Origin of the sequence: Sphaerotilus montanus, assembly GCF_013410775.1 — a bacterium.
GTDB classification, from domain to species: domain Bacteria; phylum Pseudomonadota; class Gammaproteobacteria; order Burkholderiales; family Burkholderiaceae_C; genus Sphaerotilus; species Sphaerotilus montanus.
This window is the reverse complement of sequence record NZ_JACCFH010000001.1, coordinates 2,026,728-2,138,376: the sequence shown is the minus strand read 5'-3', so window position 1 is coordinate 2,138,376 and position 111,649 is coordinate 2,026,728. Positions and strand designations below refer to the sequence as shown.

At 69.0% G+C, this 111,649-nt stretch carries 105 protein-coding genes (2 of these 105 only partly in view); 40 read left to right on the top strand and 65 right to left on the bottom strand.

The window, feature by feature from the left end; genetic code table 11:
- The 3 genes in view from BDD16_RS09725 to BDD16_RS09715 are tightly spaced (at most 11 nt apart) and all read right to left on the bottom strand, a layout consistent with a single transcriptional unit that may run on beyond the window.
- A protein-coding gene (locus BDD16_RS09725; protein WP_179633760.1) for a sensor histidine kinase crosses the window boundary here: on the bottom strand, positions 1-400 show its start. The gene continues 1,526 nt to the left of window position 1, outside the view; 400 of the gene's 1,926 nt are visible here — the first part of the coding sequence; it begins with the start codon at positions 398-400; its stop codon lies beyond the left edge, outside the window.
- An 11-nt stretch (positions 401-411) separates the two neighbouring features.
- On the bottom strand, positions 412-666 hold the full coding sequence (locus BDD16_RS09720; RefSeq protein WP_179633759.1) for a PP0621 family protein: 255 nt from the start codon (positions 664-666) through the stop codon (positions 412-414).
- Positions 663-1,493 (bottom strand): cytochrome C assembly family protein, encoded by an 831-nt coding sequence (locus BDD16_RS09715; RefSeq protein WP_179633758.1) that lies wholly within the window; start codon positions 1,491-1,493, stop codon positions 663-665. Before BDD16_RS09715 ends, BDD16_RS09720 begins: the two co-directional genes overlap by 4 nt.
- Before the next feature lie 65 nt (positions 1,494-1,558).
- On the opposite strand from BDD16_RS09715, the gene ffh reads away from it, so the two are divergent.
- From ffh to BDD16_RS09695, 4 genes are all read left to right on the top strand, one after another.
- Complete coding sequence (gene ffh / locus BDD16_RS09710; RefSeq protein WP_179633757.1) at positions 1,559-2,941, top strand: signal recognition particle protein; 1,383 nt, start codon at positions 1,559-1,561, stop codon at positions 2,939-2,941.
- A 264-nt stretch (positions 2,942-3,205) separates the two neighbouring features.
- Complete coding sequence (locus tag BDD16_RS09705; RefSeq protein ID WP_179633756.1) at positions 3,206-3,865, top strand: DUF2726 domain-containing protein; 660 nt, start codon at positions 3,206-3,208, stop codon at positions 3,863-3,865.
- A gap of 279 nt (positions 3,866-4,144) precedes the next feature.
- Positions 4,145-5,149: a porphobilinogen synthase gene (gene hemB / locus BDD16_RS09700; protein ID WP_179633755.1), complete on the top strand. Its 1,005-nt coding sequence runs from the start codon at positions 4,145-4,147 to the stop codon at positions 5,147-5,149.
- 13 nt (positions 5,150-5,162) lie between these two features.
- Complete coding sequence (locus BDD16_RS09695; RefSeq protein WP_179633754.1) at positions 5,163-6,254, top strand: magnesium transporter CorA family protein; 1,092 nt, start codon at positions 5,163-5,165, stop codon at positions 6,252-6,254.
- Positions 6,255-6,271: 17 nt separating this feature from the next.
- Here the strand turns inward: BDD16_RS09695 and BDD16_RS09690 are convergent, their stop codons facing one another.
- Genes BDD16_RS09690 through tsaB form a run of 3 tightly spaced genes read right to left on the bottom strand, consistent with a single transcriptional unit; the run spans position 6,272 to position 8,276 of the window.
- Positions 6,272-7,042, bottom strand: coding sequence for a uracil-DNA glycosylase (locus BDD16_RS09690; protein ID WP_179633753.1), 771 nt, complete (start codon positions 7,040-7,042; stop codon positions 6,272-6,274).
- The gene (gene rimI / locus BDD16_RS09685; protein ID WP_179633752.1) at positions 7,039-7,515 is read right to left on the bottom strand and encodes a ribosomal protein S18-alanine N-acetyltransferase; all 477 of its coding nucleotides are present in this window, start codon (positions 7,513-7,515) and stop codon (positions 7,039-7,041) included. Before rimI ends, BDD16_RS09690 begins: the two co-directional genes overlap by 4 nt.
- Positions 7,515-8,276 carry a tRNA (adenosine(37)-N6)-threonylcarbamoyltransferase complex dimerization subunit type 1 TsaB gene (gene tsaB / locus BDD16_RS09680; protein ID WP_179633751.1) on the bottom strand — a complete coding sequence of 254 codons (762 nt, stop codon included), beginning with the start codon at positions 8,274-8,276 and terminating at the stop codon, positions 7,515-7,517. Before tsaB ends, rimI begins: the two co-directional genes overlap by 1 nt.
- 48 nt (positions 8,277-8,324) lie before the next feature.
- Here tsaB and dacB point away from each other — a divergent pair, with 48 nt between their 5' ends.
- Positions 8,325-9,728, top strand: coding sequence for a D-alanyl-D-alanine carboxypeptidase/D-alanyl-D-alanine endopeptidase (gene dacB / locus BDD16_RS09675; RefSeq protein WP_179633750.1), 1,404 nt, complete (start codon positions 8,325-8,327; stop codon positions 9,726-9,728).
- Between the two features lie 13 nt (positions 9,729-9,741).
- Here dacB and BDD16_RS09670 read toward each other — a convergent pair whose 3' ends face one another.
- The 4 genes from BDD16_RS09670 to purE are packed head-to-tail and all read right to left on the bottom strand — an operon-like array spanning position 9,742 to position 13,441.
- The gene (locus tag BDD16_RS09670; RefSeq protein ID WP_179633749.1) at positions 9,742-10,692 is read right to left on the bottom strand and encodes an SGNH/GDSL hydrolase family protein; all 951 of its coding nucleotides are present in this window, start codon (positions 10,690-10,692) and stop codon (positions 9,742-9,744) included.
- 33 nt (positions 10,693-10,725) lie between these two features.
- Positions 10,726-11,748, bottom strand: coding sequence for an L-threonylcarbamoyladenylate synthase (locus BDD16_RS09665; RefSeq protein WP_179633748.1), 1,023 nt, complete (start codon positions 11,746-11,748; stop codon positions 10,726-10,728).
- Positions 11,749-11,765: 17 nt separating this feature from the next.
- Positions 11,766-12,953, bottom strand: coding sequence for a 5-(carboxyamino)imidazole ribonucleotide synthase (locus BDD16_RS09660; RefSeq protein WP_246332747.1), 1,188 nt, complete (start codon positions 12,951-12,953; stop codon positions 11,766-11,768).
- 11 nt (positions 12,954-12,964) lie between these two features.
- On the bottom strand, positions 12,965-13,441 hold the full coding sequence (gene purE / locus BDD16_RS09655) for a 5-(carboxyamino)imidazole ribonucleotide mutase (RefSeq protein ID WP_179636085.1): 477 nt from the start codon (positions 13,439-13,441) through the stop codon (positions 12,965-12,967).
- Between the two features lie 126 nt (positions 13,442-13,567).
- Between purE and BDD16_RS09650 the strand changes: the two genes are divergently transcribed.
- Complete coding sequence (locus tag BDD16_RS09650; protein WP_179633746.1) at positions 13,568-14,512, top strand: tetratricopeptide repeat protein; 945 nt, start codon at positions 13,568-13,570, stop codon at positions 14,510-14,512.
- Between the two features lie 22 nt (positions 14,513-14,534).
- On the opposite strand, the gene BDD16_RS09645 is transcribed toward BDD16_RS09650, so the two are convergent.
- The 6 genes from BDD16_RS09645 to BDD16_RS09620 form a co-directional block, all read right to left on the bottom strand.
- On the bottom strand, positions 14,535-15,443 hold the full coding sequence (locus BDD16_RS09645) for a phosphoribosylaminoimidazolesuccinocarboxamide synthase (protein WP_179633745.1): 909 nt from the start codon (positions 15,441-15,443) through the stop codon (positions 14,535-14,537).
- A 119-nt stretch (positions 15,444-15,562) separates the two neighbouring features.
- A complete protein-coding gene (fba, locus tag BDD16_RS09640) occupies positions 15,563-16,624 on the bottom strand; it encodes a class II fructose-bisphosphate aldolase (protein ID WP_179633744.1) in 1,062 nt (353 codons plus the stop codon).
- 194 nt (positions 16,625-16,818) lie between these two features.
- Positions 16,819-18,249 (bottom strand): pyruvate kinase, encoded by a 1,431-nt coding sequence (gene pyk, locus BDD16_RS09635; RefSeq protein ID WP_179633743.1) that lies wholly within the window; start codon positions 18,247-18,249, stop codon positions 16,819-16,821.
- A gap of 67 nt (positions 18,250-18,316) precedes the next feature.
- Entirely contained in the window at positions 18,317-20,626 is a 2,310-nt protein-coding gene (locus BDD16_RS09630) for an NADP-dependent malic enzyme (protein ID WP_179633742.1), read from the bottom strand.
- 200 nt (positions 20,627-20,826) lie between these two features.
- Positions 20,827-22,359, bottom strand: coding sequence for a TonB C-terminal domain-containing protein (locus BDD16_RS09625; RefSeq protein WP_179633741.1), 1,533 nt, complete (start codon positions 22,357-22,359; stop codon positions 20,827-20,829).
- A 101-nt stretch (positions 22,360-22,460) separates the two neighbouring features.
- Positions 22,461-22,739, bottom strand: coding sequence for a nucleotidyltransferase family protein (locus tag BDD16_RS09620; RefSeq protein ID WP_310732851.1), 279 nt, complete (start codon positions 22,737-22,739; stop codon positions 22,461-22,463).
- 238 nt (positions 22,740-22,977) lie between these two features.
- On the opposite strand from BDD16_RS09620, the gene BDD16_RS09615 reads away from it, so the two are divergent.
- From BDD16_RS09615 to BDD16_RS09605, 3 genes are all read left to right on the top strand, one after another.
- Positions 22,978-23,742, top strand: coding sequence for a hypothetical protein (locus BDD16_RS09615; protein ID WP_179633739.1), 765 nt, complete (start codon positions 22,978-22,980; stop codon positions 23,740-23,742).
- A complete protein-coding gene (locus tag BDD16_RS09610) occupies positions 23,739-24,659 on the top strand; it encodes a polysaccharide lyase family 7 protein (RefSeq protein ID WP_179633738.1) in 921 nt (306 codons plus the stop codon). The genes BDD16_RS09615 and BDD16_RS09610 overlap by 4 nt, the downstream gene beginning before the upstream one ends.
- A 65-nt stretch (positions 24,660-24,724) precedes the next feature.
- Positions 24,725-25,255, top strand: coding sequence for a hypothetical protein (locus BDD16_RS09605; protein WP_179633737.1), 531 nt, complete (start codon positions 24,725-24,727; stop codon positions 25,253-25,255).
- A 41-nt stretch (positions 25,256-25,296) separates the two neighbouring features.
- Here the strand turns inward: BDD16_RS09605 and BDD16_RS09600 are convergent, their stop codons facing one another.
- The 6 genes from BDD16_RS09600 to def all read right to left on the bottom strand — a co-directional run bounded on the left by BDD16_RS09600 (position 25,297) and on the right by def (position 29,643).
- Positions 25,297-26,490 (bottom strand): phosphoglycerate kinase, encoded by a 1,194-nt coding sequence (locus BDD16_RS09600; RefSeq protein ID WP_179633736.1) that lies wholly within the window; start codon positions 26,488-26,490, stop codon positions 25,297-25,299.
- 45 nt (positions 26,491-26,535) lie between these two features.
- A complete protein-coding gene (locus tag BDD16_RS09595) occupies positions 26,536-26,865 on the bottom strand; it encodes an AzlD domain-containing protein (RefSeq protein ID WP_179633735.1) in 330 nt (109 codons plus the stop codon).
- Positions 26,862-27,644 carry an AzlC family ABC transporter permease gene (locus BDD16_RS09590; protein ID WP_179633734.1) on the bottom strand — a complete coding sequence of 261 codons (783 nt, stop codon included), beginning with the start codon at positions 27,642-27,644 and terminating at the stop codon, positions 26,862-26,864. Before BDD16_RS09590 ends, BDD16_RS09595 begins: the two co-directional genes overlap by 4 nt.
- Before the next feature lie 45 nt (positions 27,645-27,689).
- Positions 27,690-28,094, bottom strand: a complete 405-nt coding sequence (locus BDD16_RS09585; protein WP_179633733.1) for a hypothetical protein — start codon at positions 28,092-28,094, stop codon at positions 27,690-27,692.
- A gap of 68 nt (positions 28,095-28,162) precedes the next feature.
- Entirely contained in the window at positions 28,163-29,116 is a 954-nt protein-coding gene (gene fmt / locus BDD16_RS09580) for a methionyl-tRNA formyltransferase (protein WP_179636084.1), read from the bottom strand.
- An 11-nt stretch (positions 29,117-29,127) separates the two neighbouring features.
- Positions 29,128-29,643: a peptide deformylase gene (gene def / locus BDD16_RS09575; RefSeq protein ID WP_179633732.1), complete on the bottom strand. Its 516-nt coding sequence runs from the start codon at positions 29,641-29,643 to the stop codon at positions 29,128-29,130.
- A gap of 143 nt (positions 29,644-29,786) precedes the next feature.
- Here def and BDD16_RS09570 point away from each other — a divergent pair, with 143 nt between their 5' ends.
- The 3 genes from BDD16_RS09570 to BDD16_RS09560 all read left to right on the top strand — a co-directional run bounded on the left by BDD16_RS09570 (position 29,787) and on the right by BDD16_RS09560 (position 32,623).
- Positions 29,787-30,965 (top strand): LysM peptidoglycan-binding domain-containing protein, encoded by a 1,179-nt coding sequence (locus tag BDD16_RS09570; RefSeq protein ID WP_179633731.1) that lies wholly within the window; start codon positions 29,787-29,789, stop codon positions 30,963-30,965.
- A 2-nt stretch (positions 30,966-30,967) separates the two neighbouring features.
- Positions 30,968-32,098 carry a DNA-processing protein DprA gene (dprA, locus tag BDD16_RS09565; RefSeq protein WP_179636083.1) on the top strand — a complete coding sequence of 377 codons (1,131 nt, stop codon included), beginning with the start codon at positions 30,968-30,970 and terminating at the stop codon, positions 32,096-32,098.
- Between the two features lie 75 nt (positions 32,099-32,173).
- Positions 32,174-32,623, top strand: a complete 450-nt coding sequence (locus BDD16_RS09560; RefSeq protein ID WP_179633730.1) for a Smg family protein — start codon at positions 32,174-32,176, stop codon at positions 32,621-32,623.
- 34 nt (positions 32,624-32,657) lie between these two features.
- On the opposite strand, the gene BDD16_RS09555 is transcribed toward BDD16_RS09560, so the two are convergent.
- From BDD16_RS09555 to yajC, 4 genes are all read right to left on the bottom strand, one after another.
- On the bottom strand, positions 32,658-35,210 hold the full coding sequence (locus BDD16_RS09555; RefSeq protein ID WP_179633729.1) for a DUF1631 family protein: 2,553 nt from the start codon (positions 35,208-35,210) through the stop codon (positions 32,658-32,660).
- Positions 35,211-35,291: 81 nt separating this feature from the next.
- Positions 35,292-36,335, bottom strand: a complete 1,044-nt coding sequence (gene secF / locus BDD16_RS09550; RefSeq protein WP_179633728.1) for a protein translocase subunit SecF — start codon at positions 36,333-36,335, stop codon at positions 35,292-35,294.
- Between the two features lie 12 nt (positions 36,336-36,347).
- Positions 36,348-38,252, bottom strand: a complete 1,905-nt coding sequence (gene secD, locus BDD16_RS09545) for a protein translocase subunit SecD (protein ID WP_179633727.1) — start codon at positions 38,250-38,252, stop codon at positions 36,348-36,350.
- A 57-nt stretch (positions 38,253-38,309) separates the two neighbouring features.
- Positions 38,310-38,633 (bottom strand): preprotein translocase subunit YajC, encoded by a 324-nt coding sequence (gene yajC / locus BDD16_RS22960; protein ID WP_179633726.1) that lies wholly within the window; start codon positions 38,631-38,633, stop codon positions 38,310-38,312.
- Between the two features lie 136 nt (positions 38,634-38,769).
- Here yajC and BDD16_RS09535 point away from each other — a divergent pair, with 136 nt between their 5' ends.
- Positions 38,770-40,635: a putative bifunctional diguanylate cyclase/phosphodiesterase gene (locus BDD16_RS09535; RefSeq protein ID WP_179633725.1), complete on the top strand. Its 1,866-nt coding sequence runs from the start codon at positions 38,770-38,772 to the stop codon at positions 40,633-40,635.
- Here BDD16_RS09535 and BDD16_RS09530 read toward each other — a convergent pair.
- Positions 40,550-42,619, bottom strand: coding sequence for an ATP-dependent helicase (locus tag BDD16_RS09530; RefSeq protein WP_179633724.1), 2,070 nt, complete (start codon positions 42,617-42,619; stop codon positions 40,550-40,552). The two genes, BDD16_RS09535 and BDD16_RS09530, sit on opposite strands and share 86 nt — an antisense overlap.
- Before the next feature lie 80 nt (positions 42,620-42,699).
- On the opposite strand from BDD16_RS09530, the gene BDD16_RS09525 reads away from it, so the two are divergent.
- The gene (locus tag BDD16_RS09525; RefSeq protein ID WP_179633723.1) at positions 42,700-42,966 is read left to right on the top strand and encodes a VF530 family protein; all 267 of its coding nucleotides are present in this window, start codon (positions 42,700-42,702) and stop codon (positions 42,964-42,966) included.
- 51 nt (positions 42,967-43,017) lie between these two features.
- Here BDD16_RS09525 and BDD16_RS09520 read toward each other — a convergent pair whose 3' ends face one another.
- Both BDD16_RS09520 and BDD16_RS09515 read right to left on the bottom strand, forming a co-directional pair.
- A complete protein-coding gene (locus BDD16_RS09520) occupies positions 43,018-44,184 on the bottom strand; it encodes a benzoate/H(+) symporter BenE family transporter (RefSeq protein WP_179633722.1) in 1,167 nt (388 codons plus the stop codon).
- Positions 44,185-44,198: 14 nt separating this feature from the next.
- Positions 44,199-45,290 carry an aminoglycoside phosphotransferase family protein gene (locus BDD16_RS09515; RefSeq protein ID WP_179633721.1) on the bottom strand — a complete coding sequence of 364 codons (1,092 nt, stop codon included), beginning with the start codon at positions 45,288-45,290 and terminating at the stop codon, positions 44,199-44,201.
- Positions 45,291-45,353: 63 nt separating this feature from the next.
- On the opposite strand from BDD16_RS09515, the gene BDD16_RS09510 reads away from it, so the two are divergent.
- The 3 genes from BDD16_RS09510 to rsmA are packed head-to-tail and all read left to right on the top strand — an operon-like array spanning position 45,354 to position 49,997.
- Entirely contained in the window at positions 45,354-47,807 is a 2,454-nt protein-coding gene (locus tag BDD16_RS09510) for an LPS-assembly protein LptD (RefSeq protein ID WP_179633720.1), read from the top strand.
- The gene (locus BDD16_RS09505; protein ID WP_246332506.1) at positions 47,804-49,159 is read left to right on the top strand and encodes a peptidylprolyl isomerase; all 1,356 of its coding nucleotides are present in this window, start codon (positions 47,804-47,806) and stop codon (positions 49,157-49,159) included. Before BDD16_RS09510 ends, BDD16_RS09505 begins: the two co-directional genes overlap by 4 nt.
- 22 nt (positions 49,160-49,181) lie before the next feature.
- The gene (gene rsmA, locus BDD16_RS09500; protein WP_179633719.1) at positions 49,182-49,997 is read left to right on the top strand and encodes a 16S rRNA (adenine(1518)-N(6)/adenine(1519)-N(6))-dimethyltransferase RsmA; all 816 of its coding nucleotides are present in this window, start codon (positions 49,182-49,184) and stop codon (positions 49,995-49,997) included.
- 230 nt (positions 49,998-50,227) lie between these two features.
- On the opposite strand, the gene BDD16_RS09495 is transcribed toward rsmA, so the two are convergent.
- The 3 genes from BDD16_RS09495 to BDD16_RS09485 all read right to left on the bottom strand — a co-directional run bounded on the left by BDD16_RS09495 (position 50,228) and on the right by BDD16_RS09485 (position 53,552).
- A complete protein-coding gene (locus BDD16_RS09495) occupies positions 50,228-50,623 on the bottom strand; it encodes a barstar family protein (protein WP_179633718.1) in 396 nt (131 codons plus the stop codon).
- 38 nt (positions 50,624-50,661) lie between these two features.
- A complete protein-coding gene (locus BDD16_RS09490) occupies positions 50,662-51,063 on the bottom strand; it encodes a guanyl-specific ribonuclease (protein WP_179633717.1) in 402 nt (133 codons plus the stop codon).
- Positions 51,064-51,257: 194 nt separating this feature from the next.
- Positions 51,258-53,552 (bottom strand): NADP-dependent malic enzyme, encoded by a 2,295-nt coding sequence (locus BDD16_RS09485; protein WP_179633716.1) that lies wholly within the window; start codon positions 53,550-53,552, stop codon positions 51,258-51,260.
- Between the two features lie 189 nt (positions 53,553-53,741).
- Between BDD16_RS09485 and BDD16_RS09480 the strand changes: the two genes are divergently transcribed.
- From BDD16_RS09480 to BDD16_RS09455, 6 genes are read left to right on the top strand one after another with little or no spacing between them, the layout of a single operon-like run.
- Positions 53,742-55,835, top strand: coding sequence for a two-component system sensor histidine kinase NtrB (locus BDD16_RS09480; protein ID WP_179633715.1), 2,094 nt, complete (start codon positions 53,742-53,744; stop codon positions 55,833-55,835).
- Positions 55,832-56,479: a response regulator transcription factor gene (locus BDD16_RS09475; protein ID WP_179633714.1), complete on the top strand. Its 648-nt coding sequence runs from the start codon at positions 55,832-55,834 to the stop codon at positions 56,477-56,479. The genes BDD16_RS09480 and BDD16_RS09475 overlap by 4 nt, the downstream gene beginning before the upstream one ends.
- 31 nt (positions 56,480-56,510) lie before the next feature.
- On the top strand, positions 56,511-57,515 hold the full coding sequence (gene thiL, locus BDD16_RS09470; protein ID WP_179633713.1) for a thiamine-phosphate kinase: 1,005 nt from the start codon (positions 56,511-56,513) through the stop codon (positions 57,513-57,515).
- A 14-nt stretch (positions 57,516-57,529) separates the two neighbouring features.
- Positions 57,530-58,099: a phosphatidylglycerophosphatase A family protein gene (locus BDD16_RS09465; RefSeq protein WP_179633712.1), complete on the top strand. Its 570-nt coding sequence runs from the start codon at positions 57,530-57,532 to the stop codon at positions 58,097-58,099.
- Positions 58,099-58,602, top strand: coding sequence for a CinA family protein (locus BDD16_RS09460; protein ID WP_179633711.1), 504 nt, complete (start codon positions 58,099-58,101; stop codon positions 58,600-58,602). The genes BDD16_RS09465 and BDD16_RS09460 overlap by 1 nt, the downstream gene beginning before the upstream one ends.
- Positions 58,599-59,513 (top strand): 2-hydroxyacid dehydrogenase, encoded by a 915-nt coding sequence (locus tag BDD16_RS09455; protein WP_310732853.1) that lies wholly within the window; start codon positions 58,599-58,601, stop codon positions 59,511-59,513. Before BDD16_RS09460 ends, BDD16_RS09455 begins: the two co-directional genes overlap by 4 nt.
- A 19-nt stretch (positions 59,514-59,532) precedes the next feature.
- On the opposite strand, the gene BDD16_RS09450 is transcribed toward BDD16_RS09455, so the two are convergent.
- The 10 genes from BDD16_RS09450 to BDD16_RS09405 form a co-directional block, all read right to left on the bottom strand.
- On the bottom strand, positions 59,533-61,983 hold the full coding sequence (locus BDD16_RS09450; protein WP_246332505.1) for an EAL domain-containing protein: 2,451 nt from the start codon (positions 61,981-61,983) through the stop codon (positions 59,533-59,535).
- On the bottom strand, positions 61,980-62,615 hold the full coding sequence (locus BDD16_RS09445; protein ID WP_246332504.1) for a methylamine utilization protein: 636 nt from the start codon (positions 62,613-62,615) through the stop codon (positions 61,980-61,982). The genes BDD16_RS09450 and BDD16_RS09445 overlap by 4 nt, the downstream gene beginning before the upstream one ends.
- A gap of 106 nt (positions 62,616-62,721) precedes the next feature.
- Positions 62,722-63,813: a DNA polymerase III subunit delta gene (gene holA, locus BDD16_RS09440; RefSeq protein ID WP_179633709.1), complete on the bottom strand. Its 1,092-nt coding sequence runs from the start codon at positions 63,811-63,813 to the stop codon at positions 62,722-62,724.
- Between the two features lie 6 nt (positions 63,814-63,819).
- On the bottom strand, positions 63,820-64,308 hold the full coding sequence (locus BDD16_RS09435; protein WP_179633708.1) for an LPS-assembly lipoprotein LptE: 489 nt from the start codon (positions 64,306-64,308) through the stop codon (positions 63,820-63,822).
- A gap of 4 nt (positions 64,309-64,312) precedes the next feature.
- Positions 64,313-66,964, bottom strand: coding sequence for a leucine--tRNA ligase (gene leuS / locus BDD16_RS09430; RefSeq protein ID WP_179633707.1), 2,652 nt, complete (start codon positions 66,962-66,964; stop codon positions 64,313-64,315).
- A gap of 82 nt (positions 66,965-67,046) precedes the next feature.
- Positions 67,047-67,772 carry a VIT1/CCC1 transporter family protein gene (locus BDD16_RS09425; RefSeq protein ID WP_218897756.1) on the bottom strand — a complete coding sequence of 242 codons (726 nt, stop codon included), beginning with the start codon at positions 67,770-67,772 and terminating at the stop codon, positions 67,047-67,049.
- A 75-nt stretch (positions 67,773-67,847) separates the two neighbouring features.
- Positions 67,848-68,222, bottom strand: a complete 375-nt coding sequence (locus tag BDD16_RS09420; RefSeq protein ID WP_179633706.1) for a TfoX/Sxy family protein — start codon at positions 68,220-68,222, stop codon at positions 67,848-67,850.
- Positions 68,223-68,542: 320 nt separating this feature from the next.
- A protein-coding gene (locus BDD16_RS09415) for an IS3 family transposase (RefSeq protein ID WP_375139092.1) occupies positions 68,543-69,744 on the bottom strand; the annotation gives its coding sequence in 2 pieces (ribosomal slippage) (positions 68,543-69,456 and positions 69,456-69,744; 1,203 coding nt in all).
- A 408-nt stretch (positions 69,745-70,152) separates the two neighbouring features.
- On the bottom strand, positions 70,153-70,788 hold the full coding sequence (gene queE, locus BDD16_RS09410) for a 7-carboxy-7-deazaguanine synthase (protein WP_179633705.1): 636 nt from the start codon (positions 70,786-70,788) through the stop codon (positions 70,153-70,155).
- The gene (locus tag BDD16_RS09405; protein WP_179633704.1) at positions 70,785-71,900 is read right to left on the bottom strand and encodes a 6-carboxytetrahydropterin synthase; all 1,116 of its coding nucleotides are present in this window, start codon (positions 71,898-71,900) and stop codon (positions 70,785-70,787) included. The genes queE and BDD16_RS09405 overlap by 4 nt, the downstream gene beginning before the upstream one ends.
- A 140-nt stretch (positions 71,901-72,040) precedes the next feature.
- On the opposite strand from BDD16_RS09405, the gene BDD16_RS09400 reads away from it, so the two are divergent.
- The gene (locus BDD16_RS09400) at positions 72,041-72,496 is read left to right on the top strand and encodes a hypothetical protein (RefSeq protein ID WP_179633703.1); all 456 of its coding nucleotides are present in this window, start codon (positions 72,041-72,043) and stop codon (positions 72,494-72,496) included.
- A gap of 35 nt (positions 72,497-72,531) precedes the next feature.
- On the opposite strand, the gene BDD16_RS09395 is transcribed toward BDD16_RS09400, so the two are convergent.
- Both BDD16_RS09395 and BDD16_RS09390 read right to left on the bottom strand, forming a co-directional pair.
- Positions 72,532-73,596 (bottom strand): alkene reductase, encoded by a 1,065-nt coding sequence (locus tag BDD16_RS09395; protein ID WP_179633702.1) that lies wholly within the window; start codon positions 73,594-73,596, stop codon positions 72,532-72,534.
- A 94-nt stretch (positions 73,597-73,690) separates the two neighbouring features.
- Complete coding sequence (locus BDD16_RS09390; protein ID WP_179633701.1) at positions 73,691-76,222, bottom strand: ATP-binding protein; 2,532 nt, start codon at positions 76,220-76,222, stop codon at positions 73,691-73,693.
- Positions 76,223-76,365: 143 nt separating this feature from the next.
- Between BDD16_RS09390 and BDD16_RS09385 the strand changes: the two genes are divergently transcribed.
- Both BDD16_RS09385 and BDD16_RS09380 read left to right on the top strand, forming a co-directional pair.
- A complete protein-coding gene (locus BDD16_RS09385; RefSeq protein WP_179633700.1) occupies positions 76,366-77,235 on the top strand; it encodes a BON domain-containing protein in 870 nt (289 codons plus the stop codon).
- Between the two features lie 189 nt (positions 77,236-77,424).
- Positions 77,425-78,174: a response regulator gene (locus BDD16_RS09380; RefSeq protein WP_179633699.1), complete on the top strand. Its 750-nt coding sequence runs from the start codon at positions 77,425-77,427 to the stop codon at positions 78,172-78,174.
- Here BDD16_RS09380 and BDD16_RS09375 read toward each other — a convergent pair.
- The 3 genes from BDD16_RS09375 to BDD16_RS09365 all read right to left on the bottom strand — a co-directional run bounded on the left by BDD16_RS09375 (position 78,168) and on the right by BDD16_RS09365 (position 80,359).
- On the bottom strand, positions 78,168-78,407 hold the full coding sequence (locus BDD16_RS09375) for a hypothetical protein (RefSeq protein WP_179633698.1): 240 nt from the start codon (positions 78,405-78,407) through the stop codon (positions 78,168-78,170). The two genes, BDD16_RS09380 and BDD16_RS09375, sit on opposite strands and share 7 nt — an antisense overlap.
- Positions 78,408-78,518: 111 nt before the next feature.
- Positions 78,519-79,763, bottom strand: coding sequence for a cytochrome-c peroxidase (locus BDD16_RS09370; protein WP_179633697.1), 1,245 nt, complete (start codon positions 79,761-79,763; stop codon positions 78,519-78,521).
- 134 nt (positions 79,764-79,897) lie between these two features.
- The gene (locus tag BDD16_RS09365; RefSeq protein ID WP_246332503.1) at positions 79,898-80,359 is read right to left on the bottom strand and encodes a MarR family winged helix-turn-helix transcriptional regulator; all 462 of its coding nucleotides are present in this window, start codon (positions 80,357-80,359) and stop codon (positions 79,898-79,900) included.
- Positions 80,360-80,409: 50 nt separating this feature from the next.
- Here BDD16_RS09365 and BDD16_RS09360 point away from each other — a divergent pair, with 50 nt between their 5' ends.
- On the top strand, positions 80,410-81,153 hold the full coding sequence (locus BDD16_RS09360; RefSeq protein WP_179633695.1) for a siderophore-interacting protein: 744 nt from the start codon (positions 80,410-80,412) through the stop codon (positions 81,151-81,153).
- 41 nt (positions 81,154-81,194) lie between these two features.
- A complete protein-coding gene (locus BDD16_RS09355) occupies positions 81,195-82,499 on the top strand; it encodes a PQQ-dependent sugar dehydrogenase (RefSeq protein ID WP_179633694.1) in 1,305 nt (434 codons plus the stop codon).
- Positions 82,500-82,517: 18 nt separating this feature from the next.
- On the opposite strand, the gene BDD16_RS09350 is transcribed toward BDD16_RS09355, so the two are convergent.
- Complete coding sequence (locus BDD16_RS09350) at positions 82,518-82,835, bottom strand: 2TM domain-containing protein (RefSeq protein WP_179633693.1); 318 nt, start codon at positions 82,833-82,835, stop codon at positions 82,518-82,520.
- Positions 82,836-82,983: 148 nt separating this feature from the next.
- A complete protein-coding gene (locus tag BDD16_RS09345; protein WP_179633692.1) occupies positions 82,984-83,718 on the bottom strand; it encodes a tRNA-uridine aminocarboxypropyltransferase in 735 nt (244 codons plus the stop codon).
- A 187-nt stretch (positions 83,719-83,905) separates the two neighbouring features.
- Here BDD16_RS09345 and BDD16_RS09340 point away from each other — a divergent pair, with 187 nt between their 5' ends.
- Both BDD16_RS09340 and BDD16_RS09335 read left to right on the top strand, forming a co-directional pair.
- The gene (locus tag BDD16_RS09340; RefSeq protein WP_246332740.1) at positions 83,906-84,418 is read left to right on the top strand and encodes a ferritin-like domain-containing protein; all 513 of its coding nucleotides are present in this window, start codon (positions 83,906-83,908) and stop codon (positions 84,416-84,418) included.
- Between the two features lie 46 nt (positions 84,419-84,464).
- Positions 84,465-85,580, top strand: coding sequence for an alpha/beta fold hydrolase (locus BDD16_RS09335; protein ID WP_246332502.1), 1,116 nt, complete (start codon positions 84,465-84,467; stop codon positions 85,578-85,580).
- A gap of 23 nt (positions 85,581-85,603) precedes the next feature.
- On the opposite strand, the gene BDD16_RS09330 is transcribed toward BDD16_RS09335, so the two are convergent.
- Complete coding sequence (locus tag BDD16_RS09330; protein ID WP_218897755.1) at positions 85,604-87,952, bottom strand: DUF8189 domain-containing protein; 2,349 nt, start codon at positions 87,950-87,952, stop codon at positions 85,604-85,606.
- A gap of 267 nt (positions 87,953-88,219) precedes the next feature.
- Between BDD16_RS09330 and BDD16_RS09325 the strand changes: the two genes are divergently transcribed.
- The 4 genes from BDD16_RS09325 to BDD16_RS09310 all read left to right on the top strand — a co-directional run bounded on the left by BDD16_RS09325 (position 88,220) and on the right by BDD16_RS09310 (position 91,269).
- Positions 88,220-88,378 (top strand): hypothetical protein, encoded by a 159-nt coding sequence (locus tag BDD16_RS09325; RefSeq protein WP_179633690.1) that lies wholly within the window; start codon positions 88,220-88,222, stop codon positions 88,376-88,378.
- 60 nt (positions 88,379-88,438) lie between these two features.
- Positions 88,439-89,509, top strand: coding sequence for a ribosome small subunit-dependent GTPase A (rsgA, locus tag BDD16_RS09320; protein ID WP_179633689.1), 1,071 nt, complete (start codon positions 88,439-88,441; stop codon positions 89,507-89,509).
- A gap of 91 nt (positions 89,510-89,600) precedes the next feature.
- Positions 89,601-90,802, top strand: a protein-coding gene (locus BDD16_RS09315; protein WP_375139092.1) for an IS3 family transposase whose coding sequence is annotated in 2 segments (ribosomal slippage) — positions 89,601-89,889 and positions 89,889-90,802 — 1,203 coding nt in all. Because the reading frame shifts where the segments join, the coding sequence is not laid out codon by codon here.
- Between the two features lie 41 nt (positions 90,803-90,843).
- Positions 90,844-91,269 carry a VOC family protein gene (locus BDD16_RS09310; protein WP_310732820.1) on the top strand — a complete coding sequence of 142 codons (426 nt, stop codon included), beginning with the start codon at positions 90,844-90,846 and terminating at the stop codon, positions 91,267-91,269.
- 260 nt (positions 91,270-91,529) lie between these two features.
- On the opposite strand, the gene BDD16_RS09305 is transcribed toward BDD16_RS09310, so the two are convergent.
- The 3 genes from BDD16_RS09305 to glmS form a co-directional block, all read right to left on the bottom strand.
- The gene (locus BDD16_RS09305; protein WP_179633688.1) at positions 91,530-92,624 is read right to left on the bottom strand and encodes a hypothetical protein; all 1,095 of its coding nucleotides are present in this window, start codon (positions 92,622-92,624) and stop codon (positions 91,530-91,532) included.
- Entirely contained in the window at positions 92,625-93,752 is a 1,128-nt protein-coding gene (locus BDD16_RS09300; protein ID WP_179633687.1) for a hypothetical protein, read from the bottom strand.
- Positions 93,753-94,001: 249 nt separating this feature from the next.
- Complete coding sequence (glmS, locus tag BDD16_RS09295; RefSeq protein WP_179633686.1) at positions 94,002-95,864, bottom strand: glutamine--fructose-6-phosphate transaminase (isomerizing); 1,863 nt, start codon at positions 95,862-95,864, stop codon at positions 94,002-94,004.
- Between the two features lie 164 nt (positions 95,865-96,028).
- Between glmS and BDD16_RS09290 the strand changes: the two genes are divergently transcribed.
- Complete coding sequence (locus BDD16_RS09290) at positions 96,029-96,538, top strand: Lrp/AsnC family transcriptional regulator (protein ID WP_246332501.1); 510 nt, start codon at positions 96,029-96,031, stop codon at positions 96,536-96,538.
- Here BDD16_RS09290 and BDD16_RS09285 read toward each other — a convergent pair.
- A complete protein-coding gene (locus BDD16_RS09285) occupies positions 96,513-96,890 on the bottom strand; it encodes a hypothetical protein (RefSeq protein ID WP_179633685.1) in 378 nt (125 codons plus the stop codon). The genes BDD16_RS09290 and BDD16_RS09285 overlap by 26 nt on opposite strands.
- Positions 96,887-98,278 (bottom strand): bifunctional UDP-N-acetylglucosamine diphosphorylase/glucosamine-1-phosphate N-acetyltransferase GlmU, encoded by a 1,392-nt coding sequence (gene glmU, locus BDD16_RS09280; RefSeq protein WP_179633684.1) that lies wholly within the window; start codon positions 98,276-98,278, stop codon positions 96,887-96,889. Before glmU ends, BDD16_RS09285 begins: the two co-directional genes overlap by 4 nt.
- A gap of 106 nt (positions 98,279-98,384) precedes the next feature.
- On the opposite strand from glmU, the gene BDD16_RS09275 reads away from it, so the two are divergent.
- Positions 98,385-99,239 carry a DUF6279 family lipoprotein gene (locus BDD16_RS09275; RefSeq protein ID WP_179633683.1) on the top strand — a complete coding sequence of 285 codons (855 nt, stop codon included), beginning with the start codon at positions 98,385-98,387 and terminating at the stop codon, positions 99,237-99,239.
- On the opposite strand, the gene BDD16_RS09270 is transcribed toward BDD16_RS09275, so the two are convergent.
- Genes BDD16_RS09270 through BDD16_RS09260 form a run of 3 tightly spaced genes read right to left on the bottom strand, consistent with a single transcriptional unit; the run spans position 99,220 to position 101,349 of the window.
- Complete coding sequence (locus tag BDD16_RS09270; protein WP_179633682.1) at positions 99,220-99,903, bottom strand: DUF4136 domain-containing protein; 684 nt, start codon at positions 99,901-99,903, stop codon at positions 99,220-99,222. The two genes, BDD16_RS09275 and BDD16_RS09270, sit on opposite strands and share 20 nt — an antisense overlap.
- A 28-nt stretch (positions 99,904-99,931) precedes the next feature.
- Complete coding sequence (gene ttcA, locus BDD16_RS09265; RefSeq protein ID WP_179633681.1) at positions 99,932-100,918, bottom strand: tRNA 2-thiocytidine(32) synthetase TtcA; 987 nt, start codon at positions 100,916-100,918, stop codon at positions 99,932-99,934.
- 59 nt (positions 100,919-100,977) lie between these two features.
- Positions 100,978-101,349, bottom strand: a complete 372-nt coding sequence (locus BDD16_RS09260) for a dihydroneopterin aldolase (protein WP_179633680.1) — start codon at positions 101,347-101,349, stop codon at positions 100,978-100,980.
- A gap of 32 nt (positions 101,350-101,381) precedes the next feature.
- On the opposite strand from BDD16_RS09260, the gene BDD16_RS09255 reads away from it, so the two are divergent.
- Both BDD16_RS09255 and BDD16_RS09250 read left to right on the top strand, forming a co-directional pair.
- The gene (locus tag BDD16_RS09255; RefSeq protein ID WP_375139067.1) at positions 101,382-102,542 is read left to right on the top strand and encodes a class I SAM-dependent methyltransferase; all 1,161 of its coding nucleotides are present in this window, start codon (positions 101,382-101,384) and stop codon (positions 102,540-102,542) included.
- 16 nt (positions 102,543-102,558) lie between these two features.
- On the top strand, positions 102,559-102,750 hold the full coding sequence (locus BDD16_RS09250) for a DUF2905 domain-containing protein (RefSeq protein WP_179633679.1): 192 nt from the start codon (positions 102,559-102,561) through the stop codon (positions 102,748-102,750).
- Between the two features lie 3 nt (positions 102,751-102,753).
- On the opposite strand, the gene BDD16_RS09245 is transcribed toward BDD16_RS09250, so the two are convergent.
- Positions 102,754-103,989, bottom strand: coding sequence for a multifunctional CCA addition/repair protein (locus BDD16_RS09245; RefSeq protein WP_179633678.1), 1,236 nt, complete (start codon positions 103,987-103,989; stop codon positions 102,754-102,756).
- Positions 103,990-104,167: 178 nt separating this feature from the next.
- Between BDD16_RS09245 and BDD16_RS09240 the strand changes: the two genes are divergently transcribed.
- Positions 104,168-104,782: an FxDxF family PEP-CTERM protein gene (locus BDD16_RS09240; protein WP_179633677.1), complete on the top strand. Its 615-nt coding sequence runs from the start codon at positions 104,168-104,170 to the stop codon at positions 104,780-104,782.
- Between the two features lies 1 nt (position 104,783).
- Here the strand turns inward: BDD16_RS09240 and BDD16_RS09235 are convergent, their stop codons facing one another.
- Both BDD16_RS09235 and BDD16_RS09230 read right to left on the bottom strand, forming a co-directional pair.
- On the bottom strand, positions 104,784-105,749 hold the full coding sequence (locus BDD16_RS09235) for a complex I NDUFA9 subunit family protein (protein ID WP_179636073.1): 966 nt from the start codon (positions 105,747-105,749) through the stop codon (positions 104,784-104,786).
- A gap of 44 nt (positions 105,750-105,793) precedes the next feature.
- Positions 105,794-107,839, bottom strand: a complete 2,046-nt coding sequence (locus tag BDD16_RS09230; RefSeq protein WP_179636072.1) for a lytic transglycosylase domain-containing protein — start codon at positions 107,837-107,839, stop codon at positions 105,794-105,796.
- Between the two features lie 176 nt (positions 107,840-108,015).
- Between BDD16_RS09230 and BDD16_RS09225 the strand changes: the two genes are divergently transcribed.
- Positions 108,016-108,666, top strand: a complete 651-nt coding sequence (locus BDD16_RS09225) for a 5-formyltetrahydrofolate cyclo-ligase (RefSeq protein WP_179633676.1) — start codon at positions 108,016-108,018, stop codon at positions 108,664-108,666.
- Here BDD16_RS09225 and BDD16_RS09220 read toward each other — a convergent pair.
- The 4 genes from BDD16_RS09220 to ahcY form a co-directional block, all read right to left on the bottom strand.
- Entirely contained in the window at positions 108,654-109,274 is a 621-nt protein-coding gene (locus BDD16_RS09220) for an OmpW/AlkL family protein (RefSeq protein WP_179633675.1), read from the bottom strand. The genes BDD16_RS09225 and BDD16_RS09220 overlap by 13 nt on opposite strands.
- A gap of 175 nt (positions 109,275-109,449) precedes the next feature.
- Positions 109,450-110,289, bottom strand: coding sequence for a methylenetetrahydrofolate reductase [NAD(P)H] (gene metF, locus BDD16_RS09215; protein ID WP_179633674.1), 840 nt, complete (start codon positions 110,287-110,289; stop codon positions 109,450-109,452).
- Positions 110,290-110,325: 36 nt separating this feature from the next.
- Entirely contained in the window at positions 110,326-111,147 is an 822-nt protein-coding gene (locus tag BDD16_RS09210) for a TlyA family RNA methyltransferase (RefSeq protein ID WP_179633673.1), read from the bottom strand.
- Between the two features lie 43 nt (positions 111,148-111,190).
- A protein-coding gene (gene ahcY / locus BDD16_RS09205) for an adenosylhomocysteinase (protein WP_179633672.1) crosses the window boundary here: on the bottom strand, positions 111,191-111,649 show its 3' end. Its footprint extends 984 nt past the window's final position; the window shows 459 of its 1,443 coding nt (coding positions 985-1,443); its start codon lies beyond the right edge, outside the window; it ends in the stop codon at positions 111,191-111,193.

Genomic DNA, 111,649 nt, shown 5'->3' with positions numbered 1-111,649 from the left:
CACCACACACCAGCAGCGAGGACCAGACCGGCTTGCCGCCCAGATAGACGACCACCAGCCCCTGGATGCCGAGCAGCAGCAGACCCAGCAGCGCACGGGCGATGGTGAAGGCGCGGAAGATGCGCTGGAAGGACGCGGGCGGCTCGATGCGGCTGTGCCGCCTTGGCGCCGGGGGCGGCTCCGGCGGTGGGGCGGGCGCGCGCCGCGCAGGCCCGTCCGGCGAGGCAGTGCCCGGGGGCGCGCCGGGCGGAACGGTCTCCCCGCGGGCCAGGTCCATCGGCTGCGTGCGCTCCGCACCGAAACCGAGGGTCGCGAACCAGGCTTCCTCACGCACCGGCTCGGAGCGGGCGAATCCGCCGTCCTCGTCAGCCCGGCCCGGTGCCGATCCGGTCGTGCGCATCGGGCGGCCTCTCAGCGCCGTCCGAACGGCGCGCGCGGTCCGGCACGCCGGTGTGCGGCGCAGCAATAGGCCTGGCCGTCGCGCTGCTCGCTGTCGGCCGAGGTCAGGTGCATGCCGCAGTGGGCACAGCGCGCCAGGGTCTGCACGGCCCGCCCGGTCGGTTCGGGCGACACATCGTTGCGGTCTGGTGGCGGAGGCACCCGCCGTGCGGCACGCAGCAGCCACACGATCGCCAGCACGGTCAGCAGGATCAGCAGCAGCTTCATGGGCCCGCCATCGCGATGAAGGCCGTGCGGTGCAGCAGCACTTCGAGCACGAAGCGCGAGCCGACATAGGCCAGCAGCAGCAGCACGGCGCCGGCATACAGCCCGCGCGTGGCCATCCGTCCACGCCAGCCGAAGGCCTGCCGCCCGGCCAGCAGCCCTGCCAGCACCAGCCAGCCGAGCAGCGAGAACACGGTCTTGTGGTCCCAGTGCCACACCGGCGTGACCCAGACACCCAGCACCAGCGCCAGCGACAGCACCACGAAGCCGGCCCAGACGAAGCGGTAGGTCAGCTTTTCCAGCGTCAGCAGGGGCAGCGCGGGGGCGGAGGTCTCGGCCTGCGGGCCCGGCTTCTTCATGCGCAGGCGCATGGTGCGCTCGGCACGGTCGAGCCAGGCGGCATGCAGCACCGCGGCAGCCACCAGCCCGTAGGAAGCCAGCCCGAGCATCCAGTGCAGCGGCGCCCACGGCGACGACGGATGCAGCCCGCCCTCGCCCGGATACAGCAGCGCCAGCACCAGCGTGCTGCCGCCCAGCGCGGCCAGCAGCCGCCGGATGCCGGGCAGCGGCACGAAGCGGCTCTCGACCGCATGCACCGCCAGCACCAGCCACGCCGTGGCCGACAGCGCCGGAGCGAAGCCGAAGCGCGCGCCCTCCATCACCAGACCGAGGCCCAGCAGGTGCGCGAGACCAGCCACGCCGTGCAGCCCCCAGGCCAGCGGCAGGGCGCGCCGGGCCAGCGCACCGGCGCCGGGCATCACCGCCAGGGCATAGGCCACCAGCGCGAGCAGCGAAGGCACCAGGGACCAGACGGAGAGTCCGTGGGCCATGGGAATCGAGGGGGTCGATAAAATCACCTGCACAGTGTACTTTTCCTAGTCAACCGGGACACCCGATGGCCTCCGCCCTTTCCGAACGTCTGTCACGCCTGGTCAAGTCGATGCGCGGCCAGGCCCGCATCACCGAAGCGAACGTCCAGGACATGCTGCGCGAGGTCCGCATGGCGCTGCTGGAGGCCGACGTGGCCCTGCCGGTGGTCCGCGACTTCATCGCCCGCGTCAAGGACCGCGCCCTCGGCGCCGAAGTGGCCAACTCGCTCTCGCCGGGCCAGGTGCTGGTCAGCATCGTCCACAAGGAACTCGCCGCCACCATGGGCGAAGGGGTCTCCGACCTCAACCTCGCCACGCAGCCGCCAGCGGTCATCCTCATGGCAGGCCTGCAGGGTGCCGGCAAGACGACCACCACCGCCAAGCTCGCCAAGCACCTGATCGAGCGCCGCAAGAAGAAGGTGCTGACGGTCTCCGCCGACGTCTACCGCCCGGCCGCCATCGAGCAGCTCAAGACCGTGACGAAGCAGGCCGGCGCCGAGTGGTTCCCGTCCACGCCGGACCAGAAGCCGCACGACATCGCGCTGGCCGCCATCGACTACGCGAAGAAGCACTTCTTCGACGTGCTGCTGGTCGACACCGCCGGCCGCCTCGCGATCGACGAGGCGCTGATGGCCGAGATCCGCGACCTGCACGCCACGCTGAAGCCGGTCGAGACGCTGTTCGTCGTCGACGCCATGCAGGGCCAGGATGCGATCAACACCGCACGGGCCTTCAAGGAAGCCCTGCCGCTGACCGGCATCGTGCTGACCAAGCTCGACGGCGACTCGCGCGGCGGTGCGGCGCTGTCGGTGCGGCAGATCACCGGCGCGCCGATCAAGTTTGCCGGCGTCTCCGAGAAGATCGACGGGCTGGAGGTGTTCGACGCCGAGCGCCACGCCGGCCGCGTGCTCGGCATGGGCGACATCGTGGCGCTGGTCGAGGAAGTCCAGAAAGGCGTGGACATCCAGGCCGCGCAGAAGCTGGCCGACAAGGTCAAGAGCGGCGAGAGCTTCGACCTGAACGACTTCCTGGCCCAGATCAGCCAGATGAAGAAGATGGGCGGCCTGAGCGGCCTGCTCGACAAGCTGCCGGCCGAACTCGCGGCCAAGGCTGGTCAAGCCGACATGGGCAAGGCCGAGAAGGACGTGCGGCGCATGGAGGGCATCATCAACTCCATGACCCCGCTGGAGCGCCGCAAGCCCGACCTGCTCAAGGCCAGCCGCAAGCGCCGCATCGCAGCCGGCGCGGGTGTGCACGTGCAGGAGGTCAACCGCATGCTCAACCAGTTCGAGCAAATGCGCGACATGATGAAGAAGATGAAGGGCGGCGGCATGATGAAGATGATGAAGCGCCTGGCCGGCAAGAAGGGCATGCCGGGGATGGGGGGCATGGGCGGCATGGGTTTCTGACGGTCGCACACGGTTGTAACAGTCAGACGGTGATGCAGGTACACAACCAGAACCTGTTACATCCATCACACCTTCGGCGGGATTGACGTCAGGCACCCAGACAGGTAGCTTGACGAAATGAATTTCTCATCTCTCGCATCCTCCAACGCAGCCCTGTTTCTGGCAGGGTGTGTGGGTGCCGCCGCACTGATCTGGGCATGGCGGTACCTGACAAGCCGACCGGCCGATGCCGGTCGCCCCGGTCGGCCACGTGCGCTCGACGCAGTGGACACCGTGATCGGCTGGCCCCCCGAAGCCACCCGGGTCCTGACCCTGCGCCACCAGCGTGCGCTGGAAGTGCTGCGGCGCGCCGTGCCGGAGCACATGATCCTGGCGCAGGTGCCGCTGTCACATTTCATCAAGGTGCCGACACGGCATTCATACGTCGAGTGGCTGCGCCGGGTCGGCCATGTCTGCGTGGACCTGATGGTCTGTGACAGTGCCTCGAACGTGGTGGCCATCATCGAGGTGCGCCAGGCCGACAAGGCCGAGTCGGAGCGGGCCCGCAAGCGCCAGCAGCGCACCGAACGCGTGCTGCGCGCTGCCGGCATTCCGCTGCACGTCTGGAACGAAGCGTTCCTGCCGGACCCGGTCGCCGTGCGCAAGACCCTGCTGCAGGATGCGCCGGAAACAGCGGCACCGACCCCGGTCATGCAGGACAACGGCCCGGACACCAGTCCGCTGGAGCTGGGTCCGCGCGGACAGCGGGTGCGCCCGTTCGACGGCCGCGACCTGCCCGGCTACAAGGATCCGCCGCGTAGCACCTGGTTCGACGAACTCAACGCCACCCAGCCCGTGCAACTGGACGGTGTGGACGTGTCGCTCGATGCACCGATGCCAGGCATCGGCCGCGGCCAGAACCACACGGTGGTCATGCCGCGCTGAGCGCGCGATCTGCCGCACACACTGCGCAGACAAACCGTTCAGGCAAAAAAAGAGCCCCAGCATGCTTGCTGGGGCTTGGAAGCCTTAACGCTGTCAACACGGTAAGGCACCTGCTCAGGGAGGAAAAGCAGGGAATGCGCACCTAGCGGCGCAACACTCGGGATAAAGTCTATCATCAAGATTACCTTTGACAAGGTCAGGGGTGTCCCGTAGACACGGCGCACTCCGATTGATGTACAGAGATCGCCAACCCTGCCTCACGCTCCAGCTGCCCTGCCCATGTTTGCACCTGCCCGCTATCCCCTGAGCCGCCCCCGCCGCCTGCGCCGCGACACCTTCACCCGCAATCTGGTGCGCGAGCACCAGCTGAGCTGCAGCGACCTGATCTATCCGGTGTTCGTGCTCGAAGGCCAGGGGCTGGTGCAGGATGTGGCCTCCATGCCCGGCGTGCAGCGCCGCAGCCTCGACCAGCTGCTGCCGGTGGCGGAGCAGTGTGTGGCCCTGGGCATCCCGGTGATGGCCCTGTTCCCCGTGCTGGGCAGCGCCGGCAAGACCCCAGACGGCCGCGAAGCCGCCAACCCGGACGGCCTGGTGCCGACGGTCGTGGCCGCGCTGAAGAAGCGCTTTCCCGAACTCGGCATCATGACCGACGTCGCGCTCGACCCCTACACCTCGCACGGCCAGGACGGCCTGCTCGACGACACCGGCTACGTGCTGAACGACGAGACCATCGAAGTGCTGGTGCAGCAGGCGCTGGTGCAGGCCGAGGCCGGCGTGGACATCGTCGCGCCCAGCGACATGATGGACGGTCGCATCGGCGCGATCCGCGAAGCGCTCGAAGCGAAGCGCCTGATCCACACCCGCATCATGGCCTACAGCGCCAAGTACGCCAGCGCCTTCTACGGCCCCTTCCGCGACGCGGTCGGCTCGGCCGGCAACCTCGGCAAGAGCAACAAGAAGGTCTACCAGATGGACCCGGGCAACAGCGACGAAGCCCTGCGCGAGGTCGCGCTCGACATCGCCGAAGGCGCCGACATGGTGATGGTCAAGCCGGGCATGCCGTACCTGGACATCGTGCGCCGCGTGAAGGACGAGTTCCGCGTGCCGACCTTCGCCTACCAGGTCAGCGGCGAGTACGCGATGCTCAAGGCCGCCGCGCTCAACGGCTGGCTCGACCACGACGCCGTGATGATGGAGTCGCTGCTGGCCTTCAAGCGTGCCGGCGCCGATGGCGTGCTCACCTACTTCGCGCTCGACGCGGCCCGGCTGATCCGCCAGGGCTGAGGCGAACGCGGCCATGCGCGTTTTCCTGATCGACGACCGCTGCACCGAACTGTCCGATCTGCCGCAGACGCTGCCCGAGCGCGGCTTCCTGTGGATCGCTTCGGCGCGGCGCGAATTCGAGGTCCGGGTCGCCGAGGTGCAGGCGGTGCTGCACCAGTGCGCCGGTGGCCAGCTCGTGGATCTGCACATCTCCGACCTGCTGAGCAACCAGCTGCCCTCGCACTTCGACTACACCTCGTGGTACGACCTGCTCGTCTTCCGCCGCCTTGCGGCAGCACCGGGCAGCAACGGGCTTTTCCTCGATGACGAACACGGCACCGTGGCCACCGCACGGCAGGCCCTGGCGGCCATCGACACCAGCCCGGTCGGCTTCGCGGTGTTCGACCGCGTGCTGCTGACCGTGCACCCCGCCGACTGCCTGGTGCGCGACTACTTCGCCAACCGGCTGGCGCAGATGACCGTCGGCGGCAACGGCGCGAGCCGGCTGCCGCCCAGCCCCGCCGACCTGATGCTGCGCATCGTCAACCACATGGTCGACGGCTACCTGGAACTGCGCCGCCTGCTCACACGCCAGCTCACCACGCTGCAGCAGGCCCTGCTCGGCCCGCGCAGCCGGCAGGTCGACTGGACCGCGCTGCTGGAGTCGCGCAACACGCTGCACCAGCTCGAAGACATCTGCGAGGACCAGCGCAGCGCCGTGCAGGAATGGATCGACGCACTCGACGAATGGCCCAATCCCGCCGCCGACGGCGAACGGCGTGACCGGGACCTGCTGCGGGTGCGCTCGCGCGACGTGCTCGAACACATCGAGCGCGTGCTGGGCCATGTGCGGCGGCTGGAGTCGTCGATCGAGAGCGCCGTGCAGATGCACTTCTCCGCGGTCGGCCAGCGCACCAACGACATCATGCGCACGCTCACGGTGCTGACCGCGATCTTCCTGCCGCTGAACCTGATCACCGGGTTCTTCGGCATGAACTTCGACGCGCTGCCGCTGATCCACAACCGCACCGGCATCTGGATCGCGGTGTCGCTGATGGTGCTGCTGGGAACCGGGCTGAGCGTGTTCTTCTGGCGCAAGCGCTACCTGGGCAGCACGCGGGGCTGAGCCACCGCACCGGCACCTCAGCCAGCGCGCGCCAGCACCTCGCGCGCCAGGCACAGGTCTTCCCACGACCGCGCCTTGTCCAGCGGGTTGCGCAGCAGATACGCCGGGTGGTACGTCACCACCACTGGTACGCCCGGCATCCCCGGCACCTCGTGCACCCGCCCGCGCAGCCGCCCGATCGGCTCAGCCGTCTTCAGCAGCGACTGCACCGCGAACCGCCCCATCGCCAGGATCAGCTTCGGCTGCACCAGCGCGATCTGGCGCAGCAGGTAGGGCTCGCACTGCGCGACCTCCTGCGGCTCCGGGTTGCGGTTCTGCGGCGGGCGGCACTTGAGCACGTTGGCGATGTAGACCTGCTCGTGCGCAGGCGCCTCGCTGCGGGTCAGGCCGACGGCGCGCAGCATGTTGTCGAGCAGCTGCCCCGCCTTGCCGACAAACGGCTCGCCCTGCAGGTCCTCCTGCTCGCCCGGCGCCTCGCCGATCAGCATCCACTGCGCCTGCGGATGACCGACGCCGAACACCGTCTGCGTGCGCCGCTCGCACAGCGTGCAGGCCCGGCACGCCGACACCGCCGCGCGCAATTCGTCCCAGCCCATCGCCGCCACCCCGGTCGGCCGCAGCGCGACCGTGGGCACAGGTGCGGGCACGGGCACGGGTGCGGGTGCGGACACCGCCGCATCGGCCACCGACACAGCCTCGGCCACCACGTCGACCTGCGGCGGCACCCACACCCGAATCCCCATCTCCTGCAGCATCGCCTGCTGCCGCTCGGTGTACCCCGCGCTCATGCCCCCTCCTCCGGCGGCACGGCCAGCCGCAGCACCAGCGCGTCCTCGCGCTGTCCGTGCGCGTCCGGGTAGTAGCCCTTGCGCACGCCGACCTGCTCGAACCCGAGGTGCGCATAGAGGCGCCGCGCCCGCACGTTGCTCGGCCGCACCTCCAGCCACAGCCACGGCGCGCCCGTGCAGCGGGCGTGCGCGATCAGCCGGCGCAGCAACTGCGTGGCCAGCCCGCGCCCCTGGTGCGCGGGCGAGACGGTCACGTTGAGCAGGTGCCACTCCTCGAACCCCGCCATCGCGACCTGGTAGGCCAGCAGCTCGCCGTCAGGCGCCACCAGACAGTGCGTGAGGTGGCCCGCCGCGATCGAGTCGACAAAATTGGCGCGGCTCCACGGAAAGGAATACGCCCGCACCTCGATGCCCATCACGGCATCGAGCAGCTGGACCGCCATCGGCAGCAGCGTGGGCGCGTCACCGGACATCAGGCCGCTCCTGCCGCAGCCACGGTGGCCGCCGTGGCCCGCAAGGCCTCGCGCTCGGCGGTGGTCTGGGCGACCTTGTCGCGCACGTACAGCGGCAGCGCCAGCGCCGGGTCGATCCACGCGCCCCGCGCCTGCGCGGCCCGTGCCAGCACGGCCAGCGCCGCACCACCGGGCACCGCTGCCGGCCAGCTCGCCAGCACGAGCCGCGCCGCCAGTGGCCCCAGCACCTCGGCCTGCACGGTCAGCGCATTGCCAGCCAGCGGCGCAGGCGCCTGCGCGATCGCCTCGGCCAGCGCGGCGGGGCTGTAGAGCGCCACCGGCACATCGGCGGTCCAGCCTCCATCGGCACCGCGGCACCAGCGCGCTGCGTAGACCTCGCCCATGCGCGCATCCAGCACGCTCCAGACAGCCTCGGCTGTCTCGCCCTGCTGCCGCGCCGACTCGGCCAGCGCGGCCAGCGTGTCCAGCGCCAGCAGCGGCCGCTCCGCGCCGACCGCCAGCCCCTGCGCCACCGCACAGGCGGTGCGCAGGCCGGTGAAGGCGCCGGGGCCGTGGCCGAAGGCGATGGCGTCCAGATCGCGCAGGGCGAGTCCGCCGTGCGCCAGCAGGTCGCGGATCGCCGGCAGCAGCGCCGCCGACGACTGCGCCCCACCGGGCAGCGCGCGGACCTGCACCGCGTCCCCCTGCACCAGGGCCAGATGAACGGTGTCGGTGGCGGTGTCGAGGGCCAGCAGGCGGGGTGCGGATCGGGAGGCAGACATGGCCACCAGTGTACCGGCCACCCTGGTGCCGCTTCGTATGATCCCGCCATGCCCAAGCTCTCCAGCCTCCTGCCCCGCGCCCTGTCCCTGCTGCTGTCCTGTGCAGCGTTCTGCCTCCCCGCCACCGCCCAGACGCCGCTGCCCGAGCCGGTGCGCGCCGCGCTCGACCGCGCGCAACTGCCCGAGGACAGCCTCTACGCCTGGGTGGCGCCGGTCGAAGGCGGCCCACCCTGGCTGGCGCACCAGCCGAGCGCGCTGGCACACCCGGCCTCGGTGATGAAGCTGGTCACCTCGATGGCGGCGCTGGACCGGCTCGGCCCGCTGTTCCAGTGGCACACCCCCGTCTACACGGACGGCCACCACCTTTACGTGCAGGGCCGCGGCGACCCAAGGCTGGTCAACGAGCGGCTGTGGCTGCTGCTGCGGCAGGTGATGGCGGTGCACGGGCCGGTGGTGGCGGGCGACATCGTGCTCGACCGCAGCGCCTACGCGATTCCCGCGGTCGATCCGGCGGCCTTCGACGGCGAGCCGCTCAAGCCCTACAACGTGCGGCCGGACGCGCTGATGGTGAACCAGAAAAGCGTGCTGCTGAACTTCCGGCCGGACGCGGCACGCGGGGTGGCGCGGGTGTCCCCGGACATGGCGCTCGCGGGCGTGCAGTGGCCGGCGACGGTGCCGCTGGGCGCGGGTGCCTGCGGGGACTGGCGGTCGGGGCTGCAGCTCGATGCCACCGATCCGGCGCGGCCACGCTTCGGCGGCCGCCTGCCGGCGAGTTGTGGCGAGAAGGGCTGGCCGCTGGCCTCGTCCGACCCGGCCAGCTTCAACGCGCGGGCGATCGAGGCCCAGTGGCGGGCGCTCGGCGGGCGCCTGCGCGGCCAGGTGCGCGAGGGCCGGACGCCGACCGGTGCGACCCTGGTGGCCGAAGCACTCTCGCCCGCGCTGCCCGAGGTGCTGCGCGACATGAACAAGCACAGCAACAACGTCATCGCCCAGCAGCTGATGCTGGCGCTCAGCCCCGGTCAGCCGGACACGCCCGCCACCTGGGAGGGCGCCCGCGCCGAGGTGCAGGCGCTCGTCCAGTCGCAGGGCTGCCGGGACGATGAGCTGGTGATCGACAACGGCTCCGGCCTGTCGCGCGAGGAGCGCATCAGCGCGCGCTGCCTGGGGCGGCTGCTGCAGTGGGCCTGGGGCCGGCCGTGGATGCCCGAGCTGCTGGGGTCGCTGCCGGTGGCGGGCATCGAGACGACCGCGCGGCGCGTGACCTCCGCCGCCGGGCAGGCGCATCTGAAAACCGGCTCGCTGAACAATGTCGCCGCGCTGGCCGGCGTGGTGCACGGCCCGGACGGCCACCGCCACGTCGTGGTGGTGATGGTCAACCACCCGCTGGCGGCCAGCGCCGAGGCACGGGCCGTGCTGGACGCGGTGGTGGGCTGGTCGCTGGCGCCGCGCTGAGGCGGCGGGCAGATCAGAACGGGTTGTTGCGCGCCCGGTTGAGGGCGGCCAGACCGACACGGCTCTGGAACGACACCCCCGGGTGCTGGGCATCGGCCCAGAGATAGGCCGTGCCGACACCGGCGGCACCTGCTGCCATCGTGGCAGTCGTGCAGTTGGGCAGCGCCACGGTACAGACCTGATCGACGATGTTGGTCAGCGCATAGGACACCATCTTGGTCGGATCGGACATGCTGATGGTCAGCTCGTCGGCCGTGATCAGGGCTGCGTAGCGGCCGTCGTTGATGACCTCCAGGCGCAAGGCGGCGGTGAATGCGAGCGTCAGCTCCTTGAGCAGCGTCACCCGGTCGGCATCGCTGGTGCGCACGAGTTCGGCGGCAGCGAAGGGCGAATAGCCGAGGTTGGGCGGCGTCGAATAGAGCACCCGGCCACCGGAGCCCTGGTTGGCCACGTTGTTGACCAGCGCGCCGAGCGCCTTGCCCGCCGCCGACACCTGCGACAGCGCCAGCGCGCGGCTGAGCGTGCCGGCGTCATAGGCCTTGTACGCATTCAGGATGTCGTGCTGGCCGGCCATGACGGTCACCAGCGTCTGCGGCGTGAAGGTGCTGCTGGCCTGGAAGGCCGACACCGCAGCCACGACATCCGCCACCGTGGCGCCGACGCTGGCCTTCATCACGCCCGCCGGGCTGGCCACGGCGGTCGGATTGCATTCGGAAAAGACCATGCCGTAGCCGTCGGCCACCACCTGCGGCCACACGGGATAGGTGGCGCAGTCGAGCGACACCGCATCGGCCTTCAGCGCGTTGACGCTGTACTTGCTGCCGTTGGTGCCGATCAGGCTGAGCTCGTCGCCGAAGACCACGATCCGGTTGGGCGCATACGACTCGACACGGGTCGAACCGCCACAGCCACCGAGCAGCACGGCGAGCAGCGCCGGGGCGAGGAGAGACTTCAGAACACGCATGCAAACTCCAGTTTGTCCGGTTCGGACTCGGGCTCAGGCCGCCGCAGCCCGCTGCAGCCGGTCGCGCACGCCGTCCCACTCGGGCGACGGCGGGGGCGTTTCCACCCAGATCAAGGGCGCGCGGGTCGCATCCAGCGTCCGCAGCACCGCAAACAATTCGTGCGCCACCGCGGCCGCCTCGTCGGGCATGCGCCGCAGCACCACACCCGCCAGCGCCGGCCGGCGGCTGCGGGAATATACCGCCAGCGTCGGCGCGCCAGATGAAGCTTTGTGGCCGGTCGAGGACCAGACGGTCAAGGCCGCGTCCAGTTGCGCCGCCGTCATCAGCCGGACCTTGGCCTGCGGCGCGTAGTGCGCCTCCAGCGTACCGGAGGCGCGCGGGGCGGTGGCGTCGCGGGCGCGCAGCGGCTCGCGGGCTGCGGCCTCGATCGCCGCGGCGGTCAGGCAGCCGGGCCGCAGCAGCACCGGGTGCCCGCGGCTGCAGTCCACGATCGCCGACTCGATGCCGACCGCGCAGTCGCCGCCGTCCAGCACCAGCAGGTCCGGCGCGGCCTCGAATTCGCTGGCGACGTGCGCGGCCTGCGTCGGGCTGACGCGACCGAAGCGGTTGGCGCTCGGCGCAGCCACGCCCGGCACGCCAGCCTCGGCCGCCGCGCGCAGCAGCGCCAGCGCCACCGGGTGGTCCGGGCAGCGCAGGCCAACCGTGTCCTGCCCGCCCGCGGCCTCGGCGCCGATGCCGGCACGGCGTGGCACGATCACCGTCAGCGGCCCCGGCCAGAACGCAGCCATCAGCCGCTGTGCGACCGGCGGCAGCTCGGCCGCGAACGCCGCCGCACCCGCCACATCGGCCACGTGCACGATCAGCGGGTGGTCGCTCGGGCGGCCCTTGGCGGCGAAGATCTTCGCCACCGCCTCGGCTTGGTCGGCGCGAGCACCCAGACCGTAGACCGTCTCGGTCGGGAACGCCACCAGCTCGCCCGCGGCCAAGCGCGCCACGGCGTCCGGCAACGCAGCGGCGAGGTGCGCGGGCGTGGTCGCGTTGATCAGTCGAGCCATGGCGGTCGCCCTTCCCTTCAGAACGCCGGCAGGCCGAGCAACGCCGCGGCCTGCAGCGCCACGTCACGCGCCGCCGCGGGCGTGGCCGCCGTGAGCGTCAGGTGGCCCATCTTGCGGCCGGGGCGCGCCGATTCCTTGCCGTAGAGGTGCAGGTGCGCCCCCGGCAGCGCCAGCACGGCCGCCCAGTCCGGCGAGCGTTCGGCGCCTTGCGCGTCGAACCACAGGTCACCCAGCAGGTTCAGCATCACCGTCGGCGAGTGCAGCCGCGGCTTGACCAGCGGCAGCCCGGCCATCGCGCGCACCTGCAGGTCGAACTGCGACACGTCGCACGAGTCGATCGTGTGGTGGCCGGAGTTGTGCGGGCGCGGCGCCATCTCGTTGGCGACGAGCGAGCCGTCTTCGAGGATGAAGAACTCGATGCACAGCACGCCGACATAGCCCAGGTCTGCCGCGATGCGCGCCGCGCAGCCGACGGCCTCGGCCTCCAGCGCGGGCGTGCCGGCCGGTGCGGGCACGGTGGTGACGGCCAGAATGCCGTCGCGGTGCAGGTTCTGCTGCAACGGGAAGGCGACCACGCGCCCGTCGCCGCCACGCGCGATCAGCACGCTGACCTCGAAGGCCAGCGGCAGGCGCTTTTCCAGCACGCAGACCGTGCCGCCGAGTTCCGCCCAGCCCGCGGCCAGCTCGGCGCGGTCCGCCACGCGGATCTGGCCCTTGCCGTCGTAGCCCATGCGGGCAGTCTTCAGGATGCCAGGCAGCAGGTCGTCGCCGACCGCGGCCAGCGCAGCTTCACTGTCGATCACCGCATACGGCGCCACGGGCACACCGCAGTCGGTGAAATGCGCCTTCTCGGCGGCGCGGTCCTGGCACACGGCCACCGCGTCGCCCGACGGCGCCACCGGGCGGCGCGCGGCCAGCGTGCGCAGCGCGTCGGCGGGCACGTTCTCGAATTCGGTGGTGATCGCGTCGGCCTCGTCGGCCAGACGCTGCAGGCCGGCGGCGTCGAGGTAGCCGGCGTTCACATGCACATGGGCGACCGTGCCGGCGGGGCTGGTGGCGTCTGGCTCCAGCACGGCGGTGCGGAAGCCGAGCTGCTGCGCGGCGTGGACGAACATGCGGCCGAGCTGGCCGCCACCCATGACGCCCAGCGTCACGGCGCGGGTCGGGTCGGCGGCGCTGCGGTCGCCGGGCAACAGTCGGGGCATGGCCATGCGCTTCAGCCCTGTCCGTCCAGCGGGCCGAGCGTCATCGCCCGGGCCGCTTCGGTCTGGCGGGCACGGAAGGCGTCGAGCGCCTCGGCCAGCCGCGCGTCGTGGTTCGCCAGCAGCGCGACGGCGAACAGCGCCGCGTTGGCCGCCCCCGCCACGCCGATCGCGAACGTCGCCACCGGCACGCCCTTGGGCATCTGCACGATCGAGTGCAGCGAGTCCACGCCCTGCAGGTGCTTGCTGGCCACCGGCACGCCGAGCACGGGCACGGGCGTCTTGGCGGCGAGCATGCCGGGCAGGTGGGCGGCGCCACCGGCGCCGGCGATGATGGCCTGCAGACCACGTCCGCGCGCCGACTCGGCGTAGCGGAACATGTCATCGGGCATGCGGTGGGCCGAGACGACCTGGGCTTCGAAGGGCACGCCGAAGTCGGCGAGAATCTGGGCGGCGTTCTTCATGGTGTCCCAGTCGCTGTTGGACCCCATGACGATGCCGACCACGGGCGTTGCGCTGTTCAAGGCAGACTCCGGGCTGGACAAAGGCGAGATTTTAGGCGCCACCGGCTCCGGGACGTTTCCCGCACGCCACGCCCCCACCCCAGGTACACCCCGATGATCGATATCACCCTCCAGAATTTCGAAGCCGAACTGATCCAGGGCTCGACGCAGCAGCCCGTGCTGCTCGACATCTGGGCGCCGTGGTGCGGCCCGTGCAAGCAGCTCGGCCCGGTGCTCGAAAAGCTCGAAACCGACTACGCCGGCCGCTTCGTGCTGGCCAAGCTCAACGCCGACGAAGTGCCCGAGATCGCCGGCCAGCTCAGCCAGATGTTCGGCGTGCGCTCGATCCCGTTCTGCGTGATGTTCAGCCAGGGCCAGCCGGTCGACGGTTTCGTCGGCGCCATCCCCGAGGCGCAGATCCGCGAGTTCCTCGACAAGCACGTGCCGAGCGAAGCCGCGGCCGAAGCCGCCGTCGAGACCGAGGAAGCCGAAGCCCTGATCGAGGACGGCGACACCGCCACGGCCCTGAACAAGCTGCAGCAGGCGCTGGCCACCGACCCGTCCAACGACGTGACGCGCTTCGACTTCGCCAGGCTGCTGCTGCAGAACGGCCACGTCACCGAAGCGCGCCAGATCTACGCCCCGATGGCGCCCAAGGCGATGCTGGACGGCCGCATCGCCGCGCTCGGCGTGTGGCTCACCGCCTGCGAGCGGGTCGCCACCGCCCGCGACATGGCCACGCTCGACGCCGCCATCGCCGCCAGCAAGCGCGATTTCGATGCCCGCTACGAACGCGCCCAGCTGCTGATGGCCTGCGAGGCCTTCACCGAGGCGATGGACGAGCTGCTGGAGATCCTGATGCGCGACAAGGCCTGGAATGACGGCCTGGCGCGCAAGACCTACGTCGCCATCCTGGAGCTGATGACCAAGCCGGCGCCGAAGACCGCGGCACCGGAGGCCAAGAAGGGCGCGGTCGAGATCGCCGGCAAGGCGGTGGTCGTGCCGGGCGACCCGGTGATCGACCTCTACCGCCGCAAGCTCAGCATGGCGGTGTTCTGATCCCTCGACGGAATCGGCTGCATCAGCCCATCAGCCGGTCCAGGGCTTCCTGGTACTTGGCGGTGGTGTGGGCGATGACCTCGTCCGGCAGCGCGGGCGCCGGTGCGACCTTGCCCCAGGGGCGGCCGTCGACCTGCGCCGTTTCCAGCCAGTCGCGCAGGTACTGCTTGTCGAAGCTCGGCGGGTTCGCGCCGACGGCCTGCGCAGCGGCGTACTGCTCGACCGGCCAGTAACGCGACGAATCGGGCGTCAGCACCTCGTCCATCAGCGTCAGGGTGCCCTGCTCGTCCAGGCCGAACTCGAACTTGGTGTCGGCGATGATGATGCCGCGGGTCAGCGCGAAGTCGGCGGCGGTCTGGTAGAGCTGGATCGAAATGTCGCGCACGCGGGTGGCCAGATCGAGGCCGATGATCTCGACCATGCGCTCGAAGGCGATGTTCTCGTCGTGGTCGCCCACGTCGGCCTTGGTGGCCGGCGTGAAGATCGGCGCGGGCAGCTTGGCCGCGTTGGTCAGGCCGGTCGGCAGCGCGACGCCGCAGACCGACTGGCTCTCCTGGTATTCCTTCCAGCCGCTGCCGGCCAGGTAGCCGCGCACCACCGCCTCGACCGGCAGCGGCTTCAGGCGCTTGACCAGCATCGAGCGGTCGCGCACCTGTTCCACCTCGTCGGGAGCGACCACGCTCAGCGGGTCTTCGCCGGTCAGGTGGTTCGGCACGATGTGGCCCAGGCGGGCGAACCAGAACAGCGCCACGCGCGTCAGCAGCGCGCCCTTGCCCGGAATCGGCTCGCCCATGATCACGTCGAAGGCCGACAGCCGGTCGGTGGCGACCATCAGGATGCGGTCTTCGCCGACGGCATAGTTGTCGCGCACCTTGCCGCGGGCGAGCAGCGGCAGGGAGTGGAGGCTGGAGTTGTGCAGGGCAGCGGTCACGGCAGGGGTCACGGCAGAGGGTCGAAAGGCGGGAATCGGCGCCGATTGTAGGCGGCTCGCCCCATGAAAAAACGGCCCGTCAGAGACGGGCCGTCATCAGGCAGGCCGCAGCAATCGGATCAGACCACCTGCTGCGCCAGCTCGCCGCGGCTGTACATCTCGGCCACCACCGACATCGGGATGCCCTTGATCTTGCTGCCCTGGCCTTCGCAGCCGAATTCCATGTAGCGCTGCTTGCAGATCTTCATCGCGGCTTCGCGGGCCGGCTTGAGCCACTCGCGGGCGTCGAACTTGTCCGGGTTCTCAAACATGAACTTGCGCACCGCGCCGGTCATGGCCAGGCGGATGTCGGTGTCGATGTTGATCTTGCGCACGCCGAACTTGATGGCTTCCTGGATCTCCTCGACCGGCACGCCGTAGGTTTCCTTCATCTTGCCGCCGTACTGGTTGATGATCGCCAGCAGGTCCTGCGGCACCGACGAGGAGCCGTGCATCACCAGGTGGGTGTTGGGGATGCGGGCGTGGATTTCCTTGACGCGCGAGATCGCCAGGATGTCGCCCGTGGGCTTGCGGCTGAACTTGTAGGCGCCGTGGCTGGTGCCGATGGCGATGGCCAGCGCGTCGAGCTGCGTGGCCTTGACGAACACGGCGGCCTCTTCCGGGTCGGTCAGCATCTGGCTGTGGTCCAGCTTGCCTTCGGCGCCGATGCCGTCTTCCTCGCCGGCTTCACCGGTTTCCAGGTTGCCCAGGCAGCCCAGCTCGCCCTCGACGGTCACGCCGACCTTGTGGGCCATGTCGACGACCTTGCGCGTGACCTCAACGTTGTAGTCGAAGGAGGCGGGGGTCTTGCCGTCGGCCTGCAGCGAGCCGTCCATCATCACCGAGCCGAAGCCCAGGTCGATGGCGCCCTGGCAGATCGCCGGGGTCTGGCCGTGGTCCTGGTGCATGACCAGCGGGATGTGCGGATAGGCTTCGACAGCGGCCTGGATCAGGTGCTTGATGAAGTGCTCGCCAGCGTACTTGCGGGCGCCGGCCGAGGCCTGCAGGATCACTGGTGCGCCGAGCGCGTCGGCGGCGGCCATCACGGCCTGCACCTGCTCCAGGTTGTTGACGTTGAACGCCGGAATGCCATAGCCGTGTTCGGCGGCGTGGTCCAGCAGTTGGCGCATGGAGACGAGCATGGGAAAACCTCAGGAAGTGACAGGATGACAAGAACCTGCAGCAGCGGCCGCTGAAACCGCTGTGTAACTCCCAAGATTCTACGATCGAGGCCACGATCAGCCGTGCGATTTCCCCTTATCTGTGCGCCTTGAAGACCCGGGGTGTGCCAAATCTGCGCAAGATTGCAGGTCGGTTACAGCCCGAGTACGACAAGTCAGCCGACGCGGCAGACCTTCAGCATGTTCGTGCCGCCCGGATAGCCCATCGGCTCGCCACAGGTGATGGCGTAGGTGTCGCCCGGCTTGAGCACGCCCCGGTCGACCAGCAGCGCCTCGGCCGCGGCCAGCGCGGTGTCGCGGTCCTCGAACTTGGCCATCAGGATCGGGCGCACGTTGCGGTAGAGGGCCATCTTGCGCTCCGACAGCACCTGCGTCGTCAATGCATAGATCGGCACGTCGGTCTTGTAGCGGCTCATCCAGAGCGCGGTCGAGCCGGACTCGGTCAGCGCCAGGATCGCCTTGCAGCCCAGGTGGTGCGCCGTGAACAGCGCGCCCATGGCGATCGACTGGTCGATGCGGGCGAAGGTCTTGTTGGTGAAGTCGGCGTCGAGCTTGACTTCCTCGGCGGCCTCGGCGGCCATCGCGATGGCCACCATCTGCTCGACGGTTTCCACCGGGTACTTGCCGGCAGCCGTCTCGGCCGACAGCATCACCGCGTCGGTGCCGTCCAGCACCGCGTTGGCCACGTCCGACACCTCGGCGCGCGTCGGCACCGGGTTCTGGATCATCGACTCCATCATCTGCGTGGCGGTGATGGCGACCTTGTCCATCGCGCGGGCCATGCGGATCATGCGTTTCTGCAGCGCCGGCACTGCCGCGTTGCCCACTTCCACGGCCAGATCCCCGCGGGCGACCATGATGCCGTCGCTGGCCTTCATGATGGCTTCGAGCTGCGGAATGGCTTCGGTGCGCTCGATCTTGGCGATCATGCCCGGCTTGTGGCGCCACGGCTCGCCAGCCACGTTGGCCAGCTGGCGCGCCATTTCCATGTCGATGGCGCTCTTGGGGAAGCTCACCGCCAGGTATTCGCACTGGAAGGACATCGCGGTCTTGATGTCTTCCATGTCCTTCGAAGTCAGCGCGGGCGCCGTCAGACCGCCGCCCTGCTTGTTGATGCCCTTGTTGTTGGACAGCTCGCCGCCGACCTTGACGACGGTGTGCACCTTGTCGCCCCTGACCAGCTCGACCACCAGCACGATCAGGCCGTCATTGAGCAGCAGCGTGTCGCCGGGACGGACGTCACGCGGCAGTTCCTTGTAGTCCAGGCCCACGCCGGCGATGTCGCCCGGCTCGGTGCGCGAGGCATCGAGCACGAACTTCTCGCCGTTCTCCAGCATCACCTTGCCTTCGGCGAACTTGCCGACCCGGATCTTCGGGCCCTGCAGGTCGGCCATGATGGCCACCGGCTTGCCGACACGGGCGGCCACCTCGCGCACCAGGGTGGCACGGTCGATGTGGTCCTGCGCCTTGCCGTGGCTGAAGTTCAGCCGCACCACGTCGACACCGGCCCGGATCAGCCGCTCCAGCACCGCCGGGTCGGAGGATGCGGGACCGAGGGTGGCGACGATCTTGGTATTGCGGGGCATGGGGCGGTCTCCTGAAGGATCTGAAAAACAACCGCCGGATTATTGACCGCCGAATAGAACAAGGTGGTTACGAAGAACGCCGGGATTCCGCCGCCGCGGCGTCGGCCACCGCCAGCGCCGTCATGTTCACCACCCGGCGCATCGAGGCCGACGGCGACAGGATGTGCACCGGTGCCGCCGCACCCAGCAGGATCGGGCCGACCGTCACGCCCTTGCCCGCCGTCACCTTCAGGACGTTGAACAGGATGTTGGCCGCGTCGATGTTGGGCAGCACCAGCACGTTGGCCGCGCCCGTCAGCGTCGAGTCCGGCAGGATGTTGCGGCGGATCGTCTCCGACAGCGCGGCGTCGCCGTGCATCTCGCCGTCGCACTCGATCTCGGGCGCGCGGGCCACGAACAGGTCCCGCGCCGCGCGCATGCGCTTGGCCGAGGGCCGCGACGAGGTGCCATACATCGAGTGCGACAGGAAAGCCACCTTCGGCGGCACCCCGAAGCGGCGCACTTCCTCGGCCGCCATCAGCGCGATCTCGGCCAGCTCTTCGGCGCTGGGCTGGTCGTTGATGTAGGTGTCGGTGATGAACAGGTTGTGCTCGTCGAGCATCAGCGCGTTCATCGTGGCGAAGACCTTGGCGCCCGGCTTCTGGCCGATGACGTTCTTCACGTACTCGAAGTGCGTGTCGTAGCGCCCATGCAGGCCGCACAGCATCGCGTCGGCGTGGCCGAGCTTGAGCAGCATGGTGGCGATCAGCGTCGTCGAGCGGCGCACCGCGGCCTTGGCGGCTTCGACCGAGACACCGTCGCGCTTCATCAGGCGGTGGTATTCCTCCCAGCAGGCGCGGAAACGCGGATCGTCCTCGGGATTGACCACCTCGAAGTCGACACCGGCCTTCAGGCGCAGGCCGGCGCGCTCCAGGCGCATCTGGATGACCGACGGGCGGCCCACCAGGATCGGCTGCGCCATGCCTTCGGTCAGTACCGCCTGCACGGCGCGCAGCACGCGCTCGTCCTCGCCCTCGGCGTAGACGACGCGGGCCGGCTTGCGCTTGGCGGCGGCGAACACCGGGCGCATGAACATGCCGGTCTGGTAGACGTAGCGGGTCAGCGACTCGCGGTAGGCGGCCATGTCGGTGATCGGACGCTCGGCGACGCCGGACTCGACCGCTGCCTCGGCCACCGCCGGCGCGATGCGCAGGATCAGGCGGGCGTCGAAGGGCTTCGGGATCAGGTACTCGGGGCCGAACTGCAGTTCCTGCCCGGCGTAGGCGGCGGCCACTTCATCGCTGGTCTCTTCCTTGGCCAGTGCGGCGATCTCGCGCACGCAGGCCAGCTTCATCGCCTCGGTGATCTTCGTCGCGCCGCAGTCCAGCGCGCCGCGGAAGATGTAGGGGAAGCACAGGACGTTGTTGACCTGGTTCGGGTAGTCCGAGCGGCCGGTGGCGATGATGCAGTCCGGGCGCGCGGCCTTGGCGATCTCGGGACGGATCTCCGGCTCCGGGTTGGCCAGCGCCAGGATGATCGGCTGCGTGCCCATGCTGGCGACCATCTCGCCCGTCATCACGCCCGCGGCCGAGCAGCCCAGGAACACGTCGGCACCGACGATGACCTCGGCCAGCGTCTTCATGTCGGTCTTCTGGCAGTAGCGCTGCTTGGACTCGTCCAGCTTGTCGCCGCGGCCTTCGCGGATCACGCCCTTGGAGTCGCAGACGAAGATGTTCTCGGTCTTCACGCCCAGGCCGACCATCAGGTCCAGACAGGCGATCGCCGCCGCACCCGCGCCCGACACCACCAGCCGCACGTCACCGATCGCCTTGCCGACCAGCTCCAGCCCGTTCAGCAGCGCCGCGCCGGAGATGATCGCGGTGCCGTGCTGGTCGTCGTGGAACACGGGGATCTTCATGCGCTCGCGCAGCTTCTTCTCGATGTAGAAGCACTCGGGCGCCTTGATGTCTTCGAGGTTCACGCCGCCGAGCGTGGGCTCCAGCGCGGCGATGATCTCGACCAGCTTGTCCGGGTCGCGCTCGGCGAGTTCGATGTCGAACACGTCGATGCCGGCGAACTTCTTGAACAGGCAGCCCTTGCCTTCCATCACCGGCTTGGATGCCAGCGGGCCGATGTCGCCGAGGCCCAGCACCGCGGTGCCGTTGGTGACGACGCCGACGAGGTTGGCGCGCGAGGTGTACTCGGCGGCCAGCGACGGGTCCTTCTCGATGGCCAGGCACGGGTAGGCCACGCCGGGCGAGTAGGCCAGCGACAGGTCGCGCTGGTTCATCAGCGGCTTGAGCGGGGTGACCGCGATCTTTCCCCGGACCGGTGCGCGGTGGTATTCCAGCGCGGCTTCACGCAAAGCCAGTTCGGCGGGGGACAAGGGCTGGGTCATCGGGGCGCTCCTGGGGGTGTCCGGCGGGACACCGGTGTTTCAAAAGGGAGCGCAGATTACTGCGGGCGGGACCGGACCGCATGCGTGTTTTCCGCGCAGCAGGCGGAGAAACGGGGGTTCATGCCGGCAAGCGCGTGGGTTATGCACAAGATGCATGACAGGCGGGCGGTACCACGGTCCCGCCCCTGCCGCCACACCCGTCAGTGCAGACGAACCGCCGCGTCGAAGTACCAGGTGCGGCGGATCTCGACCACGTCGAACTCGCGGGCCAGCGCGAGCGGGAACGCCGGGTAAGGCCGCTGGGTCTCGACGATGCGCCGGATGGCGTCGTCGATCTCGGCCACGCCGCTGGAGACAACGAAGGTCATCGACTCCACCGAGCCATCGCTGCGCATGGCCACCGTCACCGTGGGCGGCGTGTGGGGGCGCTTCGTGATCTCGCGGACCTGGTCGGGCAAGGTGTTGAGCTGGATCTTCAGCGCCCAGGCCTGCGCGTAGGCGACGAGGTCGGCGTTGGAGTCGGTGTGGCCGAAGAGGCGGGCGCGGCGGGCGGTGCTGAGCGACAGGGGGAGCGTGCCGGACGGGCTGGGGGTGGCGTTCGCGGCGGCGTCGCGGCGGGCACGTTCCTCGTCGAGCTGGCGGCCGATGGCGCGGAGCACGGCTTCGCGCTTCGCCGCCGCTTCCTGTTGCGCGGCCTGGGCGCGGGCGGCTTCCTGTCGAACAGCCTCCTGGCGCTCGGCTTCCTGGCGTTCGGCTGCGAGTCGGGTGGCCTCGGCGCGGACGGCGGCTTGGCGGGCCGCTTCTTGCCGCTGGGCCTCCAGTCTGGCTGCGGCCTGTCGGGCGGCCTCCTGGCGTTCCGCTTCCAGCCGCGCGGCCTCGGCGCGGGCGGCGGCTTGGCGGGCCGCTTCCTGGCGTTCGGTTTCCAGCCGGGCGGCTTCGGCGCGGGCCGCGGCTTGACGGGCGGCCTCCTGCCGCTGGGCTTCCAGTTTGGCGGCTTGTTGTCGCGCCGTTTCCTGGCGTTCCGCTTCCAGCCTTGCAGCCTCGGCGCGGGCTGCGACGTCCAGCCGCTGCGCCTCCAGCGCGGCCTCGCGCTGCGCCAGCGCAACCGCCACCGGGTCGGGGCTCGACGCACTCGGCTCGACCGCGCTGGCCGCGAGCATCGGCTCGGGCGCCACCGGCACGACCGGCGTGGGCACCTCGGTCGGCTCCGCGGTGAGGACGGGCGGCGGCGCGCGATCGGGCACCTCGGCGCGGGGCGGCGGTGGGGGCGGGTTCACGGGAACCGCCTCGGCGGGCGGTGCCGGTTTGGGTACGGGCGCCTCGACCACCGCGCGCTCGGGCGGGGGCGGCGCAGGCGGTGCGGGTGGTGCAGGCGGTTTCGGGGTCGGTGCCTCGGCCGGCGCGGACCGGATCGACGCGCGCTGCACCTCGACAGCAGCCACCGGTGGTGCAGACGCGGCGGGTGCGGGCTGCGGCGGAACGAGCACCGTCTGGATGTCGGGCACCACGGCCCGCCGCTCCTGCCAGGGGAGGACCAGGCCCGGCACCCCCTGCCCTTCGCCGACCAACTGGCTCAGCAGTAGCCCATGGAGCAGGACGGAGGCGACCAGCGCGCCATTGAACGACCGCCGCTCCGGGGGCGTGCGCTGAAGCGACACCGGCCGACGTCCCCGCGGGCGCGGCGGACGCTCGGGCGCCTTGTCGAAGTCATGGACGGTCCATTTGTTACTCATTGCGTCCGATTCTCAGGGACACGGGGGTGTCGGCGGGCTGAGAGATCGCTGAACAAACGGGGATTTCTGCGACGCCGGCATGAAATTTGGACCGCGTTCGATCACGGAGCGCGGCCCGAGGCGTCGTAGACCACCTGCGCCTGTCGAAGCACGTCTTCGCGGAAGTACGGGCTCAGTTCCTGCGCGGTGCGCAGATCGACCTTGACGCCCAGCGCCTCGGTCAACTCGATCTCGATGGCGCTCAGGCCGATCAAGCCGGGCACTTGGCCGGGCTCGAACTCGACAAGCAGATCCAGGTCGCTGTCGGGCCGGGCTGTGCCCTTCGTTCGTGAGCCGAATGCGGACAGGCGGTGGATGCCGTGGCGCTGGCAGATTGGCACCAGATCAACGCTTGAAAAAAGGTGAGGCAGCGCTGGAACGGTCATCGTAAGCATCGAAGATGCATGTACATCCATACAGCAAAAACTGATGGTACAAATAGTTACCAATCAGATCGTGACGAGATAATGATCGGCGTATAGCATCAATTTTAATAACGCAAAAGTACCAGAAGCGAAGCGCCACAGCAACCGGCGCTCTGCCTCTCGCTACGACTGCAAACTTGCGGGGGGAGTATAGATGGCTTCCAAAAGAAGAAGTGGAACTGATCCTGGTCCGTCAGCCGAAAAACCTGAAGAACTTCGTTCGTCAGAACCTTCAGGTCGGATTCCTAAATCTACCCAAGAGCAAGGCGCAGACAAACAAATCAGCGAACCAAATACTTGGCCGAACTTCTTCTACAAACTAATCACCGACCATCCCGATCGCTCGATCATACTGGTCATTATTACTTTGACGCTAATTTGGTCAGCAGATCAATGGTGGGGTAGAGATCGACTGTGCAGCCAAATACCCTCTACCCTCTCTGCTTTTGCTCGTCTATGGTGCGAAAACGCAAGCCCTGAGAGTCAATCCTTGAGTGGCAGTTTAAATGTTGACGGTTTCATAAATTTATCCGGAGCCGAACTCGCAATCGGAGTCGCAAGCAGTCAAACTTTCGGGCCCTCTATAATAATCCGAGGATCAGGACTGGCCAACCACAATTTTGCTGCGGTCGACACAAACGGAACAAATATTCCACTTTTCTACAACAGCCGCGGCTTTACCGGAGACGGACGTCCTCACGCAGGAACTCGACGCGGGGCAGAAGTCACTATATATATTCAAAGTCAATCAAAACATAGCGGTGCCGGTGCGATAGACGGGTACGGCATCGGCAGAGTGCGCGCGCTGAAATTTAGCGCCAGTCCGACTGATGGAATTTATAATTATGATCTACAGCCTTTACGCGAAAAACCACAAGCCCATTCATTCCAATCTATCCAGCAAATGGAATCAGAATGAATATCCAAATTCACCTCTTTCTTGCCAAAATATTCTCGCGTCTAGCGCACAGTACAATTATTTTATTCATACTGGGCGCATTGGCAGCCTGCGGCGGTGGAGATAGTGTGGCCGCAAGCAGCGGAACATCTTCCCCAGTGGTTGCCGTCGACAACGCAAACAATAGCAATTCGCTGCCTCGGCCGAGTGAACTGCTTGATCTATCTCACGTCACGCTTTCTCTACCAATCAGCAGTGGCAATGGAGGCGTACAGACCCTCTCACCCACACAGCTTGCCCCCTCCATTGAGGCACCGCGTGGCTACGAGTCTGAATATTTAATGACTGTTAGCACCAGCGATGGCCCTGCAGTGCAGCTATGGTGCCCTGTCAATGGGGTCTTGGCCAGCAGCAGCAGTGACAGTCCACGCACGGAGTTTCGCCACCAAGTAGTCGCCGGAAGCAACGATAAGTGGCTACCCACGGACCTTCCCGCTCGCGTTATGACAACCGAGTTTGCAGTCCTTCAACTGCCGCCAACCAAACAGTCTGTCATTGTGGGACAGGTTCATGGATTTAGGATTGCTGGCACCAACGGCGCACTGATCAATGCGGCCCCACTGTTGCTCGCCTATTTTGAACTTAGCAAGGCAGGAGACTATGTGCTAAATTTAAAACTGCGAGACAACCCAGACCCGGCTCAACTAGGAATCTACAGCAGTAGTACGATAGCCCGCACCCCACAGTTGGGTCGATGGCAGCTATTACGAATTCAAGCTGACGGTGATGCTCTAATCGTGAATGGACAGCGGTTGATTCTAGATACTCGTTGGCACAATGTGGGCTTATACTTTAAATCCGGATTATATCTGGACGAGACTGGCATCGACCCATCCAAGGGGGCAAAGTTACTCTTGCGTCAACTTACCTTCAATTAATAAAAGCACCCAGAATGTTTCACGAGATTTCCCCAGCCATCTACTGATCCACCAAAGAAGCCATCATGCAGTATTTTTCTACTATATTTATCCACACTCGACTTGCACGTCTTTTGGCAGCATCATTATTGGGCTTAGCTCCTACGTTCGTCTTAGCTGAACCGCCCAGTCAATGCAGACCGGGCGATAAGGAGATCGAACAAATCAAGCTCGGCAAGCATTTATTCGACAAAAAAGACCTTGTAGGCGCGGATGCCGCATGGGCAAAGGCAATCGACGCTGCCCGCTCCGCTGCAGACTGCAACCTTGTGGAGGTCAGTTGGCAGATTGGCGACTTCGCCAAAAAACGCGATGACTTAGTGCGTGCAAAGCGATACCTAGGCATTGGCCGCGATGCCTATAAGTTAAAAAAATCGCCTGAGGACTTCTCTTACGGAAAACTGCAGAAGTCCCTAGGCAATGTTGCCAAGCGCGACGCCAACGAAGCCCAAGCATGCACACATCTCAAAGCAGCACTTCAAATCTTCACCAGCATCAATGCCCCGAGACAGATTAAAGAAGTAACCGCAGAGATGGGTGAGTTCAACTGCATTTGAGGCTAATTGCGGCGCCACAAGTGTTGAATGCAACCGTTGCTTCAGCCCGCAGCGCGCTTCGCCAGAATCTCAAACGCCGGCAACGTCTTCCCCTCCAGCACTTCGAGGAACGCCCCGCCGCCGGTGGAGATATAGCCCACGTCCTTCTCGATGCCGTACTTGGCAATCGCCGCCAGCGTGTCGCCACCGCCCGCGATCGAGAACGCTGCGCTCTCGGCCACCGCGCGCGCAACCGTTTCCGTGCCGTGCGAGAAGGCTTCGAACTCGAACACGCCGACCGGGCCGTTCCACACGATGGTGCCGGCGGCCTTGAGTTGCGCGGCCAGGATGGCGGCGGTCTGCGGACCGATGTCGAGGATCAGGTCGTCCTCGGCGACATCGGTGGCGGCCTTGACAGTCGCTTCCGCGGTCGGCGAGAAGGTCTTGGCGCAGACCACGTCCACGGGGATCGGCACTGCCGCGCCGCGGGCCTTCATCGCCTCGATCACGGCCACGGCTTCAGCGACCAGGTCCGGCTCGGCCAGCGACTTGCCGATCTTCAGACCGGCCGCCAGCATGAAGGTGTTGGCGATGCCGCCGCCGACGATCAGGCCGTCCACGTTGGCCGACAGCGCCTTGAGGATGGTCAGCTTGGTCGAGACCTTCGAGCCGGCGACGATCGCCACCAGCGGGCGCTTCGGGTTGGCCAGCGCCTTGCTGATCGCGTCGATCTCTGCCGCCAGCAGCGGGCCGGCGCAGGCGATCTTGGCGTACTGGGCGATGCCGTAGGTCGAGGCTTCGGCGCGGTGCGCGGTGCCGAAGGCGTCATGCACGAACACGTCGCACAGCGCGGCCATCTTCTGCGCCAGCTCGGCGTTGTTCTTCTTCTCGCCCTTGTTCAGGCGGCAGTTTTCCAGCATGACGAGCTGGCCCGGCGCCACGTCCACGCCGTCCACCCAGTTGGCGACGACCGGGATCTCGCGGCCCATCAGCTCGCCCATGCGCTTGGCGACCGGCGCCAGCGAGTCTTCGGGCTTGAACTCGCCCTCGGTCGGGCGACCCAGGTGGCTGGTGACCATCACGGCGGCGCCGGCCTTCAGCGCCATCTCGATGCAGGGGATCGAGGCGCGGATGCGGGTGTCTTCGGTGATGTTGCCGGCGTCATCCTGCGGCACGTTCAGGTCGGCGCGGATGAACACGCGCTGGCCGGCGATCTTGCCGGCGGCGATCAGGTCTTGGAGGCGGAGGACATTCATGTGGATAACTCCTTGATGTGAAAGAAAAAAGAGAACTCTTCGGCGCTACCAGCCCAGGCCGATGCGCAGCGGCAGGAAGACGGCCATGCCGACGACGATGGTGCCGAGGATGCCGCGCTTCCAGAAGTAGTAGGCCAGCCCGACCGCCGCGCCGATCAGCCGCGCATCCGCCAGCGTCGCGATCAGCACGCCGCGCGTCAGCAGCACCTCGGGCACGATGATGGCGACCAGCGCGGCCAGCGGCGCGTACTTCAGCGCCCGCTTGGCCCAGGCGGGAATCGGCACCTCCTCGCGCGGCAGCATCAGCAGGCTGCGCGTCAGCACGGTGACCAGCGCCAGCCCGACGATGGTGATCGCGGCTTCCCAGGTGTTCATGACGCCGACCTCCGCGCCACCGCCGCCAGCCGACCGCCGCCACCGCCAGGGCGCTCCATCAGCAGCCCCGCCGCGACGGCGGCCGCCACCGCGACGACGATGTGCAGCTTGTACGGCAAGGCATACGCCGCCACCGCCGCGAGGGCCGCGACCGCCGCACAGATCCAGGTCGCCCGGTCCACCAGCAGCGAACACGTCAGCCCGATCAGCGCCAGCGTGCCCGCGAAGCCGAGGCCCCAAGCGGGCGGGATCACGTCTGCGAGCACGATGCCGACGATCGACGGGATCTGCCAGCCGATCCACACCACCACGGCGCCGCTGACGAAGTATTCGACCTGGCCGGGGCGCGGCTCCGGCTCGGGCCAGGCCTTGAGGAAGAGGGCGTAGTTGATGTCGGCGGCGAGGTAGCTCAGCGCGACGCGCTGGCCACGCGGCAGGTGACCGAAGTACCAGCGCCACTGCGCGCTGTAGATGATGAAGCGCAGGTTGACGATGCAGGCGGTCAGCAGCACGACCCAGATGGGGGCGCCGGTGGCGATCAGCGGCAGCGCGGCCAGCTGCGAGGAGCCGGCGAACACTGTCAGCGACATCAGCAGCGCCAGCCAGGGGTCGAGCCCGCTCTTGACCATCGCCACGCCGGTGACGAGGCCCCAGGCGGCCATGCCGGGCACCATCGGCAGCATGTCGCGCACGCCGCGCGCGGCCTCGGGATGCTGGCGCAGCGCCTGCCAGCGCTGGCGCAGGGTCACAGGGGCTGGTGGATCGCCTGGGGGGTGCATCCCCGCATTTTCACACTGGCGGCGACCGGATCGGCCGCGCAGTCGTCAGTGCGCCGGTTTGGCAGCGTGGCCGGCGCCGGCTTTCTGCGGTTTCTTGCCGTCGTCGATGATTTCCTCGTCGGGCAGATCTTCCTTGGCGACCTTGGGTTTGGCGCCAGGAGCGGCCGGCCGCGGCTCGGTCGGCGCAACACCTTCGAGCTTGTTCTCGCGCATGTACTCGTCCATCTCGCGCCAGCCGGTGTAGACCGCCGCCTTTTCCGCCTTGGGATTGAGGATGTAGCAGTCCTCGATGGCGCGCATGGCGTGGCGGCAGGCGCTGCCCACGGCCTTGGCGTCGGCCTCGGTGCGGGCCAGGGTGGCGCTGGCGGATTCGATGCCCAGCTGGTCGCAACCCGCCAGCAAGCCGGCGGCGATCAGGGCGAAGGCGATGGCAGGGACGGGATGGCGCATGGCTGAACTCGGGGTGTGGTCCCCAGCGCTATCGTCGTCCCGCCGCGCGACTTGAGCCGCGCCGCCCCTCAGCCGAGCTGCTCGCCGGGGCCGATGGCACAGCCCCGCAGGAAATCACGCACCGGCTGGCGCCGCCCGCCGGGCCGCTGCAGACTGGTCAGCGCGAGGGCTCCCGCGCCGCAGGCCACGATGATGCCGTCGCCCTCCCCGTCCACCGACAGCACGCTGCCCGGCGCACCCTGCCCGTCCACGGCCCGCGCCTGCCAGACCTTGACCACCTCGCCACCGCGGCTGAAGCTCGCACCGGGAAACGGATCGAAGGCCCGGATGCGCCGCGCCAGCACCTCGGCGGACAGCGTCCAGTCGAGCGCCGCTTCGCGCTTGTCGATCTTGTGCGCGTAGGTAACACCTTCGACAGGCTGCGGCGTGGCGCGCAGGCCCCCGCGGGCGGCCAGCGCCAGCGCCTCGACGATCAGCCGGCCGCCCAGCGTGGCGAGCCGGTCGTGCAGCGCGGCGGTGGTGTCGTCCGGGCGGATCGGCTCGGGCGCGCCCAGCAGCATGTCGCCGGTGTCCAGGCCGGCATCCATCTGCATGATGGTGATGCCGGTCTCGGCGTCGCCGGCCTCGATGGCGCGGTGGATCGGCGCGGCGCCGCGCCAGCGTGGCAGCAGCGAGCCGTGGATGTTCAGGCAGCCCAGGCGCGGAAGGTCCAGCACCCACCGCGGCAGGATCAGCCCGTAGGCCGCAACCACCAGCACGTCGAGCTGCGCGGCCTGCAGCGCTTCGCGGGCGGCGGCGGCCTCGTCCGGATAGCGACCGTCGAGCTTCAGGCTGGTCGGCTGCGCGACCGGCAGTCCGTGCTGCAGCGCGCACTGCTTCACCGCCGAGGGCTGCAGCTTCATGCCGCGGCCGGCGGGGCGGTCGGGCTGCGTCAGCACCAGCGGCACGGTGTGGCCCGCTGCCAGGATCGCCGCCAGCGCCTCGGCGGCGAACTCGGGCGTGCCTGCGAAGCCGACGCGCAGCGCGGCGCCCGTCATGCCTCGTCCTCGTCTTCGCGCAGGCGCTTGATCATCTTGCTGCGGATGCGGTTGCGCTTGAGCGGCGAGAGGTATTCGACGAAGACCTTGCCCATCAGGTGGTCCATCTCGTGCTGCACGCAGATGGCCAGCAGCCCCTCCGCTTCGAACTCGTAAGTGGCGCCGTCCCGGTTCAGGGCCCGCACGGCCACGGTGGCGTAGCGCTCGACCTTATCGTAGATGGTCGGAACCGACAGACAGCCCTCGTCGCTGACGACACGCTCCTCGCTGTGCGCGATGATGACGGGATTGATCAGAACGAGCTGGTCGGACTTGTCCTCCGAGGCGTCGATCACAATCAGCCGCTCATGCACATCGACCTGCGTGGCGGCCAGACCGATGCCACGGGACTTGTACATCGTCTCGAACATGTCGTCGATCAGCCGGCGCAGGCGGTCATCGACCGTCGTGACAGGCTTGGCGACCTTGTTCAGGCGGGGATCGGGATAGCGAAGTATGGTCAGCAGGCTCATGGCGCGGGTCGGCACAAGGCAGTGCCGCAGCGTGAAAGTTGTGATTCGGGGACAACGTCACCGTCGTTTTAGGGGCAGAATTTATGAGATTGATTGAAGAGTTTCGCGCGGGCCTGACCGGTCGGCGCACGGAGACGCGCTCCATGATCCTGTCCCACGGCCAGCTTGCTCCCATCCAGCGCGCAAGCGCCCGGGCGGCAAGCCTCCTGACCCTCGCCTTGCTCGGCCTGTCCATCCAGGCGGCCCACGCATTTCCCGATTATCCAGTCACCGGCGCCCAGCGGGGCACGGCGCAGAAAGTCGCCGAAGCCGGTGTGCCCTTGTCGGAGCTGGCGCCGAACGCGCCCGACAGCTACACGGTCAAGCGCGGCGACACCCTGTGGGACATCTCGAAGCTGTTCCTGCGCAGCCCGTGGCGCTGGCCCGAGCTGTGGGGCATGAACCTGCAGGACATCCGCAATCCCCACCTGATCTACCCCGGCCAGCTGCTGACGCTGGTCAAGAGCGGCGGGCGGGCGCGTCTGGTGTTCGGTGGCGGCAGCGGCGGCACGGTCAAGCTCTCGCCGCGGGTACGGGCGGGGGACGGGGATCTGGGGCCGATCGCCTCGATCCCGCTGCACCTGATCGAGCCCTTCCTGAACGACGCCGTGGTCCTCGACAGCGACACGCTGGCCCGCGCACCGCGCATCGTGGCCGGCCGCGAAGGCCGCGTGCTGCTCAGTCGCGGCGACACCGCCTACGTGCGCGGCGACCTGCCAGCCACCCGCGACTGGCGCATCTTCCGCGAAGCCCGACCGCTGCACGACCCGTCGAGCGGCGAGATCCTCGGCTACGAGGCCGCGTTCGTCGGCAATGCCGAATACGTGCGCCCCGGCGAGACCCGGACCGACGCCAAGGGCGCCACCGAGATCGTGCCGGCCACCTTCACGCTGAGTTCGCTGCGCCAGGAAGCCAGCATCGGCGACCGCATCGCCCAGGCCCCGGTGCGCGACTACCGCAATTACGTGCCGCGCGCACCGGACAAGCCGATCGAAGGCCGGATCATCTCGATCTATGGCGACGGCCTGTCCGCAGGCCAGAACCAGATCGTGGCACTCAACCGCGGCGTGCGCGACGGCGTCGAGCGGGGCCATGTGCTGTCGGTGCTGCGCGCAGGAGAACGCCTGCAGGACCGCGCCGATCCGCTGAAGACCACGCTCCAGCTGCCCGACGAGGCCCATGGCCAGCTCTTTGTCTTCCGGGTGTTCGACCGGGTGTCGTACGCGCTGATCCTCAGCGCCGAAACCGCCGTGCGTCCCGGCGACCGCTTCACGCCCCCGTGACCGTGGCGGACGACGAACTCGCCGCCTGGCTGCGGCTGCTCGAAACCCCGGGCATCGGCCGCCAGCGCGCACGCCGGCTGCTGCTGGCGTTTGGCGGGCCGCGGGAGATCTTCGAGGCCTCGCCGGCGGCGTGGCGCGAGGTGCTCGATGGCCACAAGGTCAGCGAGGCACTGGCCCAGGCGCCCGAAGGCCACGACACCCTGGTGGCACGCACGGCACAGTGGCTGCAGCAACCCGGCTGCCACCTGCTGGTGCTCGGGGATCCGCAGTATCCCGCCGCCTGGATGGAGCTGACCGATCCGCCGCTGGTGCTGCACGCCCGGGGTCGGCTGGAGCTGCTGGGCATCGGCGCACTGGCCGTCGTGGGCAGCCGCCATCCGACGCCGCAGGGCGCCGACAACGCCTTCCAGTTCTCGGCCGCACTGAGCCAGGCCGGCATGGTGGTCGTGTCGGGACTGGCGCAGGGCATCGACGGCGCGGCGCACGAGGGGGCACTGAGCGGCCCCTCCGGCACCATCGCCATCGTCGGCACCGGGCTGGACCGGGTCTATCCGCGCCAGCACCACGCCCTGGCCGGGCGCATCGCCACGGAAGGGCTGATCGTGTCCGAGCACGTGCTCGGCACACCGCCGCTGTCCCCCCACTTTCCGCAGCGCAACCGCCTGGTCGCCGGGCTGGGACGCGGCACGCTGGTCGTCGAGGCGGCGCTGCAGTCCGGCTCGCTCATCACCGCGCGGCTGGCGATGGAGTCGAACCGCGAGGTGTTCGCCATCCCCGGCTCGATCCACAGCCCGCAGGTCAAGGGCTGTCACCAGCTCATCAAGAGCGGCGCGAAGCTGGTCGAGACGACGCAGGACATCCTGGAAGAGCTGCACTGGGGCACCAGCACACCGGTCAGCGCCGGCCAGAAACCGACCGGATCGTCCACGGCGGCGGTCCAGGCCCGGCTGGACGACACGCCGGAAGATCCGCTGCTGGAGGCGATGGGCTGGACACCGGTCACGCTGGACGCCCTGCAGGCCCGCACCGGCCTGCCCACCTCGGAGCTGAACCACCGCCTGCTGGAACTGGAGCTCGACAGCCAGGTCGTTCGGCTGCCAGGCCCGCTGTTCCGGCGTCAGGCCTGCGCGTGACTCCATGCACGCCGGCCCTCGGCACCGGCCCGCGGGGCGCCGGCCATTCAGGATCGGCTCAGGTATAGTGGATTCATGTTCGACGTGCTCGTTTATCTTTACGAAAACTACTGGCGGCCCGATGCCTGTCCCGAGCACGCCCAGCTCTCACGCAAGCTCACTTCGGTGGGCTTCGAGAGCGACGAGATCGAGGACGCGCTGAGCTGGCTGGACGGACTGACCACCGTGGCCGAATCCCAGGCCAAGGCCCAGAGCCCGCTGTCCCTGCGCGTCTACACGCCGGCCGAGCAGGACCACCTCGGCACCGCGTCGATCGCCTTCCTGAGCTTTCTCGAATCGGCCGGCGTGCTGCCGGCGCCGATGCGGGAAATCGCCGTCGACCGTGCCATGGCCACCACCGGCGAACTCGCGCTGGAAGACCTGAAGATCATCGTGCTGATGGTGTTCTGGAGCATCGGCGAAGAGCCCGACGCGCTGATCCTCGACGAGCTGTTCGTCGATGTCGAGGACCGGCTGATCCACTGAGCCTGGGGCATTGAGCCCCTGATCCAGCCACGAATCAGTGCAGCAGGCGTCCCGGATCGGCGTCGAGCTTGGCCAGCGCGTCGCGCGTGGCGCGCACGGTCAGCGATTCTTCTTCCACCGGCACCAGCAGCCCCGCTTGCAGGAAGGCCGCCAGGCGGTGTTTCTGGAACAGGATGCCGCGCCCCTGCGGGGACACGAACAGATTGAACTGCTTGCGTGAGCCTTGCCAGGCGAGCTGGACGTTGGCGACGGTGTCGCGGTAGTCCAGCCGGAACCAGCTGCCCACGCTCAGGTTGCCGCACCAGGCGACCATCGCCGGCGTGGGCATGGAGCCCCCCTCGGCGACCACCTCCAGATCCTTGGTCTCGTGGCCGGAGAGATCGCGCACCATCGACTCGTCGATCTCGATGTTGTCCACGTCCGGCAGCATGTCCTCCAGCGTCTCCAGCTGCATCATCAGCTCGTTGAGGCGCTCGGTCGGGATGGCGGCGGTGCGGGCCGAGAACGCCGCCTGCAGGGCATTGTTCAGCGCCTGGATGTACTCGTCCTGCCGCGGCACGGGCACACCGGCCGACACCATGCCCTCGCGCAGCTTCTTCAGCAGCGGCGACAGGCGGCGGATCGCCTCCGACCGCTCCTCGCGCGACACCTTGGCGCTCGCCAGCCAGATCAGGTCGGCAGCGGCCTTGCGCATCGCCTTGGTCGGCTCGCTGGCCTGCCCCGCCTTGACGGCGGTCGTCGCCAGCACATCGGCCCAGACGTGGAACAGGAACTCGCGCACCCCGTCGTGGACCGGCACCTCGTTGAGCATCTTGCGCAGCTCGATCGTGTACTGGATCGCCAGCGTCTCGCGCTGCTCGATCTGCTGGGCCAGCGACACACCCTTGCTCGCGGCCAGGTGCGCGGACTTGAAGTAGTCCTCCAGGAAGCGCTCGAACTCGGTCAGCACGGTCTGGAACACGCGCCGGCCGGTGTCGGGATAGGCCTCGACCACCTGCACGACCCGCTTGATCTCGCGCTCCATCGGCTCGCTCACGCCCGCGCTGCCCGCCTCGAAGCCCATGACGCAGGCGCCCATGCGGTCGATCAGCTTGCGCGCCGGGTGGTCGATCGTCGCAAAGAAGTCCGGCTCGGCGATGGCCACGCGCAGCACCGGCATCTGCAGCCGCGCAAACCACACCCGCACGGCGGCCGGGATGCGCTCTTCGGTCAGCAGACTCTGGAACATCAGCGCAACCACCTCGATGGTGGCGCGTTCGACCGGCGTGGTGGCCGCCTGCTTGAGGGCGGCCTTGCGCGCCTGCAGCTCCTGCAGCAGGCCGGGCGTGCTGACCGCCACCGACTGCGACAGCACCGGCACGTTGCCCTGGGCATCCGGCCCCGGCTCGAAGCGGTGCTGCACGGCGGCCTGCACCTCGTTGATCGCCGCACGCAGTCCCGGCGATGCAGGCGGGTGCGGCTGGGCGATGGTCGAGCTGTAGAAGTCCGGGACCTGCCGCGACACCAGCCGGTTCAGCCGCCCGAGCACGGCTTCGGCCTGCTCGATGCTGCGCAGCAGCCCGGGCGAGCGCGTCATCATGCGGGTCTCTTCCTGCACGTCGCCGCGGCCGGTCAGGCCGGCATCCCCGCCCCCGGCCGCTTTGCCCAGCCCGGCCATCACGGTGGGGGCGTACTGGTGGGCATTCTGGGGTGTCATGCCCTGGTAGCCCCCGGCGCCGGAGGCTGCATCGGCACGGGCCTGCAAGCTCGGCGGCGAAGGGAAGCGCTCGCCAGAAGCAGCAACCGGCGCACCAGGAACAACGGAGCCGCCACCACCACCACTGCCGCCACCGGATCCGCCTGCAGATGCGCGCATCCCACCCGTCGAGTGGCTGCCGCCGCCAGCGCCACCGCCGCCCGCCACGGGCGCAACCGGCGGCGGTCCGGCATCCCGGCTGCGCCGGATGAACTGGCGCAGGTTGACTTCCGGACACACCCCCTGGCCGATCAGCCAGCGGTTGGTCTCGTGGTAGGCCTCATGGACCAGCCCGGCAAACTCTTCGTGCAGCGGGGCCTGCACCAGACGCCAGTGCTCGACCGACAGTCCGGCGGTGCGCCAGCTGTCCACGGCGGCGCGTGCCAGCGCGTGCGGACGGAGGATGTCCTGCGGCTCCATCTCGTCGCGGCGGTCCAGCGCCGACATGCGGTAGCGCAGGTCGGAGAACTCCCAGCTCGCCTTGTCCATCATGGCCAGGGCCATGCGCGACACCAGGATCTCCAGATCGATCGTCGAGTCATCGACCAGCGCCAGGTCACCCACCTGCGTGGCGACGGGCCGGGAGCCGTGCGCAGGGTTCGGACGGCCGGCCAGCACCGCGGCCAGCTGCGCCACGAACAGCTGCTGCCAGTTGCCGGCCTGACGCGGCAGATCGACCAGCAGGTCACGGCGCTTGAGCATGAGGTCGGGAGGACCGACCTGCGTGCACTGCTCGCGCAGCCGGTCGATGACCGCGCGCACCGTGCGGTTCAGGCTTCTGGAAACCTGATCGCAGTAGAGGCGGCGGGCCTGCGCAGCAAGAACCGAGGACGGGGCAGCAGCGGAGGCCATGGGTGTCGAGCCGGAGTCCGTGCGAACGGATCAGAAGATGAAAGAACCGCCTACTCTACACCAGCCAAATGCGCGCGGGCGTCAGACCACTGCGCCTGAATTCGGATCGTTCGGATCCTGGTCCTTGCGGACGTTGCCGATCAGATCCTCACGCTTGACACCCAGCCACATCGCGATGGCCGCGGCCACGAACACCGACGAGTAGATGCCGAACAGGATGCCGATCGTCAGCGCCAGGGCGAAGTAGTGCAGCGTCGGGCCGCCGAACAGCAGCATCGACAGCACCATCATCTGCGTCGAGCCGTGCGTGATGATCGTGCGGCTCATCGTGCTGGTGATGGCGTGGTCGATGACCTCGGACGTCGTCATCTTGCGGAACTTGCGGAAGGCCTCGCGGATCCGGTCGAAGATCACCACCGACTCGTTGACCGAGTAGCCCAGCACCGCCAGCACCGCCGCCAGCACCGCCAGCGAGAACTCCCACTGGAAGAAGGCAAAGAAGCCCAGGATGATGATCACGTCGTGCAGGTTGGCGATGATCGCGGCGACCGCGAACTTCCACTCGAAGCGCACGGCCAGATAGATCATGATGCCGGCGACCACGAAGGCCAGCGCCTTGAGCCCGTCCTCGGCGAGCTCCTTGCCGACCTGCGGGCCGACGAACTCGCTGCGGGTCAGCTTGAGCGGCTCGGTGGCGGTGGCGCCGGAGCCGGCCTCGCAGGCCTGGCGGCTGATGGTCTCGCCCTTGGGCGTGGTGGTCTGCACCGGCTTGAGCAGGCCACCCTCGGCGGCACAGAGCTGCGCGTAGACGCGGCCCACCACCTCGGACTGCTTGACATCGCCCCGCAGCGGCAGGCGGATCAGCACGTCGCGCGAGGTGCCGAACTTCTGCACCTGCACCTCGCCGAAGTTCATCGCCTCGACGGTCGAGCGCACCTTGGCGATGTCGGCGCTCTGGGCGTACTCGGTCTCGATGACCGTGCCGCCCGTGAACTCGATCGACAGGTGCAACCCGCGCGTGAACAGGAAGAACACCGCCAGCGCGAAGGTGACGAAGGAGATGACGTTGAACACCAGCGCATGCCGCATGAACGGGATGTCGCGCCGGAAACGGAAGAATTCCATGGCGGGCTCCTGTCAGGCCTTGGGGGTGGTGACGGCGGTCGTGGTCGGCGAGGAACCCGGCACGGACGCCGGCTTCCAGACCTGACCGATCGAGACGCCCTGCAGCTTCTTCTTGCGGCCGTACCAGAGATTGACCAGCCCGCGCGAGAAGAACACGGCCGAGAACATCGAGGTCAGGATGCCCAGGCAATGCACCACCGCGAAGCCGCGCACCGGCCCCGAGCCGAAGGCCAGCAGCGCCACGCCGGCGATCAGCGTCGTCACGTTCGAGTCCAGGATGGTGGCGAAGGCCCGCTCGTAGCCGAGGTGGATGGCCATCTGCGGCGAGGTGCCGCTGCGCAGTTCCTCGCGCACGCGCTCGTTGATCAGCACGTTGGCGTCGATCGCCATGCCCAGCACCAGCGCGATGGCGGCGATGCCCGGCAGCGTGAGCGTGGCCTGCAGCATCGACAGGATGGCCACCAGCAGCAGCAGGTTCACGCCCAGTGCCAGCGTCGAGAACACGCCGAACAGCATGTAGTAGGCGGACATGAAGATGGCGATGGCGATGAAGCCGTACAGCACGCTGTCAAAGCCCTTGGTGATGTTCTCGGCGCCCAGGCTCGGGCCGATCAGGCGCTCCTCGATGATCTCCATCGGCGCAGCCAGGGAGCCGGCACGCAGCAGCAGCGCGGTGTCGGCCGACTCCATCGGCGTCATCGAGCCCGAGATCTGCACGCGGCCCCCACCGATTTCCGAACGGATCACCGGCGCGGTCACGACCTCGCCCTTGCCCTTCTCGAACAGCAGGATGGCCATGCGCTTGCCGATGCTCTCGCGCGTCACGTCGCGGAAGATGCGCGAGCCGCGGGCATCGAGCGTCAGGTGGACGGCGGGCTGCTGGGTGTCGTCGAAACCGGCCTGCGCGTCGGTGAGGTTCTCGCCCGTCAGCACCACCTGGCGCTTGACGATGATGGGCACGCCGCCGCGCTCCAGGAACTTCTCGGTGCCGAAGGGCACGGGGCCGCTGCCGGTCAGCGCGGCCTGCGCCTCGGCGCTGTCGTCGACCATGCGCACTTCGAGTGTCGCCGTGCGGCCGATGATGTCCTTGGCCTTGGCCACGTCCTGCACGCCGGGCAGCTGCACGACCACGCGGTCGGTGCCCTGCTGCTGGATCACCGGCTCGGACACGCCGAGTTCGTTGATCCGGTTGTGCAGGGTGTTGATGTTCTGCGTCAGCGCCTGCTGGCCGACGTTGCGCACCGCCTCGGGCTTGATGCGGCCGGTCAGCTTGAGCTCGGCCGGGTCGGTGCCTTCGGTCCAGGCCACGTCCGCCTGGGCGTCGGTCAGCGCCAGGCGCGCCTTGTCGAGCGTCTCGCGGTCGCGCAGGCGGACCTCGATGCTGTCGCCGGCGCGGTTGATGCCGCTGTGGCGGATCGACTTGTCGCGCAGCAGCGTGCGCACGTCGCTGGTCAGCGACTCGGTCTTCTTGGTCAGCGCCGCGGCCATGTCGACCTGCATCAGGAAGTGCACGCCGCCGCGCAGGTCCAGACCCAGGTACATCGGCAGCGCGTGCAGGCTGGTCAGCCACTGCGGCGAGCGCGAGACCAGGTTCAGCGCGACGATGTACGACGGGTCGGCCGGATCGGGATTGAGCGCCTTGACGATCGCGTCACGCGCCTTGAGCTGCGCGTCGGTGTCGGCCAGACGGGCCCGCACCGACAGCCCTTCGAGCTGGACGAAGTCCGGCTGGAGCCCGGCCGCCTTGACCGCCTGCTCCACGCGCGAAACCATGCCCGCGTCGATCTTGACCGTGGCCCGGGCGCTGGAGACCTGCACGGCAGGCGCCTCGCCGAAGAAGTTGGGCAGGGTGTACAGCAGCCCCACCACCACGGCGATGCCGAGGATCAGGTACTTCCACCAGGGATAGCGATTCATCGTGCTGACCGGCCTGGGACAGGCGCGCTCTCTATTGTGGGTGAGCCAGAGGGCAGATTACTTGATCGTGCCCTTGGGCAGGACCTGGACCACCGCGCTGCGCTGGAGCTGCACGACCACGTTGCCGGCGATCTCGACGGACACGTACTGCTCGTCGACCTTGGTGATGCGGCCCAGCAGACCACCACCGGTGACGACCTCGTCGCCCTTGCCGAGCGCGTCGATCATGGCCTTGTGCTCCTTCTGCTTCTTCATCTGGGGGCGGATCATGATGAAGTACAGCACCACGAACATCAGCACCAGCGGCAGCATCTGCGTCAGGGATGACATGCCACCGGCTGCGGCGCCTGCGGTCTGTGCGTAGGCATTGGAAATGAACACGTTCGAACTCCTCGACGGGGAAGGACAGGGTTGTCGGATGAGACAAAGCGTTGGATTGTAGGGCCCCCGCACATGGCCCGTCCCTGGGCAGCCCGGGCGGGGATCAAGCCCGCCCGCACCACTCCGATAAGGTGGCATGGTTTCCTTCCCCCTGCCCTCCGCGAGTGGACCGACAGCGTACCGCGGCACGCTGCCCGTCCTGGATGCCGTGCACGGCGGTCCGTGCCCGCCAACGCGGGTGCTGCTGCAGGTCAGCCGCCCCTGGCGGGCGATGCTGGCGGGCGCCCTGCTGGACCGCGGGCTGCAACCGGTGCTGCCGGGAGAGCACGGGCAGGCGCCTGCCGATGTCGTGGTGCGGGAGTTCGGCCCGCCACGCGGCGCGAACCGCCAGCACGCGGCCGACCTGCGTGCAGACCCGGGCAGCGGAGCGCCCATGGTCGCCTGGCTCTCGCCACAACCCGGGGACGACACCACCGTGCTGCGCCACCGCGCGCTCGACGCCGGCGCCGTGTCGCTGGTCCGCGCCAGCGCGCATCCGGACGAGCTGGTCCGCGTCGTCGGCCACCTGGGCCGGCTGCGCGCCGGGCCCGCCGCTGCGGAGGACATCGCCGCGACGCTGCACGCCCCGCTGACCCGCGTGCTGCAGCACGCCAGTGCCAGCGCGCAGGTCGGCGCGCTGGTGCTGCTGGGTCTGGAGCGCTTCGACGAGGTCGTGCTGACCCTGGGCGCCGACCTGCGTGCGCCGCTCCAGCAGGCGATCGAACACCGGCTGCAGGTGGCGCTGGTGGCCATCGAGGCACGCCACGCCGGTCGTCTGCGGGCCCAGTTGACCCGCTGCGACGACGGGCTGGCCGTGATCATCGTGCCCCTGGCGCGGTCCGCCGACGCCGAGGCCCTGGCCTGCGAACTCCTGCAGCGACTCGACGACCCGGTCGATCTGGGCGACCACCGCCTCGTCGTGGGGGGCCATGCGGGAGTGGCCGTGTTTCCGCACGACGGCCACCAGCCCGAGGTGCTGATCCGGCACGCCACGCTGGCCCGGCACGAGGCCAGGCGCCAGGGCCGCAACGGCTGTGTCGTCTATGGCTCGGCGCTGGGCCGTGGCGCGATGCGCCGGCTGCAGCTGGAAGGAGCGCTGCGCCGGGCGCTGGCGCAATCGAGCTTCGAGCTGCATTTCCAGCCACAGGCCGATCTGCACACCGGCGCGCTCACGGGCGCCGAGGCCCTGCTGCGCTGGCGCGACCGCGACCTCGGCCGGATCGAGCCGGTCGAGTTCATCGCGCTCGCCGAAGACACCGGCCTCATCACCCGGATCGGCACCTGGGTGCTGGAGAACACCTGCCACCAGATCCGGCGCTGGCGCGACCAGGGGCTGGACGTGCCGCGCATCGCGATCAACGTCTCGCGGCTGGAGATCGCCCAGCCCGACTTCGTCTCCGGCGTGCTCAGGACACTGGTCGACCACGGCCTGCCCGGCGGCACGCTCACGCTGGAGCTGACCGAGCCGGCGCTGATGCACGACGTCGAGCGGCTCGGCCAGCGCCTGCAGGCGCTGCGCGCGGCAGGGGTGCGCATCGCGGTGGACGACTTCGGCAGCGGCTACTCCTCGCTGGCCAGACTGAGCCGGCTGCCGCTGGACGAGCTGAAGATCGACCGGGTCTTCCTGGCCACGCTGCAGGGCAACGGCGCCAAGGTCGCTGCCGCCGTGATCGGTCTGGGGCACACGCTGGGGCTGCGGGTGGTGGCGGAGGGGGTCGAGCGCGAGGACCAGCTCGACTTCCTGCGCCGCCACGGCTGCGATGAGTTCCAGGGCCACCTGCTGTCGCACCCGCTGGATGCCGCCACGATGGGACGGCTGCTGGGCCAGGCGCGCATCCAGCACCGGCTGGTCATGGACACGGCATCGGCGCCATCACTCAGGCCGGTGGCTTGCCCGCTTGCGCCGCCCGCGCCGCAAATGCCGCCCGCTGTGCCGCGATCCGGTCGCGCGGGTTTTCCTTGATGACCCGCTCGTCCAGCTTCATCTCGCCGATGAAGCGGCTCGGAAAGGCGCGCTTGATCTCGCGCCCGCGCTTCTGCCGCAGGAGCGTGCTGACCAGCAGCGTGCGCCGGGCGCGGGTGATGCCGACGTACATCAGGCGGCGCTCTTCCTCCAGCCGCTCGGCGGTCATGTCTTCCTCGTCGCGCTTGAAGGGCAGCGTGCCCTCGTTGACGCCGACCAGCACGACGTGCGGCCACTCCAGCCCCTTGCTGGCGTGCAGCGTGGACAGGGTGACCATGTTCTGGTCCTGGTCGCCACGCTCGGCCAGGCTCAGGATCACGCTGATCGACTGCGCCACATCGAGCACGCTCTTCTTCTCGGTCTCGACCGTCATGCCGCCATCGTTGTCGATCTCGCCGCCGCAGCGCTTGGCTACCCAGTCGATGAAGTCGATCACGTTCGACCAGCGCGCGGCCGCGACCTTGGGGTTCTCCTCGTTGTCCAGCAGGTGCTGCTCGTAGCCGATGTCGGTGAGCCACTCCAGCAGCATCGGCCTGGCCGCTTCGGCGCCGACGGTGTGGCGAGCGCGGTATTCGAGGTCGTTCACATAGCGGCCGAACTCATGCAGCGAGCCAATCGCCTTGGCACTCAGCGCCGTGCCGAGCGACTCCTGAAACAGCGCCTCGAACAGACTCACGCGCCATTTGCCGGAAAAGTCGCTCAAGGCCGCCAGCGTCGTGTGGCCGATGCCGCGCTTCGGGGTCGTCACGGCGCGCAGGAAAGCGGGATCGTCGTCCTGGTTCACCAGCAGCCGCAGCCAGCCGCACAGGTCCTTGATCTCGGCGCGGTCGAAGAAGCTCTGTCCGCCGGAGACCTTGTAGGGAATCTGGGCCTTGCGCAGCGCCTCTTCAAGCTTGCGGCTCTGGTGGTTGGCGCGGTAGAGGATGGCGAAATCCTTCCACTCGGTGATGCCGGTGTATTCGCCCGTGGTGTTGGCGCGGATGGCCATGATCCGGGTCACGGCGCGCTCGGCCTCGTGCTCTTCCTGGTCGGATTCGACCACCTTCACCGGCTCGCCCTCGCCCAAGTCGCTCCACAGTTTCTTCTGGAAGATCTTGGGATTCAGCGCGATGACGTTGTTGGCAGCGGTCAGGATGGCGCTGGTGGAGCGGTAGTTCTGCTCCAGCGGGATCACCTTGAGGTTCGGATAGTCCAGCGGCAGGCGCTTGAGGTTCTCGATTGTCGCGCCGCGCCAGCCGTAGATGCTCTGGTCGTCGTCGCCCACGGCGGTGAAGATGCCGTCCTGGCCGACCAGCGCCTTGAGCAGGTCATATTGGGTCGCGTTGGTGTCCTGGTATTCGTCGACGAGCACGTGGCGCAGCTTGCGCTGCCACTTCAGGCGGGTGTCCTCGTCGGTCTGCAGCAGCTTGAGCGGCAGGCTGATCAGGTCGTCGAAATCCACCGCCGAATACGCCAGCAGCCGCTCCTCGTAGAGCTTCATCACCCGGGCGGCGATGCGCTCGTCGTCGTCCTGGGCGGCGGCCTCGGCCTGCTCGGGCGTGAGGCCGTTGTTCTTCCACAGGCTGATGGTCCACTGCCAGCTGCGGGCGAGCTTGGCGTCCGTCGTGCCGCCCGCGTCCCGCAGCACGCCGAGCACGTCGTCCGCGTCCAGGATCGAGAACTTCGGCTTCAGCCCGAGCCGCTCGCCATCCTCGCGCAGCAGGCGCACGCCGAGCGAGTGGAAGGTGGCGATCAGCAGATCCTTCGCCGCCCGCGCGCCCACCAGCGCCCGCGCCCGCTCGCGCATTTCCTGCGCGGCCTTGTTGGTGAAGGTGATGGCGCCGATCTGCGACGGCGCGATGCCCTCCTGCAGCAGCCGCGCGATCTTGTGCGTAATCACCCGCGTCTTGCCGGAGCCGGCACCGGCCAGCACGAGGCAGGGGCTGTGCAGGTGGTAGACGGCCTGGAGCTGGGCGGGGTTGAGGGTGGAAGGGGCTTCGGCCATGAGGGTCGCGCGGGGAACGCGGAATGGAGCAAGCGGGGGCGGATGATAGCGAGGCAGGCCATCCGGGCAGAATCCCGCCAATGCAAGATCCCGCTGCGCCTCCCCCTCCGCCGCCTACCCAGCCCCGCAACCCGCTCCACGGCCTGACCCTGGAACACATCGTCACCACACTGGCCGACCACTACGGCTGGGACGGGCTGAACGAGCGCGTGCCAGCGCGCTGCTTCGCCAGCAACCCGAGCGTCAAGTCGAGCCTGAAGTTCCTGCGGCAGACGCCGTGGGCGCGGGAGAAGGTGGAGGGGCTCTATCTCTATCTGCAGCGGGAGTTGCGGCGGACGGGGCGGTGAGGTGGTGAGGTGGTGGGTGGGTTCCCGCTTTCGCGGGAATGACGGGGACGGTCAGCGGCGTGGGGTGGTGATCGCCACGCAGACGGCCCCCGCCACCACGCCCCAGAACGCCGAGCCGATCCCCGCCATCGACAGCCCGCTGAGCGTGACGAGAAAGGTCACCAGCGCCGGCTCTCTCCAGCGCAGGTCGGCCATGGCCACGCCGAGTCCGCCGCCGATCGTGCCCAGCAGCGCAAAGCCCGCCACCGCCAGCACCAGCGCCTTCGGAAACGCACCGATCAGCCCGGCCACGGCGCCCGCGGCCAGCCCGACGCCCAGGTAGAAGACCCCCGCCATCACCGCCGAAGGCCAGCGGCGCGCCGGGTCTTCGTGCGCCTCGCGGCTCATGCAGATGGAGGCGGTGATCGCCGCGAGGTTGAGCGCATAGCCGCCGAAGGGGGCCAGCAGCAGCGTGGTCAGACCCGTCGTGGCAATGACCGGAGAGACGGGCGTGTCGTAGCCAGCGGCACGCTGGGCAGCGACACCGGGCAGGTTCTGCGACGCCATCGTCACGACGAACAGCGGCAGCGCCACGCCGAACAGGCCGCGCAAGGTGAACTCGGGCGTGGTCCAGACGGGTGTGCCGAGCCGCCAGTCCACCGTGTCCAGGTGCATCCGCCCCAGCGCCCAGGCCACGCCCAGCCCCACCGCCAGCACCCCCGGCACCGCGTAACGCGGCCAGAAGCGGCGGCCGAACAGGTAGGCCAGGAACATCGCGCCGACCAGCCCCGGATCGCCCGGCATCGCGCCAAACGCGTCCAGCGCAAAGCGCGCCAGCACGCCGCCCAGCAGCCCGGCCGCCAGCGGCTGCGGAATCCGGTCCATCACACGGGCGAACAGGCCCGTCATGCCCGACAGCGTGATCAGCAGCGCGCTGACGATGAACCCGCCGATCGCCTCGGGCATCGTCACGCCTGCTGCCGCGCTCACCAGCATCGCCGCGCCGGGCGTCGCCCAGGCGGTGAGCACCGGGCGGCGGTACCAGACGCTCAGGCCGATGCTGGTCAGGCCGGTGCCGACGCAGATCGACCAGATCCACGACGTGACCTGCGCCGGGGTCGCACCCAGCGCCTGCGCGGCCTGGAAGACGACCACGATCGAGCTGGTCACGCCGACCAGCATCGCCACGAAGCCGGCAACGACGGCAGACAGCGACAGGTCGCGCTGGAAGCTACGCATGGGGGTACGCCTGCTCAGAACGTGTAGCCCGTCTTGACCTCGACGTTCTCCAGCGCTTCCAGCAGCCGCGACAGCGGACGCAGCACCGAGTAGCGCGAGGCGACGTGGTGGGCGTTGCGCCAGACGAGCGGGAGGTCCTTCAGATAGCCGTCCTTGCCGTCGCGGTGGTAGAGCCGCGAGAAGATGCCGAGCACCTTCAGGTGGCGCTGCAGGCCCATCCATTCGTAGTCGCGCCAGAAGGTACCGAAGTCGTCCGACACCGGCAGACCGGCCTTGCGGGCGCGCTCCCAGTAGCGCACGGCCCAGTCGATCTGGATGGATTCGTCCCACTCGATGTAGGCATCGCGCAGCAGCGAGACCACGTCATACGTCACCGGCCCCCACACCGCGTCCTGGAAATCGAGCACGCCAGGGGTGGCCGGATCGGCGCCGACCATCAGGTTGCGGCTGTGGAAATCGCGGTGCACCAGCACGCAGGGCTGCGCCTCGCAGACGCGGGTGATGGTCTGCAGCGCCTCTTCGAGCACCTGCTGCTGCGTGCTGTCGAGGGTGAACTGGCGGTGGCGGCCGATGTACCACTCGGGGAAGAGGTCCAGCTCGCGGCGCAGCAGCGCGGCGTCGTAGGCGGGCACCTGGCCCTGGGCGGGGATCTGCTGCAGGCGCACCAGCGTGTCGAGCGCGCCGCGGTAATGCGCGTCCGCGACCTTCAGACCGGCGGCGGTACCGAAGTCCTGCGCCTGCAGCTCGGCCAGCAGCGTGCGCTCGCCCAGGTCGGACAGCAGCAGGAAGCCCTGCGCCTCGTCCCAGGCCAGCACCTCGGGCGCGTTCAGCCCACCCTGGCGCAGCAGGCCGGCGATCTGCACGAAGGGCCGGCAGTCCTCGCGGTCGGGCGGCGCGTCCATGACGATGCGCGCCGCCTCGCCGCGGGCGCTGTCGATGCGGAAATAGCGGCGGAAGCTCGCGTCGGCGCTGGCCGGACGCAGGCTCTCGGCAAGCAGTCCGTGGGCTTCGGCCTGCGTGGCCAGCCAGGTGTCGAACGCGGCACGGCGCTGGTCGTCGGGCCAGTGGATGGAGGTCGGAGCGTCAGCAGGGGTCACGGGGGCCATCTCGGAGCATGAAATAATCAATCGATTCTAGCGAGGCGCCCCAGGGCGACCGAACCGCCTTCCGTGCCGAACACCCCCGTCCTTGCCGACTTCTGCGCCCCCACCGCCCGCCGCCGCCTGCGCCGGACCGCGCAGCGCGTGCTGGCGCTGATCGCGGCGCTGACACCGCTGGCCGCTGCGGCGCAGTCCTGCCGCATCAGTGCCCCCGAATGGGCCACCCAGGGTCTGAGCCTGCCGCTGGTCGACGCCAGCGCCGTGGACGATGACCGCATCCACCTCGAAGCCGACCGACTCAGCGGCCAGACCGGCGAGACGCTGGTCGCCGACGGCCGCGCCCGGCTGCAGCGCGGCCTGCTGAGCCTGCAGGCGGAGCACATGGAATACCGCCAGCGCGAGGACCGGGTGCAGGCCACCGGCCAGGTGCTGCTGGCCCGCGGCGACGACCGCTACCAGGGCAGCGAACTGTCACTGAACACCGAGCACCAGGAGGGCTATTTCCTGGAGCCGCGTTTCTACCTCGGCCGCACCCAGGCCGGCGGGCGCGCCGAGCGGGTCGACTTCATCGGCAGGAACCGGCTGGTGGTGCGTGGCGCCGCCTACAGCAGCTGCGCGCTGGTCGATGGCGAGACCGCCCCATGGGTGCTGACCACCCGCCGCGTCCGGCTCGACTTCGACGCCAACGAGGGCCTGGCCGAAGGCGCCGTGCTGCGCTTCTACGGCGTGCCGATCCTGGCGGCACCGGTGCTGAGTTTCCCGGTGACGGAGGACCGCAAGTCGGGCTGGCTGCCGCCGCTGATCACCACGTCGAGCAACGCCGGCTTCGGCCTGTCGGTGCCCTACTACTGGAACATCGCGCCGGACCTGGACGCCACCCTGACGCCGACGGTCCTGTCCAAGCGCGGCGCGGGGCTGGAGTCCGAGTTCCGCTACCTGCGCCCGCACTGGCGCGGCGAGATCAACGGCTTCTGGCTGCCGCGCGACCTGACGGCCGGGCGCGACCGCTGGGCCACCCGCTGGACCCAGCAGGGCGACCTGCCCGACGACGTGCACTACGAGTGGCACCTGCTGCGGGTCTCCGACGACAACTACTGGAAGGACGGCCTGCGCGGCGCCGAATCGCTCACCCCGCGCCTGCTGGCCAGCACGGCCCAGGCACAGCAGCGTCGCCTGCTGCAGGTGGCCGGTCTGGGCGAGGTCGAGCAGCACCTCTACGCGCGTCTGCAGCAGTGGCAGGTGCTGCAGGACACCGATCCGAGCACGCAGATCGCCCCGCCCTACCAGCGCACGCCGCAGATCGGCGCGCTGTGGAGCAACCGCGGCGGGCCGCTGCAGTGGTCGCTGCAGACCGAGTTCAACCGCTTCACCAACACCGACCCCACCCGCATCGCCGGCAGCCGGCTGCATGCGCTGGGCCAGGTGGCACTGCCGCTGGGCAACGAAGGCTGGCGGCTGACCCCCCGCGCCAGCTTCAACGCCGCTGGCTACGATGTGGACCGGCCCCTGAGCGATGGCCGCACCCGCGCCGGGCGGGTGATCCCGAGCGTCAGCGTCGACAGCGCCTGGTCGCTCGACCGCGAGACGCGCGCCTTCGGCCGCGACCTGACGCAGACGCTGGAGCCCCGGCTGCTCTACGCCTACACGCCCTGGCGCGACCAGTCGGCGCTGCCCGACTTCGACAGCGCGGCGCTGGACTTCAACGCCACGACGGTGTTCTCGGAGAACGTCTTCTCCGGCATCGACCGCGTCTCCGACGCCAACCAGCTCACCGGCGGCCTGACCACGCGCTACCTCGACCGCCACAGCGGCGCCGAACTCGCGCGGCTGGGCATCGCGCAGCGCTACCGCCTCAGCGACCAGCGCATCACCGCCGACGGCGTGTCGGCCACGAGCCGCTTCTCGGACGTGCTGGTGCAGGGGTCGCTCATGGCCATCCCGCACTGGACCCTGGACAGCTCGCTGCAGTTCAACACCGACTCCGACCGGGTCGAGCGCACCATCACCAGCGTGCGCTATTCGCCCGGGCCGCTGCGCACCCTCTACGCCAGCCACCGCCGCAACCGCGGCGTCAGCGAGCAGCTGGCCCTCGGCTGGCAATGGCCGATCGACGGACTGCTCGCGCCGGTGAGCCGCCTGGTGGGCAACGGCACCGCCAAGGCCAATGGCCCGGCGCGCAGCAGCACCTCGTCCTGCGACGGCCGCCTCTACGGCGTCGGCGCGCTCGACTACAGCCTCAAGGACCGGCGCATCAGCGGCGCCATCGTCGGCTTCGAATACGATGCGGGCTGCTGGATCGGCCGCGTGGTCGCCCGGCGCCAGTCCACCAGCCTGCAGGCGTCCTCGACGCAGCTGATGCTGCAGCTGGAACTGGTCGGCCTGTCCCGGCTCAATGCGGGCTCCAACCCGCTGGCGGTCTTGAAGGACAATATCCCCGGCTACCAGCTGCTGCGCGACCCCCGGGCCGCGGCTGCCACGGCCGACCACCCCACCGCCACCGGCGGCGACACCGACACCCCATGACCGAGCTGCAGACCCTGTCCCCCGACGCGCTTGCCGCGATGACACCACGCCGCCGGCAGACGCTGGCCGTGCTGCTGCTGGCGGCCAGCCTGCTGTGCGCGCCGCTCGACGGTTTCGCCCAGGCGGCACGGCGCAGCGGCGACTACATCGTCGCGGTGGTCAACCAGGAACTCGTCACCAACAGCGAGGTGCTGCAGCGCCTGCAGCGCACCGAACAGGAAGCCACCCGCAGCAATACCCGGTTGCCGGACCGCGACACGCTGGTGCGCGAGCTGCTCGACCAGCTGATCGACGAACGTGCCCAGCTCGGCGCAGCGCGCGATGGCGGCGTGCGCGCGGAGGAAGCCGACATCGACCGCGCCGTCACCAACATCGCCGCGCAGAACCAGATCACCGTGGCGCAGCTGCGCGAGCGTCTGCGCACCGAGGGCATGGAGTTCGCCCGCTTCCGCAACAACCTGCGCGACCAGATCCTGCTGGAACGCATCCGCGAGCGCGAGGTGCAGAGCCGCATCCGCATCACCGATGCCGACATCGAGTCCTGGCTTGCCCAGCAGCGCGAGAAAAACGGGGCCGCCACCGAATACAACATCGCGCAGATCCTGCTGTCGGTGCCGGAAAACGCTGCGCCGGCCCTCGTCACGCAGCGCCGCCAGCAGGGCGTGGCCCTGCTGCAGCGGCTGCGCTCGGGCGAAGACTTCGCGACGCTGGTGCGCGAGGCATCGGACGCGACCAAGGAGCGCGGCGGCGAGATGGGTCTGCGCCGGGCCGACAAGCTGCCGGATTCGTTCGTCGAGGCGGTCAGTCCGCTGCGTGCAGGCGAGGTGGCACCGCAGGTGCTGCGCTCGGGTGCGGGCTTCCATGTGCTCAAGCTGGTCGAACGCCGCGAAGCCGCCCTGACGGTGTCGCAGCAGCACGCGCGCCACATCCTGCTGCGTGTCGGCCCGAAGCTGCCCCAGGAGGCCGCCGTCCGCCGTCTGGCCGGCTACAAGCGCCAGATCGAGGCCGGTACCGCCAGGTTCGAAGACCTGGCCCGCCAGCAGTCGGAGGACGGCAGCGCAGCCAATGGCGGCGACCTCGGCTGGGCCTCGCCGGGCCAGTTCGTGCCGGAGTTCGAGCAGGCCCTGTCGACGCTGCGGCCGGGCTCGATCGCCGAGCCGGTCGTCTCGCGCTTCGGCGTGCACCTGATCCAGCTGCTGGAGCGGCGTGAGCAGCGCCTGGAACCACGCGAACAGCGCGAGATGGCCCGCGCCGCGCTGCGCGAACAGAAGGCCGAAGACGCCTACGCCGACTGGGCCCGCGAGGTGCGTGCCCGCGCCTATGTCGAGCTGCGCGACCCGCCCGGCCAGTGACCTTTCCACGAGTCCCTCCCCTTTGAAACACATTCCCCGCAAGCGCTTCGGCCAGCATTTCCTCACCGACGGCGCCGTGCTGTCGGCCATCGTGCGGGCCATCGATCCGCGACCCGGCGAGGCCGTGGTCGAGATCGGCCCGGGCATGGGGGCGATGACCGATCCGATCGTCGAACGCTGCGAGCACCTGACGGTGGTCGAACTCGACCGCGACCTCGCCGCCCGGCTGCGCAAGCGCCCCGAGCTGACGGTGATCGAATCCGACGTGCTGAAGGTCGATTTCCGCGAAGTCGCCCGCCTGGCACGGGCCACCTACGGCGAGGCCCACAAGCTGCGCGTGGTCGGCAACCTGCCCTACAACATCTCCAGCCCGATCCTGTTCCACCTGCTCGACTTCGTCGACGTGGTGCAGGACCAGCACTTCATGCTGCAGAAGGAAGTGGTGGACCGCATGGCCGCCTCGCCCGGCCGGAAGGACTTCGGCCGGCTGTCGGTGATGCTGCAGTGGCGCTATGACATCGAGTCGCTGATCGATGTGCCGCCGGAGTGTTTCGATCCGCCGCCGCGGGTGGATTCGGCCGTCGTGCGCATGACACCGCTGCGCCATCCGCCTGCGGTGGACGTGGCGCTGCTGGGCGAACTGGTGGCGGTGGCGTTCTCGCAGCGCCGCAAGATGCTGCGCAACACGCTGGGCCACTGGCTGCACGAACGCTGTGGCGACGAGGTGCCGGCGTTCGATCTGCAGCGCCGCGCCGAAGAAGTGCCGGTGGCCGACTACGTGGCGCTGGTGACTGCCGTGGGCCAGCGCGACGCAGCGCAAAAGGCGAAGGCCCCATGAAACAAGCCCGCACGGGGCGGGCTTGTCATGGGCGTCATCAGGGACGCCGTGGCGTGCAGTCTGCTGTCGTCATGCGGCCGCGAGGGCCGACGTGTCGAATGCACTGCTCATCACCGGCATGTGCGGCGCAAAAGCAGGCGCAGCGTTCTTGCTCGGTTTCGGTGGCGGCTTCACAGGTTCCGCCGGGGCTCCATCAGCCCGCTCCCATTGCCCTTGGTCCTGGGAGCGGGCTACTGAAAAGAATAGAAACATCGGAAGGGTATCTTCCGTTCTCCCCAGTAATCGGATGCATCGCGGAACACGTCGAGCAGCTGCTCGCGGGCCTCGCGGTCGAACTTGGCGTTGTCCGGCAACTGCTCCAGCACCACGACGAAGCCTGCCTGCGCACCGGACTTGTTGACCAGATCGGTCATGCAGTCGTAGAGCGCGTCGAGGTTCTTGCCGAAGTGGGCCGGGAACAGGAACGCCTTGGCAATCGACTCCAGCACTTCCGGCTTGGAAGACGCTTCGGCCAGATTGGCGTAGAGAAAGTGGTGGCCCAGGTCCTGGGCCGCCGACATGAGGTCGTCCACTCGGAAGGCCCGGATGGCCTGCACGATGTTCGGACGCACGGTCTGCATAAGCATGGTGGATGGTCCCTTAGGGCTCTCGATCCTCGTCGAAGTCACGGTGCGATGCGGCGAAAGCTCGCGTAGTGGTCTTGCGTGTAGAAACAAACATCCGGGGTCGTCGGCTCCCGTCCACCGCAGATGATGCGCCGCGCTCCCCGGTCGCGCGATCCTGCAGTCGGGACGGTATATTCTCTGTAGTATCCTCGGGTCTCCCGCGGCAGATGCCGCTCCCGGTTGCCGAACACCGAGCCGTCCTTGCTCGGGTATCGGAACGGGCCTCCGGACAGGATCCGGCGGTGCGTGTCGGCGGTTTCCGGTGGCAATTCGGACAACCTGACGGCCCCGCTCTGCAGCCCGACCGTTTCGGATTCGCCCCGGGCCTGCACCAGATCCGGCGTACCGAGCCAAGTGCCCAGTACGACAGCGCCCAGCACAACAGCCTTGGTGGCGGCCAAGACGAGCCGCCTGCTCGTCACCCTGACCAGATCTACCACGGGTTTTCCTGAATTCTGAAGGGGGCGATGGTACCGAATCAGGGCGCCAAGCTCAAGCGTTTGCCTCAATTTTCAGCAGAAGAACAGGGGCATCCGCGCAAGTAAGCGGGTGCAAACTCCTTCTGGAAGCCCTGTTCTGCCGAGTTGGACCGTCCTCAGCGGACGGCGTTCGCGTCCGCCACCGTCAGCGCCGTCATGTTGACAATCCGACGCACCGTGGCCGACGGCGTCAGCACATGCACCGGTTTGGCCGCGCCCAGCAGCACCGGGCCGATGGCGATGCCGCCGCCAGCGGTCGTCTTCAGCAGGTTGTAGCTGATGTTGGCCGCGTCGATGTTAGGCAGCACCAGCAGATTGGCCTCGCCCTGCAGCGTGCAGCGCGGCATCAGCTCGGCGCGGTAAGTCGGGTCGAGTGCCGTGTCGCCGTGCATCTCGCCATCCACCTCCAGCCACGGCGCCTGTTCGCGCAGCAGCGCCAGCGTCTGGCGCATCTTCACCGCCGAGGGCTGGTTGCTCGATCCGAAGTTCGAGTGCGACAGCAGCGCCGCCTTGGGCTGCAGGCCGAAGCGGCGCATTTCCTCGGCCGCCAGGATCGTGATCTCGCAGAGCTGCTCGGCGGTCGGGTCGTAATTGACATGGGTATCGACGAGGAAGATCTGGCGGCCCGGCAGCACCAGTCCGTTCATGCAGGCATACGTGTTGACACCCTTGCGGCGGCCGATGACCTGGTCGATGTACTGCAGGTGGTACGACGTGGAACTCCAGGTGCCGCAGATCATGCCGTCCACCTCGCCGGTGTGCAGCAGCATCGAGGCGATCAGCGTCATGCGCCGGCGCATCTCGATCTTGGCGAGCTGCTCGGTGACCCCCTGGCGGTCGGTCATCGCGTGGTACATCTCCCAGAAGCGGCGGTAGCGGGCGTCGTCGTCGATGTTGACGATCTCGTAGTCGCGGCCCTCTTCCAGACGCAGGCCAAGCTTGTCGATGCGGGTGCGGATGACATTGCCGCGGCCGACCAGCACCGGAAACGCCAGGCCTTCGTCCACGACCACCTGCACCGCGCGCAGCACACGGCGGTCTTCGCCCTCGGCATAGGCGACACGGCGGGCCTTGGCGCGCTTGGCCACGGCGTAGATCGGCTTCATCACGGTGCCGGCGGCGTAGACGAAGGCGCGCAGCTTCTCGCGGTAGGCGTCCATGTCGGCGATCGGGCGGGTCGCGACACCGGAGTCCATGCCGGCCTGGGCCACGGCCGGCGCGATCTGGATCATCAGGCGCGGGTCGAACGGCTTCGGGATCAGGTATTCAGGCCCGAACGACAGCGTGGCGCCGCCGTAGGCCGCCGCCACCACGTCGTTCTGCTCCGCCTGCGCCAGTTCGGCGATGGCGCGCACCGCGGCGATCTCCATCTCGTCGGTGATCGTCGTCGCACCGCAGTCGAGCGCGCCACGGAAGATGTAGGGGAAACACAGGACGTTGTTGACCTGGTTCGGGTAATCGGTGCGGCCGGTGGCCATGATGGCGTCGTCGCGCACCGCCTTGACCTGCTCCGGCATGATTTCCGGGGTCGGATTGGCCAGCGCGAAGATGATCGGCCGTTCGGCCATCGTCGCCACCATGTCGGGCTTGAGCACGCCGCCCGCCGACAGGCCCAGGAAGATGTCTGCGCCCGCGATGGCTTCGCGCAGCGTGCGCTGCTCGGTCACCTGCGCGAACTCGGCCTTGTCCGGGTCCATCAGCTCGGTGCGGCCCTGGTAGACGACCCCCACGAGGTCCGTCACCCAGATGTTCTCGCGCGGCAGGCCCAGCTTGACCAGCAGATTCAGGCAGGCCAGCGCGGCCGCTCCCGCGCCCGAGGACACCAGCTTGACCTGCGTGATGTCCTTGCCCAGCACCTTCAGGCCGTTGAGCAGCGCTGCACCCACGACGATGGCCGTGCCGTGCTGGTCGTCGTGGAACACGGGGATCTTCATGCGCTCGCGCAGCTTGCGCTCGACGTAGAAGCAGTCCGGTGCCTTGATGTCCTCGAGGTTGATGCCACCGAAGGTCGGTTCCAGCGACGCGATGATGTCCACCAGCTTGTCGAGGTCGTTCTCGGCGATCTCCAGGTCGAACACGTCGATGCCGGCGAACTTCTTGAACAGGACGGCCTTGCCCTCCATCACCGGCTTGGCGGCCAGCGGACCGATGTTGCCCAGACCGAGCACCGCGGTGCCGTTGGTCACCACGGCGACCAGGTTGCCGCGCGAGGTGTAGCGGAAAGCGTTGGCCGGATCGTCCACGATCTCCTCGCAGGCCGCGGCCACCCCCGGTGAATACGCCAGCGCCAGATCGCGCTGGTTCACCAGCTGCTTGGTCGCGGCGATGGCGATCTTGCCCGGCGTCGGAAACTCGTGGTATTCGAGTGCCGCACGGCGCAGTTCGGCTTGTTTCTGTTCGGATGTGGTCATGGAGCGGGTTCGGCTGAAGGCGCAGGAGCGGGGCTGGCGATTGTAGGAAGCCCCCCGGCACTGTGCGCGGTTGTGGTTGCCCTGTCATGGCATGGGGCCATGCGCTTCCTGCATGGTCAGCCGGAACGCGGACAACGGCATCCGCGAAACTGCGTAGCCCCCGGCCGGGCCGGGGCTCGATACTCGGCCATGCCTGCCGCCACGCCGCCGCCGCCGTCCTCGCCCACCGCCCTGTCCGCGCTGCTGGCGACCGCGTCGCGCCGCTGGCAGGGCGCGCCGCTGTGGGCGGCACTGGTGGCGCTGGTGGTCACCGTGCAGGCGGCCCTGCTGTGGCTGACCTGGCAGCAGGAGCAGAGCCAGCGCCAGGAAGACACCGAAACCACGGCCCTGGCAGCGGCCGCCGACGTGCGCCAGCGCCTGCTGGACAACGCGCAGACCCTGCAGCGGCTGCTGTGGGACCGGGGCCGGCCCGACCTCTGGCGCCCGCAAGCCGCGCAGATGCTGCACGAGCGCTCCGAGGTCCTGCGCATCGAGCGCCGCGGCCCCGGGTTCTCGGTCGATGAGGTCGTGGCCTCTGCCGCCTACCCGATGCAGTTCCAGAGCATCCCGCGCGAGGGCATGTCGGTCGATGCCGAGATCGCCTGCGCCACCGCGCGCCGATTCGCCGCACCCGCCTACTCGCGCACCTACTTCCTGCCCAACCCGAACGGCCTGGGACTGGAAGTGGTCGACCTGTGCATCCCGCTGACCCAGGAAACCAGCGCATCCGATGCAGTCGTGGTCACGCTGGGGCTGTCGGACCTGCTGCGGGTGGCGATTCCGGCGGAGATCGTGCGCCGCCACGAGGTGCTTCTGGTCGAAGCCGATGGCACCCGACTGGCCCGGACCGGCTCGCGGCGGGGTGCCGGCGTGTTCGTCGCGGACCGGCTGATCGACGTCTCGGGGTTCACCGCGGTGGTGCGGCTGGACAGCCTGCAGGGCGTGCCGCGGCTGATCCCCAACCTGAGCGCGGCGCTGGTCGTGCTGCTGTCGGTGGCGCTCGGGGTCGTGATCCTGCTGCTGGTGCACGACGTGCGCCGCCGCTCGACGGCCGAACAGGCGCTGGCCGAGGCCCTGACCTTCCGCAAGGCCATGGAAGACTCGCTCGTCACCGGCCTGCGCGCGCGCACCCCCGACGGCCGCATCACCTACGTCAACCCTGCCTTCTGCCAGATGGTCGGCTACGAGGCGGACGAGCTGCTGCAGGCCGAGACCCCGCCCTACTGGCCCCCCGAGATGGCCGCGCTCTACACCGAACGCCAGCGCGAGCGCAACGCCGGCAACGCGCCGCCGCGCGAGGGCCACGAGACCGTGTTCATGCGCCGCAACGGCGAGCGCTTCCCGGTGCTGATCTTCGAGGCGCCGCTGGTCGATGCCCGCGGCCGGCCCGGCGGCTGGATGAGCACCGTGCTCGACGTCAGCGCCCAGCGCCGCATGGAGGAACTCTCGCGCCAGCAGCAGGACAAGCTCCAGGCGGCAGCCCGGCTGGCGACCATGGGCGAGATGGCCACGCTGCTCAGCCACGAGCTGAACCAGCCGCTGGCCGCCATCGCCAGCTACGCCACCGGCAGCCTCAACCTGATGCCCGAGACCCCGGACGACCCGCCCGCCGACCTCGACACCCAGTTGATGATCCGCCAGGCGGTGGCCCGCATCGCCGAGCAGGCCGAGCGCGCCGGCCGCGTGATCCGCAGCGTCCACCAGTTCGTGCGCAGGCGCGAGCGGCTGCGCGAGAACGTGCGGGCGAGCGAGCTGATCGAAGCCGTGCTGCCGCTGGTCCGCCTGGCCGCGCGCAGCAGCCACACCCGCATCGAGATCGATGTGCCCGAACCGCCGCCGCGCGTGTCCTGCGACCGGACGATGGTCGAGCAGGTGCTGCTGAACCTGGCCCGCAACGGCATCCAGGCGATGGAGGAAGACGCGGAACTCCCGCTGAACCAGCGCACGCTGCGGCTGGAGGTGCGGCCGGTCGACGCGCGCTGGGTTGCGTTCCGGCTGATCGACCACGGGCCCGGCATTCCGGAGGCGGTGGCGCGCCAGCTCTTCACGCCATTCTTCAGCACCAAGCCCGAAGGCATGGGCATCGGGCTGGCGATGTGCCGCACCGTGATCGAGCAGCACGGCGGCGCGCTCGACTTCAGCCCCGGCCCGGCTGGCCGCGGCACCACATTCCGGTTTACGCTCCCGTCTTCGTCGCCGGTTCCACCGCCCCCCACCGCCCCCATCCCGAGTCCCCCGCCATGACTGCACGCGTCCAGACCCAGAGTGGCACGGTCTTCGTCGTCGACGACGAGGAAGTGCTGCGCGATGCCCTGTCCTGGCTGCTGCGCTCGCGCCGGCTGCTGCCACGGGCCTATGCATCGGCCGACGAGTTCTGGGCCGCGATCGAGAAACACGACGTGCGCCCCGACTCGCCCGCCTGCCTGCTGCTGGACATGCGCATGCCCGGCATGAACGGCATGGCGCTGTTCGAGCGGCTGATCGAGCGCGGCTGGCTGGAGGTGCTGCCAGTGATCTTCCTGACCGGCCACGCCGACGTGGCCACCGCGGTGATGGCGGTCAAGCGCGGCGCCTTCGACTTCGTCGAGAAGCCGTTCTCCGACAATGCGCTGGTCGATCGCGTGGTGGAAGCCCTCGGCCGCAGCGAACAGGCGCTGGCCCGGCTGCGCGAGCGCGACGGCCTGCGCCGCCACCTGGCCGAGCTGACCGAGCGCGAGCTGGAGGTGATGCGCCTGGTGACCACCGGGCGCGCCAACAAGCAGATCGCCGACGAACTGGACATCAGCGTGCGCACCGTGGAAGTCCACCGCGCGCGGGTGTTCGACAAGATGGATGTGAAATCGGCAGTCGAGCTGGCCAATGTGCTGCGCGGCGCCGGCCTGGATTGAAAACGGACGACTGAAAGCAGCCAACGACCCCATGTCCCTCGGAGAATTCGACCTCATCGCCCGCCACTTCACGCGCCCCGCCCGGCGCAGCCCGCTCGGCGTCGGCGACGACTGCGCGCTGATCGCCCCCGCCCCCGGGATGCAGCTCGCGGTGTCGAGCGACATGCTGGTGGAGGGCCGGCATTTCCTGTCTACCGTCGCGCCCGAGCGGCTCGGTCACAAGGCGCTGGCGGTGAACCTGTCGGACCTGGCCGCCTGCGGGGCGAAACCGCTGGCCTACACGCTCGCGCTGGCCCTGCCACGGGCCGACGACACCTTCCTCGCCGGCCTGGCCCGCGGCCTGCACGCGCTGGCCGACCGCCACGACCTCGACCTGGTCGGCGGCGACACGACCGCCGGGCCGCTGAACCTGTGCCTCACCATCTTCGGCGAGGTGCCCACGGGCGCCGCCCTGCTGCGCAGCGGCGCGCGGCCGGGCGATGAACTCTGGGTCAGCCACCCGCTCGGCGAAGACGAACCCGGCTGGCTCGGCGACGCCCGGCTGGCGCTGGAGGTCTTCCGCGGCACGCCGGGCCTGCGCGTGCCGGGCGAGGCCTTCGACCACCTGCGGCTGGCGATGGAATGCCCGGAGCCGCGGGTCGCGCTCGGGCTGGCGCTGCGCGGCGTGGCGAGCAGCGCGATCGACGTGTCGGACGGCCTGCTCGGCGATCTGCAGCACGTGCTGCGCCGCTCGGGCCCGGACGGCCGCCCGCTCGGCGTGGTCCTCGACGCCGACGCCCTGCCCCGCAGCCCGCTGATGCGCGCGCAGACCGCTGCGCTGCAGCACGAATGCCTGCTCGCCGGCGGCGACGACTACGAGCTGCTCTTCACCGCCGCGCCCGCCGACCACGGCGCCGTGCGGGCCGCCGGACAGCGCAGCGCCACCGGCGTGCGCTGCATCGGCCGCATCACCGCCGAGAGCGGCACCACGGTCCACGACCGCCACGGCCACCGCGTGGCCACGCCCTGGGCCTCGTTCGACCATTTCCGCAGCTGATGCCGAAAGCCCCCATGAACGTCCCCGCCGATGACGTGTCCGATGTCGAAGCCCGCCCCGCCCCGAAACGGCGTGTCGGCCCGCGGTTCCTGCTGAGCCACCCGGCGCACTTCCTGGCCCTCGGCGGCGGCAGCGGCCTGAGCCCGATCGCCCCCGGCACGGCGGGCACCTTGTGGGCCTGGGTGGCCTTCGCCGTGCTGAATGTCTGGCTCGACAGCGCCGGCTGGGGCTGGACGCTGCTCGGCGGCTTCTTCGTCGGCTGGTGGGCCTGCACCGTCGCGGCCACGAACGCCGGCATCGCCGACCCGGGCTTCATCGTCTGGGACGAGGTGCTCGCCTTCTGGCTCATCCTGTGGGTGCTGACGCCGGCCAGCCTGGGCCTGCAGATCACCGCGTTCGCCCTCTTCCGCTACTTCGACGCCGCCAAGCCCGGCCCCGTGCGCTGGGCCGACCAGCACTTCAAGGGCGGCGGCTGGCGCGGCGGCTTCGGCATCCTGTTCGACGACCTCGTTGCCGCGGGCTGCACGCTGTTCACCATCGCCGTCGGCGTGGCGCTGACGCGCCTTGTCCAGGGAGTCCTGTGATGTCCGATACCGCCTCCGACCACGCGGACCACGTTGTCCACAGCCTCGCCGACCTGCTGCGCCCGCCGGGCTGGCACCTCGCCACCGCCGAGAGCTGCACCGGCGGGATGATCGCCGCCGCCTGCACCGACCTGGCCGGGTCGAGCGACTGGTTCGACCGTGGCTTCATCACCTACAGCAACGCCGCCAAGTCCGAGATGCTCGGCGTGGACTCGGCGCTGATCGCCAGCGACGGCGCGGTCAGCGAGTCCGTGGCCCGGGCGATGGCCGCGGGCGCGCAGCGCGAAGCGGGGGTCGAAGTGGCCGTGGCCGTCACCGGCATCGCCGGACCGGGGGGCGGCAGCGAGGCCAAGCCGGTCGGCACCGTCTGGTTCGCCTGGGCGCTGCCGGGCTGGATCTGGACCGAATGCCGGCACTTCGAGGGCGACCGCGCCGCCGTCCGCGCCCAGACGCGCGACCACGCGCTGGCGGTGCTGGTGTCGGCGCTGCAGGCCATGCCGTGAGCGCCACGCCGGGACCGATCGCGCTGGCCTGCCGCTTCGATGCGCAGGAGTGGGCCGAGTGGCTGCCCGCGCTGGCCGCCGCACTGCCCGGTGACACGCTGGTGCGCGCCGGCGAACCGGACCACGATCCGGCAACGGTCGAGATCGCCATCGTCGCCAACCCGCCCGCCGGCGCGCTGCAGCGCTACCCGCGGCTGCGGCTGGTCCAGTCGCTGTGGGCGGGGGTCGACAGGCTGCTGGCCGATCCGACGGTCCCGGCCGGCCTGCCGATCGTGCGCATGGTCGATCCGGCCATGAACGCCGCGATGGCGGAGACGGCGTTGTGGGCCGTGCTGATGCTGCACCGCGGCTTCCACACCTACGCGCGCCAGCAGCACGACGGTGTCTGGCGGCAGCATCCCCAGCGCCGGGCCGACGAGGTGCGCATCGGTGTGCTGGGGCAAGGGCAGATGGGTGGCGCGGTGAGCGCGCGGCTGCGGGCGCTGGGCTACCGGGTCACCGGCTGGCGGCGTGGCGAGCCGCTCGGCCCGGTGCTGGCCGACAGCGAGGTCCTGATCAACCTGCTGCCGCTGACGCCGGACACCCGCAGCCTGATCGACACGGCCGTGCTGCGGCAACTGCCGCGTGGCGCGGCGCTGGTGAACCTGGCCCGCGGTGCGCACGTGGTGGACGCCGACCTGCTGGCCGCGCTCGACGACGGCCACCTCGGCCATGCCGTGCTGGACGTGTTCCACCAGGAGCCGCTGCCGGCCGGTCACCGCTACTGGACCCATCCCGCGGTCACCGTGCTGCCGCATGTGGCGGCGCAGACCGACGCGCGCTCGGCCGCTCGGATCGTGGCGCAGCACCTGGCCGCCTGGCGCCGTGGCGAGCCGCTGGTGCACCAGGTGGACCGGCGCACCGGCTACTGAAGCACGGTCCCTGCGCGGATCAGAGCATCTGCGCGAAATCGGTGTCGACGTGCAGCGCCTCGTTGGACGGCGCCTCCCAGCGGCGCACCCAGCCGAGGAACTCGGCGGACGGCATCGGGCGGCCGATGCCATAGCCCTGGCCCTCGTCGCAGCCCAGCCGCGCCAGCAGCGCCCAGGCCTTGTCGGTCTCCACACCCTCGGCCACCACGGTCAGCCCGAGGTTGTGCGCCAGCCCGATGGTGGACTGCACGATGCGCGCGTCGTCCAGATCGCGCTCCATGTTGGTGACGAAGCTGCGGTCGATCTTCAGCTCGTCGACCGGCAGCCGCTTCAGGTAGGCCAGCGAGGAGTAACCGGTGCCGAAGTCGTCGATCGACAGGCGCACGCCGAGTTCGTGCAGCTTCTGGAGCGTCTGCAGCGCCCGCGCCGGGTCGTCCATGATCGCGCTCTCGGTGATCTCCAGGCACAGCCAGGCCGCCGAGACGCGGTGCCGGTCCAGCAGGCCGCGCACGCGGTCCGTCAGCGTGGGATCGAGCAGATCGCGGGTCGACAGGTTGATGCTCAGCTTCATCGACAGCCCCGCCTCCTGCCAGCGCTGCAGCGCCTGCACGCCGGTTTCGAGCATCCAGACCGTGATCTGGCGGATGAAGCCGGTCTGCTCGGCAAAGGGGATGAACTGCATCGGCGGCACCAGCCCGCGCTGCGGGTGCAGCCAGCGCACCAGCGCCTCGCCCCCGAGCACCTGCCCCGTCTTCAGATCCACCTTGGGCTGCACGTACAGGCGCAACTCTTCCTGCTCGATCGCCACGCGCAGCTCGCTCAACAGCGACAGCGAGGCGCTGCTGCGCGTGTCCATCGACGTGTCGTAGACCAGCACGCCCAGCTGGCGGCGCTTGGCGGCGTACATCGCCACTTCGACCAGGCCCAGCAGCGCTTCCGGCTCGGTGGCGTGGTCTGGCGCGAAGGCGATGCCCAGGCTCGCGCTGAGGTCGATGGTGTGGTCGTCGAGCCGGAGGGGCTGGTCGAGCACCGCCAGCAGCGCGTGCGCCACTTCGCGGGCATGGGCCGGTCCCTGGCTGGGCAGCAGCAGGCCGAACTCGTCACCGCTCAAGCGGGCCAGCACCATCCCCGGAAGGCGACAGGCCCAGTCCAGTCGTTGCGCCACCTCGCACAGCAGCCGGTCCCCGAACTGGTGGCCGAGCACGTCGTTCACATGCTTGAAGCGGTCCAGGTCGAGCATCATCACCGCCACCGGCGCCACGCCGCCGGCCACATCGACCTGCAGCCGCTGCCGCAGCACGCTGACGAACTGGGCGCGGTTGGGCAGGCCGGTCAGCGTGTCCCAGTAGGCCAGCCGGGTGATGGTCTGCTCGCGCTGCTGGACCGCCTGGCGGGTCGACTCGAAGGCCTGCGCCAGCTGCACCAGCTCATCACCGACCACCCGCTCGTCGGGCACCCGCACCGGCGTGTCGTAGTCGGCCAGGCTCAGGCGCTCGGCCGCCCGCCGCAGCCCGCGGATCGGCCGGCTCAGGCGCCGCGCCGTCATGGCACCGCCCACGCCGAACACCACCATACCGACCCCCGTGAGCAGCAGCAAGGTGAGTTGCAGCCGCACGAAGGGGGCGAGTGCCTCGTCCACCGAATGCGCCAGCACCAGCCGCAGCGGCGGCGCGGCACGTCCGTCGGACACGCCCGTGTCCAGCACGAACTCGCAGCTGCGCCAGCGGGCACCCGACTCGTGCAGCTCGCGGCCACAGGGACTGGCGGTCGGGTTGGATTCGGCCCGCAGGTCGCTGGCCTGCACGAAGGTGGTCAGCAGGGTATGCGCCGGGGGACCGTCGAGCAGCACCGCACCGCGCAGACCGGTGATGGCGGCGAGCTGCTGCAGCACCGAGCGGTCCAGCACGAAGCCCATCAGCACCCAGCCGACCGTGCGCGGGGCCTTCACCGGCACGGCCACGAGCTGGTAGGCCCGGCCCTCGATCAGCGTCAGGCGTGCGCGCTGCACCGACATGCCGCCCACCGGGTCGGTCATGGCCATGAGGCGGGCCGCGGGCAGCAGCGCCGCCACGCGGCCGATGTCCAGCCCGGTCGCGGCCACCGGGCGCCAGGCCGGATCGGTGTAGATCACCAGCGATGCGCCGATGCGCCGGCCATTGTTTTCCAGCGCATCGCTGAGCGTGTCGACATCGCGGCTGTTCACGGCCGAGCGGAATCCGAAGTCGGAGGCCAGCAGCACCGCCGCCTCGGACAGGCGCTCGGCGCGCTGCTCCAGCAGCCGGGTGAACACGCGCTGGCCGGTCTGCAGATCGTTGTCGATCGCGCGCGTGGCGCTGTCTCCGATCGCACCGTTCACCAGCATCAGGCTGATGCCCTGCACCACGACCAGCAGCAGCAGGAAGGGCCAGACGATGCGCCGCTCCAGCCCGCTCAGGCGCCAGCCGGACAGCCGTGCCATGACCGTGCTCATGGCGCAGCCACCACGGGCAGCTTGACCGTCACGACCACCGCACCGGCCACCCCGACCTTCAGCGCCTGGGCGAGCAGGTCCGTGCCCTCGCGCATCCGGGCATGCCAGGTCAGCAGGCGGTGTTCCCCCGCCGGCACCTCCAGCACGACCCGGCCAGCCGCATCCGTGCGACCGAACAGCGGCGTGTCGACCACCACCACCGTGCCGACCATCTGGTCATGGATGTTGCAGCCGAGCACGACGACGCCCGCGCGGTCGAACACCACGGGGGTCGACGGCCGCCCGTTGTAGAGCTTCAGCTCGAAGGTCCTGGCCGGCGAGAACGAATAGACGTGGTGGCGCACGGTGTCGAGGTTGGGGAAATCGACCGACGTGCCCGTCTGCACCACCAGCAAGCCCGGGTCGAAGGCGCGCTGGCGCTGGCTGATCTCGGCGCGGGTACCGGGGGCCGCCACCCTGGCCACGCTGCCCACCTCGACCGCCACCACCGCCCCGGCCAGCGGCTTGCCCGCCGGGTCCAGGGTCTGCACGGTCACGGCAGCCGCCTGCACCACGCCAGGCAGCCCCAGTCCCACAGCCAGCCGGAGCAGGAGCGCACCCCCGCAACGCCACCACCACGAGTTCAGGAACATCACCATCCTTCGACACGGAAATGCCCTGAGCATCCTCTCGTCGCGGCGGCGCGGAAGTCTGGAAAAGTGGGCCGAATCCCCGGTTGATGCAACCGAGCGCTGGCGTTCAGCCCGTCAGCGCCAGCGGCGGCCCCTTGCGTTGCACGGCCTGCACCGTCAGCAGCACCAGCCGGCGCAGCGCCGCCCACGGCGCGGCCGGCCACTGGCGGTCGGGCACGCCCTTGACGATGCCATCCACCGTGTGGGCGGCGGCGACCAGCGCGGTGAGCGTGGCGGCATCCAGCTGCGGCACGACCCGCTCGAACAGCTTTTCCTTCACGCCCCAGACCCGCGCATCGCGCAGCGCCAGCGGCAGCGGCTTGCCCTGCAGCATGGCGGTGTGCACGCGCTGCAGCCCGCGCAGGTCGTCGGCCAGGGTCCAGTGGACCAGCACGGCCGCCTCGCCCTCGGCCTCCAGCCCGTCGAGCATGCGCAGCGCCCGCGCCACCTGCCCGGCCAGCACCGCCTCGCCGAGCTTGAACACGTCGTAGCGCGCCACGTTCAGCACGGCGGACTCGATCTGGGTCTGTGTCAGCACCGTCGGCGCACCACGCGGATCGGCCGGTGCGTGCAGCAGCGCCAGCTTGCTGATCTCCTGGTGCGCGGCGAGCAGGTTGCCCTCGATGCGGTCGGCGAAGAAGGCCAGTGCGTGCTGCCCCGCCTCGCCGTCCTCGATGCGCAGCCCTTGTGCGGCCAGCCGCTGCGCGATCCACTGCGGCAGCGCGCGGCGCTCGACCGGGTCGATGCGGATGGTCGCGCCCGCGCCGTCCAGCGCGGTGAACCACGCGCTGGTCTGCTGCGTGCGGTCGAGCCTGGGCAGCAGGATGAGCGTCAGGTTGTCGTCGGACAGCGTCTCGACGTAGCGCTGCAAGGCCTCCGAGCCGTCCTTGCCCGGCTTGCCCGAGGGAATGCGGATCTCGATCACGCGCCGGTCGGCGAACAGGCTCAGCGCACTGGCCTCGCCGAGCAGGCCGGACCAGTCGAACTGCGCGCCGGCCACGGTGTGGACGCTGCGCTCGCTGTAGCCGGCGGCGCGTGCAGCGCTGCGGATCGCGTCGGCGGCCTCCTGCGCCAGCAGCGGCTCGTCGCCGTGGATGACGTAGAGCGGGCGCAGGCCCTTGGCAAGCGCCTGCGGAAGCTGGTCAGCGCGCAGTTGCATGGCGGCTCAGCCCGGACCCAGCGCCGCCAGCCGCCGCAGCACCTGCGCCGCCAGATCGGTGTGCATCGAGCGGAACAGCAGCGCGATTTCCTGCTCCTTGGCCAGCGCGCTGGCCTCGCTGTAGCTCACGTCGCGGGTCAGCGTCAGCTCGGCCGGGGCGATCAGCGTGCGGCCGGCAGGCGTGCGGGCCTTGAAGCGCAGGCGGGCGCGCAGCGTCAGCTCGCTCACCTGCCCGGTGGCGGTCGAGGCCGCCGCCACCTGCTCGCGCGCATCCTCCAGCGCGTCGAACACCACATCGGCCTCGGCGGCGGTCGCCGTCAGCACGACGCCGGGGCTGGCGCGCAGTTGCCGGCGCAGCTCGTCGCCCATCGGCGAGTAGGTGTCGAAGCCAGTGAGGTAGATGCGCTTGAGCTGCAGCTCCGGCGGGCGGCGCAGCTGGAAGCCGCAGCCCGCCAGGGCCGCGGCCACCGCCAGCGTGAACAGGCGCCGCCGCATCGCCTCAGACCACCACGTTCACGAGGCGGCCGGGGACGACGATGATCTTCTTCGGCGGCTTGCCTTCGGCGAACTTCGCCACCTCGGCGCTGGCCGCGGCCACGGCTTCGATCGCCGCCTTGTCCGCGCCGGCCGGCACGGTGATCGAACCGCGGGTCTTGCCGTTCACCTGCAGCACCAGCTCGATCTCGTCCTGCACCAGCGCGGCCTCGTCGACCTGCGGCCACGGCGCGTCGAGCAGGTCGCCCAGCGCGGCGGCGTAGCCGAGGTCGGCCCAGAGCTTCCACGTCGTGTGCGGGCAGGCCGGGTAGAGGCCGCGCAGCAGCACCGAGTAGCCCTCGCGCAGCACGGCGGCCGACGCGGCGCTGCCGTCGTGCTTGTAGGCTTCCAGCGCGTTCAGCAGCTTCATGCCGCCGGAGACGACGGTGTTGTATTGCATGCGCTCGTAGTCGTGGCTGATCTGGCGCAGCACCAGATGCACCTCGCGGCGCAGCGCCTTGGCGGCAGCGGGCAGCTCGCCCGACACCTTGCCAGCCGCACCCACCAGCACCGCCTCGTTCTTGGCGGCAAAGCCCCAGACGCGCTTCAGGAAGCGGTGCGCGCCCTCGACGCCCGCGTCGTTCCACTCCAGCGTCTGCTCCGGCGGGGACGCGAACATCACGAACAGGCGCGCGGTGTCGGCGCCGTACTGGTTGATCAGCTCCTGCGGATCGACGCCGTTGCTCTTGGACTTCGACATCGTCGTCATCTCGTAGTCGAGCGGCAGGCCGTCCGCCTTCAACGTGCCGCCGATGGTGACGCCGTGGTCGTTCGTCAGGACGTTGACTTCGTGTTCCCAGTAGTAGCTCTTGCCGCCGCCTTCCGGCTTGCGGAAGAAGGCGCCCTTGAGCACCATGCCCTGCGTCAGCAGCTTGGTGAACGGCTCGTTGATCTTGACCAGCTTCAGGTCACGCATGACCTTGGTCCAGAAGCGGGCGTAGAGCAGGTGCAGGATCGCGTGCTCGATGCCGCCGATGTACTGGTCCATCGGCATCCAGTAGTCGGTGCCGCCGGCGACCATCGCATCGCTGTTCTGCGCGTCGCAGTAGCGCATGAAGTACCACGACGAGTCCACGAAGGTGTCCATCGTGTCCGTCTCGCGCTGCGCGGGTTTGCCGCAGCAGGGGCAGGCGACGTTCAGGAAGTCGGTGCGCTTCTTCAGCGGGTTGCCCGAGCCGTCCGGCACGCAGTCGATCGGCAACACGACCGGCAGGTCGGCGGCCGGCACCGGCACCGCGCCGCAGTCGTCGCAGTGGATGATCGGGATCGGCGTGCCCCAGTAGCGCTGGCGGCTGATGCCCCAGTCGCGCAGGCGCCAGGTGGTCTTCTTCTCGCCGAGGCCCTTGGCGCCGACGAGTTCGGCGACCTTGGAGACGGCCTCCTTGTACGGCAGCCCGTCCAGCGCGCCCGAGTTGACGCACACGGCGCGCTGCTTGTCGCCGTACCAGTCGGCCCAGGCGTCGAGCGAGAACACCTCGTCGCCCGCTTTGACGACCTGCTTGATGGCAATGCCGTACTTCTTCGCGAACGCGAAGTCACGCTCGTCATGCGCCGGCACGCCCATCACGGCGCCATCGCCATAGCTCATCAGCACGTAGTTGCCGACCCAGACCTCGACCTGCGCGCCGGTCAGCGGGTGCGTGACGAACAGGCCCGTGGGCATGCCCTTCTTTTCCTGCGTGGCGAGTTCGGCTTCGGTCGTGCCGCCCTGCCCGCATTCGACGATGAACGCGGCCAGTGCCGGGTTCGTCGCCGCAGCGTGGGCCGCCAGCGGATGCTCCGGCGCCACGGCGCAGAAGGTCACGCCCATGATGGTGTCGGCGCGCGTCGTGAAGACGTAGAGCTTGCCGCCCTGGATCAGCGCGCCATCGGCGCCCGCGATCTCGTGCGGGAAGGCGAAGCGCACGCCCTCGCTCTTGCCGATCCAGTTTTCCTGCATCAGCCGCACGCGCTCGGGCCAGCCGCTGAGGTAGTTCGGGTCTTCCGGGTTCGCGACCGCGCCCAGCAGCTCGTCGGCGTACTGCACGATGTTCAGGTAGTAGCCCGGGATCTCGCGCTTCTCGACCAGCGCGCCGGAGCGCCAGCCGCGGCCGTCGATCACCTGCTCGTTGGCCAGCACGGTCTGATCGACCGGGTCCCAGTTCACGACCTGCGTGCGGCGCTCGGCAATGCCGGCTTCCAGCATCTTCAGGAACAGCCACTGGTTCCACTTGTAGTACTCAGGGTCGCAGGTCGCGACTTCGCGCGACCAGTCGATCGCCAAGCCCATCGCCTGCATCTGCGTCTTCATGTAGGCGATGTTCTCGCGCGTCCACTTCTCGGGCGGCACGGCGTTCTTCAGCGCGGCGTTCTCCGCCGGCAGACCGAAGGCATCCCAGCCCATCGGCATCAGCACGTTGTAGCCCTTCATCCGCAGCTGACGGGTCAGCATGTCGTTGATGGTGTAGTTGCGCACATGGCCCATGTGCAGCTTGCCGCTCGGGTACGGCAGCATCGAGCAGGCGTAGAACTTGGGCTTCGTCTGGTCTTCGGTGACGCGGTAGGCGTCGGCGGCGCGCCAGGCGGTCTGGGCGGCGGATTCGACGGCGGTGGGGTCGTAGCGGTCTGGGAGGCTCATGGCGGCGCGGAACTCGTGGCGGGCGTGCGGGACGCTCAATCTGTGGATTATCGCGTGGCGCGCCCGCCGGAACGGGCCGCGGTCAGCGCAACAGCGCCAGCAGATGGTCGAACACCGACCCGGCCGCGGCCGTGACTGCCATCGCGATCGCGCCCCAGAAGGTCACGCGCCCGGCGCCGGTCCACACGCTGGCGCCCCCGACCTGCGCCGCCAGCCCGCCCAGCACGGCCAGGAACACCAGCGCCGTGCCCGACACCCAGGCGATCACGTGCGGCCCCGCCGCCAGCACCGTGACGGCCAGCGGCAGCGCCGCCCCGACCGCGAAACTGGCCGCAGACGCCAGCGCCGCCTGCACCGGCTGCGCGGCCAGCTCGGTGGACAGGCCCAGCTCGTCGCGGGCGTGGGCGCCGAGCGCGTCGTGGGCCATCAGCTGCGCGGAGACCTCCGCCGCCAGCTCGGGCGTCAGACCGCGGGCGACGTAGAGCCCGGCCAGCTCGCGCTGTTCGGCGACCGGATCGGCGGCCAGCTCCAGCCGTTCGCGGGCCAGGTCGGCCTGCTCGGTGTCGGCCTGCGAGTACACCGAGACGTACTCCCCCGCCGCCATCGACATGGCCCCCGCCACCAGCCCGGCGATGCCGGTGACCAGCAGATCGGCCGAACCGGTGCCCGCCGCCGCGACGCCGACGACGAGGCTGGCGGTCGAGATGACGCCGTCGTTGGCGCCCAGCACCGCGGCGCGCAGCCAGCCGATGCGGTCGGTGCGGTGGCGTTCGCGGTGGCGTTCGTGGCGGGGGCGCAAGGTGGTCATGGGGACTTCCGTGGGAGAACGACGTTGAACGCGCCGAGGATAGGCCCGAACCGTCCCATCACCCCGTCAGTCACATCAACCCGGTGCGCGTGACCGCCGCGCAGCAGGCGTCGGCGTCTTCGGTTGCGTCGGTTTCTTCGGTTTCGGCTCGGGCAGCGCCTCCGCCGTGACGCGCAGCAACCGCGCCAGCGCCTCGCGCTCGTCGATCAGGTCGGACACCTGGAAATGCGGCTTCGCGCCCGGATACGGCGGCCCCATCGCGGCGTCCGGCCCGAGCAGCGCGCGGCCGGCGTCGGTCGGCTTGACGAAGAGCTGGTTGTCGCAGACCAGCGCGACGACCTTGGCGTCCAGGTAAAGCGCGTACTCGCCGAACATCTTGCGGTGGGCGAAGGCACCGAAACCGTGGAGCTGGTCGGCGAGGTGGTCGATGAAGGTGCGGTCGGTGGACATGGGCGGATTCGAGCGCTGGCGGCGGTGGGCGTCAAGCGCATAGGCGCCGGCCATATACGTCGCGGCTGGTGTAGCATCCACCCCGCTCGCACACACTGCGAGCACGGGCTTGGCAGCCCGGAAGACAGGCGCAGACTCAAGCCGCGCCCATCGCGGCTTTTTCACGTCCGTTCAACGTTGTTGACGGCGCGATCTGCGCGCATGGCTACGTCTATGGCGGGCCGTGCGGGAGGGGGCAACCCCTGCCGGTCCTGTCCCGGTCTGCCAACCCGCACGGTCTGCCACCCCTCTCTTGGCAGGGAGGGTGGGCAGTGTCCTGGTCAAGTTATTTCGCACAGCCCGATAGGTTGTGTGATTGCCGATTGATGCTCGAAGGCATTGGGTGGCAAGTTGCCCAGTGTGGAGTGCAGACGCACGCTGTTGTAGAAGCTGACGATGTAGTCGGCGATGTCGCTCGTGGCCTCGGCATGGTTGGCGTAATCGCGCTGCCAGACGCGCTCCATCTTGAGGTTCAGGAAGAAGCGCTCCATCACCGCGTTGTCCCAGCAGTTGCCCTTGCGGCTCATGCTGCCGACCAGGCCGTGTCTGGCCAGCAGCGCCTGATGCGCCGCGCTGGCGTACTGGCTGCCGCGATCCGTGTGGACGATCAAGCCCGGCGCAGGTTGGCGCTGCACGATGGCCAGTTGCAACGCCCGGCACACCAGCCCGGCCTGCATGTCCGGGGCCATCGCCCAGCCCACCACCTTGCGCGCAAACAAGTCCAGCACCACCGCCAGATACAGCCAGCCGCTGCGCGTGCGGATGTAGGTGATGTCGGCGACCCAGGCCTGATCGGGCCGCGTCGGGTTGAACTGTCGGGCCAGCACATTGGGCGAGATCGGCAGCGCGTGTTTGCTGTCGGTCGTGTGCACGAACTTGCGCTTCCACGTCGAGCGCAGACCATGCTGGCACATCAAACGGCGCACGCGGTAGATCCCCATGACGATGCCACGCGAGGCCACCGCCGTGCGCAGCCGTCGGCTGCCGTACGCCCCGCCGCTGGCCGCAAATGCCGCCTTCAGTTGCACGCTGGCCTCGCACACCGCCGGCTGCATTCGGCTGCGCCTGCGGGCCGCGTAGTAGCCCGAGCGGCTGATGCCCAGCACCCGGCAAACCTGCTCCACCACCGCGGCCTTCTCTTGCAGTTGCCCGACGAGCTTGAAGCTCATCGCAGTTCCCGGGCAAAGAAGGCCGATGCTTTTTTTAAAACTTCTACGTCGCCCCGGAGTTGCTTGTTCTCGGCTTCGAGCTGGCGGATGCGCTGGTGCTCCGCCGTCAACGGCTTGCCGATGCCAGGCTGCCCCAGCTGTTCCGCATCGGCCTGTGCCAGCCAGCGCCGCACCGCCGTCTCGCCCAGCTTCATGTCCCGGCAGACCTCGCCAATGCCCAGGCCCTGCGACCGGATCATCTGCACGATCTGCAGCTTGAAGCTCGCGTCAAAGACTCTTCGTTTCGTGTTCGTCACGTTCGTTGTCCAGGTGATTTCCACCTATCGGTGTGTGCGAAATCATTAGACCAGGACAGGCTTCACCGCCGCGGCGTGCAGGGTCGAGGCTTGCCCCTTCGCTCCCTCCTTCCCTCTCTCCGGTCCCTCGGGGAGCGCGGGCGACAAGTCCTCAGTTCGGAAATTTTTCTATCGGGTATTGGCCAGAGGCAGTGGAAGCGACGGCGACGACAGCCACAGCATGGAGGCCCCCCCCGCCCGTCATGCCCGCGCAGGCGGGCACCAACGCACGGTGTGAACGGTGGTTGGTCGAGGTGGGTCCTCGCCTTCGCGAGGATGACGGAGGGGCCGGGGCCAGAGGGGCCGGGGCCGGCGGGGCAAGGGACGGAAGGGCCGGCGACGGAGAGGCCGGGTGGCGCGACAGGGTTGGTCGACTGGCGGTCCCGGTCAGTCGATGCCGACCACCTTGTGCATCTGCACCCCCAGCCGCCACTGCGGATGCGCCATGCAGTAGGCGGCGGTCGCACGGGTGTTTTCGGCCTGCTGCGGGCCGTCCATCGGCTGCAGGAAGAAGTGCGTGAAGTCCAGCGCGGCGAAGCGCTCGGGCCGCGCCAGCAGTTGGGGGTAGACCAGCTTCAGCTCGTCGCCGCGGGTGAGCTGCAGCGCCGCACCCGCCTTGGGGCTGACGCAGATCCAGTCCAGCCCGGCGGGGGCGGGCTGGGTGCCGTTGGTTTCCACAGCGACCTCGAAGCCGCGGGCGTGCAATGCGTCGACCAGCGGCACGTCCAGCTGCAGCAGCGGCTCGCCCCCGGTGCAGACGACGTAGGGCCGCCCGCCCGCACCCGCTGGCCACTGCGCCGCGACCGCGTCGGCCAGCGCTTCGGGCGTCGCGAACTTGCCGCCGCCCTGGCCATCGGTGCCGACGAAGTCGGTGTCGCAGAAGGTGCAGACAGCCGCGGCGCGGTCTTCCTCGCGCCCGGTCCACAGGTTGCAGCCGGCGAAGCGACAGAACACCGCCGCGCGGCCCGCCTGCGCGCCCTCGCCCTGCAGCGTATAGAACAGCTCTTTCACGGAATAGGTCATACCGGCACCAGCTCCTGCGTGGCGGTCGCGGCGATCACGATCGCGCCACAGCCCCGCGTTTCATACAGATCGACGCGGTCGAGTTCCGGCAGCGCCGCGCGGCCCTTGTCCAGCACCCAGCGCGCCAGCGACAGCGCATCCCCGTCCGGCAGGTCGGCGATCTCGTACAGCGGGCGGTGGTCGATGGCCTTGAAGATCGGATCGAACTGCGTCTTCACGTCGCCGAAATCGACCGTCCAGCCCTGCACGGTGTCGAGTTCGGCGCTGAGGTGCAGGCGCAGCGTGTAGGTGTGGCCGTGGAGGGCGCCGAGCGGGCTGCCGGCCGGCGCGTGCTTCAGCCGGATCGCGCTGTCGAGCGTCAGCTCCTTCCAGATGCGGTAGTGCGTGCCGTCGAAGTTGGCGCCGCAGGAGCCGGTCTCGTACACCGTCACCCAGGACAGCTCGGGCAGCAGCGGCTTCAGGCGCTGCCACAGCCAGGCGGAGAGGACCTCGCTGGTGGGGTTCTCCAGCCCGGCGATCTCGTTGAGGCAGTGGTAGTTCAGCAGGGTGTGGAACGGCGCCCAGACCGCATCGATGCGGTCGTAGTCGATGCCGAGGTCGCTGCTGCCGATGTCCTGGTCGGCGTGCAGGATGACCTCGAAGCCGTGGCCGTGCATGCGCCCGCACTTGTGGCCGAGCGGCACGTTGGGCAGGCGGTGCGCGGCCTGGAAGCGGTAGCGGCGCCAGAGGTGGGCGTGGCCGGCGCGGTCGAGGTCGACGCCGGTGTGCGCCGTGCTCTGCACGCCGATCTGCACGATGCCGGGCACGTCGAACGCCGTCTCCAGCCGGGTGCGAATCCAGCGGGCGATGTTCTCGTCGGTCGGCTGGGCGAGGCCGTCGAGGTCGTTGAGCCGGGCGTAGTCGAGCGGCGCGACGCAGGCCTCCATGCGGCGCTGCAGCTCGGCCACCTCGCTGCCCGGAAACGGCGCCCAGCCCGCCGGCAGCTCGGCGCGCACGGTGGCGAAGAAGCTGTGGCCGTGCAGCCGGCGCGAGCGGTGGCCGGCGGGCAGGAGGTCGACGTGCAGGGCGGCTTCGAAGCCGGCAGAGGCGGAGTGGAGCTGGCGTGGGGGCATGGTGGGGGCGGAGTTTCGCAGGTCCTGGCCGCGGCCGACAGGGGGTCGTGGCGGGCGCCGCAACGGCGTTGCGTGTACTCAATCCGGCCCGGCCCCGCTGCTGAGATGCTGTTTCCGGTTCTGCGGAAGGAGTGCTGACCATGTCCAGCCCGATGCGATGGCGCCACGTCCTGCATGCCACCCTCGTGGCGCTGGTGGCGCTGTTCCTGTGGCTGGTCTGGTCACCGCTGGACGGCAGCCGGAACCCGGTGCCTCGCAGCCTCCCGTCATCAACGCGATCCGACATGGAAACGAGGCCGGTCATGCCCCTCCACCTCAAGCTGCGCGATGGATTCCAGGAAGACACCGTGTCCATCCAGGTCGACGGACTGACGGTCTACTACGGGCGCAAGGTCCAGACCGACCCGTCGATCTCGCTGGCGGATGCGGTGGACGTGCCGGTGACGGCCGCGGTCGTCCGGGTGCGGGTGGAGGTGCAGGGCGGGCCGGTCGCCGAACAGGACATCCGCGTTGCCGAGACCCCCTTTGTCGACATCCGGCGGGTGGACGGGCAGCTGCAGCTGCACGCCTCGGTCGACGAGATGCCGATGCTGTAGGCGGACAGGCGGGCACCACCTGCCCGCCGGGACCGTCAGGCGTAGTCGGTGTAGCCGACCGGGCCGGGGGTATAGAACGTCGCCATGTCGGGCGGGTTCAGCGGCGCGCCCTGGCGCATGCGCTCGACGAGGTCCGGGTTCGAGATGAACGGCCGGCCGAAGGCGATGAGGTCGGCCTGCCCGTCCACGAGCGCCTGTTCGGCGCTGGCGGCGTCGAACCCGCCGGCCAGGATGAAGGGGCCATCGAACGCCGCCCGCAGCGCCGCCTTCAGCGCGGCCGGCACGGCGGGCGCGCCCATCGCCGAGTGGTCCAGCACGTGCAGGTACATCAGCCCGAGCGTGGAGAGTTCCTGCACCAGCGCGAGGTATTGGGCGTCCACGTCCGCGAAAGCGCCGGTGCCGTTGAACACGCCGTACGGCGACAGCCGGATGCCGACCCGCTCGGCGCCGATCGCGGCCACCGTGGCGCGGGCGACTTCGAGGGCGAAGCGGTTGCGGCCCGCGGTGCTGCCGCCGTAGCCGTCGGTGCGGGTGTTGACGTTGGCGTTGAGGAACTGCTCGATCAGGTAGCCGTTGGCCGCGTGCAGCTCGACGCCGTCGAAGCCGGCCTCGATCGCCAGCCGCGCCGCCTCGGCGTATTCGGCGACCGCATGGGCGATGTCGGCCTCGGTCATGGCGCGGGCCGGGGTGTGCGGCTGCATGCCGAGCGCGTCCACGTACATCTCGCCAGGGCAGGCCCCGTCGACCGGGCCGACCACTTCGGCGCCGGCCGGCAGGTTGGCGACGTGGGTGACGCGGCCGGTGTGCATGAACTGGATGACGATCTTGCCGCCCTGGGCGTGGACCGCGTCGGTGACCAGCTTCCAGCCAGCGACCTGCGCGGCGTTGAACAACCCGGGGATGCGGGCGTAGCCAAGGCCGTTCGCAGACGGGGACGTGCCCTCGGTGATGATGAGACCGGCGCTGGCGCGCTGGGCGTAGTACTCAGCCATCAGCGCGTTCGGGGTGTTGGCCTCGACAGCGCGGCTGCGGGTCATGGGCGCCATGACGGTGCGGTTGCGCAGGGTCAGCGCGCGGACCTGGACGGAGTCGAACAGCATGCGGGTTCCTTCGGGTGGGTGGGCAATCACGCGCAGATGGGGGCACACGGGCAATAGTCCAGAGGCCCATGGCCGTCGATGGTGGCCGGCGCCATCACCGGCCGGGCGGTTGCAGCCGCAGCGCGCACGCCCCCAGCGCCTGCGCCATGGCACGTGCCAGTTCAGCCCGCACCAGCGGCTTGCGCAGCAGCACGGTGACGCCAGCCCCCGCCGCACGGGCCGCCAGCTGCGGCCCGCCATAGCCACTGGCCAGCACGACCGGCAGATCCGGCCGCACGGCGTGCACGGCCTGGGCCAGCGCCGTGCCGGTCATCTCGGGCATCACCTCGTCGGTCAGCACCAGATCGAAGCGGTCCGGATCGCGCTGGAACTCGGCCAGCGCCTGCACGCTCGACGCAAAGCCGACCGGCTCGTAGCCCAGCCCCGCCAGCAGCTCCTCCGCCAGCTCGACCAGCCCGGGCTCGTCATCGACCAGCAGCACCGTCTGTCCGCAGCCCGGTGGCGCGGTGTCGTCGACCGGGCGGGCCTCGTCGGGCACGCCGTCCACGCAGGGGAAATAGAGTTCGAAACAGGCGCCCTGCCCCGGCGTGCTGTGCACATCGATCGCTCCGCCCAGATCCACCATCACGCCATGCACCACGGCCAGCCCCAGACCGGTGCCCACGTGCGGGCCGCGGGTGGTGAAGAAGGGTTCGAACAGGCGCGCCATCACGTCGGGCGCGATGCCGGCCCCGCTGTCCGTCACCGACAGGCGGGCATAGCGCCCGGCCGGCAGGCTGCGGTCGAAGAGCTGGCGCGGCACCTCCAGGCGGATCTCGTCCAGCGCCACCTGCAGCGCCCCCCCCTGCGGCATGGCCTGCAGGGCGTTCGTGCACAGGTTCATCGCGGCTTCGTAGACCATGGTCACGTCGCCGGAGATGATCGCCTCGGGCGCGTTCAGCCGCTGCGCCAGCCGCACGGAAGCGGGCAGCGAGGCCGCCAGCAGTTGCAGCACCTCGTCGACCACCGGCTCCAGCCGCAGCAGGGTGCGCGCCCGGGGCGCTCCGCGGCTGAACGACAGGATGCGCTCGACCAGCGCCTTGCCGCGCTGTCCGGCCTGCAGCACGTGGTCCAGGTGGCGCGCCTGGCTGGAGTCGTCCGGTGCCGCGCTGCGGGCCAGCTCGCCATAGCCGATGACAGCGGCCAGGATGTTGTTGAAATCGTGCGCCACACCGCCGGCCAGCGTGCCGAGGGCCTCCATCTTGCGGGCGCGCTGGAGCTGCGCTTCGAGTTGCAGGTTCTGCTGCTGCACGGCGATCTCGGCCGTGATGTCGGTGCCGGTGCCGCTGAAGAAGCGGGCGGCTCCATCGGGATCCCGCCAGGCATGGCCGCGCGAGCGGACGTGGCGCCACTGGCCGTCGTCCTGCCGGATGCGGAACGTGAAATCGAAGACCTCGCTGCCCTGCCCCTGCTGGTGGGCCTGCAGCACGGCGCGCACCGGCTCCACATCGTCCGGGTGCAGCCGAGCCAGGTGCAACAGCCCGTCCGGACCATGCAGGATCTCGTCCGGCGCCATGCCCAGCAGCTCCTTCATGCGCGGCGAGAGGTGGTTTTCCTGCGTGTGCGCATCCCATTCCCAGTGGCCTTCCTGGGCCGCCTGGAAAGCCCGCACCGCGCAGGCCTGCTCGGTGGCGAGTGCCGCCTGCGCCTGGCGCCGCAGGGCCTGCTCGCGGGCATTGCGCAGCGACAGGAACAGCGTCATCGCCAGCGCCGACAGGGCAAAGGAGCCGACCAGCCAGGCCTGCTCGGTCCAGTCCGCCAGCGCCACCTCGGCGTCGCGCGAGACGACCACCGTCAGCGGAAACCGCTGCAGCCGGTGCAGGGCCACCAGCCGCTGGCGGCCGTCCGGCAAGGTGACCAGGCGCGGCGTCTCGGGCGTGGCATCGGCCCACAGCGGGCCCAGCACCTGCGCAGGCAGCAGCCGGGCGGCGCCGTCGCCGGGGCCGTCGGACACCAGGGCCCGGTCGCTGTTGCGGTACAGCGCCATCGCGACATCCGGCTGGGGTGCGATCTGCTCGAAGTGGCCGTCCAGGAAACCGGCATCGGCCACCAGCACCACCACGCCCTGGAACTGCCCCTGCCGGTCACGCCAGTCCATCGAGACCCCGATGGATGCGCGTCCGTCCAGGTGCCCGACGAAGGGCGTGCCCACGTGGAGCGACGGCCCGCGGCCCTCGCGGGCCGTGATGAAGAAGTCCAGATGCGCCACCGAGGGGCCGTTCCGGATCTCCTCGCGAGAACTGGTCAGGCGCCGACCCTCGGCATCGACGATCAGCATGGAGCGGAACATCGGCAGCGCATCGGCGCGGGCGCGCAGGAAGTCGTGCGCACCGGCACTGGTCGGATCGAGCAGGCCATCGCCCAGCTCGGCCCGTGTCGCCCCCAGGATGGCGTCGGCCACGCCCAGCGTGCTGTCTGCCTGCACGGCCATCGCCGCCGACAGCGACGCCAGGGCCTGCAGCTCGCCCGCCAGCGTCTCGCGCCGCAGCGTCCACAGCCCCCAGCCCACGGTGGCCGCCACCACCAGCTCGACCAGCACCACCAGCAGCACCCCACCGGTGCGCAGCGAGACACGGTCACTGTCCATGGTCTTCATCCGCTCGTCCTGTTGCCTGCCCTGCGCCGGCAGATTGCATCTGCAATCTGCGATCCGGGCACTGTAATCCGGCGGTGACGGGGCGCTCCGAAGATGCAGTCATCGCAACAGACAACCGCCCCGAAGGAACGACCATGACACCGCGCTTCCCCCGACTCCTCCTCGCCGCCGCCCTGCTGACCGGCTTCGCTGCCGCCCACGCCGGCACCGCCACCGGCGCCACCCCGGCCGACGTCGCCCTGGCGACCCGCGTGCAGACGGCACTGCAGCAGGCCCGCCCCTTCCAGACCCAGGCCACCGACGTGACCGTGGCGGCCGCCAACGGCCAGGTCCAGCTCTCCGGTTTCGTGGGTTACACCAGCGACGAACTGCCGGCCCGCACCATCGCCGCCGCCGTGCCGGGCGTGCAGTCGGTGACCTCGACCCTGCGCGCCTGGTCCACCGCCACGGACCCCAGCCTCGGGCTGCCGGCCCGCTCCACGGGCACGGGACTCTCCTCCACGGTGAACGCGAGCGACGCCGCGCTGGCCGCCCAGGTCAAGACCGCACTGCAGGACCGCGGCGCCGACGTCGATGTGACGGCCGCCAACGGCCAGGTCCAGCTCTCCGGCTTCGTGGGCTACTCGACGGACGAGGCCCCGGCGCTGGCCGCTGCCGCCGCCGTGCCGGGCGTGCGCGCCGTGACCTCGAACCTGCACGCCTGGTCGACCGCGTCGGACCCGCGCTTCGGTCTGCCGCCGGTGGTCGCCACCCGCACCGTGGCCGCAGCACCCGCGATGAGCCCGAGCGACGCCGCCCTGGCCGCACAGGTCAAGGCCGCGCTGCTGCAGGCCGCCCCCTTCCAGGACCAGGACGTCGAACTCGTCGTCACCGCCCGCGATGGCCAGGTCAACCTGTCCGGCTGGATCAACCTGGACACCGACGAACTGTCGGCGCGCACCATCGCGACCCGGGTCGCTGGCGTCAAGTCGGTCACGTCCCAGCTCCACGCCTGGGCGACCTGAAGTCCCTCGTCCCTCGATGCACCGGCCAGGGTCCGGTGCCCCTTTTGACAGCACGCCCGACGGTTCACACCGTCGGGCGTTTTGCATTTCTTGACCGACGGGTGGGGTCACTGCAACCGTTGGCGCGCACACTGAGCCGCTAGAGTGCGCCTGACCACTTCCGCTTGCCCCCGACAGGACCAGACCTCCGTGACACCCGACGCGCCCGCTGACGTTCGCCCCCCCGGCCACATCCTCGTCGTGGACGACGATCCCGCGCTGCGCGCCCTGCTGAGCGAATACCTCGGCGAGAACGAGCTGCGCGTCACCGCCGTGGCCAGCGGCCGCGAGATGAACGCGGTGTTCGACCAGGAGGCGATCGACCTCGTCGTGCTGGACCTGCGCCTGCCGGGCGAGGACGGCCTGCAGCTCGCCCGCGCGCTGCGCGAACGTGCCACGGTGCCGATCGTGCTGCTCACCGGCAAGGCCGAGGAAGCCGACCGGGTGATGGGCCTCGAACTCGGCGCCGACGACTACGTCACCAAGCCCTTCAGCCCGCGCGAACTGCTGGCGCGGATCCGGGCGGTGCTGCGGCGCTACCAGGTGCAGACCGACCTGCCCGCGCGCGACGACAAGCGGCGCGCCTACCGCTTCGCGTCCTGGGAGCTGAACTTGCGCACGCGCAAGCTGGTCGACCCGGCGGGCGAGAAACACGACCTGAGCAACGGCGAGTTCAGCATGCTGGCCGCCTTCTGCGGCGCGCCGCAGCGCGTGCTCAGCCGCGACCAGCTGCTCGGCCTGTCCCGGCTGCACAACGCGGAGGTCTACGACCGGACCATCGACGTGCAGATCCTGCGCCTGCGCCGCAAGATCGAGGCCGATCCGTCCCGGCCGCAGCTGATCGTGACCGAGCGCGGGGCGGGGTACTGCTTCAGCGTGCCGGTCGAGACGCTTTACTGAGGCGGCGGACGCTGTCCCAGCCGCATCAGCGCCCATCCGGCCAGCGCCCCGCCACCCAGCGCCAGCAGGATGCCGCGCCAGGGCAGGCACCGCGCGTGGTCCGCGGGCCGCACCGGCGCACCCCAGCTCGAACCCGCGTGGCCCCAGATGGCCAGGGTCAGCAAGGTGGCCAGCAGCGCCCGTCGGCGGGTACGCCTGAACGCGGCAGCAGGCCTCGAAGGAAGGGACGTCATGGCACTGGAAGACTGGGTGGAGGCATGCGCGCACTGTGGATCCCCCGGGCCGATCGCCGATTGCAGGCCGGCACGGGTCGATGACAAATGCAATCCGATGCCGTGCGCCGGCTAGCGGGCCACGGTCGCGCTGCCGGCCGGGGCGGTGAAATCGTCGGTGAGCGTGCGCAGGAAGGCCGAGAGATCGGCCACATCCTGCGCCGACAGCCGCGGCGCAGCGCCCGGGGCCAGGCCGAACGGTGCGGTCTGGACCACATTGCCGCGCAAGGCGACCGGCAGGTCGTCGAACAGGTCCGGTCGCCCGTCCACGACCGGGTACCAGCGGCCCGGGTCGATGTCGCGGGTCGCGTAGAAGCGCACCGCCTCGTCGAGTGTGGCGACCTTCGCGTTGTGGAAATACGGTGCGGTGACCGCGACATTGCGCAGCGTCGGCACCTTGAACTGCCCGCACAGGTCGAGTCGGCTGGCCAGGTCGGTGCGCTTCGGGCCGCACAGGCCCATGTCGAAAAAGGCCGCGTCGGCATTGGCCGTGATCGCCGTGTTGCGTGGCACACCGAGCGCGGCATAGCGGAAGTCGGTGAACAGCGGACGGCTGCCATCGGCGCCGACCTGGCTGGTGTGGCAGCTCGCGCAGTTGCCGCGCTCGGGCGCATTGAAGAGCTGCAGGCCGCGCGCCTCCTGCGCGCTCAGCGTGGCCTTGCCGTCGAGCACCTGGTCGAACTTGCTGTTGAACAGCAGGTAGTCCGGATCCTCGGCCTGGTAGGTCGCCAGCGCCAGCGTGAGGGCGTCGAAGACCTGCTGGTCGGTCGCCGCGGCCGGCAGCCCGTACAGGCGCGCGAAGTCGGTGTAAAGCGCCGTGCTGCGCACCTTGGCAGCCACCGCCGCCGTGCTGGCGTTGGCCATCTCGCTGGCGTCCAGCAGCGGCCCGGACGCCTGGTGCTGGCGGGTGTCGGCGCGACCGTCCCAGGTGAAGCCGCCACGGGGTGTGCCGTCTGCAGTAAAGCGGAACGCGGCATTGGCGGCCAGGTAGAGCAGGCTCGGGCTGCTGCGGGTGCCCTGGCGGTCCATCGCGGCGCCACCCAGCGGCAGCAGCGTGCCCGCAGGGTCGGCGTGGGCGGCGGGCGTGGCGTGGCAGCTCGCGCAGGCCTGCTGGCCGCTGGCGGACAAGGACTTGTCGTTGAACATCGCCTCGCCCACCGACAGCCGCGTGACGGCCGTCACCGCAACCGGTGTGGCGTCCGGGGCAGTGACTGCTACGTCGGTGTCCCCGCCGCCGCAAGCACTCAGGCCGAGCGCGGTCAGGAGGGCCGGCAGGGCGGCAAACCGCCAGGTGGATCGGGTGGGGTGGTCTCGCATGGCTGTTCTTCCGCTGAGGCCCGAATCGGGCACCGGGACAGCGTAGAAAGCAAATGTGGAGCAACCGTGGGCAAGCGGGTTCTCCACGCCAGCAGCGCCGTGACAAGCTGCCGCGGACCGCGCGGCAGAGTGCTTCAGCCCTTTGGCGCCGCCAGGTTCTGCCGCACCCGCTGCAGCAGCGCGAGCAGCTGGCCCTGTTCCTCAGCGCTCAGACCCGCCACCGCCTGCACCGCCAGGTGCGCGGACGCCTGCTCCAGCGCGTCCAGCACCGCGCGCCCCTGCGCCGTCAGCGCCAGCCGCACGCTGCGCCGGTCGACCGTGTCGGCCTGCGCGTCCAGCAGTCCTTGTTCGCGCAGGCCCTTGATGAGCCGGGCGAGCTGCGCCTTGTCGCGCCCGCTGTGCTGGGCCAGGTCGGTCTGGGTCGCGCCGGGGTGGCGCCCGAAGAAGCCGAGCACCTTGGTCTCCATGTGCGTGATGGTGTGGGGCCCGTCGCGCAGCACCTGGTATTGCTGCGAGCGCACCTGGTGCATGACCGTGTGGATCAGCTCCAGCACGTGCTCGGGTTCAGCCCCGCCCGAATGGTTGACATTGTCCATTGATTTGCGCATCATGGATGACATTATCAACCATTCAGACCCAAGAACCCATGGCCTCTGACCATCCCGCCAGCCGCGTCCAGCGCGTGCGCCACGAACTGCGCCGCCGCGACCTGACCGTCCTGAGCGTCGACACGCCCACCCCCGGCTTCCGCCGCATCACCTTCACCGGCGCCGAACTCGCCGGCTTCACCAGCGCCTCGTTCGACGACCACGTCAAGCTCTTCCTCGACGCCGCGGACGGCGGCGAGCCGGTGCGCCGCGACTACACGCCCCGGCAATACGACGCGGCAGCCGGCACGCTGGCGATCGAGTTCGCGCTGCACGGCGACGGCCCGGCCGCCCACTGGGCCACGCAGGCCACGCCCGGCCAGCGCGCCACCATCGGCGGGCCGCGTGGCTCCTTCATCATCCCCACCGACTTCGACTGGCACCTGCTGGCCGGCGACGAGACCGCCCTGCCCGCGGTCGCCCGCCGGCTGGAGGAGTTGCCCGCCGGCACCCGCGCCTTCGCCGTGCTGCACGTGACAGATGCGGCCGACCGGCGCGCGCTGCCGAGCGCGGCCAGCGTGCAGGTGCAGTGGGTCGACAGCGGCGCCGCGCTGGTCGAGGCCGTGCGCGCACTGGACCTGCCCGGCGGCGAGGGCTTCGCCTGGGGTGCGGGCGAAGCGGGCGCGATGGCGGCGCTGCGGCGCGTGCTGGTCGACGAGCGGGGGCTGGACCGCCAGGCGGTGCGGGTCTCGGCCTACTGGAAGCAAGGCGCCACGGCGCACCACGAGCACATCGAAACTTGACGCGGATTAACATGCCCCCTCCCCAGAAGAGGAGTGGTGCCATGAGTTCGTCGAACGTGCTTGCCCAGATCGTTGCATTGGCCGGCAGTGCCGCCATCCGCTGGCGCCGCCGGCAAGGCCCGGCGCCAGCGCAGGCCGTCGGCACCGCACCGACCATCCCCGAAGCGCGCCCGCAGGGCCGCATGCCGACACTGAAGATGCCCACCGCCCGCGGCTGGGCGCCCGGCCAGAAGCCGGTGGCCGCCGCCGGTCTGCAGGTCAACGCCTTCGCCACCGGCCTCGACCACCCGCGCTGGATGCTGGTGCTGCCCAATGGCGATGTCACCGTCGCCGAGGCCTGCTTCCTGCCGGGCGAGGTCAATTCGCTGTTCGACCACGCGATGGTCAGCACGATGAAACGCGCCGCCGCCACCGGCATCAGCCCGAACCGCATCACCCTGCTGCGCGACACCGACCGCGACGGCGTGGCCGAGACCCGCGAGACCTTCCTGTCCGGCCTGAGCCAGCCCTTCGGCATGGCACTGCTGGGCGAGACCTTCTACGTGGGCAACACCGACGGCGTGGTGGCCTTTCCCTACACGCCGGGCGCGCTGCGGATCCACGCCACCGGCCGGCCCGTGGCCTCGTTCAAGCCCGGCGGCCACTGGACCCGCAGCCTGCTGCCCAGTCCGGACGGCCGCACGCTCTACGCCGGCGTCGGCTCGCTGAGCAACATCGCCGAGAACGGCTTCGAGGTCGAGCAAGGCCGCGCCTGCATCTACGCCATCGACCTCGCCACCGGCCGCAGCCGCACCTTCGCCGCCGGTCTGCGCAACCCAGTCGGACTGGCGTGGGAGCCGACGACGCAGGCGCTGTGGACGGTGGTCAACGAGCGCGATGGCCTGGGCGATGAAACCCCGCCGGACTACCTCACCTCCGTGCGCGACGGTGGTTTCTACGGCTGGCCGTACAGCTACTGGGGCGGCACGGTGGACGACCGCGTGCCGCAGGACGCCGCCGCCGTCGCGCGCGCCATCGCCCCCGACTACGCGCTCGGCGGCCACACGGCGTCGCTCGGCCTGTGCTGGATGCCGGCCGGCACGCTGCCCGGTTTTCCCGACGGCATGGTCATCGGCCAGCACGGTTCCTGGAACCGCAGCACGCTCAGCGGCTATCGGGTGCTCTTCATTCCCTTCGCCGGCGGCAAACCGTCCGGCCCGCCGCGCGACATCCTGAGCGGCTTCCTCGCGCCGGACGAATCGGTGTCCTACGGGCGGCCGGTCGGCGTGACGATCGGGGCGGATGGCCGCAGCCTGCTGGTGGCCGACGATGTGGGCAACGCGATCTGGCGGGTCACGGCCGCCTGATTCAGCCCCAGCGACCGCTCAACCGTGGTCGCGCAGGCGCTCGACTTCACGGGCCACCATCCGGTCCCGCAACCCCTGGGTGTGCAGGCGGGTGAACACCACGGTGCCGTGGATCGCCAGACCGAGCCCCCAGCCCCACAGCGGCATGTGCAGCCCACGTTCGCCGCCGGTGACCGCGTGCAGGGTGAGCAGCCCCAGATTGACCAGCGTGAACACCAGCGCGTGGATGAAAAACCCCATCTTCAGCTTCACGCGGCGGCGCGCCTGCTGCTGCAACCGTGCTTCCGGGGTGTCCAGGGCGGCCGGGGCATGGACGTTGACATGGGCGGTGTGCATGGCAAACCTTTCTGGTCGGCGAGACCGTGTGGGGAAGGAAGGAATGCCTGCAGTCTGGACCGGTCGGGCCTGGCGGACCAGCCCCTTGCGATGAAGCGTCGATCCGGCAGGCCGAAGTGCATTGGCGCGGCGCGAACGGCGCCGCCGCTCAGGGGCAGAGCGCCCGCAGCCGCTGGTGCGCGGCGTCGTCCAGATCGGCCGGCACGCTCTGCCGGGCGCGCAGGTAGCGGCTGCTGAACACATCGAGCCAGGCTTCCAGCACCTGCGCCGCGTGCGTGTCGCCGGCCATGGCCAGGCACAGCGTGGCCACCTCCGAGGTGCAGAAGTGGTGCGCGTGCGTGGAGCGGCGCAGCCGGTAGCGGGACAGCTGGTCGGGGTGCAGGCTCAGCACGGGAAACCGGTTCAGCCACGGGCTCTTGCGGAAGATCTTGCAGGCCTCGGACCAGGTGCCGTCCAGCAGGATGAACAGCGGACGCGCGCCCGCCCCGCCCTCCGGCCCCGTGGGTGGCAGCTCGGTCACCACCCGCTCGGGCGCAGCGAACTCGGCCGGGAACACCAGCACCGGCTGCCACTGCGGATCGTCCAGCAGCGCCAGCAGCACCGGGTCCACGGCGACCCGCGACCAGGCGAACGCCAGCGTGTCCGGCACGACATCGGCGACCAGCCAGCCGGTGTTGCTCGGCTTGAGCGGCTCGAACGCGGCCATCAGCAGGCAGAAGCCGGCGCGGGTCGGCACCACCGGCTGCAGCGCGCACAGACAGTGGCTCGGGATCAGGCGGCAACGGGGGCAGCGGGCCTTGCGCGGCTCGCCGCGGTCGAGGTGCGGGCGGGTGGGGCTGGTCGCGAGGCAGGTGGCGCGCAGGCGGGCGACGGCGTGGGGCATGGCGGGGAGTCTACGGGGCCGTGGCGAAGGCCCGCACCCGCCGCGTCTGTTGCTCAGCACACAGACGCGCACCGCACAAGCGCCGAGACTTTGAAGCACCCGTCCACCCTTGGAGTTCCACATGACCCATCCGACCCTCGCCACGGTTCTTGACCCGAAGGCCTCCGGAGCGCAGGCCGGTCCGCGCATGGTGCTGGACCTGAAGGCCCTCGAAGGAGCGAAGCGCAGTCTGGACCAAGGCGCGGTGACGCCGCACTACGGACCTTGGCGCACCGACATCATCCAGTTGCTGAACGACGCCCTCGCCACGGAACTGGTGTGCGCACTGCGCTACAAGCGCCACCATTTCACCGCGCAGGGCCTGGCGTCGCCCAAGATCGCCGAAGAGTTCCTGGTGCACGCCAACGAGGAGACGGAACACGCCGACCTGCTGGCCAGGCGGATCGTCCAGCTCGGCGGCAAGCCGGACTTCTCGCCCGATTCGCTGACGCGGCGCAGCCATGCCGCCTATGACGACTCCGAAGACCTGACGGCGATGATCCGGGCCAACCTGATCGCCGAACGGGTCGCCATCGAGGCCTACAGCCAGATGGTCGCGCTGATCGGCGACAAGGACTCGACGACGCGCCGGCTCATCGAGGACATCCTGAGCGCCGAGCAAGCCCATGCCGAAGAGCTGCGCGACTGGCTGTCGGCCTGACTGACGTCCGCCACCCCGTGATCTGCATCCGTCTCAGGAGAACGCCATGACCCCATCCGCCACCGCATCGTCCAGCCCCGCACCGGCCGACGAAGACCTGGCCAGCCAGGCCCTTCCCGGCCATGGCATTCCGTCGCAGGACCCCGACCCCGCCGCACAGACCGCGCTCGATCCGCAGGACGCCAGGCGCGAGGCCAACTCGGTGCTGATGGGCGGCGGCGTGGTGGCGGGCATGGCGACGGGCGCTGCCATCGGCGTCGCGGTCGCCGGCCCGCTCGGCGTGGTGGTCGGGGCCACGCTGGGGGCGGTGGCCGGTGCGCTGGGGGGCGCGGCGGCTGGAGCGGCGGAGGCGCCGGCGGACAGCGTCCACCTGCACATCGACGACAGCGGCGGCGGTGGCCGGCCGGTGGTGCTGATCCACGGCTGGCCGCTGTCGGCCGAGGCCTGGGCGCCCCAGGTGTCGGTGCTGCGGGCGGCCGGCTACCGCGTGGTGGCCTATGACCGCCGGGGCTTCGGCCGCTCCGACAAGCCGGAGTCCGGGTATGGCTACGACACGCTGGCTGACGACCTGCAGCGCGTGCTGGACCAGTGCGGCCTGCAGGACGTGACGCTGGTGGGCTTCTCGATGGGCGGCGGCGAGGTGGCGCGCTACATCGACCGGAGCGGCGAGTCGCGCCTGCACAGCGTGGTGTTTGCCTCGGCCGTGCCGCCCTGTCTGATGCAGTCGGCCGACAACCCCGACGGCCCGCTCGCGCCCGACGTGGCCCAGCGCAAGAAGCAGGCGCTCCGGGACGACCGCGGCGCCTTCTTCGAGCAGTTCACGCGGGACTTCTTCTCCGCCCAGGGCGTGCTGCAGGTCAGCGAAGCGCAACGCGGCGCCGCGCTCGCGCTGTGCCACCAGTCCGCACCACACGCCGCGCTGGCCTGCATGGACGCGTTCAGCACGACCGACTTCCGCGGTGACCTGAAGAAGGTGACCGTGCCCACGCTGGTGATCCACGGTGACGCGGACGCCATCGTGCCCATCGAAGCCTCGGGCCTGCGCACCCACCGCGCCGTGCACAACAGCCAGCTGGTGCGGATAGCCGGTGCGCCGCACGGGGTGAATGTGTCGCACGCGCCGGTGTTCAACGAGGCGCTGCTGGCGTTCCTGCAGCGCTGAAGCGGCGCAGTCTGCGTGCCCGCCTAGTCGTACCACCGATGCCACATCGCGTGGTCACCGCCAATGGCGAAGACATCGATGCGGTTCGAGATCCACGAGACGGCGGCCGGGTTCGAGTAGAGGTTGCCGCCGAGGTCCTCCCAGCCGCTCCAGCTGCCGCTGAACCACTTGTGGTACAGGTGCCGGTCGTTGCCGACGACGAAGGTGTCCAGCCGGCCCGGCGCCCACGACGACACGCCCACCCCGTCGGTGCAGAAGCCGCCCAGGCTCTCCCAGCCCTTCCAGGCGGCGCCGTCCCACCAGCGGTGCCACATCGCGTGGTCGCCGCCAATGGCGAAGACGTCGATGCGGTTCGGACCCCACGAGACCGCGGTCGGGTTCGAGTAGAGATTGCCGCCGAGGTCCTCCCAGCCGCTCCAGGCTCCGTTGAACCACTTGTGGTACAGGTGCCGGTCATTGCCGACGACGAAGCAGTCCAGCCGGCCCGGTGCCCACGACGACACGCCCACCCCGTCGGTGCAGAAGCCGCCCAGGCTCTCCCAGCCCTTCCAGGCGGTGCCGTCCCACCAGCGGTGCCACATCGCGTGGTCGCCGCCAATGGCGAAGACATCGATGCGGTTCGGACCCCACGAGACCGCCGCCGGGTTCGAGTAGAGGTTGCCGCCCAGATCCTCCCAGCCGCTCCAGCTGCCGTTGAACCACTTGTGGTACAGGTGCCGGTCGTTGCCGACGACGAAGGTGTCCAGCCGGCCCGGTGCCCACGACGACACGCCCACCCCATCGGTGCAGAAGCCGCCCAGGCTCTCCCAGCCCTTCCACGTGGCCGGCACGTTCACTGCGGCAAACGCGGCGCCGGCCCGGATGATCCCGGAGCCCGCGTGCTGGTCAAAGCCGCCCGGACCGATGTCCTTCGCGGTGGACTTCAGCACCGCCTTCACCTGGTCCTGCGACAGCGACGGCCTGGTCTGCTTCAGCAGCGCGACCACCCCCGCGGCGATCGGCGTCGCGGCCGAGGTCCCGCTGTCGCTGGTGAAGAACCCCGTGAAGTGCGTGACCGAGCAGAAGTCGGGCTTGTTCGGGTCGAGCGCCGCCGGGCCCTGGCTGCTGTAGCCCACGAACTGCTCGTTCTTGTTCACGGCCCCCACGGTCATGACACGCGGGTGGCCGTTCGCACCCCAGATGCTCTTGCCCGGCCCGCTGTCGGGACCGCAGCGCCCGTCGGGACAGGTGCCGCCGCAGTTGCCGGCGGCAAAGAGCACGAGGATGCCTTCGTCGATGGCTTCGATGACCTTGCGGGTGAACGGGTGGTTCGGGTTCGTCGTGTAGTCGGGGGCCCAGCTCTTCTGGAACATCCCCCAGCTGTTCGAGAGCACGTGTGGCGTGCCGTCGGCCTGGTGCCGGTCGATGGCCCACTGGAACGCGGACAGCGCCACCGACAGCGTGGCGTCGTTGCTGGCTGCGCCGGAGATGCGCAGGTCGTAGAGCTGCGCATTGGGCGCCATGCCCAGCACGTCGGTGCCGCACATCATCCCGTGGTCGCTCCACGCGGCGGCCGTGGTGCCCCAGTCGGCCGCGGGGAACCCGCCGATCACGCGGCCCAGCGTCGGCCGGCCCGCTTCGGCCGCCTTGATCGGGCGCCCGTTTCCGCGGATGCCCCCATCGACCACCCCCACCACGATGCCATCGCCACGCTTGCCGGCAGCCCAGATGGCATTGACGCCCAGGTACGCGGCCACGTCGCCGATCGTGCCCTTGGGGGTGCCGGGCGCGCAGTCGCAGGTCCCGATCGGGCACACGGCCATGCCTTCGAGCAGTTGCGTCGGCGGTGGCAGCGGCCGCTCGGTGTCGGCGTCGGCGTCGGGGACGCTCGCCGGCTCGACGTCGAGGACAGCGCCGAAGGGCTCGATCCGGCCGTCGGACCAGACGGCCACCACGTTGGGATCGGCCTTCAGCGCCTCGATTTGCGCCGGATCGACGAAGCCCCGCACGATGATGGTCGCCTCCGTCGGCGCATCCGCTTCGCTGCCGGGGCTGCGCGTGCCGGAGGCGGTGGGCGACGCCTTCATCGGCACGGGGTCGAACGTCGAATCGAACGCCAGGCCCGGCAGCGCCCCGGCGACATCGGCCATGGCGCGGGCGGTCGATGCCGCGGCGCGCAACTCCACCAGCACCCGAACGTCTTGCCCGCCGCCCGCCGTGGTCGGGCCGGAGTCCATCACGCCGACCGGCATCTCGCCGTGCGCGGTCTCGGTCCCGGTCGACGTCGGGATCGCTTGAGGCAGTCCTTGGGACGCACTCATCTGGCTCGAAGGCATGGATTGACCAGCGGCTCCGGCGTCCATCGTGGCGACCGGCATGTCTGTCTTGCTCATATCAACTCCAGCTAGGTGATACGTGGCCTGTGGCAGGCGAAGCTTTGACACATGGGTCGGACACAGGCGACAACGGGGGAGATCCATCCCGCCTGCGCACCATACGCGCCTGTACCAGCCTGTCATCGGCTAACTTGAGGATGCGGCGCGTGGTGTCGACTGGCGCGGGACAGGCGTTGCCGGCCGGGATCGGTACCGCCAAGGATCGACAACGCGGCGGAACTCGGGCAGGCTTTTGCCATTGTGTTGTGCGTCAGGAGAACCGAGATGGCCAGCAAGCACACCATCTGCCTCTGGTACGACGCCGCGCGCTTCTACGCCGAAACCGACCGACGGTGGGACGCGGTCATCGGCAACGGCGGGCAGGCGAGCCAGTTGCAAGAGAGAACGATGGTCGCCATGTCCGATCCCCAAGTGGACGGCTGAAGTCGGGGACACCTGTTGCACAGCGGCTTGCAGCACCACTCCTTCTACGACACGTTGATCATGAAACTGATTGAATTGGGTTTGGATCACGGGCTGGCGGGCCCGGCCAGTGAACTGGCGGCGCTGGAACTGTCTCCGGCCCGGGTCACCGCGGTTGACCGCAGTCGCTACCTCGTGCGTAACGGGGAGGGCGAGGTGCCCGCCGAGCTGACGGGCAAGCTGCTGCACCTGGCGGAGTCTTCGGTCGACCTGCCTTGTGTGGGCGACTGGGTGGGCGTGCGCTACCGTGATGCCGGCACCCAGGCGAGCATCCACAGCGTGCTGCCGCGGCGTTCTTTCCTGCGGCGCAAGGCTGCGGGGCGGGATGTCGAGTTCCAGATGATCGCCGCCAATATCGACGCGGCGTTCATCGTGCAGTCGTGCCACTTCGATTTCAACATTCCCCGGCTCGAGCGCTACCTGGTGATGGCGCGGGACGGCCATATCGAGCCCGTGGTGCTGCTGACGAAGACGGATCTGATCCACCCGGAAGCGCTGGAGCGCCTGATCGGGCAGATACGGCGGGTGGCTGTGGATGCCCAGGTGGTCTGCGTGAGCAACGTGACGGGCGAAGGCGTGGACCAGGTTCGCGCACTCATGGCGCCGGGCAAGACCTATTGCCTGCTGGGCTCATCGGGCGTGGGCAAGACGACACTGATCAACCGTTTGCTGGGCGACGGGGATCTGGAAACCCGCGAGGTCAGCCACACGGGGGAGGGGCGCCACACCACCACGCGGCGCCACCTGATCCTGCTGGCAAACGGGGCGCTGCTGATCGACATGCCTGGCATGCGAGAACTGGGCCTGCTGGGCGCAGGCGTTGGCATCGAAGAAACGTTTGCCGACCTCGCTGCGCTGGCGGGCCAGTGCCGCTTTCCCGACTGCACCCATGACAGTGAACCGGGTTGTGCGGTGCGTGCGGCGGTTGAACGGAACGAAATCAGCGAAAAGCACCTGCGGAACTACCTGAAGCTGCGCAAGGAGTCGGCGTTCCACGACCTGTCACTGACCGAACGACGCAACAAGGACAAGGCATTCGGGCGTTTCATCCACACCTACAAGAAACACAAGGGGGGCCCGGACCAGGATTAGCGCAGACCGATGAGGAGTAGACGGCCGGGTCGAACAGCGACACGCATTGCCTGTCCTGGTCTAATGATTTCGCACACACCGATAGGTGGAAATCACCTGGACAACGAACGTGACGAACACGAAACGAAGAGTCTTTGACGCGAGCTTCAAGCTGCAGATCGTGCAGATGATCCGGTCGCAGGGCCTGGGCATTGGCGAGGTCTGCCGGGACATGAAGCTGGGCGAGACGGCGGTGCGGCGCTGGCTGGCACAGGCCGATGCGGAACAGCTGGGGCAGCCTGGCATCGGCAAGCCGTTGACGGCGGAGCACCAGCGCATCCGCCAGCTCGAAGCCGAGAACAAGCAACTCCGGGGCGACGTAGAAGTTTTAAAAAAAGCATCGGCCTTCTTTGCCCGGGAACTGCGATGAGCTTCAAGCTCGTCGGGCAACTGCAAGAGAAGGCCGCGGTGGTGGAGCAGGTTTGCCGGGTGCTGGGCATCAGCCGCTCGGGCTACTACGCGGCCCGCAGGCGCAGCCGAATGCAGCCGGCGGTGTGCGAGGCCAGCGTGCAACTGAAGGCGGCATTTGCGGCCAGCGGCGGGGCGTACGGCAGCCGACGGCTGCGCACGGCGGTGGCCTCGCGTGGCATCGTCATGGGGATCTACCGCGTGCGCCGTTTGATGTGCCAGCATGGTCTGCGCTCGACGTGGAAGCGCAAGTTCGTGCACACGACCGACAGCAAACACGCGCTGCCGATCTCGCCCAATGTGCTGGCCCGACAGTTCAACCCGACGCGGCCCGATCAGGCCTGGGTCGCCGACATCACCTACATCCGCACGCGCAGCGGCTGGCTGTATCTGGCGGTGGTGCTGGACTTGTTTGCGCGCAAGGTGGTGGGCTGGGCGATGGCCCCGGACATGCAGGCCGGGCTGGTGTGCCGGGCGTTGCAACTGGCCATCGTGCAGCGCCAACCTGCGCCGGGCTTGATCGTCCACACGGATCGCGGCAGCCAGTACGCCAGCGCGGCGCATCAGGCGCTGCTGGCCAGACACGGCCTGGTCGGCAGCATGAGCCGCAAGGGCAACTGCTGGGACAACGCGGTGATGGAGCGCTTCTTCCTGAACCTCAAGATGGAGCGCGTCTGGCAGCGCGATTACGCCAACCATGCCGAGGCCACGAGCGACATCGCCGACTACATCGTCAGCTTCTACAACAGCGTGCGTCTGCACTCCACACTGGGCAACTTGCCACCCAATGCCTTCGAGCATCAATCGGCAATCACACAACCTATCGGGCTGTGCGAAATAACTTGACCAGGACAGCCACAGCGGCCCAAGCCGAGCGCCGCGCCTCGATCGCCCTGAGTGCCGCCTGCCGATGTTTGCTGGACGCGGTCCACCGTGCGCCGGGCGACTACCCGATGGGCCAGGAGGGCGATGTCCTGACGGTGGAATTCACCGTGATGGGCATCCCGTGCATCGGCTTGAACGGTGGCCCGATCTTTCCGCACAGCGAAGCCTTCTCGTTCCAGGTGGCGACCGACGACCAGGCCGAAACCGACCGACTGTGGGACGCGATCATCGGCAACGGCGGGCAGGCGAGCCAGTGCGGGAGGTGCAAGGACCGGTGGGGGGTGTCGTGGCAGATCACGCCGCGGGCCTTGATCGCCGCGATCAGTGACCCGGATCCGGCGGCGGCGCGGCGGGCGTTCGGGGCGATGATGGGGATGGGGATGGGGATGGGGAAGATTGATGTGGCGGCGATCGAGGCGGCGCGGTAGGGGTTATGCCTGCGGGGTGTCGGTGCGCAATAAGCGCGGGGAGAGAGTCCCGCTTGGGTTGAACTATGTATGCCGTAACTGGCAGCTTTCAGCCAAGATCTGACATTGGTCATAAAACCGGGACTCGGCAGACACGTTCCCTAGCGACCTGATTGCGGCGACAGATGAACGCAGCGGTGTAGCGACAGGGAGCGGCCCCTCTTCCTCTCCGTCGTGCGCACAAATCGCAACGCGATTACGTAATCACGTTGTGCGTGCCACTATCGCTTAAAAACATTGGAAAGCAACTCCATTAGCAATGGCTCCCCAACTGTGTGAACAAAATCATCGTCAGCTGCCGACAGTACGCACTCTCCAATCGAAGCATGTGCAATAGCGCATCGAAATCTATAAATAGTGAACGCCAACGATTTCTGTAGATTCTCAAGCGACCATCCAAGCTTCCTGGATTTATCCACAAAATGAGACTCAGTAAAGGAAGTCGCAGCCGCAGTCAGGAAGAGCTGAAACTTCGAATGATCGTCTTTAAATCGCCAAGGAAATCCATCTTTCTCGTACTCAAAAAGCAATTCCAGAAATCGCGCACGAAAGGGTCCGCTGTCGAACGCACGGCCCAGCGCCTCAGACAGAGTCCTCTCGTCTTTCCAATATTTCATAACCAGTCGCAGCAACCTTGAAGATTCGCCATGATCAAAGCTCGCTAACAGCTTCCCGACACGCTTTAAATCGCTTGGAAGCGCCTTTATTTCTTCGACAAGGTCATAGTCAAAACTGAGCTCTAGAAGGTGATAAAGCGCCAAGAACCGCTCCAAGGCGGACGAGGCACTGTTAGCACGAGATGCCTCAGACTGATGAAAGGCAGTAGGGAGACGGAGCCCGGGAAACGCCGTCAGTTGGGTGCACTTGCTGAGAGAGTGCACAGGGACATTATCGTGATAAAAGCCGCCCCAAATGTGGCTTGAGTCCTTAAAGCTGGAGACATACCGATGATACAAACCACGGAAGACCACAACGTAATCTTTGCGATATCTATAGGTGCCCGCATCAATTTCCTCATGATCGCTTGCGCTGGCGTCAGCGAGGAACGCAGCAACATACATTGAGGATGCCTCTGTGTAACGGTAGCCCTCATCTGCTGTTGTCAGCAAAAAACATAGGCCTTTATCTTTCGGGCGATCCGAAAAAAGTATCTCGTGAATCTCGTTTCTTTCAAATCGTGGGCTAGTGTAGCTGACATTCAGTGCAACCCACCCATCGACGGCACAACCGAGGTTGAAAGAGCCAACGGTCAGAGATGAATCGATTCCGAGCTCAACGCCAGCAGCACTTAAATCAATGTATTCCGCAAACAACATTTACTCGGCCTCACGCGCCCAAATGTCAGCAAGTTGAGTTCGACCTTCGTCCCTGAAAAACTCTTTGAAAACGACCAATATTAATTTCCGCGTAGCGTACCCAATATTTGTTTTACGACTCGGAAAGCCGGAAATAATTTTCTGAAAGGAATCCAACCCGAGAGGCACGTCGGACTGCGCCGTCAAGATTGACTGCCTAAGATTATCTAAGGCATCATTGATTCTGGACCTTCTTTCGCCATTGGAGCCAAAGTCAGAAACCGCGGCAAAGAATGCATTTATCGTATTTTCGTTGCCTAGCCAGCTTAATGCGCTAAGAGCGCCATCTTCTTTTGGTGGACACGACTCGATCGCATCATCAATCAAACAGTACTTCTTAAACACATTAATGAAGTCCAGAAACTGATCACCAAACTGAGATATCTCTTGGTGAAGAACCGATTCTTCTGAAAGACGTTGCGCGACAAGATTTTGTTTTTCTATCTCAGGAGACTTTATTACAAACGCGTGATAGGCACTTGAAATTCTGTCAAGAGCAAATTTTCTTGCCTTGGTTCGCCGCCCCCCGTCTACTTCAGGAACAAGTTCAAGCCCTGGTATTTCCCTTTCGAGAACATCCTTAAGACTGAGGGACAGTATTTCAATTTGATGCCGCATCGACATCGGTTTTTGACCCGCATTGAGGACAATAATTCGATAGATGAGGTGCCGTAAATCAGGTTCAGCACGAATTTCAAGATGGACGGTTTGATTGGCAGGAAATTTGTGACCAGAATCCAATAGATCACGGAGTATGTAGGTTCGTTGAAGCCCATCAAGGATATTCAACGGCAAAGCGGCGAGTAGTGCATCCCGTACTGTATCGTTGTTGCCGCTTTCGTATGCAGCCATGACTCTTTGCACTTTATCGATAGATACCGCCAGAGTAATCGTCGGAAGTAACGTACCGCTAACAATATCGTCTTTCATTTGGGTGTAAGCGGAAAACTTCTCCCTTCTGCGTTGAATAGAGAACTCGAAAAACTTGTCCCCGACTACCTTCAGATAGTCATCGATTGAACATTGGGCGTAGATGACGGGCGTATTCGTGCGCAAGTCATACTGTGTTCCGAGAATATCTAATTTCACACTGGCTCCGTTAAAGTGAGAATCATGCGACGGATTTTAAGCACAGTCAGGTGGGATTGACATCACTTAAAGACTGCCGAGGCTGAGGGAAGAACAAATTAGTACGCTCCAGAGCACCAAGCAGCGATTAGAGTGACCAGGACCGCTGCAAAGTCGACACCGAAAGAACTAGCCCACAGTGCAGACACACTGCCCAAAAAAAAGGGCCCGAAGGCCCTTTCTATATCGACGCAATCCGGTCGGCTCCGCTCACTCCACCGTGACGCTCTTCGCCAGATTCCGCGGCTTGTCCACATCCGTCCCCCGCGCACACGCCGTGTGATACGCCAGCATCTGCAGCGGCACGACGTGCAGGATCGGGCTCAGCGCGCCGTAGTGCTCCGGCATGCGGATGACGTGGACGCCCGGCTCGTTCTCGATGCGCGTGTCGGCATCGGCGAAGACGAACAGCTCGCCGCCGCGCGCACGGACTTCCTGCATGTTGCTCTTGAGCTTCTCCAGCAACTGGTCATTCGGCGCGATGGTGACGACCGGCATGGCCGCGTCCACCAGCGCCAGCGGGCCGTGCTTCAGCTCGCCGGCCGGGTAGGCCTCGGCGTGGATGTAGCTGATTTCCTTGAGCTTCAGGGCGCCTTCCAGCGCGATCGGGTAGTGGCGGCCACGGCCCAGGAACAGCGCGTTCTGCTTCGGCGTGAACAGCTCGGCCCACGCGATGATCTGCGGCTCCAGCGCCAGCACCGACTGCACGGCGGCCGGCAGGTGGCGCAGGTTGCGCAGCGCGGCGACTTCGCCCGTTTCCGGCAGGTGCCCGCGCTGCTTGGCCAGCACCAGCGTCAGCAGGAACAGCGCCACCAGCTGCGTCGAGAACGCCTTGGTCGAGGCCACGCCGATTTCCGCCCCGGCGTGCGTGATGAACGACAGCTTGCACTCGCGCACCATCGCGCTGGTCGAGACGTTGCAGATGGTCAGCGTCTGCTCCATGCCCTGGGCGCGGGCGTGTTTCAGCGCGGCCAGCGTGTCGGCGGTCTCGCCGCTCTGGCTGATGGTGACGACCAGCGTCTTCGGGTCCGGCACGCTGTCGCGGTAGCGGTATTCGCTGGCGATCTCGACCTGGCACGGGATCTTGGCGATGCTTTCCAGCCAGTACTTGGCGGTCATGCCCGAATACGAGCTGGTGCCGCAGGCGAGGATCAGCACCTTGTCGATCTGGCTGAACACCTCGGCCGCGTCGTCGCCGAACAGGTCCGGGGCAATGCCCTCGACGCCTTCGAGCGTGTCGGCGATGGCGCGCGGCTGCTCGAAGATTTCCTTCTGCATGTAGTGGCGGTACGGGCCCAGTTCGGCCGCGCCGCTGTGGGCGTTGACGGTCTTGACCGGGCGGTCGATGCGTACGCGGGCGCCGCCATCACCCTTGCCGGTGATCCAGTACTTGCCCTGCTGCAGGTCGACCACGTCGCCTTCTTCCAGGTAGACGATCTGGTCGGTCACGCCGGCCAGCGCCATCGCGTCCGAGGCGAGGAAGTTCTCGCCCTTGCCCACGCCCAGCACCAGCGGCGAGCCTTCACGCGCGCCGACGACGCGCAGCGGCTCTTCCTGGCAGAACACCGCGATCGCGTAGGCGCCGCGCAGCTGCGGCAGCGCGCTCTGCACCGCGTCGAACAGGTCGCCCTGGTAGAGCGAGTCGATCAGGTGGGCAATGACCTCGGTGTCGGTCTGGCTGGTGAACTCGTAGCCGCGGGCCTTCAGCTCGGCACGCAGTTCGTCGTGGTTCTCGATGATGCCGTTGTGGACCAGCGCGATGCGGCCGGCCTTGGCGCTCTTGGCATCGAAGCCGGGGCCGTGGCTGAAGTGCGGGTGGGCGTTGTGGACGGCCGGCACGCCGTGGGTGGCCCAGCGGGTGTGGGCGATGCCGACGAGGCCTTCGATGCCGTCCTGCAGGACCATGGCGTCCAGCTCGGCCACGCGCGAGGTGCTGCGCGAGCGGCGCAGCTGGCCGCCCTGGTGCACGGCAACGCCGCAGGAGTCATAACCACGGTACTCGAGGCGCTGCAGACCCTGGAGCAGGATGGGGACGATGTTGCGCTGACTGACGGCGCCGACGATTCCGCACATGGTTGGACTTCCCTTGGCAAACAGTGGATGGAGACAGGCGCCGATCGTAGCGAGCTTGTCGCGCAATGAATGAGCAAAGAATTATCGTTTTCGACGAATTCCTTCGTCTTGCATTACGATTGCAATGAACCGCCATTCAGAATACATATTCGGAAATTTATTGCATGACACCCCGCGAAACGATGCCGCTGGACGCCATCGATCTGCGCCTGCTGGACGAACTGCAGCGCGACGCCGCGCGCTCGAACCAGGCGCTGGCCGATGCGGTGCATGTCTCGGCCGCCACCGCCCTGCGCCGCATCAAGCGGATGGCGGACGCCGGGGTGATCGAACGCACCGTCGCCGTGCTGTCGCCCGAGGCGCTGGGCCACGGGCTGACGGCCATCGCCGAGGTGACGCTGGACACGCAGTCGGTCGAGCGGTTGTCGGCCTTCGAGGCCCGCGCTGTAGCGGACGCGGCCGTGCAGCAGTGCTACCGCACCCAGGGCGGGCCGGACTTCGTGCTGGTCGCGCAGGTGGCCGACATGCCGGCCTACCAGGCGATGGCGCAGCGGCTGTTCACCAGCGACGCCAATGTGCGCAACGTGCGCTGCTTCTTCAGCGTGCACCGCGCGAAATGCGGGCTGCAGATCGCGCTGCCCAGGCCGGTCAGTCCCGGCGCAGCAGGCGCTTGACCCAGGACGTCGGGGCGGCGCGCTCGCGGGCGAGCCAGGCGTCGTAGACCGCACGCCGCGCCGGATCACCCAGGACGGCGCGTGCCAGGCGGCGGTCCTCGGCGCGGCGCTGTTCGGTGCGCTCGGCGGGCAGGTCCCGGCGCTGGATCGGCGTCAGCGGCGGCGGCAGGGTCGGCTCGATCCGCATCCACGCGATCTGCAGCTCGGTCAGCGTGCAGTCCTCGGGCAGGCCGAGGCGCTGGTAGTGCGTCGGCTCGATCGGCAGCACGCCGGTCGGCACCACAGGCGCGGCAGGCGCACCCGCCGCCGGCCCACGGCGCCAGGGCAGCAGGCTGCTGGCGAGCGTGCTCACTTCTTGGGCGCCTTCACCGGACGGGTCCAGCCGCTCAGGCTGGTCTGGCGTCCACGGGCCACGGCGAGCTGTCCGGCGGCGACGTCCTTGCTGATGGTCGAGCCCGCGCCCACGGTCGAGCCGGCCCCGATGGTCACCGGCGCGACCAGCACGCAGTTGGAGCCGATGTGGACATCGGCCTCGATGGTGGTGCGGTGCTTGTTGGCGCCGTCGTAGTTGGCGGTGATGCTGCCGGCGCCGTAGTTGACGCGCTCGCCGACCACCGCGTCGCCCAGGTAGGCGAGGTGGTTGGCCTTGGCGCCGCGGGCCATCGTGGAGTTCTTGACCTCGACGAAGTTGCCGATGTGGACCTCGTCGCCCAGCTTCGCGCCGGGGCGCAGGCGGGCGAACGGACCGATCTGCACGCCCGCGCCGATCTCGACGCCGAGCGCTTCGCCGTCGATGTGCGTGAACGGCTGCAGCACGGTGCCGGCGCCGATGGTCACGTTGCGCAGGCAGCAGTTGGCACCGATGGACACGTCATCGCCCAGCGTGACCGTGCCTTCGAAGACGCAGTTGACGTCGATCGACACGTCCCGGCCGCAGGCGAGCGTGCCGCGCAGGTCGAAGCGCGCCGGGTCGGCCATGCGCACGCCGGCTTCGAGCAGGGCCTCGGCCTGCTGCGCCTGGAAGCGGCGCTCCAGCTGCGCGAGCTGCAGCGGGCTGTTGACGCCGAGCACCTCGGTCTCGCTCGACGCCAGCGTGGCCACCACCGGCACGCCGTCGGCCACGGCCATCTCGACGATGTCGGTCAGGTAGTACTCCTTCTGCGCGTTGTCGTTCTTCAGGCGCGACAGCCAGCGCTTCAGGTGCGCGGTGGGCGCGGCCATCATGCCGGTGTAGCCCTCGCGGATGGCGCGCTGTGCGGGTGTGGCGTCCTTGTGCTCGACGATGGCGCGGACCTGCTCGCCTTCGCGCACGATGCGGCCGTAGCCGGTCGGGTCGTCCAGCTGCACGGTCAGCAGCACCAGCTTCTCGCCGCCGCAGGCGTCGATGAGCGCCTGCGCCGTCTGGGCGCGGATCAGCGGCACGTCGCCGTTGAGGATCAGGGTGGTGCCGGCCTCGGGCAGTTCGGGCACGGCCTGCTGCACGGCGTGGCCGGTGCCGAGCTGCGGCTCCTGGCGCACGAAGGCCAGCGGGGCGGCGGGCAGCGCGGCGCGCATCGTGCTTTCGACGAGTTCGGCACCGTGTCCGGTGATGGTGATCAGGCGTTCAGCCCCGAGCCCTGCACCCATTTCCAGGACGTGCTGCAATAGCGGGCGACCTGCCAGCGCATGCAGCACCTTGGGGCGGGCGGATTTCATCCGCGTGCCCTTGCCAGCGGCCATGATCACAACGTCGAGCAACATGCACAGATCCTCTCTAAAGCGTGTTCCGAATTCTCGGGAATCCCTGATTATCGGGAACGGCGTGACAAGGCAACGAACAGCCCGGCTTAACAGGTGGACACGGAGCGTGCTGCTTTTGTCGGTTTGTGTGCTGCTGGCCGCGTGCAGCACGCTGCGCATCGGCTACAGCCAGGCCGACACGCTCGCGTACTGGTGGCTCGACCGCTACCTCGATTTCAATGCAGCGCAGACGCCACAGGTGCGCCAGACGCTCGCCCAGTGGCAGACCTGGCACAGCACCCGGCAGTTGCCCGAGGATGTCGCCTTGCTCGATCAGGCCGTGCAGGAAGCCGCGGTGGACGCCACACCCGCACAGGCCTGCCGCTGGTGGAAAACCATCCAGGGCCGCCAGGAAACCTGGCTGCAGGCGCTGGCCGAGCCGATGGCCGAGACGCTCGGCAGCCTCGACGAAGGGCAGTTGCGGCACCTGCAGACCAGGCTGGACGCCAGCAACCGCGAGTGGCGCGACACCTACCTGCGCGGTGACAGCGACCAGCGCCACCGCGCCTCGGCCGAGCGCATCATCGACCGCGCCGACACGCTTTACGGCCGCATCGACAGTGCGCAGCGCCGCTTCATCTCCGAACGCCTGCGCAGCTCGCCCTGGGACCCGCACCGCTGGCTGCAGGAGCGCCAGCGCCAGCAGCAGGAGCTGGTCACCACCCTGCGCGCGGTCGCGCGGCCGGGGATGGACAAGGCGCAGCGCCTGGGCCTGCTGCGCACCTGGGTGGGCTACACCGTGCGGCCGAGCGACGACGCGACACGGCAGTACCGGGAACAGCTCGTGCGCTTCCAGTGCGAGCTCGCCGCCGACCTGCACAACCGCACCACGCCCGAGCAGCGCGAACACGCCGCCGAGCGCCTGCAGGGCTGGGCGCGGGACCTGCGCAGTGCGGCAGCGTCTATGGCAGCTGCACGGTGACCTGGCGGGTGCCGGCCTTCAGGTCGGGGAAGCCGCTCAGGCCGGCGTCGAACAGCAGCGGCAGGTAGTCGGCGCTGGAATAGCGGGCCTCGTGCTGCACGCGAATCTCGACCAGCTTGTCGCGGCTGGTGCGGTCGATGAAGAGCAGCTGCGCCTGCTGGCGGTCGTAGGTCGCCGGCTCGCCGAAGCTGCCGCCGATGCCGAACCCCCCGCGGCCGATGCCGATGCCCACACCGACCGAGGCATGGGCCCGGCGATCCGGCGGCAGTGGCGCCCCGCCACCACCCCGCGCCGGCCACCACGGCGCCGGGTCGGCGAAAGGACTCAGCACCCGTGCGCGGCTCCAGCCCGTCTGCACCAGCACATCGGCCCGCGCGGCGCTGTCGGCGGGCACGAATCCCACCCGCTGCAGGGCCTGCGCCGCGGCATCTTCGAGCTGTACCTGCTCCGGGCTGCCGGCGTTCTGGGAGGGCAGCCGGTCGAAGGCATAGCGGCCCGGGGGGCGCTGGTCCGGCCAGGCCCCGAAGGTGACCACGTCCACGCCGATCTGCTTGAACGCGGCGCATCCGGGCAGTAGCACCACAGCAGCGGTCACCGCCAGTGCCAGCCCCCAGCTGCGGCGGTCGGGGCGAAATCCATCGGACAGAGCGGGAACCTTCGGCATCGCAACCTCCTGCTTGGTAGCTTGGTGATCAGCTGCCTCCGGACTCCGTGGCGGTCCGGCGCAGCGCCGCCAGCGAGATGCTGGCCTCGGCCGGCAGCGCGGACGCCGTCGGCGTGGCGCACGCATCCTCGTCGTCCTCGTCAAACGCCTTGTCGCCCTGCGGGTTGACCTCGCCGGTCGGGCGGATGGTCTCGAAGGGAAAGAGCGCCCGGTCCATCAGGTGCGAGGGCACGACGTGCGCGAAGGCGCGGTGCATGTTGTCGATGCGGCCGGGGTGCTGCTTGTCCCACTCGCGCAGCATGCGCTTGATCTGCACGCGCTGCAGGTTCTCCTGCGAGCCACACAGCGTGCAAGGGATGATCGGGAACTGGCGGTGTTCGGCCCAGCGCTCCAGATCGGTCTCCGGCACATAGGCCAGCGGGCGGATCACGGTGTGGCGGCCGTTGTCGCTGACCAGCTTCGGGGGCATGCCCTTGAGCTTGCCGCCGAAGAACATGTTCAGGAAGATGGTGCCGAGGAAGTCGTCGCGGTGGTGGCCGAGCGCGATCTTGGTGGCGCCCAGCTCTTCCGCCACGCGGTAGAGGATGCCCCGCCGCAGCCGCGAGCACAGGCTGCACATCGTGTCGCCCTCGGGGATCACGCGCTTGACGACGGAGTAGGTGTCCTGGTTCTCGATGTGGAACTCGACCCCGCGGCTGGCCAGGTACTCGGGCAGGATGTGCGCCGGGAAGCCGGGCTGCTTCTGGTCGAGGTTGACGGCGATGAGGCTGAACTTGATCGGGGCGCGCTGCTGCAGGTTCAGCAGGATGTCGAGCAGCCCGTAGCTGTCCTTGCCGCCCGAGAGGCAGACCATGACGCGGTCGCCGTCCTCGATCATCGCGTAGTCGTTGATCGCCTGGCCCACGAGGCGGTGCAGGCGTTTGGAGAGCTTGTTGGTCTCGTGGGCGGCGCGCCGCTCGGGGTCGGCGGACCGCGGCGCGGTGGCGGAACTCGGGGAGGTGTCGGTGGTCTGCATGGTGGGCGGAATTGTCGCCGCACTCACGCGCCCTGCAGCACGGCCTCACCGCATCACCATCACCACTGCCCCGTCTCCACCCGGATCGCCACCTCGCAGTCGTCGAAAATCTCCAGCTTGGCGATGCGCACCCGCACGCCGAGCACGCCGGGCAGGTCCATCAGCCGCGCCGCGACCTTGCCGATCAGGCTCTCCAGCAGGTTGACGTGCTGCGCGGTGCACTCGTCGATGATGATCTTGCGCACGCGGCGGTAGTCGAGGACGTGGAACAGGTCGTCGTCAGGCGGGGTCAGCGGCTGGGTGCCGAGGTTGAGTTCGGCATCGACGGCGATGGGCTGCGGCGCGGTCTTCTCGTGGTCGAGGATGCCGAGGTTGGCGTCGAAGCGCAGGCCGGTCAGGGTCAGGATCTGGGTGCCGCGGGTGGTGGACATGGGGGAACTGGCTACCTTTCTACAATCGGCCGGTGAACACCGCCACCGCCTCTTTCCCCAGTGTAGCCAGCGACCCGCTGCCCGCCGTCCCGGCGCTCGATGCCCTCATCGCCGACGAGATCCGCCGCAGTGGCGGCTGGATCGGCTTCGAGCGCTTCATGGCGCTGGCGCTGTACCAGCCGGGCCTGGGCTACTACAGCGGCGGCGACCGGCAATTCGGCGCCCTGCCCTCGTCCGGCAGCGACTTCATCACCGCGCCGGAACTCTCTCCGCTGTTCGGCCGCGCGCTGGCCCGCCAGGTCGCGCAGGCGCTGGCCGCCACCGGCACGCGCGAGGTCTGGGAGTTCGGCGCCGGCTCGGGCGCGCTGGCCTGCCAGTTGCTGCAGACGCTCGATGAACTCGGCGCCGCGGTTGACCGCTACACCATCGTCGACCTGTCCGGCACCCTGCGCGAACGCCAGCGCCAGCGCTTAGCCAGGGACGTACCGCTGCTCGCCGACAAGGTGCGCTGGATCGACACGCTGCCCGAGGCGTTCGAAGGCGTGGTCGTCGGCAACGAGGTGCTGGACGCGATGCCCGTGGTGCTCGTCGCCTGGGACGGCGCGCAGTGGCAGGAACGCGGCGTGGCGCTGGACGAGGTGGCCAGCACGCCCCAGTTCGTCTGGGCCGACCGGCCGACCGAGCTGCGCCCGCCGGTGGACCTCGGCTTCGTGCCTGGCACCGTGACCGAACTGCCGCGGCAGGCCAGCGCCTTCCTGTCCACGCTGGCGGCCGGTCTGCGCCGCGGCGCCGCGTTCTTCATCGACTACGGCTTCCCCGAGCACGAGTTCTACCACCCGCAACGCACCGGCGGCACGCTGATGTGCCACCGCGGTCACAAGGCGGACCCGGACCCGCTGCACGACGTCGGTCTGAAGGACCTGACCGCCCACGTCGACTTCACGGCGATCGCGCTGGCCGGGCAGGACGCCGGGCTGGAGGTACTGGGCTACACCTCGCAGGCGCGCTTCCTGTTCAACTGCGGGCTGCTGGCCGGCCTGGAAACCGCCGATCTGCGCGGCCGGGCGATGGCGCAGAAGCTCGTCACCGAGCACGAGATGGGCGAGCTGTTCAAGGTGATCGGCTTCGTGACCGAGGCCGCGTCCTTCGAGGCGATCGGCTTCAGCGCCGGTGACCGCAGCCACACGCTCTGACCCGGATCGGATCCCCATGCGCTGGCTCATCGTCTTCGCCTTGTCGTGCCTCGTCTTCAACAGCCTGCACGGCTGGCTGGAGAAGATCGGGCTGGGGCACATCCCCGGCGACTTCAGCGTGAAGATCGGCGCGCGGCGCTGGCACTTTCCCTTCGGATCGAGCGTGCTGCTGACGCTGATCGGGCTGGCGCTGGCGCGCTGGCTCTGAGCGCTATGCGGCGTCGGGCGGCAGCGCGGCACTGACCGCCTCGACGCGCGCCTGGTGCAGCGCACGGCCGATGTCCGGGCCTTTCAAGCCACGGGCGATCGCCCGGGCGCTGACCTCCGCCGAGCTGACCTGCTGCGCCGCCGCCAGCGCGGCCCGCAGGCGCGGCGCGGGCGCGTAGACCTGCTCCTCGAAGCCGAGCCGCCCGCGTGCATCGCATTCGCAGGCCTGCAGCGTCTGCTCGAAGCGCTCGGCGCGGCGCCAGGCGTCGCAGCGGTCCATCAGCCGGACCAGCGCGGCGGCGTCGAGCGCGGTACTGCGGTGGATGTTGCCGTGTTCGCGCGCGACAACCTCGGCCAGCTCCTTGCAGTCCACCGGCACCCGCAGCCGCTGCGCCAGCGGCCCGAGCAGCTGCACGCTGCGCGCTTCGTGGCCGATGTGGCGCGGCAGCACATCGGCCGGTGTCGTCGCCTTGCCCAGATCGTGCGTCAGGCAGGCGAAGCGCACCGGCAGCGCCGTGCCCAGGCGCGCGGCCATGTCGAGCACCATCATCAGGTGCACGCCGGTGTCGACCTCGGGGTGGTACTCGGCGCGCTGCGGCACGCCGAACAGCGCCTCCACCTCCGGCAGCAGCCGCGCCAGCGCCCCGCATTCGCGCAGGAACAGGAACATCCGCGACGGCGCCGCTTCCATCAGCCCGCGCGACAGCTCCTGCCAGACCCGCTCGGGCACCAGCGCATCGACCTCGCCGGCGGCGACCATCGCGCGGCACAGCGCCAGCGTCTCGGGCGCCACGCTGAACGCCGTGAACCGCGCCAGGAAACGCGCCAGCCGCAGGATGCGCACGGGGTCCTCGACAAATGCGGGCCCGACATGGCTCAACACCCGGTCGCGCAGATCGGCCTGACCACCCCAGGGGTCGATGAGCGTGCCGTCGTCGTCCATGGCCATCGCGTTGATGGTCAAGTCGCGGCGGGACAGGTCTTCTTCGAGCGTCACGTCCGGATCGGCGCGGAAGGAAAAGCCGTGGTAGCCCGGCGCCGTCTTGCGCTCGATGCGGGCCAGCGCGTACTCCTCCCGGGTTCGGGGGTGCAGGAACACGGGGAAGTCGCGCCCGACCGGCAGGTAGCCAGCGGCACCCATCTGTTCGGGGGTCGAACCGACGACCACCCAGTCGCGGTCCCCGTGCGGATGGCCCATCAGGCGGTCGCGGACGGCTCCGCCAACGAGAAATATTTGCATATCAAGCACGGCCTCCATCCCCGGCCAGCCCATGTGCCGCATTTGACAAAAGCGTTACCCGCGAGCCAGGGATAGGCAGGAAATGTGACCGAGTGGTCCAATGATGCACTGGCACCAATCCGTACCAAATGTTTAATGTTTGCAACGGCTGTGCACTATTTTCATGGGGAGTTCATTCATGTCGATTCGATCCATCGCCACCCGCCTCGGGCTGACCGCTCTGCTGCTCACCGGCTCGCTGCAGGCACAGGCTTACATCGAGCAGGAACAGAGCACCGGCGTGGCCAATGATGCCCCTTCGATGGCCGAGACGGCGGGCACGCTGTCGCCGGGGGGCTACCTGTTCATTTCGGGTGCGCGTCGCACCGAAGCGGGTGTGACCGACAACGGCGGCGGCAGCTCGGCCGACTTCTTCCGCTTCGACGTCGGCTCGGCGCTGTCGGCCACGCTGCTGATCGAGACGCCGACATCGGCCGCGAAGCCTGTGATCGGGCTGTTCGACAGCACTGCGCCCGACAGCGTACTGCTGGCGAGTGCCTTCGACGACAACAGCAACGCGAGCACGACCCTGTCGTTCACCTACCAGCTCCAGCCCGGCACCTACTACGCAGCCGTGTCCGGTTTCCGGCTCGGCTGGAATGATTTCGATGGTGGCGGCCACTCCGGCTGGACCTACAACCTGGTGCTGAGCAGCCCGCCGACGCTGGCTGCGGCCGTGCCGGAACCGGAATCGGTCGCCATGCTGCTGGCTGGTCTGGGCCTGCTCGGCATGGTCAGCCGCCGCCGCGGCTGATTCAGTCGCGGCCGGCGCGCGTGCGCCGGCGGTCCTCGGCGGTGAAGCCTGCACGCAGCACCGGCGGCATCACGGCCGAGATCGCTGCAGGCGCCAGGCCCAGCGCGGCCAGCCCCGGGTGCCGCCCGGTGGCGACGTTGGGCACACGCATCGACTCCAGGTTGTCGCAGGACATCAGCGGCTCGCCCGGCAACAGCCCGAGCGCGGCCGCCTGCACGCGCCCGGCCCACGCCGGCAGCGGCAGCACCGGGCGCACATGGCCGCTCCACTGCCCCGCCAGCCGCACCAGCTCGCCCAGCGTGAACACCTCCGGCCCGGCACACTCGATCGTCTGGCCGATGGTCGAACGGTCGCGCAGGCACTCCACCAGCGCCTGTGCCACATCCTCGACCCACACCGGCTGGAACTGCGCCCGTGCACCCGCCAGCGCCATCACCGGCACCAGCGCCTGCAGGCGCGCGAAGAGCCGGATGAACTGGTCCTCGGCCCCGAAAATCACGCTGGGGCGCAGGACCGTCAGATCGAGACCGGACGCCGCCCGCAGCACCTGCTCGCCGCGTGCCTTGCTGCGCAGGTAGTTCGAGGGCGCCGAGGCCGGATCGCCCTCCGGCACCCCCAGCGCACTGACATGCACCAGGCGCCGCACCCCCGCCCGCTGGCAGGCTGCGGCGAGCTGCTGCGGCAGCGTGACGTGGGTGCGCTCGAACTGGGCGGCACTGCCATGCAGGATCGCCACCAGATTGACCACCGCGTCGGCGCCCTGCACCAGCGCGTCCAGCTGCTGCGGGTCGTGCACGTCGGACTCGACCACCTCCACGGTGGGCAGCATCGCCTGGGCACGGCCCCGCACACGGCGGCGGCTCGGAATCAGCACGGTGCCGGCGTCCATGCCCGGCGTGGCCATCCAGCGGGAGACCAGGGCACGGCCGACGAAGCCCGTGCCACCCAGGATCAGGAGTTTGCGCAGGTGCATGGTGGCGGTGGGTGGGGGTTGCGTGGGCGGGGAGGCATTCAGGGCAGCTGGCGGTTCTCGGGCGGCGCATCCGCCAGACGGGGCCCCACCAGCGGGGAGAGCCGGCTCTTCAGATCGACCACCGACTTGCCGCCCAGCACGGCGGCGTAGTAGCTGGCGTTGGACAGCACCTTCTTCACGTAGTCGCGGGTCTCGTTGAAGGGGATGTTCTCGGCCCAGGCCGCCACCTCCATCACCGGCCCCTCGCGCCAGCGGCGCGGGCGGTTCGGGCCGGCGTTGTAGCCGGCGGCGGCCATCGCCTGCGAGCCGCCGAAGTCGTCGAGCACCAGCTTGAGGTAACCCGCCCCGAGCTTGAGGTTGGTGGTCTTGTCGGTGATCGACTCCTGCGTGTAGGGAATGCCCAGCCGCTTGGCCGTCCAGCGCGCCGTGGAGGGCATCACCTGCATCAGGCCGGAAGCACCGACGCCCGAGCGGGCATCGACGACAAAGCGCGACTCCTGGCGGATCAGCCCGTAGACGTAGGCCGGATCCAGCCCGACGCCCTGCGCTGCGGCCACCACATCGGCGCGGAACGGCATCGGGAAGCGCTGCGCCAGATCGATCTCCTGGCGGGTGCGTTCGCTGGTGTTGATGCAGCGGTCCCAGACCTCGTTGTCGCAGGCGCGCTGGGCCGCGGCGAGCAGTGGCCGGTCCCCCAGTTCGCGGATCGCGAAGTTCCACTCGCGCACCCCCTCGCTGCGCAGCCCCAGCCCGATCAGCGCCAGTGCACGGGTCAGGCCAGGCTGGCGCAGCGCCTGCACCCGCTCTTCGGCCGTGAGCGCCGCCGGGCGGGCCGGCAGGGCCTGCGGGCGACCGAGTTCCTCGGCGGCGAGCTTGCCGTAGAAGTTCATCTGGCCGGCGATGCGCTCGAAGAGCACGCTGGCCGCCGTGCGCTGGCCATCCCCTTCGGCACCCGCCCGCGCGGTAGCCTGGACGGCGCGGGCCTTCCAGTAGACCCAGGTCGCATCGGCCTGCGCGGCAGTGCTCATGGCGGCAACCGCGTCGAGCAGGCGCTGCCAGCGGCCGGCATCCGTGGCGCGCAGCGCCGAACGGGCACGCCAGGCCAGCGTGTCGTCGTTCCAGTCGATGTCGCGGGTGGCGGTGGCGGCAGCGCCACTGGCGCGCTGGAACCAGGCATCCGCCTCGGGCAGCAGCTTCATCGCCGCCTGCCGCGCCACGGAGCCCCAAGCCCAGGCGGCGGCCTCGGGCGGAAGCCGGGCCTGCCAGCGGTCCTGCAACTCGGCGGCGGCCGCGGCGGGGTCGTTGGCGGCCAGCCGGGCCAGTGCCATGACGGCGTATTCGGCGCCCTGCCGGCTGTCGGTGTCGGCGCGGCGGGCCAGGTAGCGCTGCGGCTGCTCGAACAGCTCGGTCAGCGTGGGCCCGGCGTCCTCGCCCAGCAGGGTCAGTGCCTGGCGGGCCGCATTCAGGCGCCTGGCCTCGGCGGCCTCGCGGGCCTTGAGCCAGACGTCGCTGGCGCCGAACAGGCGCGCGGTGTAGAGCGTGGTGACGAGCAGCGTGCAGCCGTCGTCGCCGTCGCGCTGCAGGAACCAGTTCGCGCGGGCCGAGGCGCGCACGTCCTCGCCGACGTGGTGGCGCAGCAGCAGCGCGTAGCAGCTCACCTCGCGGTCGTCGTTGTACTTGAAGCGCGGGTATTCGGTGGCGAAGTTGCGCCAGTCGCGGCGCTTGCCGAGTTCGAGCAGCCAGTCGTTGCGCAGGCGGTCCTCGACGTAGGTGCCGGGCCAGCGGGCGTAGAAGGCATCCAGCTCGCCCTGGTTCGACTCGGCGAGCCGGTTGTTCAGCTCCCAGTAGTCGGCCCACATCGCCAGCGGGTGGCGGGCGGCCACCAGGGTGTCGCGGTGGACCAGCAACCGGGCGCGGTCCTTCTTGCGAAAGGCCTCGCGGGCCTGCACCAGCCGGTCGTCCAGCGCCCGGGTCTCGCTGGTCGCGGCGTTCTGGGCCTGCGCCACGCAGACCGATCCCGCCAGACCACAACTGGTCACCACCGCCACGACGACGGCCCTCGCCACATCCACCACTGACTTCATGCGCACCTTGGTTCACCCCCGCCACCAGTGTAGGGGCGGACCCTGATCCCGCCACCCCGGTGCCGACAAGCACGTGCGAATCGACCGGGCAAAACGCGCCGTGCCACGCGGCTTCGAATTGCCGCCGGGGCCGTGCACACGCACAATCGCCCCACCTTGGTCGAGAACGAAATCCGATGAGCACTCCGTCCAGCACTCCCCCCTTCAAGCTCCCCGAGCCGCCCCGCGACAAGAAGATCCTGCGCCGGCAGCTCCAGGCCGAACGCATGGGCATGTCCGACCGCCACCAGCGCTCGGTGCACCTGCAGGAGGTGCTGATGGTCTGGCTGCTGTCGCGCAGGGAGAAGACGATCGGGGCGTTCTGGTCGATCAAGGGCGAGTTCGACGCCCTGCCGGCGCTCTACCGCTGGACAGAATCGGATCCGGACCGGCGCATCGGCCTGCCGGTGATCGACAAGCTCACGAAGCAGTTGCGCTTCCACGTCTGGTACCCCGGCTGTCCGATGGAGGAGGACGCCTTCGGCATCCTGAAACCCAAGGACACGGAGGAATTCCACCCGGAACTCCTGCTGGTGCCCTGCGTGGGCTTCGGGCCGGGGGGGGTGCGGCTGGGCTATGGCGGCGGGTTCTACGACCGCACGCTGGCCTCACTGAAGCCGATGCCCTTCACCGCCGGCATCGGCTATGCGCACGGCTACATCCCGTGGCTGGCGGCCGAGCCGCACGACGTGCCGCTCGACGCGATGCTGACCGAGGACGGCACGGTCTGGGACCGTGACCGCGACCACGGCCAGACCGCAGATCCGGACGCGGATCAGAACTTGTAGCCGACGCCCACGCCGACCAGCAGCGGATCGACCTTGATGGTGCCAAGGTTGGTGCCGTTGCTGCTCAGGTCGGTGCGGATCTGCACCTTCTTGACATCGAAGTTGACCGACCAGGTCTTGTCGATCGCGTAATCGACGCCAGCCTGCAGGGCCAGACCGACGCTGTTCTTCTCGATCGAGAAGCCGGCCGGCAGATCGACGCTGGAAAAGCGGGTGTAGTTCAGGCCGGCGCCGACGTAGGGCTTGAAGGCACCCAGGCCGAGGTCGGTGAAGTGGTATTGCAGCGTCAGCGTCGGCGGCAGGTGCTTCAGGGTGCCGATCTTGCCGCCGTGGGCGGTGGAGCTGACGTTCTGCTTCTGCGGGTAGGTCAGGATCAGCTCGGCGGCCAGGTTCGGGCTCAGGAAGTAGGTGAAGTCGACTTCCGGGATCACCTTGCTGTTGATGCTCACATCGGTGATCGCGATGCTGTCGTCGTTGGCCGGGGTGAGGCTGACCAGGCGGCCACGGACCAGCAGATCACCGGCGACCTGGGCCGACGCGACGGGCGCAGCGGACAGGGTGGCGAGGGCGGCCAGAGCGGCGAGTGCGAGACGGGTCTTCTTGGACATGAGGGACTCCTGTTGAACAGTGCCCTCATTGGACGGGCACCCCACCCCCGTCAGGTTGCGTCGGCTCAACCAGCGACAGCCCGGGCGGCGGGCCGCTCCACGCCTTTGACGCAGATCAGCGTGCCGGCGCGTCCGGAGGCGGCCAGTGTGGCGCCGCCGCATCACCCGCGGCGTGTCACAGCCCCAGCCGGCGCGCCAGTTCCAGCACCGTGGCGCTGGTGTTCATCGTGTAGAAGTGCAGCGACGGCACCCCTTGCGCGCGCAGCCGCTCGCACAGGTCGGTCACGACGTCCAGCCCGAAGGCCTTGATGCTGGCCGTGTCGTCGCCGAAGCTCTGCAGCCGCAGCCGCACCCAGCGCGGGATCTCGGCGCCGCAGCCGTCGGCGAAGCGCAGGATGCCGCTGGAATTGGTGATCGGCATGATCCCCGGCACGACCGGGATGTCCAGACCAAGCCGGCGCACTTCGTCCATGAAACGCCAGTACGCGTCGGCGTTGTAGAAGAACTGCGTGATCGCCGAGCTGGCGCCGGCCTTCACCTTGGCCTCGAAGGCCTGCAGGTCGGCCTGGGGCGAGCGGGCCTGCGGGTGCATCTCGGGATAGGCGGCCACCTCGATGTGGAAGTGGTCGCCCGTCTCGGCGCGGATGAAGGCCACGAGGTCGCTGGCGTGGCGGAACTCGCCCATCGGGCCGAAGCCGCTGGGCAGGTCGCCGCGCAGCGCGACGATGCGGCGCATCCCCATCGCCCGGAACTGCGCCAGCCGCTCGCGCACCGACTCGCGGGTCGCGCCGACGCAGGTGAAGTGCGAGGCACCGTCCTGCCCCTCGTCGAGGAGGGCCTGCACGGTCTGCAGCGTGCCGTCCTGGGTCGAGCCGCCCGCACCGTAGGTGACGGAGCAGAACTGCGGCTGCAGCGCATACAGCGCCTGGCGCACGGCAGCCAGCTTGGTCACGCCCTCGGGCGTCTTGGGCGGGAAGAACTCCAGGCTCAGCGGAAGGGAGGCGGTTGGCGTCATGGCAGGTTCAGTCGTGGTCTGCGCAGGCGGAGCTGCTCAGGTGTCGTCTCGGACAGGCTTCTTGGGCGTGGGCTTGGCGATCGGCTTGTCGCCGGACTCCAGGTCGAGGTGGCGCGCCCACAGGAAAAATTCGGTGTTGCCGTTGCCACCGGTGATCGGGCTCTGGAAGTAGGCGTGGACCTTCATCCCCGCGTCGCGGCAGCACTGGCGCACGCGGGTCTCGACGTCCGTGAACAGCGACTTGTCGCGCACGATGCCGCCCTTGCCGATGTGCTCGGGCTGCAGCTCGAACTGCGGCTTCACCAGCACCAGCAAGTCGGCGTCCGGGGCCATGTAGGCGAACAGCGTCGGCAGCACGTGCGTCAGCGAGATGAAGGACACGTCGGCGACCACCACGTCGAAGCTGGCCGCGGCCCACTCCTGCGCGAAGGCCGACTCGCTCACGTCGCGGGCGTTGATGCCCTCGTAGCTGACGACGCGCGGATCGTCGCGCAGCTTGGCGGCGAGCTGGTCGCGGCCCACGTCCAGGCCGACCACCTTCGTCGCGCCTTGCTGCAGCAGCAGGTCGGTGAAGCCGCCGGTGCTCTGGCCGACATCGAGGCAGGTGCGCCCCGCCACGCTGAAGCCGCAGCGGGCAACAGCGCCTTCGAGCTTGAGGCCGCCGCGCGACACGAAGCGCAGCTCCGCGTCGTCGGTGATCTCGACCCGGGCGTCGTCGGGCACGTCCTCGCCGGACTTGGTCGGCACCAGCCAGCCCTTGGGGCCGAGCCAGCGCACGGCCTTGCGTTCGATCAGCCGCTGGGCGGCGGAGCGGGTCGGGACCATGCCCCGTTGGACGATCAACTGATCGATGCGCATGTCGTGTGTCTTTCTAGGTGGCCCCCGTGGGGGCCGGGGTGAATCAATAACGGTAGGTGTCGGGCTTGTACGGGCCCTGCTTCGGCACGCCGATGTAGGCGGCCTGCTCGTCGGTCAGCTCGGTCAGCATGGCGCCGACCTTCTTCAGATGCAGGCGCGCCACCTTCTCGTCCAGGTGCTTCGGCAGCACGTAGACCTTGCCGGCGTCGTAGCCGTCCGGGTGGCAGAACAGCTCGATCTGCGCGATGGTCTGGTTGGCGAAGCTCGACGACATCACGAAGCTCGGGTGGCCCGTGCCGCAGCCGAGGTTCACCAGGCGGCCCTTGGCGAGCAGGATGATGCGCTTGCCGTCGGGGAAGATGATGTGGTCGACCTGCGGCTTGATCTCTTCCCACTCGTACTGTTCGAGCGAGGCGACCTCGATCTCGTTGTCGAAGTGGCCGATGTTGCAGACGATCGCCTGGTCCTTCATCGCGAGCATGTGCTCGTGGCGGATCACGCC

Bases quoted from the DNA above. Each gene is read 5' to 3' on its own strand.
- BDD16_RS09305 (WP_179633688.1), bottom strand. From the start codon at position 92,624: ATGTTGTTTGCGGAATACATTGATTTAAGTGCTGCTGGCGTTGAGCTC.
- BDD16_RS09465 (WP_179633712.1), top strand. From the start codon at position 57,530: ATGAACGTCCCCGCCGATGACGTGTCCGATGTCGAAGCCCGCCCCGCC.
- dacB (WP_179633750.1), top strand. From the start codon at position 8,325: ATGCCCAAGCTCTCCAGCCTCCTGCCCCGCGCCCTGTCCCTGCTGCTG.
- BDD16_RS09225 (WP_179633676.1), top strand. From the start codon at position 108,016: ATGAGCACTCCGTCCAGCACTCCCCCCTTCAAGCTCCCCGAGCCGCCC.
- BDD16_RS09630 (WP_179633742.1), bottom strand. From the start codon at position 20,626: ATGACCCAGCCCTTGTCCCCCGCCGAACTGGCTTTGCGTGAAGCCGCG.
- BDD16_RS09360 (WP_179633695.1), top strand. From the start codon at position 80,410: ATGGCCTCTGACCATCCCGCCAGCCGCGTCCAGCGCGTGCGCCACGAA.
- BDD16_RS09395 (WP_179633702.1), bottom strand. From the start codon at position 73,596: ATGCTGTTCGACTCCGTCCAGGTCCGCGCGCTGACCCTGCGCAACCGC.
- BDD16_RS09375 (WP_179633698.1), bottom strand. From the start codon at position 78,407: ATGACGTCCCTTCCTTCGAGGCCTGCTGCCGCGTTCAGGCGTACCCGC.
- BDD16_RS09220 (WP_179633675.1), bottom strand. From the start codon at position 109,274: ATGTCCAAGAAGACCCGTCTCGCACTCGCCGCTCTGGCCGCCCTCGCC.
- BDD16_RS09290 (WP_246332501.1), top strand. From the start codon at position 96,029: ATGACACCCCGCGAAACGATGCCGCTGGACGCCATCGATCTGCGCCTG.
- BDD16_RS09450 (WP_246332505.1), bottom strand. From the start codon at position 61,983: ATGAGCACGGTCATGGCACGGCTGTCCGGCTGGCGCCTGAGCGGGCTG.
- BDD16_RS09595 (WP_179633735.1), bottom strand. From the start codon at position 26,865: ATGAACACCTGGGAAGCCGCGATCACCATCGTCGGGCTGGCGCTGGTC.
- BDD16_RS09475 (WP_179633714.1), top strand. From the start codon at position 55,832: ATGACTGCACGCGTCCAGACCCAGAGTGGCACGGTCTTCGTCGTCGAC.
- BDD16_RS09530 (WP_179633724.1), bottom strand. From the start codon at position 42,619: ATGGCCGAAGCCCCTTCCACCCTCAACCCCGCCCAGCTCCAGGCCGTC.
- BDD16_RS09555 (WP_179633729.1), bottom strand. From the start codon at position 35,210: ATGGCCTCCGCTGCTGCCCCGTCCTCGGTTCTTGCTGCGCAGGCCCGC.
- BDD16_RS09585 (WP_179633733.1), bottom strand. From the start codon at position 28,094: ATGCGCCATCCCGTCCCTGCCATCGCCTTCGCCCTGATCGCCGCCGGC.
- BDD16_RS09525 (WP_179633723.1), top strand. From the start codon at position 42,700: ATGCAAGATCCCGCTGCGCCTCCCCCTCCGCCGCCTACCCAGCCCCGC.
- BDD16_RS09715 (WP_179633758.1), bottom strand. From the start codon at position 1,493: ATGGCCCACGGACTCTCCGTCTGGTCCCTGGTGCCTTCGCTGCTCGCG.
- BDD16_RS09435 (WP_179633708.1), bottom strand. From the start codon at position 64,308: ATGCGGCGGCGCCTGTTCACGCTGGCGGTGGCCGCGGCCCTGGCGGGC.
- BDD16_RS09650 (WP_179633746.1), top strand. From the start codon at position 13,568: ATGATCGATATCACCCTCCAGAATTTCGAAGCCGAACTGATCCAGGGC.
- BDD16_RS09325 (WP_179633690.1), top strand. From the start codon at position 88,220: ATGGCCAGCAAGCACACCATCTGCCTCTGGTACGACGCCGCGCGCTTC.
- BDD16_RS09605 (WP_179633737.1), top strand. From the start codon at position 24,725: ATGCAGTATTTTTCTACTATATTTATCCACACTCGACTTGCACGTCTT.
- BDD16_RS09695 (WP_179633754.1), top strand. From the start codon at position 5,163: ATGCGCGTTTTCCTGATCGACGACCGCTGCACCGAACTGTCCGATCTG.
- BDD16_RS09350 (WP_179633693.1), bottom strand. From the start codon at position 82,835: ATGCACACCGCCCATGTCAACGTCCATGCCCCGGCCGCCCTGGACACC.
- BDD16_RS09665 (WP_179633748.1), bottom strand. From the start codon at position 11,748: ATGGCTCGACTGATCAACGCGACCACGCCCGCGCACCTCGCCGCTGCG.
- BDD16_RS09590 (WP_179633734.1), bottom strand. From the start codon at position 27,644: ATGCACCCCCCAGGCGATCCACCAGCCCCTGTGACCCTGCGCCAGCGC.
- rsgA (WP_179633689.1), top strand. From the start codon at position 88,439: ATGAAACTGATTGAATTGGGTTTGGATCACGGGCTGGCGGGCCCGGCC.
- pyk (WP_179633743.1), bottom strand. From the start codon at position 18,249: ATGCCCCGCAATACCAAGATCGTCGCCACCCTCGGTCCCGCATCCTCC.
- BDD16_RS09615 (WP_179633739.1), top strand. From the start codon at position 22,978: ATGGCTTCCAAAAGAAGAAGTGGAACTGATCCTGGTCCGTCAGCCGAA.
- BDD16_RS09355 (WP_179633694.1), top strand. From the start codon at position 81,195: ATGAGTTCGTCGAACGTGCTTGCCCAGATCGTTGCATTGGCCGGCAGT.
- BDD16_RS09365 (WP_246332503.1), bottom strand. From the start codon at position 80,359: ATGGACAATGTCAACCATTCGGGCGGGGCTGAACCCGAGCACGTGCTG.
- BDD16_RS09660 (WP_246332747.1), bottom strand. From the start codon at position 12,953: ATGCCCCGACTGTTGCCCGGCGACCGCAGCGCCGCCGACCCGACCCGC.
- holA (WP_179633709.1), bottom strand. From the start codon at position 63,813: ATGCAACTGCGCGCTGACCAGCTTCCGCAGGCGCTTGCCAAGGGCCTG.
- secF (WP_179633728.1), bottom strand. From the start codon at position 36,335: ATGGAATTCTTCCGTTTCCGGCGCGACATCCCGTTCATGCGGCATGCG.
- BDD16_RS09340 (WP_246332740.1), top strand. From the start codon at position 83,906: ATGGTGCTGGACCTGAAGGCCCTCGAAGGAGCGAAGCGCAGTCTGGAC.
- BDD16_RS09495 (WP_179633718.1), bottom strand. From the start codon at position 50,623: ATGCTTATGCAGACCGTGCGTCCGAACATCGTGCAGGCCATCCGGGCC.
- BDD16_RS09210 (WP_179633673.1), bottom strand. From the start codon at position 111,147: ATGCGCATCGATCAGTTGATCGTCCAACGGGGCATGGTCCCGACCCGC.
- purE (WP_179636085.1), bottom strand. From the start codon at position 13,441: ATGGGGTCCAACAGCGACTGGGACACCATGAAGAACGCCGCCCAGATT.
- BDD16_RS09400 (WP_179633703.1), top strand. From the start codon at position 72,041: ATGTCCAGCCCGATGCGATGGCGCCACGTCCTGCATGCCACCCTCGTG.
- leuS (WP_179633707.1), bottom strand. From the start codon at position 66,964: ATGAGCCTCCCAGACCGCTACGACCCCACCGCCGTCGAATCCGCCGCC.
- BDD16_RS09270 (WP_179633682.1), bottom strand. From the start codon at position 99,903: ATGCCGAAGGTTCCCGCTCTGTCCGATGGATTTCGCCCCGACCGCCGC.
- BDD16_RS09515 (WP_179633721.1), bottom strand. From the start codon at position 45,290: ATGGCCCCCGTGACCCCTGCTGACGCTCCGACCTCCATCCACTGGCCC.
- BDD16_RS09600 (WP_179633736.1), bottom strand. From the start codon at position 26,490: ATGAATGTCCTCCGCCTCCAAGACCTGATCGCCGCCGGCAAGATCGCC.
- BDD16_RS09720 (WP_179633759.1), bottom strand. From the start codon at position 666: ATGAAGCTGCTGCTGATCCTGCTGACCGTGCTGGCGATCGTGTGGCTG.
- BDD16_RS09445 (WP_246332504.1), bottom strand. From the start codon at position 62,615: ATGTTCCTGAACTCGTGGTGGTGGCGTTGCGGGGGTGCGCTCCTGCTC.
- BDD16_RS09385 (WP_179633700.1), top strand. From the start codon at position 76,366: ATGACACCGCGCTTCCCCCGACTCCTCCTCGCCGCCGCCCTGCTGACC.
- BDD16_RS09505 (WP_246332506.1), top strand. From the start codon at position 47,804: ATGACCGAGCTGCAGACCCTGTCCCCCGACGCGCTTGCCGCGATGACA.
- BDD16_RS09230 (WP_179636072.1), bottom strand. From the start codon at position 107,839: ATGAAGTCAGTGGTGGATGTGGCGAGGGCCGTCGTCGTGGCGGTGGTG.
- ttcA (WP_179633681.1), bottom strand. From the start codon at position 100,918: ATGCAGACCACCGACACCTCCCCGAGTTCCGCCACCGCGCCGCGGTCC.
- BDD16_RS09250 (WP_179633679.1), top strand. From the start codon at position 102,559: ATGCGCTGGCTCATCGTCTTCGCCTTGTCGTGCCTCGTCTTCAACAGC.
- BDD16_RS09240 (WP_179633677.1), top strand. From the start codon at position 104,168: ATGTCGATTCGATCCATCGCCACCCGCCTCGGGCTGACCGCTCTGCTG.
- metF (WP_179633674.1), bottom strand. From the start codon at position 110,289: ATGACGCCAACCGCCTCCCTTCCGCTGAGCCTGGAGTTCTTCCCGCCC.
- BDD16_RS09245 (WP_179633678.1), bottom strand. From the start codon at position 103,989: ATGCAAATATTTCTCGTTGGCGGAGCCGTCCGCGACCGCCTGATGGGC.
- BDD16_RS09570 (WP_179633731.1), top strand. From the start codon at position 29,787: ATGATCCTGTCCCACGGCCAGCTTGCTCCCATCCAGCGCGCAAGCGCC.
- glmS (WP_179633686.1), bottom strand. From the start codon at position 95,864: ATGTGCGGAATCGTCGGCGCCGTCAGTCAGCGCAACATCGTCCCCATC.
- BDD16_RS09370 (WP_179633697.1), bottom strand. From the start codon at position 79,763: ATGCGAGACCACCCCACCCGATCCACCTGGCGGTTTGCCGCCCTGCCG.
- ffh (WP_179633757.1), top strand. From the start codon at position 1,559: ATGGCCTCCGCCCTTTCCGAACGTCTGTCACGCCTGGTCAAGTCGATG.
- BDD16_RS09345 (WP_179633692.1), bottom strand. From the start codon at position 83,718: ATGCCCCACGCCGTCGCCCGCCTGCGCGCCACCTGCCTCGCGACCAGC.
- hemB (WP_179633755.1), top strand. From the start codon at position 4,145: ATGTTTGCACCTGCCCGCTATCCCCTGAGCCGCCCCCGCCGCCTGCGC.
- queE (WP_179633705.1), bottom strand. From the start codon at position 70,788: ATGACCTATTCCGTGAAAGAGCTGTTCTATACGCTGCAGGGCGAGGGC.
- BDD16_RS09335 (WP_246332502.1), top strand. From the start codon at position 84,465: ATGACCCCATCCGCCACCGCATCGTCCAGCCCCGCACCGGCCGACGAA.
- BDD16_RS09460 (WP_179633711.1), top strand. From the start codon at position 58,099: ATGTCCGATACCGCCTCCGACCACGCGGACCACGTTGTCCACAGCCTC.
- BDD16_RS09425 (WP_218897756.1), bottom strand. From the start codon at position 67,772: ATGACCACCTTGCGCCCCCGCCACGAACGCCACCGCGAACGCCACCGC.
- BDD16_RS09520 (WP_179633722.1), bottom strand. From the start codon at position 44,184: ATGCGTAGCTTCCAGCGCGACCTGTCGCTGTCTGCCGTCGTTGCCGGC.
- BDD16_RS09560 (WP_179633730.1), top strand. From the start codon at position 32,174: ATGTTCGACGTGCTCGTTTATCTTTACGAAAACTACTGGCGGCCCGAT.
- fba (WP_179633744.1), bottom strand. From the start codon at position 16,624: ATGCTCGTCTCCATGCGCCAACTGCTGGACCACGCCGCCGAACACGGC.
- def (WP_179633732.1), bottom strand. From the start codon at position 29,643: ATGAGCCTGCTGACCATACTTCGCTATCCCGATCCCCGCCTGAACAAG.
- BDD16_RS09260 (WP_179633680.1), bottom strand. From the start codon at position 101,349: ATGTCCACCACCCGCGGCACCCAGATCCTGACCCTGACCGGCCTGCGC.
- glmU (WP_179633684.1), bottom strand. From the start codon at position 98,278: ATGTTGCTCGACGTTGTGATCATGGCCGCTGGCAAGGGCACGCGGATG.
- BDD16_RS09690 (WP_179633753.1), bottom strand. From the start codon at position 7,042: ATGAGCGCGGGGTACACCGAGCGGCAGCAGGCGATGCTGCAGGAGATG.
- BDD16_RS09535 (WP_179633725.1), top strand. From the start codon at position 38,770: ATGGTTTCCTTCCCCCTGCCCTCCGCGAGTGGACCGACAGCGTACCGC.
- BDD16_RS09330 (WP_218897755.1), bottom strand. From the start codon at position 87,952: ATGAGCAAGACAGACATGCCGGTCGCCACGATGGACGCCGGAGCCGCT.
- BDD16_RS09480 (WP_179633715.1), top strand. From the start codon at position 53,742: ATGCCTGCCGCCACGCCGCCGCCGCCGTCCTCGCCCACCGCCCTGTCC.
- secD (WP_179633727.1), bottom strand. From the start codon at position 38,252: ATGAATCGCTATCCCTGGTGGAAGTACCTGATCCTCGGCATCGCCGTG.
- BDD16_RS09610 (WP_179633738.1), top strand. From the start codon at position 23,739: ATGAATATCCAAATTCACCTCTTTCTTGCCAAAATATTCTCGCGTCTA.
- BDD16_RS09625 (WP_179633741.1), bottom strand. From the start codon at position 22,359: ATGAGTAACAAATGGACCGTCCATGACTTCGACAAGGCGCCCGAGCGT.
- BDD16_RS09420 (WP_179633706.1), bottom strand. From the start codon at position 68,222: ATGTCCACCGACCGCACCTTCATCGACCACCTCGCCGACCAGCTCCAC.
- thiL (WP_179633713.1), top strand. From the start codon at position 56,511: ATGTCCCTCGGAGAATTCGACCTCATCGCCCGCCACTTCACGCGCCCC.
- tsaB (WP_179633751.1), bottom strand. From the start codon at position 8,276: ATGTCTGCCTCCCGATCCGCACCCCGCCTGCTGGCCCTCGACACCGCC.
- BDD16_RS09405 (WP_179633704.1), bottom strand. From the start codon at position 71,900: ATGCCCCCACGCCAGCTCCACTCCGCCTCTGCCGGCTTCGAAGCCGCC.
- BDD16_RS09485 (WP_179633716.1), bottom strand. From the start codon at position 53,552: ATGACCACATCCGAACAGAAACAAGCCGAACTGCGCCGTGCGGCACTC.
- BDD16_RS09390 (WP_179633701.1), bottom strand. From the start codon at position 76,222: ATGGACAGTGACCGTGTCTCGCTGCGCACCGGTGGGGTGCTGCTGGTG.
- BDD16_RS09670 (WP_179633749.1), bottom strand. From the start codon at position 10,692: ATGCGTGTTCTGAAGTCTCTCCTCGCCCCGGCGCTGCTCGCCGTGCTG.
- rimI (WP_179633752.1), bottom strand. From the start codon at position 7,515: ATGTCCGGTGACGCGCCCACGCTGCTGCCGATGGCGGTCCAGCTGCTC.